109 protein-coding genes and 3 tRNA genes (2 of these 112 running past the window's edge) are annotated in these 113,388 nt (G+C 49.8%); 47 read left to right on the top strand and 65 right to left on the bottom strand.

What is annotated here, in order from left to right; all coding sequences use genetic code 11:
- The 7 genes from BBP27_RS04390 to BBP27_RS04360 all read right to left on the bottom strand — a co-directional run.
- Positions 1-1,619: the 5' portion of an ApeI family dehydratase gene (locus tag BBP27_RS04390; RefSeq protein ID WP_188211941.1), read on the bottom strand. It extends 85 nt beyond the left edge of the window; the window shows 1,619 of its 1,704 coding nt (coding positions 1-1,619); it begins with the start codon at positions 1,617-1,619; its stop codon lies beyond the left edge, outside the window.
- Positions 1,620-1,634: 15 nt separating this feature from the next.
- Positions 1,635-2,390 carry a hypothetical protein gene (locus BBP27_RS04385; RefSeq protein ID WP_070829945.1) on the bottom strand — a complete coding sequence of 252 codons (756 nt, stop codon included), beginning with the start codon at positions 2,388-2,390 and terminating at the stop codon, positions 1,635-1,637.
- A 39-nt stretch (positions 2,391-2,429) separates the two neighbouring features.
- Entirely contained in the window at positions 2,430-2,969 is a 540-nt protein-coding gene (locus tag BBP27_RS04380) for a COG4648 family protein (protein ID WP_070829943.1), read from the bottom strand.
- A 72-nt stretch (positions 2,970-3,041) separates the two neighbouring features.
- Positions 3,042-3,290 carry an acyl carrier protein gene (locus tag BBP27_RS04375; protein WP_003680823.1) on the bottom strand — a complete coding sequence of 83 codons (249 nt, stop codon included), beginning with the start codon at positions 3,288-3,290 and terminating at the stop codon, positions 3,042-3,044.
- Positions 3,291-3,302: 12 nt separating this feature from the next.
- Complete coding sequence (locus BBP27_RS04370) at positions 3,303-3,563, bottom strand: phosphopantetheine-binding protein (RefSeq protein ID WP_070829942.1); 261 nt, start codon at positions 3,561-3,563, stop codon at positions 3,303-3,305.
- Positions 3,560-4,318: a lysophospholipid acyltransferase family protein gene (locus BBP27_RS04365; protein ID WP_188211942.1), complete on the bottom strand. Its 759-nt coding sequence runs from the start codon at positions 4,316-4,318 to the stop codon at positions 3,560-3,562. Before BBP27_RS04365 ends, BBP27_RS04370 begins: the two co-directional genes overlap by 4 nt.
- Positions 4,315-5,076, bottom strand: a complete 762-nt coding sequence (locus BBP27_RS04360; protein WP_070608824.1) for a beta-ketoacyl synthase chain length factor — start codon at positions 5,074-5,076, stop codon at positions 4,315-4,317. Before BBP27_RS04360 ends, BBP27_RS04365 begins: the two co-directional genes overlap by 4 nt.
- Positions 5,077-5,186: 110 nt before the next feature.
- Between BBP27_RS04360 and BBP27_RS04355 the strand changes: the two genes are divergently transcribed.
- The 3 genes from BBP27_RS04355 to BBP27_RS04345 all read left to right on the top strand — a co-directional run bounded on the left by BBP27_RS04355 (position 5,187) and on the right by BBP27_RS04345 (position 7,698).
- Positions 5,187-5,675: a hotdog family protein gene (locus BBP27_RS04355; RefSeq protein ID WP_168163299.1), complete on the top strand. Its 489-nt coding sequence runs from the start codon at positions 5,187-5,189 to the stop codon at positions 5,673-5,675.
- Positions 5,676-5,740: 65 nt separating this feature from the next.
- Positions 5,741-6,469 (top strand): 3-oxoacyl-ACP reductase FabG, encoded by a 729-nt coding sequence (fabG, locus tag BBP27_RS04350; protein WP_003746422.1) that lies wholly within the window; start codon positions 5,741-5,743, stop codon positions 6,467-6,469.
- The gene (locus tag BBP27_RS04345; RefSeq protein ID WP_188211943.1) at positions 6,463-7,698 is read left to right on the top strand and encodes a beta-ketoacyl-ACP synthase; all 1,236 of its coding nucleotides are present in this window, start codon (positions 6,463-6,465) and stop codon (positions 7,696-7,698) included. Before fabG ends, BBP27_RS04345 begins: the two co-directional genes overlap by 7 nt.
- Before the next feature lie 94 nt (positions 7,699-7,792).
- Here the strand turns inward: BBP27_RS04345 and BBP27_RS04340 are convergent, their stop codons facing one another.
- The 6 genes from BBP27_RS04340 to rluD all read right to left on the bottom strand — a co-directional run bounded on the left by BBP27_RS04340 (position 7,793) and on the right by rluD (position 12,551).
- The gene (locus BBP27_RS04340) at positions 7,793-8,317 is read right to left on the bottom strand and encodes an RDD family protein (RefSeq protein ID WP_188211944.1); all 525 of its coding nucleotides are present in this window, start codon (positions 8,315-8,317) and stop codon (positions 7,793-7,795) included.
- Positions 8,318-8,408: 91 nt separating this feature from the next.
- A complete protein-coding gene (locus BBP27_RS04335; RefSeq protein ID WP_003746427.1) occupies positions 8,409-8,828 on the bottom strand; it encodes a hypothetical protein in 420 nt (139 codons plus the stop codon).
- 145 nt (positions 8,829-8,973) lie between these two features.
- On the bottom strand, positions 8,974-9,975 hold the full coding sequence (gene holA / locus BBP27_RS04330; RefSeq protein WP_188211945.1) for a DNA polymerase III subunit delta: 1,002 nt from the start codon (positions 9,973-9,975) through the stop codon (positions 8,974-8,976).
- A complete protein-coding gene (locus BBP27_RS04325; protein ID WP_070615229.1) occupies positions 9,975-10,454 on the bottom strand; it encodes an LPS-assembly lipoprotein LptE in 480 nt (159 codons plus the stop codon). Before BBP27_RS04325 ends, holA begins: the two co-directional genes overlap by 1 nt.
- Before the next feature lie 120 nt (positions 10,455-10,574).
- Positions 10,575-11,345 (bottom strand): peptidoglycan editing factor PgeF, encoded by a 771-nt coding sequence (gene pgeF, locus BBP27_RS04320; protein WP_188211946.1) that lies wholly within the window; start codon positions 11,343-11,345, stop codon positions 10,575-10,577.
- 81 nt (positions 11,346-11,426) lie between these two features.
- Positions 11,427-12,551, bottom strand: coding sequence for a 23S rRNA pseudouridine(1911/1915/1917) synthase RluD (gene rluD, locus BBP27_RS04315; protein ID WP_188211947.1), 1,125 nt, complete (start codon positions 12,549-12,551; stop codon positions 11,427-11,429).
- On the opposite strand from rluD, the gene BBP27_RS04310 reads away from it, so the two are divergent.
- The 5 genes from BBP27_RS04310 (at position 12,550) to pflA (ending at position 19,709) form a co-directional block, all read left to right on the top strand.
- A complete protein-coding gene (locus BBP27_RS04310) occupies positions 12,550-13,353 on the top strand; it encodes an outer membrane protein assembly factor BamD (protein WP_004519923.1) in 804 nt (267 codons plus the stop codon). The two genes, rluD and BBP27_RS04310, sit on opposite strands and share 2 nt — an antisense overlap.
- A gap of 321 nt (positions 13,354-13,674) precedes the next feature.
- Complete coding sequence (locus tag BBP27_RS04305) at positions 13,675-14,832, top strand: ATP phosphoribosyltransferase regulatory subunit (RefSeq protein WP_188211948.1); 1,158 nt, start codon at positions 13,675-13,677, stop codon at positions 14,830-14,832.
- A 43-nt stretch (positions 14,833-14,875) separates the two neighbouring features.
- Positions 14,876-16,174 carry an adenylosuccinate synthase gene (locus BBP27_RS04300; protein WP_188211949.1) on the top strand — a complete coding sequence of 433 codons (1,299 nt, stop codon included), beginning with the start codon at positions 14,876-14,878 and terminating at the stop codon, positions 16,172-16,174.
- A 303-nt stretch (positions 16,175-16,477) separates the two neighbouring features.
- The gene (gene pflB, locus BBP27_RS04295) at positions 16,478-18,763 is read left to right on the top strand and encodes a formate C-acetyltransferase (RefSeq protein ID WP_049348204.1); all 2,286 of its coding nucleotides are present in this window, start codon (positions 16,478-16,480) and stop codon (positions 18,761-18,763) included.
- Between the two features lie 139 nt (positions 18,764-18,902).
- Positions 18,903-19,709, top strand: coding sequence for a pyruvate formate lyase 1-activating protein (gene pflA / locus BBP27_RS04290; RefSeq protein WP_188211950.1), 807 nt, complete (start codon positions 18,903-18,905; stop codon positions 19,707-19,709).
- A 65-nt stretch (positions 19,710-19,774) separates the two neighbouring features.
- Here pflA and BBP27_RS04285 read toward each other — a convergent pair whose 3' ends face one another.
- Positions 19,775-21,487, bottom strand: coding sequence for a proline--tRNA ligase (locus BBP27_RS04285; RefSeq protein WP_188211951.1), 1,713 nt, complete (start codon positions 21,485-21,487; stop codon positions 19,775-19,777).
- A 496-nt stretch (positions 21,488-21,983) separates the two neighbouring features.
- Between BBP27_RS04285 and fghA the strand changes: the two genes are divergently transcribed.
- Positions 21,984-22,832, top strand: a complete 849-nt coding sequence (gene fghA, locus BBP27_RS04280; RefSeq protein WP_188211952.1) for an S-formylglutathione hydrolase — start codon at positions 21,984-21,986, stop codon at positions 22,830-22,832.
- A 92-nt stretch (positions 22,833-22,924) separates the two neighbouring features.
- Here fghA and recA read toward each other — a convergent pair whose 3' ends face one another.
- The 3 genes from recA to BBP27_RS04265 form a co-directional block, all read right to left on the bottom strand.
- Positions 22,925-23,971 carry a recombinase RecA gene (recA, locus tag BBP27_RS04275; RefSeq protein WP_003680794.1) on the bottom strand — a complete coding sequence of 349 codons (1,047 nt, stop codon included), beginning with the start codon at positions 23,969-23,971 and terminating at the stop codon, positions 22,925-22,927.
- A gap of 147 nt (positions 23,972-24,118) precedes the next feature.
- Entirely contained in the window at positions 24,119-25,411 is a 1,293-nt protein-coding gene (aroA, locus tag BBP27_RS04270; RefSeq protein WP_188211953.1) for a 3-phosphoshikimate 1-carboxyvinyltransferase, read from the bottom strand.
- Between the two features lie 138 nt (positions 25,412-25,549).
- The gene (locus BBP27_RS04265; protein ID WP_188211954.1) at positions 25,550-28,114 is read right to left on the bottom strand and encodes a glycoside hydrolase family 66 protein; all 2,565 of its coding nucleotides are present in this window, start codon (positions 28,112-28,114) and stop codon (positions 25,550-25,552) included.
- A gap of 321 nt (positions 28,115-28,435) precedes the next feature.
- Here BBP27_RS04265 and cysG point away from each other — a divergent pair, with 321 nt between their 5' ends.
- Entirely contained in the window at positions 28,436-29,833 is a 1,398-nt protein-coding gene (cysG, locus tag BBP27_RS04260) for a siroheme synthase CysG (RefSeq protein ID WP_188211955.1), read from the top strand.
- Positions 29,834-29,885: 52 nt separating this feature from the next.
- Here cysG and BBP27_RS04255 read toward each other — a convergent pair whose 3' ends face one another.
- Entirely contained in the window at positions 29,886-30,491 is a 606-nt protein-coding gene (locus tag BBP27_RS04255) for a CoA pyrophosphatase (RefSeq protein ID WP_188211956.1), read from the bottom strand.
- Positions 30,492-30,666: 175 nt separating this feature from the next.
- Here BBP27_RS04255 and BBP27_RS04250 point away from each other — a divergent pair, with 175 nt between their 5' ends.
- The 8 genes from BBP27_RS04250 (at position 30,667) to BBP27_RS04215 (ending at position 36,079) form a co-directional block, all read left to right on the top strand.
- Positions 30,667-32,529 carry a tetratricopeptide repeat protein gene (locus BBP27_RS04250; RefSeq protein ID WP_188211957.1) on the top strand — a complete coding sequence of 621 codons (1,863 nt, stop codon included), beginning with the start codon at positions 30,667-30,669 and terminating at the stop codon, positions 32,527-32,529.
- A gap of 56 nt (positions 32,530-32,585) precedes the next feature.
- Complete coding sequence (gene lolB, locus BBP27_RS04245; protein WP_188211958.1) at positions 32,586-33,170, top strand: lipoprotein insertase outer membrane protein LolB; 585 nt, start codon at positions 32,586-32,588, stop codon at positions 33,168-33,170.
- An 8-nt stretch (positions 33,171-33,178) separates the two neighbouring features.
- Entirely contained in the window at positions 33,179-34,027 is an 849-nt protein-coding gene (gene ispE / locus BBP27_RS04240; RefSeq protein WP_188212025.1) for a 4-(cytidine 5'-diphospho)-2-C-methyl-D-erythritol kinase, read from the top strand.
- 5 nt (positions 34,028-34,032) lie between these two features.
- A tRNA-Gln gene (locus BBP27_RS04235) sits at positions 34,033-34,108 on the top strand.
- 10 nt (positions 34,109-34,118) lie between these two features.
- A tRNA-Gln gene (locus BBP27_RS04230) sits at positions 34,119-34,194 on the top strand.
- A gap of 11 nt (positions 34,195-34,205) precedes the next feature.
- Positions 34,206-34,281: transfer RNA gene (locus BBP27_RS04225), tRNA-Gln, on the top strand.
- A 176-nt stretch (positions 34,282-34,457) separates the two neighbouring features.
- The gene (locus BBP27_RS04220; RefSeq protein WP_141746368.1) at positions 34,458-35,441 is read left to right on the top strand and encodes a ribose-phosphate pyrophosphokinase; all 984 of its coding nucleotides are present in this window, start codon (positions 34,458-34,460) and stop codon (positions 35,439-35,441) included.
- Positions 35,442-35,506: 65 nt separating this feature from the next.
- Positions 35,507-36,079 carry a 50S ribosomal protein L25/general stress protein Ctc gene (locus BBP27_RS04215; protein WP_049349632.1) on the top strand — a complete coding sequence of 191 codons (573 nt, stop codon included), beginning with the start codon at positions 35,507-35,509 and terminating at the stop codon, positions 36,077-36,079.
- 150 nt (positions 36,080-36,229) lie between these two features.
- Here the strand turns inward: BBP27_RS04215 and hscB are convergent, their stop codons facing one another.
- Positions 36,230-36,730 carry a Fe-S protein assembly co-chaperone HscB gene (hscB, locus tag BBP27_RS04210; RefSeq protein ID WP_188211959.1) on the bottom strand — a complete coding sequence of 167 codons (501 nt, stop codon included), beginning with the start codon at positions 36,728-36,730 and terminating at the stop codon, positions 36,230-36,232.
- Between the two features lie 82 nt (positions 36,731-36,812).
- Between hscB and BBP27_RS04205 the strand changes: the two genes are divergently transcribed.
- A complete protein-coding gene (locus BBP27_RS04205) occupies positions 36,813-37,034 on the top strand; it encodes an alternative ribosome-rescue factor A (protein ID WP_188211960.1) in 222 nt (73 codons plus the stop codon).
- Here BBP27_RS04205 and iscA read toward each other — a convergent pair.
- The 6 genes from iscA to iscR all read right to left on the bottom strand — a co-directional run bounded on the left by iscA (position 36,994) and on the right by iscR (position 40,284).
- The gene (gene iscA / locus BBP27_RS04200) at positions 36,994-37,314 is read right to left on the bottom strand and encodes an iron-sulfur cluster assembly protein IscA (protein WP_003680782.1); all 321 of its coding nucleotides are present in this window, start codon (positions 37,312-37,314) and stop codon (positions 36,994-36,996) included. The genes BBP27_RS04205 and iscA overlap by 41 nt on opposite strands.
- A 65-nt stretch (positions 37,315-37,379) precedes the next feature.
- Positions 37,380-37,625, bottom strand: coding sequence for a recombinase RecA (locus BBP27_RS04195; RefSeq protein WP_188211961.1), 246 nt, complete (start codon positions 37,623-37,625; stop codon positions 37,380-37,382).
- A gap of 269 nt (positions 37,626-37,894) precedes the next feature.
- Positions 37,895-38,281 (bottom strand): Fe-S cluster assembly scaffold IscU, encoded by a 387-nt coding sequence (gene iscU, locus BBP27_RS04190; RefSeq protein ID WP_003674559.1) that lies wholly within the window; start codon positions 38,279-38,281, stop codon positions 37,895-37,897.
- Between the two features lie 66 nt (positions 38,282-38,347).
- Entirely contained in the window at positions 38,348-38,476 is a 129-nt protein-coding gene (locus tag BBP27_RS04185; protein ID WP_265511161.1) for a hypothetical protein, read from the bottom strand.
- Positions 38,477-38,571: 95 nt separating this feature from the next.
- Positions 38,572-39,786 carry an IscS subfamily cysteine desulfurase gene (locus BBP27_RS04180; protein ID WP_188211962.1) on the bottom strand — a complete coding sequence of 405 codons (1,215 nt, stop codon included), beginning with the start codon at positions 39,784-39,786 and terminating at the stop codon, positions 38,572-38,574.
- A gap of 51 nt (positions 39,787-39,837) precedes the next feature.
- Positions 39,838-40,284 (bottom strand): Fe-S cluster assembly transcriptional regulator IscR, encoded by a 447-nt coding sequence (gene iscR, locus BBP27_RS04175; RefSeq protein ID WP_004519894.1) that lies wholly within the window; start codon positions 40,282-40,284, stop codon positions 39,838-39,840.
- A gap of 359 nt (positions 40,285-40,643) precedes the next feature.
- Between iscR and BBP27_RS04170 the strand changes: the two genes are divergently transcribed.
- Positions 40,644-41,816 carry an alpha-hydroxy acid oxidase gene (locus tag BBP27_RS04170; protein ID WP_188211963.1) on the top strand — a complete coding sequence of 391 codons (1,173 nt, stop codon included), beginning with the start codon at positions 40,644-40,646 and terminating at the stop codon, positions 41,814-41,816.
- 61 nt (positions 41,817-41,877) lie between these two features.
- On the opposite strand, the gene dsbD is transcribed toward BBP27_RS04170, so the two are convergent.
- Positions 41,878-43,683 (bottom strand): protein-disulfide reductase DsbD, encoded by a 1,806-nt coding sequence (gene dsbD, locus BBP27_RS04165; protein WP_188212026.1) that lies wholly within the window; start codon positions 43,681-43,683, stop codon positions 41,878-41,880.
- Between the two features lie 218 nt (positions 43,684-43,901).
- Positions 43,902-44,675, bottom strand: coding sequence for a GTP cyclohydrolase FolE2 (folE2, locus tag BBP27_RS04160; protein ID WP_003685690.1), 774 nt, complete (start codon positions 44,673-44,675; stop codon positions 43,902-43,904).
- A 177-nt stretch (positions 44,676-44,852) separates the two neighbouring features.
- On the opposite strand from folE2, the gene BBP27_RS04155 reads away from it, so the two are divergent.
- From BBP27_RS04155 to BBP27_RS04140, 4 genes are all read left to right on the top strand, one after another.
- Positions 44,853-46,010: a trans-sulfuration enzyme family protein gene (locus BBP27_RS04155; protein WP_188211964.1), complete on the top strand. Its 1,158-nt coding sequence runs from the start codon at positions 44,853-44,855 to the stop codon at positions 46,008-46,010.
- A gap of 70 nt (positions 46,011-46,080) precedes the next feature.
- On the top strand, positions 46,081-46,524 hold the full coding sequence (locus BBP27_RS04150) for an META domain-containing protein (RefSeq protein ID WP_188211965.1): 444 nt from the start codon (positions 46,081-46,083) through the stop codon (positions 46,522-46,524).
- A 98-nt stretch (positions 46,525-46,622) separates the two neighbouring features.
- Positions 46,623-47,402: a ferredoxin--NADP reductase gene (locus BBP27_RS04145; RefSeq protein ID WP_049322251.1), complete on the top strand. Its 780-nt coding sequence runs from the start codon at positions 46,623-46,625 to the stop codon at positions 47,400-47,402.
- A gap of 77 nt (positions 47,403-47,479) precedes the next feature.
- Positions 47,480-48,490 carry an adenosine deaminase gene (locus BBP27_RS04140; protein WP_188211966.1) on the top strand — a complete coding sequence of 337 codons (1,011 nt, stop codon included), beginning with the start codon at positions 47,480-47,482 and terminating at the stop codon, positions 48,488-48,490.
- Positions 48,491-48,536: 46 nt separating this feature from the next.
- Here the strand turns inward: BBP27_RS04140 and bioB are convergent, their stop codons facing one another.
- Positions 48,537-49,589, bottom strand: a complete 1,053-nt coding sequence (gene bioB, locus BBP27_RS04135; protein WP_188211967.1) for a biotin synthase BioB — start codon at positions 49,587-49,589, stop codon at positions 48,537-48,539.
- A 217-nt stretch (positions 49,590-49,806) separates the two neighbouring features.
- Here bioB and miaA point away from each other — a divergent pair, with 217 nt between their 5' ends.
- Genes miaA through hpnC form a run of 3 tightly spaced genes read left to right on the top strand, consistent with a single transcriptional unit; the run spans position 49,807 to position 52,343 of the window.
- Entirely contained in the window at positions 49,807-50,748 is a 942-nt protein-coding gene (gene miaA, locus BBP27_RS04130) for a tRNA (adenosine(37)-N6)-dimethylallyltransferase MiaA (RefSeq protein ID WP_188211968.1), read from the top strand.
- Between the two features lie 3 nt (positions 50,749-50,751).
- Positions 50,752-51,474, top strand: a complete 723-nt coding sequence (tadA, locus tag BBP27_RS04125; RefSeq protein ID WP_188211969.1) for a tRNA adenosine(34) deaminase TadA — start codon at positions 50,752-50,754, stop codon at positions 51,472-51,474.
- 53 nt (positions 51,475-51,527) lie between these two features.
- Positions 51,528-52,343, top strand: coding sequence for a squalene synthase HpnC (gene hpnC, locus BBP27_RS04120; RefSeq protein ID WP_188211970.1), 816 nt, complete (start codon positions 51,528-51,530; stop codon positions 52,341-52,343).
- Positions 52,344-52,391: 48 nt separating this feature from the next.
- On the opposite strand, the gene htpX is transcribed toward hpnC, so the two are convergent.
- From htpX to surE, 6 genes are all read right to left on the bottom strand, one after another.
- A complete protein-coding gene (gene htpX / locus BBP27_RS04115; protein WP_188211971.1) occupies positions 52,392-53,231 on the bottom strand; it encodes a protease HtpX in 840 nt (279 codons plus the stop codon).
- Positions 53,232-53,420: 189 nt separating this feature from the next.
- Positions 53,421-54,329 (bottom strand): oxygen-dependent coproporphyrinogen oxidase, encoded by a 909-nt coding sequence (hemF, locus tag BBP27_RS04110; protein WP_188211972.1) that lies wholly within the window; start codon positions 54,327-54,329, stop codon positions 53,421-53,423.
- A gap of 129 nt (positions 54,330-54,458) precedes the next feature.
- Positions 54,459-54,992 carry a C40 family peptidase gene (locus BBP27_RS04105; RefSeq protein WP_036491269.1) on the bottom strand — a complete coding sequence of 178 codons (534 nt, stop codon included), beginning with the start codon at positions 54,990-54,992 and terminating at the stop codon, positions 54,459-54,461.
- Between the two features lie 43 nt (positions 54,993-55,035).
- Complete coding sequence (locus tag BBP27_RS04100) at positions 55,036-56,559, bottom strand: phospholipase D family protein (protein WP_188211973.1); 1,524 nt, start codon at positions 56,557-56,559, stop codon at positions 55,036-55,038.
- A gap of 78 nt (positions 56,560-56,637) precedes the next feature.
- Complete coding sequence (locus tag BBP27_RS04095) at positions 56,638-57,549, bottom strand: peptidoglycan DD-metalloendopeptidase family protein (protein ID WP_049349535.1); 912 nt, start codon at positions 57,547-57,549, stop codon at positions 56,638-56,640.
- 93 nt (positions 57,550-57,642) lie between these two features.
- Complete coding sequence (gene surE / locus BBP27_RS04090) at positions 57,643-58,398, bottom strand: 5'/3'-nucleotidase SurE (RefSeq protein WP_188211974.1); 756 nt, start codon at positions 58,396-58,398, stop codon at positions 57,643-57,645.
- A gap of 98 nt (positions 58,399-58,496) precedes the next feature.
- Between surE and BBP27_RS04085 the strand changes: the two genes are divergently transcribed.
- The gene (locus BBP27_RS04085) at positions 58,497-58,835 is read left to right on the top strand and encodes a hypothetical protein (RefSeq protein WP_049343614.1); all 339 of its coding nucleotides are present in this window, start codon (positions 58,497-58,499) and stop codon (positions 58,833-58,835) included.
- A 54-nt stretch (positions 58,836-58,889) separates the two neighbouring features.
- Here the strand turns inward: BBP27_RS04085 and BBP27_RS04080 are convergent, their stop codons facing one another.
- Positions 58,890-59,258, bottom strand: coding sequence for a rhodanese-like domain-containing protein (locus BBP27_RS04080; RefSeq protein WP_003746517.1), 369 nt, complete (start codon positions 59,256-59,258; stop codon positions 58,890-58,892).
- A gap of 107 nt (positions 59,259-59,365) precedes the next feature.
- On the bottom strand, positions 59,366-59,701 hold the full coding sequence (locus BBP27_RS04075) for a carboxymuconolactone decarboxylase family protein (protein ID WP_036491029.1): 336 nt from the start codon (positions 59,699-59,701) through the stop codon (positions 59,366-59,368).
- Between the two features lie 130 nt (positions 59,702-59,831).
- On the opposite strand from BBP27_RS04075, the gene BBP27_RS04070 reads away from it, so the two are divergent.
- A complete protein-coding gene (locus tag BBP27_RS04070) occupies positions 59,832-60,788 on the top strand; it encodes a cupin domain-containing protein (protein ID WP_188211975.1) in 957 nt (318 codons plus the stop codon).
- A gap of 99 nt (positions 60,789-60,887) precedes the next feature.
- Here BBP27_RS04070 and typA read toward each other — a convergent pair whose 3' ends face one another.
- Positions 60,888-62,699, bottom strand: a complete 1,812-nt coding sequence (gene typA / locus BBP27_RS04065) for a translational GTPase TypA (RefSeq protein WP_003746523.1) — start codon at positions 62,697-62,699, stop codon at positions 60,888-60,890.
- 419 nt (positions 62,700-63,118) lie between these two features.
- Between typA and bfr (BBP27_RS04060) the strand changes: the two genes are divergently transcribed.
- Positions 63,119-63,583, top strand: coding sequence for a bacterioferritin (gene bfr, locus BBP27_RS04060; protein WP_036491023.1), 465 nt, complete (start codon positions 63,119-63,121; stop codon positions 63,581-63,583).
- 29 nt (positions 63,584-63,612) lie between these two features.
- Positions 63,613-64,086 carry a bacterioferritin gene (gene bfr, locus BBP27_RS04055; RefSeq protein WP_070838078.1) on the top strand — a complete coding sequence of 158 codons (474 nt, stop codon included), beginning with the start codon at positions 63,613-63,615 and terminating at the stop codon, positions 64,084-64,086.
- Positions 64,087-64,207: 121 nt separating this feature from the next.
- On the opposite strand, the gene BBP27_RS04050 is transcribed toward bfr (BBP27_RS04055), so the two are convergent.
- A complete protein-coding gene (locus tag BBP27_RS04050) occupies positions 64,208-65,323 on the bottom strand; it encodes a methyltransferase (protein ID WP_188211976.1) in 1,116 nt (371 codons plus the stop codon).
- A gap of 226 nt (positions 65,324-65,549) precedes the next feature.
- Here BBP27_RS04050 and BBP27_RS04045 point away from each other — a divergent pair, with 226 nt between their 5' ends.
- Positions 65,550-67,343, top strand: coding sequence for a 2-isopropylmalate synthase (locus tag BBP27_RS04045; RefSeq protein WP_188211977.1), 1,794 nt, complete (start codon positions 65,550-65,552; stop codon positions 67,341-67,343).
- Between the two features lie 81 nt (positions 67,344-67,424).
- On the opposite strand, the gene BBP27_RS04040 is transcribed toward BBP27_RS04045, so the two are convergent.
- From BBP27_RS04040 to BBP27_RS04020, 5 genes are all read right to left on the bottom strand, one after another.
- Positions 67,425-67,757, bottom strand: a complete 333-nt coding sequence (locus tag BBP27_RS04040; protein WP_188211978.1) for a hypothetical protein — start codon at positions 67,755-67,757, stop codon at positions 67,425-67,427.
- A gap of 95 nt (positions 67,758-67,852) precedes the next feature.
- The gene (purE, locus tag BBP27_RS04035; RefSeq protein WP_003746536.1) at positions 67,853-68,338 is read right to left on the bottom strand and encodes a 5-(carboxyamino)imidazole ribonucleotide mutase; all 486 of its coding nucleotides are present in this window, start codon (positions 68,336-68,338) and stop codon (positions 67,853-67,855) included.
- A 79-nt stretch (positions 68,339-68,417) separates the two neighbouring features.
- Positions 68,418-69,173, bottom strand: coding sequence for a tetratricopeptide repeat protein (locus BBP27_RS04030; protein ID WP_188211979.1), 756 nt, complete (start codon positions 69,171-69,173; stop codon positions 68,418-68,420).
- Positions 69,174-69,187: 14 nt separating this feature from the next.
- Entirely contained in the window at positions 69,188-69,856 is a 669-nt protein-coding gene (locus BBP27_RS04025; protein ID WP_049322061.1) for a class I SAM-dependent methyltransferase, read from the bottom strand.
- 11 nt (positions 69,857-69,867) lie between these two features.
- Positions 69,868-70,053, bottom strand: a complete 186-nt coding sequence (locus BBP27_RS04020) for a DUF3460 family protein (protein WP_003746542.1) — start codon at positions 70,051-70,053, stop codon at positions 69,868-69,870.
- A 216-nt stretch (positions 70,054-70,269) separates the two neighbouring features.
- Here BBP27_RS04020 and BBP27_RS04015 point away from each other — a divergent pair, with 216 nt between their 5' ends.
- Positions 70,270-71,622, top strand: a complete 1,353-nt coding sequence (locus BBP27_RS04015) for a polynucleotide adenylyltransferase PcnB (protein WP_188211980.1) — start codon at positions 70,270-70,272, stop codon at positions 71,620-71,622.
- Positions 71,623-71,726: 104 nt separating this feature from the next.
- Here the strand turns inward: BBP27_RS04015 and rpoD are convergent, their stop codons facing one another.
- Positions 71,727-73,679: an RNA polymerase sigma factor RpoD gene (rpoD, locus tag BBP27_RS04010; protein WP_188211981.1), complete on the bottom strand. Its 1,953-nt coding sequence runs from the start codon at positions 73,677-73,679 to the stop codon at positions 71,727-71,729.
- A 194-nt stretch (positions 73,680-73,873) separates the two neighbouring features.
- A complete protein-coding gene (dnaG, locus tag BBP27_RS04005; protein ID WP_107791870.1) occupies positions 73,874-75,646 on the bottom strand; it encodes a DNA primase in 1,773 nt (590 codons plus the stop codon).
- A gap of 329 nt (positions 75,647-75,975) precedes the next feature.
- On the opposite strand from dnaG, the gene BBP27_RS04000 reads away from it, so the two are divergent.
- Both BBP27_RS04000 and BBP27_RS03995 read left to right on the top strand, forming a co-directional pair.
- Positions 75,976-77,412, top strand: coding sequence for an NAD-dependent succinate-semialdehyde dehydrogenase (locus BBP27_RS04000; RefSeq protein WP_107791871.1), 1,437 nt, complete (start codon positions 75,976-75,978; stop codon positions 77,410-77,412).
- A gap of 378 nt (positions 77,413-77,790) precedes the next feature.
- On the top strand, positions 77,791-78,003 hold the full coding sequence (locus BBP27_RS03995) for a hypothetical protein (protein ID WP_159068337.1): 213 nt from the start codon (positions 77,791-77,793) through the stop codon (positions 78,001-78,003).
- Positions 78,004-78,078: 75 nt separating this feature from the next.
- On the opposite strand, the gene BBP27_RS03990 is transcribed toward BBP27_RS03995, so the two are convergent.
- Together BBP27_RS03990 and BBP27_RS03985 are read right to left on the bottom strand one after the other, a co-directional pair.
- Complete coding sequence (locus BBP27_RS03990) at positions 78,079-79,065, bottom strand: malate dehydrogenase (protein WP_188211982.1); 987 nt, start codon at positions 79,063-79,065, stop codon at positions 78,079-78,081.
- Positions 79,066-79,186: 121 nt separating this feature from the next.
- Positions 79,187-80,161, bottom strand: coding sequence for a PhoH family protein (locus BBP27_RS03985; protein ID WP_188211983.1), 975 nt, complete (start codon positions 80,159-80,161; stop codon positions 79,187-79,189).
- Positions 80,162-80,263: 102 nt separating this feature from the next.
- On the opposite strand from BBP27_RS03985, the gene BBP27_RS03980 reads away from it, so the two are divergent.
- The 3 genes from BBP27_RS03980 (at position 80,264) to rlmB (ending at position 82,091) form a co-directional block, all read left to right on the top strand.
- A complete protein-coding gene (locus BBP27_RS03980) occupies positions 80,264-80,974 on the top strand; it encodes an AzlC family ABC transporter permease (protein WP_188211984.1) in 711 nt (236 codons plus the stop codon).
- A complete protein-coding gene (locus tag BBP27_RS03975; RefSeq protein ID WP_003680717.1) occupies positions 80,971-81,279 on the top strand; it encodes an AzlD family protein in 309 nt (102 codons plus the stop codon). The genes BBP27_RS03980 and BBP27_RS03975 overlap by 4 nt, the downstream gene beginning before the upstream one ends.
- A gap of 62 nt (positions 81,280-81,341) precedes the next feature.
- On the top strand, positions 81,342-82,091 hold the full coding sequence (gene rlmB, locus BBP27_RS03970; protein ID WP_188211985.1) for a 23S rRNA (guanosine(2251)-2'-O)-methyltransferase RlmB: 750 nt from the start codon (positions 81,342-81,344) through the stop codon (positions 82,089-82,091).
- Between the two features lie 53 nt (positions 82,092-82,144).
- On the opposite strand, the gene BBP27_RS03965 is transcribed toward rlmB, so the two are convergent.
- The 3 genes from BBP27_RS03965 to pdxH form a co-directional block, all read right to left on the bottom strand.
- The gene (locus BBP27_RS03965) at positions 82,145-83,737 is read right to left on the bottom strand and encodes a vWA domain-containing protein (RefSeq protein WP_188211986.1); all 1,593 of its coding nucleotides are present in this window, start codon (positions 83,735-83,737) and stop codon (positions 82,145-82,147) included.
- A gap of 251 nt (positions 83,738-83,988) precedes the next feature.
- Positions 83,989-85,047, bottom strand: a complete 1,059-nt coding sequence (locus BBP27_RS03960) for a pseudouridine synthase (protein WP_188211987.1) — start codon at positions 85,045-85,047, stop codon at positions 83,989-83,991.
- 159 nt (positions 85,048-85,206) lie between these two features.
- Entirely contained in the window at positions 85,207-85,839 is a 633-nt protein-coding gene (gene pdxH, locus BBP27_RS03955) for a pyridoxamine 5'-phosphate oxidase (RefSeq protein WP_049349500.1), read from the bottom strand.
- A gap of 109 nt (positions 85,840-85,948) precedes the next feature.
- Here pdxH and dut point away from each other — a divergent pair, with 109 nt between their 5' ends.
- The 3 genes from dut to guaA all read left to right on the top strand — a co-directional run bounded on the left by dut (position 85,949) and on the right by guaA (position 88,628).
- Positions 85,949-86,401, top strand: coding sequence for a dUTP diphosphatase (gene dut / locus BBP27_RS03950; RefSeq protein ID WP_188211988.1), 453 nt, complete (start codon positions 85,949-85,951; stop codon positions 86,399-86,401).
- 186 nt (positions 86,402-86,587) lie between these two features.
- Complete coding sequence (locus BBP27_RS03945; RefSeq protein WP_188211989.1) at positions 86,588-86,914, top strand: hypothetical protein; 327 nt, start codon at positions 86,588-86,590, stop codon at positions 86,912-86,914.
- Between the two features lie 148 nt (positions 86,915-87,062).
- Positions 87,063-88,628, top strand: a complete 1,566-nt coding sequence (gene guaA / locus BBP27_RS03940) for a glutamine-hydrolyzing GMP synthase (RefSeq protein ID WP_003686344.1) — start codon at positions 87,063-87,065, stop codon at positions 88,626-88,628.
- 112 nt (positions 88,629-88,740) lie between these two features.
- On the opposite strand, the gene BBP27_RS03935 is transcribed toward guaA, so the two are convergent.
- Positions 88,741-89,613, bottom strand: a complete 873-nt coding sequence (locus BBP27_RS03935; RefSeq protein WP_188211990.1) for a pirin family protein — start codon at positions 89,611-89,613, stop codon at positions 88,741-88,743.
- A 134-nt stretch (positions 89,614-89,747) separates the two neighbouring features.
- On the opposite strand from BBP27_RS03935, the gene BBP27_RS03930 reads away from it, so the two are divergent.
- Entirely contained in the window at positions 89,748-90,098 is a 351-nt protein-coding gene (locus tag BBP27_RS03930; protein WP_188211991.1) for a winged helix-turn-helix transcriptional regulator, read from the top strand.
- A 107-nt stretch (positions 90,099-90,205) separates the two neighbouring features.
- Here the strand turns inward: BBP27_RS03930 and gloB are convergent, their stop codons facing one another.
- Both gloB and BBP27_RS03920 read right to left on the bottom strand, forming a co-directional pair.
- A complete protein-coding gene (gloB, locus tag BBP27_RS03925; protein ID WP_150540489.1) occupies positions 90,206-90,955 on the bottom strand; it encodes a hydroxyacylglutathione hydrolase in 750 nt (249 codons plus the stop codon).
- Positions 90,956-90,978: 23 nt separating this feature from the next.
- Positions 90,979-92,064, bottom strand: a complete 1,086-nt coding sequence (locus BBP27_RS03920) for a DUF4238 domain-containing protein (RefSeq protein WP_150540488.1) — start codon at positions 92,062-92,064, stop codon at positions 90,979-90,981.
- 310 nt (positions 92,065-92,374) lie between these two features.
- On the opposite strand from BBP27_RS03920, the gene BBP27_RS03915 reads away from it, so the two are divergent.
- The gene (locus tag BBP27_RS03915) at positions 92,375-92,815 is read left to right on the top strand and encodes a DUF6530 family protein (protein WP_150540487.1); all 441 of its coding nucleotides are present in this window, start codon (positions 92,375-92,377) and stop codon (positions 92,813-92,815) included.
- Between the two features lie 154 nt (positions 92,816-92,969).
- On the opposite strand, the gene purL is transcribed toward BBP27_RS03915, so the two are convergent.
- From purL to BBP27_RS03890, 5 genes are all read right to left on the bottom strand, one after another.
- Positions 92,970-96,866 carry a phosphoribosylformylglycinamidine synthase gene (gene purL, locus BBP27_RS03910; protein ID WP_188211992.1) on the bottom strand — a complete coding sequence of 1,299 codons (3,897 nt, stop codon included), beginning with the start codon at positions 96,864-96,866 and terminating at the stop codon, positions 92,970-92,972.
- Between the two features lie 307 nt (positions 96,867-97,173).
- Positions 97,174-99,174 carry a DNA helicase Rep gene (gene rep / locus BBP27_RS03905; RefSeq protein ID WP_188211993.1) on the bottom strand — a complete coding sequence of 667 codons (2,001 nt, stop codon included), beginning with the start codon at positions 99,172-99,174 and terminating at the stop codon, positions 97,174-97,176.
- Positions 99,175-99,266: 92 nt separating this feature from the next.
- Positions 99,267-100,202, bottom strand: a complete 936-nt coding sequence (locus BBP27_RS03900; RefSeq protein ID WP_188211994.1) for a dihydroorotate oxidase — start codon at positions 100,200-100,202, stop codon at positions 99,267-99,269.
- A gap of 203 nt (positions 100,203-100,405) precedes the next feature.
- Positions 100,406-101,587 carry an aspartate aminotransferase family protein gene (locus tag BBP27_RS03895; RefSeq protein ID WP_188211995.1) on the bottom strand — a complete coding sequence of 394 codons (1,182 nt, stop codon included), beginning with the start codon at positions 101,585-101,587 and terminating at the stop codon, positions 100,406-100,408.
- Positions 101,588-101,699: 112 nt separating this feature from the next.
- The gene (locus tag BBP27_RS03890; protein ID WP_188211996.1) at positions 101,700-102,644 is read right to left on the bottom strand and encodes a class I SAM-dependent methyltransferase; all 945 of its coding nucleotides are present in this window, start codon (positions 102,642-102,644) and stop codon (positions 101,700-101,702) included.
- A gap of 339 nt (positions 102,645-102,983) precedes the next feature.
- On the opposite strand from BBP27_RS03890, the gene BBP27_RS03885 reads away from it, so the two are divergent.
- Positions 102,984-104,393, top strand: coding sequence for a DEAD/DEAH box helicase (locus tag BBP27_RS03885; RefSeq protein ID WP_188211997.1), 1,410 nt, complete (start codon positions 102,984-102,986; stop codon positions 104,391-104,393).
- Between the two features lie 125 nt (positions 104,394-104,518).
- Here the strand turns inward: BBP27_RS03885 and leuB are convergent, their stop codons facing one another.
- The 7 genes from leuB to leuC form a co-directional block, all read right to left on the bottom strand.
- The gene (gene leuB, locus BBP27_RS03880; protein WP_036490965.1) at positions 104,519-105,589 is read right to left on the bottom strand and encodes a 3-isopropylmalate dehydrogenase; all 1,071 of its coding nucleotides are present in this window, start codon (positions 105,587-105,589) and stop codon (positions 104,519-104,521) included.
- 66 nt (positions 105,590-105,655) lie between these two features.
- Positions 105,656-106,519: a DUF1444 family protein gene (locus BBP27_RS03875; RefSeq protein ID WP_188211998.1), complete on the bottom strand. Its 864-nt coding sequence runs from the start codon at positions 106,517-106,519 to the stop codon at positions 105,656-105,658.
- Between the two features lie 38 nt (positions 106,520-106,557).
- Positions 106,558-107,019 carry a NanQ anomerase/TabA/YiaL family protein gene (locus tag BBP27_RS03870; protein ID WP_188211999.1) on the bottom strand — a complete coding sequence of 154 codons (462 nt, stop codon included), beginning with the start codon at positions 107,017-107,019 and terminating at the stop codon, positions 106,558-106,560.
- 64 nt (positions 107,020-107,083) lie between these two features.
- Positions 107,084-107,725 carry a 3-isopropylmalate dehydratase small subunit gene (gene leuD / locus BBP27_RS03865; RefSeq protein ID WP_049322418.1) on the bottom strand — a complete coding sequence of 214 codons (642 nt, stop codon included), beginning with the start codon at positions 107,723-107,725 and terminating at the stop codon, positions 107,084-107,086.
- Positions 107,726-107,770: 45 nt separating this feature from the next.
- Entirely contained in the window at positions 107,771-108,136 is a 366-nt protein-coding gene (locus tag BBP27_RS03860) for a VOC family protein (protein WP_049349466.1), read from the bottom strand.
- A 98-nt stretch (positions 108,137-108,234) separates the two neighbouring features.
- Positions 108,235-108,489, bottom strand: coding sequence for a hypothetical protein (locus tag BBP27_RS03855; protein WP_188212000.1), 255 nt, complete (start codon positions 108,487-108,489; stop codon positions 108,235-108,237).
- A gap of 125 nt (positions 108,490-108,614) precedes the next feature.
- A complete protein-coding gene (gene leuC, locus BBP27_RS03850) occupies positions 108,615-110,024 on the bottom strand; it encodes a 3-isopropylmalate dehydratase large subunit (protein WP_188212001.1) in 1,410 nt (469 codons plus the stop codon).
- Between the two features lie 264 nt (positions 110,025-110,288).
- Between leuC and gshA the strand changes: the two genes are divergently transcribed.
- From gshA to BBP27_RS03835, 3 genes are all read left to right on the top strand, one after another.
- Positions 110,289-111,647 (top strand): glutamate--cysteine ligase, encoded by a 1,359-nt coding sequence (gene gshA, locus BBP27_RS03845; RefSeq protein ID WP_188212002.1) that lies wholly within the window; start codon positions 110,289-110,291, stop codon positions 111,645-111,647.
- Between the two features lie 101 nt (positions 111,648-111,748).
- Positions 111,749-112,819 (top strand): magnesium/cobalt transporter CorA, encoded by a 1,071-nt coding sequence (corA, locus tag BBP27_RS03840; RefSeq protein ID WP_188212003.1) that lies wholly within the window; start codon positions 111,749-111,751, stop codon positions 112,817-112,819.
- Between the two features lie 117 nt (positions 112,820-112,936).
- Positions 112,937-113,388: the 5' portion of an acyl-CoA thioesterase gene (locus BBP27_RS03835; RefSeq protein ID WP_003746615.1), read on the top strand. Its footprint extends 31 nt past the window's final position; 452 of the gene's 483 nt are visible here — the first part of the coding sequence; its start codon is at positions 112,937-112,939; its stop codon lies beyond the right edge, outside the window.

Raw genomic sequence — 113,388 nt, 5'->3', positions numbered from 1 at the left:
TCGTATTTCAGCGCTACCGACACTTCATCGTGAGGACGGATAAATTGCTGATATTTTAGATTTTCGATGCGGATGATGCTATGTTTGCCCCATGGCTGGGGCGCGATCAGGTTGCGCACCCATTGCAGCTCTACCACGCCGGGAACCAGCGGGAAGGTGGCAAAATGGCCGCCGAAATAAACCAAATCTAAAGGCACGCGGCCGATGAAGGTTTCGGTATTGTTTTCATCGTCAGATGATGTTTTCGACCAAACGGGCGAAGTTTGGGCAACGGTAAAGGCCGTCTGAAAATCCGCCGCAGCGATTTTTGCTTGGGCGTTGCGCGGCAGGCTGTCGGTAAAGCGCCAGTAGCGCGGCAGGGCGATGGTGTCCTGCGTGGCGGCCAGATGGCGTTTGAGCGTATCGGCGACTGCAGCGCGGCCTTTCTCGCGTAAGGCGGCGATACCGTCTGCGTTCAATGCCGCCCATATGGCAATGCGTTGATGTTGCGGATGACGGCCGCAATGGGCGTCGGCAATCCAAGGATGTTGTAAAAGTTCGTGTTCGATTTGGGTCAGCGACACGCGTTTGTCCTCAAATTTAATAATACGGTCTTGGCGACCGAGTAACAGGAAACCGTCATCTTGAGGCTCGATCAAATCGGCTGTTTGACGGCGTTCGGGCGACCAAGGCGAAGAAGCCCAAAGTGCGCCTTCTTCGTTTTGCCCGATTTCCACGCCATTGAAAGGCTGCCATTCTTGGCGTTCGCAACGTGAAGCAATCACGCCGGTTTCGGTACTGCCATAGACTTCAAACGGCCGGACGGCAGCCTGTTGCAGCAAATCCGCCGTGGCTGCGGGCAACGCGCCGCCGGCCGAGACAATGCCTGCAATTTTATGGCCGAGACTCTGCCAGTTGCGGTTTTCGCCCAAGCGGTTGAGTACGGCCGGACTGGCAATCCAAACCACTTTATCATGTGCGGCCGTGCTGGAAAGCAGGTTTTCCGGATAAACCGCCTGCTGTCGCTCCATAGTCCAACCCATGGTCAGCGCGAGTGCAAAGCGGAATGTGAAGCCGTAAAGGTGTTGCGGAATGACGCTGCCGATCACGGTTTCACCGTGTTGTCCAAATGGCAGCGTATTTGCCAAAGTCAGGGCTTCTGCCTGCATTTGCGCGGCGGTTTTTACAATAATCTGCGCTTCGCCGCTGGAACCTGATGTTTTCAGCCATGCTTCGGCATCGTCGGGAATCAGATGGTTTTCAGGATAGGTGCCCAGCTCTTCCAAATCTGTTTTAGCTAATACATCAGGCAAGTGCCAGATGTTCAGGCCGTCTGAAGACAGCTTTTTATCTGTTGAATTCGTTAAAAACGCTTCTGCCGTTTTTCCCCAATCCAAATTGTCTTGCGCCAAATTGGGCAACAATAAAACCTTTCCGCCCGAATGCCACACTGCCAACACGGCACAGGCAAACAGCGCGGCATCGTCAAACCACAACGCGGCAGTTTGCACGCCTGCCTGCTTCAGACGGCCTGACAGATGGAAAACCGCACGGTTGAAATCAGCACGCGTCCAATTCGGATGGGTGGCGATAAGGTCGTGCTGGGGTAGGTCGGGGGATAGGATTCGGGTTAGGTGCATGATGGTTCTAAGGTTTTATAATTTCGATGTATTTGCTTTGGCATCTTCTTTGAGTTGTGCCAAGCATTCATCGTATTGTTTGTTTGTCGTTTGGCGTACCAATTCGTAATCATTTGCCTGCCACTCTTCCAATGAATGGCTTTCACTTCTTTTGAAGCAATGGAGTAAGCGATCGGTTTTGCCACTTTGTCCGTCTACCAAAAGGCTGACTTCATTGTTCAGAAAGAATCGGTCTCGTCTATTGAATTTTTCATAAACCAAATAGAAACGACCCGGTTGGACAAATAGTTTTTTATTGGCACTATTGCCTTTAAATGACCATTTTGCCGCCCAATCGCGAACTTTGGGGGAGAATTGTTCAAAAACGGGATTCGCAAAATTCGGTTTAATAGGCTTCCCGCTTAAATTGTGTTTGCCCAGCAGGTCAGGGCCTTCATATCCAATATGACCGCTACTACCGGCAAGAATGAATAATGCAAAAGTTGCTGTAAATACGGCTGTTTGTGCAGCCCTTGCTTTTACCGTATTGGATTTCCGAATAATCATCAAATTCATGCTGCTGGTTGTAGTATCGTCAGAATAACGATTGTGTATTCGGTCAATGACGGTCAGGTTTCCCGAGCGCGTTTTGATGGTGTGGCTGGCAACTTCCGTATAATTTTTCTTGTATTCGGCTTCCGCCTTTTCTTCAGGGGATAAAGGCGTTTTAGACGTCGAAGAGCATGCGGTAAATGTGAAGGAAATCAGGGTGAGTAGGATGATTTTTTTCATTATGGTTATTCGTCTAATTGATGAAATATTTTTAATGGATTAAACCTTCAAAACCAATTTCCGATAAATCCACTCTCCGGCAAATAAGATTCCCATTAACACATACGACACAATGCCTGTATAAGCTGCCCACCAATCGTAATATTGCAAGCCTGCCAAAATGGCGGCGGTTGCGCCGTTTAAGATAAAGAACGCGCACCAGATTTGCGTAACGCGCCGGGTGTGGCGCACGCCTTCGGGCGGCAGGTCGGGGTGTTGCAGTCGGGCGAGGCGTTCGATAACCGTTTGTTTGGCAAACAGGCTGCCGCCGAAAACGGCAAGCATCAGCGCGTTGACGGCGACGGGATACCAATACATCGAGTCGGGCCGTCTGAAAACCAGTACCGCCGCAAAAAAGGCGGCAAGGATAATGGCCGTAATGCGTTGTGCTGTGGTTTGCGGCATGGTGGCGCGTATCAGCCATAACACACACATGGCCGCTGCAAGCCAGAAAAATGCACCGTTTTCCCTGCCGTAATACCATAGGAGCGGATACGCGAGGCTGGCAAGGGTCAGTAGGAGTTTTCCTAATATTTTCATGGTTGCGATTGATTTTCAGACGGCCTTTCGGATTGACAAGGCCGTCTGAAAATATGCTGATTCAAAGCAAAATCAGGAATCTTGTTGTACTTTTAAAACCGCTTGAACCACGTCTTCTACGGTACGCACATTACGAAAGTCTTCGGCTTGCAGTTTGCGGCCGGTTTCGCGTTTGATGTGGTCGATAAGGTCGATGGCGTCGATGCTGTCGATTTCCAAATCTTCGTAGAGGTTGGTTTCAGGTTTGATGCGTTCCGGTTCGATTTCAAACAGGTTAACCAGTGCATCGGTCAGCAGGGTGCGTACTTCTTGTTCGGTCATCTTCTCTCTCCCTTATGCTTGGCGGCTCTTGACAAACTCGGCCAGTGTTTTGACGTTGGCGAAGTTTTCGCGCAGGTTGTCGTTTTCACCGTCGAGCTGGAAGCCGAAGGTTTTTTGTACGGCCAAACCAAGTTCCAATGCATCAACCGAATCCAGACCCAGGCCGTCGTCGCCGAAAAGCGGATCTTCGCTGCCGATGTTGGCAACGGTAATGTCTTCCAGACCTAAGCTGTCGATGATTAATTGTTTGATTTGGTTTTCTAAATTGCTCATGTGGTTTTCCTTGTAAAATAGTCTTGCAGGTATTCGTTTAAACGCCTTGCGGCGATGGGCAGGGGTTTTTCCGCCAGCCATTCTTCCGGCAGGATGTCGTCGCCGACGGTGATTTCATAATGAATTTTTTGCGGCGGGATTTTGTACCACGGTTGCCCTTTTTTAAAATTGGGCGGCGTCATCTTGATACACACGGGCGTGATGACCGATGCGCTGCGCAAACCGAGCGATACGGCGCCGCGGTGCATTTTAACCTGTCCGTCCCAACCTGTGCGCGTGCCTTCGGGGAAAATCAGCATACTTTGCCCGCTTTTGAACACGGCGTCGATTTCTTCCAACATTTCCATGCTTTCGTCGTTGGGAATGTAGCCTGAAGCGATAATTTGGCTTTTCATGCTGGGGTTGTGCAACAGGTCTTTTTTGACCAACACGTTCGGGTCGGGGAAGTGGCTGATCAGTAAAACAACATCCAAGAGCGAGGGATGGTTGGCAAGAATGAGCTGGCCGGGTCTGCCGAGTTTTTCCAAGCCGTTGAAGCGGACGCTCAATACGCCTGACCATTGAAGGTAGCCGACAAAGAAACGCCAAACTTTGCCTATCATGCGCCTTGCTTCAAGTTGGCGTTTGATGTCGCCTTTGGTCGATTTGAGCGTATAGGGCAAAAGTGCGATTTTGAACAATACGCCTGCAACGCCGAAGAGGATGAAGCCGAGGAGTGTGGCAAAAAAGCGACGGAAATAGTCTAAAGTCTTCATGTGTTTTTCTGCCAGTGCCAGTTTCTGCCGATATAGTGTTGCGTGTGTTGTCGGCCGTCTGAAAGCAGGAAGCGTACCCACTCCAAGCTGCTCCAATAGGGCTCGACTGTTGTATCGTTAGGGTATTCAGACGGCCTTGCGGATGTGGTTTCCAAGCTTAAGGTATAGTCTTCGCCTTTTGTAATCACCAGTGCCAATGCATAGGCAAACGGCGCACGTGTAGCCAGGACGGGATAGTCTTCGGACAAAGGATCATCGGCGACAATCACTAAAACGGATGGCGCGCCGTCTTGCAAAAGCGCGAATGCCTCGGTCAGTGCGGTTTCAAAGGAATCGGCGGCAACGGCCAACGCGGTATGCTCACTCATGTCTTTGCGCAACATCGACCATTGCCCAATCGTTGCGTTGTGGACGGACAGGCCGAATGAGGTCGGCGACACGGTATGCGTGTTCAAAAGCTCTTGCCACAATTCAAAGCTGCGGTTGCTTTCGCCGTCGTGCGAAACGTACACCGGGACGCTTTCAGGATATTGGTCGGCCAGATTCCATGCGGCATCGCAAACCAAGCGTGCCGCTTTTCCCAAGCGGCGGCGTTGCATTGGCGGTAAAAAGGAGAGCGCGGGTTTGCACTCCGGCAGTGAGGCGGTATCGAGTTTTCCCTGCGCCCAGTCCTGCCATTGCTCAGGCGTACTGATTTTGTTGGAGGAGGCCTGCCATGCGGCGATATTGAAGCTGAAACGGCAAACGTTTTGAGGCATGATGTCTTTCAATGTTTTACATTTTCATACATTGTAATGAAATGGGTTAGTAAAAGCTAGGCTCTGTTATAATGCATATTGTAACGTAATTTATTCCCGGATGACATTTTATGCCTTCAATACCGAGTGCCCCGATTTATGATGTGGCTTCGCTGCTTCCTCACAGCGGACATATGGTGCTTATCGATTGTGTGAAAGAATTTGGCGATGACTATACGGTTTGTCGTGCGCCGGTTGGCGATAAGCATATTTTGCTGCAGGATGGCGTGTTGCCGTCTATGGCTTATATGGAATTGATGGCGCAGGGTATAGGCGCGTTTGCAGGCATTGAGGCTTTAAAGGCCGGAGAGCCTGTACGCTTGGGTTTTTTATTGGGAACGCGCAAGCTGGATTTGTTTGCCGACTCCGTGCCAGTCGGTACTGAGCTGGAAGTCAGGGCGCATGTGTCCATTCAGGATTTGGGCGGTATGGGCGTATTTGATTGCGAGTTGCACTGGACGGACGCGCCGGAAGATGTGAAGCCTCTGTTGCCGTCGGACGGTTTGCTGGCAAAAGCCTCTTTAAATGTGTACAGTCCGAAAGACGGCCAAATCATTTAAACCGTTTACAAGGCCGTCTGAAAAGACAAAGATTCAGACGGCCTGTCGATATAGTGAGAAAACGTATGAGTGAAACTATTTTAATTACAGGGTCTAATCGCGGTATTGGCAAAGCCGTCGCGCTTGGTTTGGCGCAGGACGGTTTTGATATTGTCGTCCACTGCCGCAGCCGCCGTGATGAAGCGGAAGCTGTCGCGGAAGAAATCCGTGCATTGGGTAGAAATGCGCGCGTGTTGCAGTTTGACGTGTCCGACCGCGAAGCCTGCCGTGAAATTTTGACCGCCGACATTGAGGCAAACGGCACATATTACGGCGTGGTGCTGAATGCCGGCCTGACGCGCGACAATGCGTTTCCTGCGTTTACAGATGATGATTGGGACTTGGTGCTGCGTACCAATTTGGACGGTTTTTATAATGTGTTGCACCCTTTGACCATGCCGATGATCCGCCGCCGTAAAGCAGGACGTATTGTGTGCATGGCGTCGGTATCCGGTTTGACGGGCAACCGCGGTCAGGTCAATTACAGCGCGTCCAAAGCGGGCTTGATCGGCGCGGCAAAAGCCTTGGCGGTTGAGTTGGCTAAACGCAAAATTACCGTCAACTGCGTGGCACCGGGCCTTATTGATACCGATATTATCGATGAGAACGTACCTGTCGAAGAAATCTTAAAAGCCGTCCCTGCCGCGCGCATGGGATTGCCGGAAGAAGTGGCGCATGCGGTGCGCTTTTTGATGGATGAAAAAGCGGCGTACATTACGCGCCAAGTGATTGCTGTGAACGGAGGTTTGTGTTGAATACCAGAAGAGTCGTTGTAACAGGTATTGGCGGTATTACCGCCTTCGGCCGTGATTGGCAAAGTATTCAGACGGCCTTTAAAGCCGAAAAAAATGCGGTCAAATACATGGACTGGAGCGGACGCTTTCCTGAATTGGAAGCGCAACTGGGTGCGCCGATTGAAGGCTATTCTCCTCCCGCACACTGGACGCGCAAGCAGCTCAGAAGCATGGGGCGCGTATCGCATTTGTGTGTCGATGCGGCGGAACAAGCCTTGACGGATGCGGGCTTGCTGGGTGATGAAAGCATTACAGACGGCCGTATGGGCGTAGCGTGCGGCTCGTCTGTCGGCAGTACCAAAGACATCGGCGATATGGGCGAACTTTTGATAACGGGCACATCGCGCAATTTCAACGCCAATACTTATGTGCGCATGATGCCGCATACGACTGCCGCCAATATCGGCATTTTCTTCGGTTTGAAAGGCCGCATTATCCCGACATCGAGCGCGTGTTCGTCCGGCAGTCAAGGCATAGGCTATGCCTACGAAGCCATCAAATACGGCCTGATTGATATGATGCTGGCTGGCGGCGGCGAAGAATTTTGTCCGTCCGAAGTGTATGTTTTCGACTCGCTCTACGCTGCCAGCCGCCGCAACGGTGAACCCGAACTGACCCCGCGTCCTTACGACAGCGGACGTGACGGCTTGGTGATTGGCGAAGGCGCAGGCATTTTCGTGTTGGAAGAATTGGAACACGCCCGTGCGCGCGGTGCGAAAATCTATGCCGAGCTTGTCGGCTATGGTGCCAACAGCGACGGCAGCCACGTTACCCAACCGCAAAAAGAAACCATGCAAAAATGTATGGAACTCGCGCTGCAAGACGCAGGCATTACGCCCGACAAAGTCGGCTATGTCAGCGGCCACGGTACGGCGACCGAAAAAGGCGATATTGCTGAAACATTGGCGACCGAGGCCGTGTTCGGATTCATCCCCATGAGTTCGCAAAAAAGCTACCTTGGCCATACACTCGGCGCGTGCGGCGCGTTGGAAGCCTGGTTCACCATCGAAATGATGAACAACGGTTGGTTTGCGCCGACTGTCAATTTGGAAAACATCGATCCGCGTTGCGGCAAGGTGGATTACATTCAAACAGGCGGACGTGAAATTCAAACCGATTATGTGGTCAGCAATAACTTTGCCTTTGGCGGCGTCAATACTTCGCTGGTGTTCAAACGTTGGCAAGAATAATTATTGATTGATGTTATGATTAAAGGCCGTCTGAAACTTATCTGGAGTTTCAGACGGCCTTTATTTCATTTAGAGCTTGAGATGCTTACGAGTTTTATTCGTTTGTTTTCTTCTGATTCAAATCCACCAGCCTTGTTCCGGCCAAGAAGTCGTAGAGGAACTGGCGGTCGGGATGGAACAGGGCGAAGCCCCATGGCAGGATGAGCCAAATGAGCGCGGCGCCGAATGCGCCTTTGGGCGGGATATTGAGCAGATGGCGCAATCCGGCGTAGGCAAGCAGGGGGATGAAGATAATAAAAATGCTGGCCCAAATAAAGCGCAGGCGCAGTTGCGGCAGGGATGGCTGGGTATCATTTTTATCGGCCAAACCGATTTTCCATGTCTGCATGGCGAGGGTTTGGCCTTTTTTGTGCCAGTTGGCGCGGAAGTAGAGCCACCATGCGTAGAACAGAATCAGGCAGGTTGTCAGCATGGACAGGCGCGTGGAAACGGGATTGAGAAAGATGGCGGCAATACCGGCTGCAAGGGAGGCAATGCTGGTCACGGCGCCGGTCAGCAGGAGTTCGTAAACCAGTGCGGCGAGGCGACGTTTGAGTGGGGCGGTGGGAAGGCGGGTCATAATGCGATGGAAACGGAAATGGGTTTGATGGCAATAAAAACAGGCCGTCTGAAACGGGATAGGATGTTCAGACGGCCTGTTACTGTCGGGATTAGCGATGTGGACGTTTTTGACCGCGTGCCTGTTGGGCGGCCATTTGGTTCATTTCCTGACGGGTCGGACGTTTTTTAAAGATGGCGTGCGCTTCGTCAACGGAACATTTTTGCGACAGGCAAACCAAGGTAATCGCGTCTTTTTGATGTTGGCCGCCGCTGTGGTACATGCGGCGCAGGTTGGCTTCGTTGATACGGCCTTTTTCCGGATCGATGTCGAATTTTTTCAGGCGCTCGAGGAATTGGCGTTGCTGACGGCGCGAAGTCCAAACGAAACCGCCTGCGGCAGCGGCCACGATGATGACGGCCAACAGGATGGCCAGCGGCCATGAATCGACGATCAGAACGATGATGAGGCTTAATACGGCAGTGGTCAGCAGGGCCAGGCCGCCGATGCGAAGTTTGGTTTTATTATCCATACGGTTGGTGTTTCCTTGTTTTTGCTGGAAGAGGCCGTCTGAAATGCGAGGTTCAGACGGCCTGGATTTGAGTTTACGCTATTTTACAGTATTTTCTGTTTTTGGGGCGTATTGCGTGCAAGTTTCTTGACGCGCGGCAACGGTTTCAAGCGGCCAGCGAAGTAACGAGCTGTTTGAACTCGGTCCATGCATCGCCTTCTTCCGCGCCTTTGATGATGCGGTCGATTTTGGCGCAGGTTTTGAGCGCGTCGAGCAGGCGGTTGATGGCAATGCGTTTGGCCGCCATCGGTGCAAGGGTCTGCTTGTCGCCCCATAAACGCAGGCTGTTGCGCAGGCTTTGGATGTTTTGGCCTTGCTTTAGTGCGGCAGTGAGGCGGATTAGGGTACGGATATCTTCTGCAACCGCCCACAACAGCAAAACCGGCTCTTCGCCTTCTTCTTCCAAACCATCCAGCAAACGGGAAACGCGCAGGGCATCGCCTTTCATCCATGCACCGGCCAGTTGGAATACGTCGAAACGGGCGACGGTGGCAACTGCGGCTTCTGCGTCGGCAATATTGATCAAATGGCCTTCGGGATGGAGCAGGGCGAGTTTTTCGATTTCCTGACGGGCGGCTAAAAGATTGCCTTCGACGCGCTCGGCAAACAGGGCGAGTGCTTCAGGTTCGATGTCCAAACCCTGCTGTTTCAGACGGCCCTGTATCCATTGCGGCAAAGCATGTGGCGCAACGGTTTTGGCTTCTAAGACGATACCTTTGCCTGCCAATGCGGAAAACCATTTGGACTGGATTTGCGCTTTTTCAAGCTTGGGCAGGAGGATGAGCGTAACTGTATCTTCGGGCAGGCGTTCGGCGAAGGCTTGCAGGGCATCGCCTCCGTTTTTGCCGGGTTTGCCGTTGGGAATATGGATTTCCAGCAGTTTCAAGTCGGCAAACAAACCTGCGCTGCCGGCGCTTTGCAACAGCTCGTTCCAGTCAAAATTGTTTTCGGCGGTATAGACTTCACGGTTGAGATAACCTTGTTTTTTTGCGGCTGCGCGCAGCGTATCCAAAGCCTCGATGCGCAACAAATCCTCTTCTCCGTGGATGATGTACAACGGCTTGAGTGGCGTATCGGGGCGCAGGCTCTCAATGGGCGCGGCAGCCATTATTGCGCTTTCAGGAAAGTCAGGCGGCGGACGATTTGATCTGCGGCGTCGATGCGCATTTCAGACCAAATGGTTTCTTCCTCTTCCTGTTTGCCCAAAACTTCGCTGTCGGCGTAGTCCATGGTGCGGTGAACCTTAACTTCCATCGGTTCGCCAACCGGCTCGCCGTTGCGGAAGGCTTGGGCTTTGACGGTCATGGCCAGCAAGTATTCGTTGATTGCGGCGGCGCGGGTGATGGTGTAGATGTCGCGGCGTTTTTGGAAGTCGACAACGCGCAGGGTGATTTGTGATTCGGCTTCGCTAACTGGATGACCGTCGGCACGGCGTAAGGCATTTTCCAGCGCTTTTTGCATGACGGCTCCGCCTTCTACATGCCAGTTCTGATAAGGCAGCGGCTGAGAAGTCACGCCTGTGCCTTTCAGGTGGAAACCGCAAGAGGCAAGCAATAGGGCGATTGCAGGCAATAGGATTTTTTTCATTGGATATTCCTTCGTTGAAACCGGTTACGGTATCGTCGGATTATAACGAATAATGTTTAGGCCGTCTGAAACCGTAAACGGAAAGTATTTCAGACGGCCTTGTCTTTGATAGTGCAAATCTTATTTTTCCAACCAAATCAGGCTGACCATGCGGCCGGTTTGTCCGTCGCGGCGGTAGGAGAAGAAAGTATCGCGTTCCAAAACAGTGCAATGGGTGCCGCCATAAATCATGTTCACGCCTTCGCGGTGCAGAATTATGCGCGCCAAAGCGTAAATGTCGGCAAGGTATTTGCCGCCGCCGATGTCTTCAAACGCATCGGCAGCTTCCGGCATGGGTGTGCAAAACGCATCAAATACATCTTGCCCTACCTCAAACGCATCAGGGCCGATGGCAGGGGCGAGATAGGCCATGATTTCCAACGGCTCGACCTTCATTGCCGCAATGGTGTTTTGCAAAACACCGCCGGCCAAACCGCGCCAACCCGCATGGGCTGCCGCAACCACCGTCCCTGCTTTGTCGCAAAACAAGACGGGCAGGCAGTCGGCAGTCATGGAAGCGCAGGCGACCGTGCCCGTCGTATCCACCGAGGCATCGGCGTCGGGCGTATTGCCCAACGCTTCGGCGGCATTTACAACAATGGTGCTGTGGATTTGATTAAGGTAGGCAACGGGCAGGCCGACTTGTTCCTGCACGATTTCGCGGTTGCGGAGCACGGCTTGCAGATTGTCGCCGACGTGCGAACCGACATTCAGGCTGCGGTACACGCCTTCGCTGACACCGCCGTTGCGCGTGGTAATAAGCGTTTTAACATTGGTAGGGGCAGGCCAGTCGGCAGTCAAAAAATTCTTGTCTTGCGGGGCGAGGTTTAGAGTTTCTGTGATGGTTTTCATAATCTTTGAATCGCTGAAATATTGGAACGGATTGATTTCAGACGGCCTGAAATAATATTTTAGGCCGTCTGAAAAATGGGTTTAATCCCTTACATAAACGACTTCGACATCGTAGTCGTCTTCATTCCAATCGTCGTCATCGTCCGTACTGAATTTCTCCTGCCATTCTTCCTCATTACTTAAAGACGAATCCAAACCGGCTTCCAAACGCAGGACGGAAAGCAGGTGGTACATATCGTCAGGCATAGGCGCTTCAAAGGAAACGGTTTCGCCGGTTTTCGGATGCACAAAGCTCAAGCGGTAGGCATGCAGGGCTTGGCGCGCGCCGAGGGCTTTGACGGCTTCTTTAACCGCGTCGCTGCACGGGTGGCGCAGGTTGCCGTAAACAGGGTCGGCGGCCAGCGGATGGTTGGCTTCGCGCATATGGACGCGGATTTGGTGCGTGCGGCCGGTTTCGAGCGAGCATTCGATGTAGCTGTGTGCCAGATAACGTTCCAACACTTTGACGTGGGTAATGGCAGGTTTGCCGCCGAATTTGACGACTGCCATTTTCAGGCGGTTGTGCGGATCGCGGCCGATTTGGGTTTCGATTTTGCCGTCAAAAGGAACAATGCCGTTGGCGACTGCGCGGTAAATGCGTTTGACTGTGCGCTCTTGAAGCTGTTGAACCAGTGAGTTTTGCGCCGGCAGGGTCTTGGCGACCACCATCAGGCCGCTGGTTTCTTTGTCCAAACGGTGTACGATGCCTGCACGCGGCACTTGGCTTAATTCGGGACAGTGTGCCAGCAGGCCGTTGAGCAGGGTACCGCTCCAGTTGCCTGCGGCAGGGTGGACGACCAATCCGGCCGGTTTGTTGATGACGATGACGGTATCGTCTTCATAAATAATGTCCAAATCCATGGGTTCGGGCGTGAACGCGAGGTTTTCTTCGCTCGGACGTACCGTAACGGCAATCAATTCACCGCCTATCATTTTGTCTTTGGGTTGAGCGGGCTTATCGTTTACAATGACTGCACCCTCTTTAATCCACGAACTCAGGCGGCTGCGCGAGTAGTCGGGCATGAGTTTGGCCAATACGGCATCCAGCCTTCCGCCCGCCATTTCGAGCGGAACGGTCAAATTAACACAACTTTCTGTTTCAGGGGATGACGGAAAGTCTAAATCATCGCTATAATCGGCTTCGTTATCAAAGGAAGTATTCTGCATGAAAAAAATTCTTTTAGTAGTTTCTTTAGGTTTGGCACTGAGTGCCTGCGCAAATAAAGGCACAATCGATAAAGACGCCCAAATTACTCAAGATTGGAGTGTGGAAAAGCTTTATGCCGAAGCGCAAGACGAATTGAACAGCAACAATTATACGCGAGCTGTCAAGTTATACGAAATTTTAGAATCCCGTTTTCCAAACGGCCGCTATGCCCAGCAGTCCCAGTTGGATACGGCGTATGCCTATTATAAAGACGATGAGCCGGAAAAAGCCTTGGCTGCCATTGCGCGCTTCCAACGCCATCATCCGCAACATCCGAATATGGACTACGCGCTGTACTTGAAAGGTTTGGTCCTGTTTAACGAAGACCAGTCTTTCTTGAACAAGCTGGCTTCCCAAGACTGGTCCGACCGCGACCCGAAAGCCAACCGCGATGCTTATCAGGCGTTTGCCGAGTTGGTGCAACGTTATCCAAACAGCAAATACGCTGCCGATGCAACCGAACGCATGGCCAAGCTGGTGGACGCTTTGGGCGGTAACGAAATGTCTGTGGCGCGTTATTACATGAAACGCGGTGCTTATGTCGCAGCGGCCAACCGTGCGCAAAAAATCGTCAGCCGTTACCAAAATACCCGTTATGTCGAAGAAGCTTTGGCGATGATGGAATTGGCGTACAAAAAACTGGACAAGCCGCAACTGGCCGCCGATACACGCCGCGTTTTGGAAACCAACTTCCCTCAAAGCCCGTTCTTGCAACACGAATGGCGATCTGACGATATGCCTTGGTGGCGTTACTGGCGTTAAGCGTGGGGTTGTTCAGACATGAATAAGGCCGTCTGAAAATGATGCATCTATGCATTTGGTTTTCAGACGGCCTTTGTTTTTAATGTTTTTTTACGTTTCCTGCAAACAGGGTGCAAAATTTGTTTTAATATGGTAAAGTCTGATTTTAATAACTCGACGGTTTGAAGCCGTCACTCAGGGGCTGTTTAAATTTAAAATCAGTTTTGTTGAAGCTGCATCGGATGTGCCATTGATGCATTCAGGAAAATTTCAGTCGTCAGGCTGATTTGGTTTTAAATTTAAGCAGCCCTTTGTGTTTACAAAAAACAGAGGTAGATTCTCATGAAGTCTTGGCAGCTTCCTGAACACGTCGCCGACGTATTGCCGACCAATGCGCGACAATTGGAAAGTGCCCGTGAGCGGCTGTTGGCTTTGTTTCGCGTGCATGGTTACGAATTGGTGCAGCCGCCGTTGATGGAATACAGCCATTCCTTATTGACGCATATCGATGCCGGTTTGTCTTTGAAAACCATTTTGGTCGTCGATCAGCTCAGCGGCCGCCAGCTCGGTATTCGCGCGGATATTACGCCGCAGGTGGCGCGCATTGATGCCCATTTGCTTTCCGCCAATCAAGGCATTAATCGTTTGTGCTATGCCGGCTCGGTGCTTCATGCGCGGCCTGACGGATTGCTCAATATGCGCGAGCCTTTGCAGGCCGGTGCGGAAATGTACGGCTTGGAAGGCATTGAAGCGGACATCGAATTGATTGATTTGATGCTGAAAAGCATGAAAATCGCCGATATGGGCGAAGTTTTGCTTTCATTAGGCCATATCGGTGTATTCCGTGCTTTGGCAAATGCCGCTCATTTGGACGAGCAACAATCGGCAACCCTGTTGTCATTGATGCAGGACAAAGATGCCGAGGCTGTCAGCCAGTTGGTCAAAGAGTGGAAGCTCGACGGCATGTGGGCAAAAGCGTTTTCACTGTTGCCCCGACTGTACGGCGGTCGCGAAGTGCTGACTTTGGCCCGTGAGAAATTACCGGAATTATCCGCAGTCAGTGCGGCGCTGGATGAATTGCAGGCCGTATGCGACGCGTTCCCAAATCAAAAAGTGCATATCGATTTATCGGAATTGCGCGTTGACAATTACCATACCGGTTTGCTTTACGCAGCCTATGGTTCAAATCTTTATGATGCCGTGGCACGCGGCGGCCGTTATGACGGATTGGGCGGATACTTCGGACGCGCACGTCCTGCTGCTGGATTCAGTTTTGATTTGCGCAGCTTCATCGGCCGCCTTCCTGCTATCGGACGGGAATCCGTGGTGGCTGTCGATGTCAAAGACATGCCTGCGGCTCAAGAAGTGGTAGATGCTTTGCGCGAACAAGGACAATGTGTCGTTATCGATTACGGTATCGGCTACAACGGTTCGGGAGAAGTTACAGGCCGTCTGAAACAAGTGGACGGCGTTTGGAAAGTAATCGCTTTGAATGATTGAGTTTTATTTTGAAATTTTGTATCTGAAATAAGGTTAGATAGCTATGGCTAAAAATGTTGTCGTAATCGGTGCCCAATGGGGTGATGAAGGCAAAGGTAAGATTGTTGACTGGCTGGCGGAAGAAACCAGCGGTGTTGTACGTTTCCAAGGCGGCCACAATGCTGGCCATACTTTGGTTGTCGGCGGCAAAAAAACCATTTTGCGCCTGATTCCAAGCGGCATTTTGCATGAGACTTTAGACTGCTTCATTGGTTCGGGTGTCGTGGTTTCTCCTGAAGCATTGTTGGGTGAAATCGACGAATTGAACGCCGCCGGTGTGAAAAACGTTGAAGGCCGTCTGAAAATTGCGCCGACCTGCCCATTGATTCTGCCTTACCACATTGCGCTTGACCAAGCACGCGAAGCTTCCCGCGGTAAAAGCAAAATTGGTACAACCGGTCGCGGCATCGGCCCGGCTTATGAAGATAAAGTTGCCCGTCGCGCGATTCGCGTGGTGGACTTGTTGCACCCTGAAAAACTGGTTGATAAACTGGAAGCTGTTTTGACTTATTACAATGTCCAGCTGCAACACCTGCACCATGCCGAGCCGGTAAAACTTGAAGACGTGATGGCGGTCATCGAAAAAGTTGCGCCGCGCATTACGCCGATGATTACCGATGTTTCCCGTGTTTTGAACGAGAAAAACCGTAAAGGCGAAAGCCTGTTGTTTGAAGGCGCGCAAGGTACGTTGCTGGACATCGACTACGGTACTTATCCGTTTGTAACTTCGTCCAACTGCTTAGCTGGTGCCGCTTCTGCCGGTGCAGGCGTGGGCCCGCAAATGCTGGATTACGTTTTGGGTATCGTTAAAGCCTATACCACCCGTGTGGGTTCCGGCCCATTCCCGACTGAATTGTTTGACGAAGTAGGCGCAGGTTTGGCTGAGCGTGGTCATGAGTTCGGCTCCGTAACCGGTCGTGCGCGTCGTTGCGGTTGGTTTGACGCGGCTGCGTTGAAACGCTCCATTCAAGTTAACGGCATTTCCGGCATGTGCATTACCAAGCTGGATGTCATGGACGGTATTGAGAACATCAATATCTGCGTAGGCTATGAATTGCCTGATGGCAGCAAAACCGACATTCTGCCTTGCGGCTCTGACGCGGTGGAAACCTGTAAACCGATTTACGAAACCATGCCGGGTTGGAGCGAGTCGACTTTCGGCGTGAAAGAGTACGACAAGCTGCCTGAAAACGCTAAAGCTTACCTGAAACGTATTGAAGAAGTTTGCGGTGCGCCTGTGGCCATTGTTTCAACCGGTCCTGACCGTGAAGAAACCATCGTTTTGCACCATCCGTTTGCTTAATTGATGAAGTGAATAAAGGCCGTCTGAATTTTTCAGATGGCCTTTATATATGCAATGCAATAAAAATTCAGCCCTGAAAGACGTCTGTCTTTAGGGCTGAATTTTGTATTTTACGCCGTTTTGAAGTACAAATGTTTGGAAAGTGAGATGTAGTGCCAAGTAACAATTATTCTCATTGACGTAAATCAAGAAAAACCAAATCTGTAATTTTATTTCACAAAAACCTCTGTAAATAAATGGGTATTGATGTTATCCTTTTAGAAAATTTACAGTCTATATTTTCAATAAAATTAGGAGCTTGATATGTCAAATGATGTTCAGCAACGTCCTGCCGCCTGGGAAGGTTTTGTCGGTGGCAACTGGGAAACCAACGTAGATGTCCGCGATTTTATTCAAAAAAACTACACGCCATATGAGGGCGATGCTTCATTCTTAGCACCTGCAACCGAAGCCACAACCAAACTGTGGGCGGAAGTGATGGAAGGCATCAAGGTTGAAAACCGTACACACGAGCCGTATAAAATCGATGCGCAAATCGTCTCCGGCATTACCAGCCATGCTCCAGGCTATATCGACAAAGATTTGGAAACCATCGTCGGCCTGCAAACAGACGAGCCTTTGAAACGCTCTATCATGCCGTTTGGCGGTTTGAAAATGGTGCAAGACGCGTGCAAAGTGTACAACGTTGAATTGAATCCTGAAGTCAGCGAAATTTTCACCAAATACCGCAAAACCCACAACCAAGGCGTGTTTGACGTTTATACGCCCGACATCCGCCGCTGCCGTAAGTCAGGCGTGATTACCGGCCTGCCGGATGCTTACGGCCGTGGCCGTATTATCGGCGACTACCGTCGTGTGGCATTGTACGGTATCGACTTTTTGATGAAAGACAAACTCAACCAGTTCAACTCACTGCAAGCCGATTTGGAAAATGGTGTGGACTTGGAAGAAGTCATCCGCCGTCGCGAAGAAATCAACGAACAATACAAAGCCTTGGGTCAAATGAAAGAAATGGCGGCTTCTTACGGCTACGACATTTCCGGCCCTGCAAAAAATGCACAAGAAGCCATCCAATGGACTTACTTCGCCTACCTTGCCGCCGTTAAATCTCAAAACGGTGCGGCGATGTCCTTCGGCCGTGTGTCTTCGTTCTTGGATATTTACATCGAGCGCGACCTGAAAAACGGTGTGATTACCGAAACCCAAGCGCAAGAATTTATCGACCACTTGGTAATGAAACTGCGTATGGTTCGTTTCCTGCGTACGCCCGAATACGACCAACTCTTCTCTGGCGACCCGATTTGGGCAACCGAATCCATCGGTGGTATGGGCTTGGACGGCCGTACCTTGGTAACGCGCACCAACTTCCGCGTGCTGCACACCTTGTACAACATGGGGCCGTCTCCTGAGCCAAACATCACCGTATTGTGGTCAGAACAACTGCCGCAAGGCTTTAAAGAATTCTGCGCCAAAGTATCCATCGATACTTCGTCCATCCAATACGAAAACGACGATTTGATGCGCCCTGACTTTAACAGCGACGACTACGCCATTGCCTGCTGCGTCAGCCCGATGGTGGTCGGCAAACAAATGCAGTTCTTCGGTGCACGCGCCAACTTGGCGAAAACACTGCTGTACGCAATCAACGGCGGCGTGGATGAAAAGTCTAAAGAGCAGGTCGGTCCGAAAACCGAGCCGATTATGGACGAAGTTTTGGACTACGACACTGTCTTTGAGCGCATGGACAAATTCATGGATTGGTTGGCAACCCAATACGTTACCGCGCTGAACATTATTCACTACATGCACGACAAATACAGCTACGAAGCCGCGTTGATGGCGTTGCATGACCGTGATGTGAAACGTACGATGGCCTGCGGTATCGCCGGTTTGTCTGTGGCAGCCGACTCATTGTCCGCCATCAAATACGCCAAAGTGAAACCGATTCGTGATGAAAACGGTATTGCTGTTGACTTCGAAATCGAAGGAGAATACCCACAATTCGGTAACAACGACGACCGTGTGGACGACATCGCCTGCGACTTGGTGGAACGCTTCATGAAAAAAGTGGCCACCCACAAAACTTACCGCAACGCCACTCCGACTCAGTCTGTGTTGACCATTACTTCCAACGTTGTTTACGGTAAGAAAACCGGTAATACTCCGGACGGCCGCCGCGCAGGCGCTCCGTTTGGTCCGGGTGCAAACCCAATGCACGGCCGCGATGTTAACGGTGCAGTCGCTTCATTGACTTCCGTAGCCAAACTGCCATTTGAGTTTGCCAAAGACGGTATTTCCTACACCTTCTCTATTATTCCCGGCGCGTTGGGTAAAGACGAGCATTCTCGCGAACGCAACCTTGCCGGTTTGATGGACGGTTATTTCCACCATGAAGAAGGAGAAGTGGAAGGCGGCCAACACTTGAACGTCAATGTATTGAACCGCGAAACTTTGGAAGATGCGATGCATCATCCGGAGAAATATCCGCAGTTGACCATTCGTGTGTCCGGTTATGCGGTTCGCTTCAACTCGCTGACCCGCGAACAACAGCTTGACGTGATTACCCGTACGTTCACAGAAACCATGTGATCCGGGTGGCAAAACAAACCAGAAGCTAAATTTGCATTTGGTTTGTTTTGAAACAAAGCTCCAAGGCCGTCTGAAATGTTCAGACGGCCTTTATTATCGTACAATTCACATCAGCAAAATTATTTTTGAGCCGAACACCATGTCCACGACTTTTTCTATCACTCCCGAGCCGGAACTGAAAAACCTTGGCCACCGCCACTATAACGGCAAAGGCATTATTCATTCGATTGAATCTTGTGGCGCTGTCGATGGTCCGGGTTTGCGCTACGTGCTCTTTTTGCAAGGTTGCCTGATGCGTTGCCTTTATTGCCATAATCGCGATACTTGGGATTTGCATACCGAGCAGGCGCAGGAATTGGATGTGGCAACCGTGATGAAGCAGGTCATGACCTATCGCCATTATCTGCGTGCGACAGGCGGAGGCGTAACGGCAACCGGCGGCGAGCCGTTATTGCAATATGAGTTTGTACGCGATTGGTTTACGGCCTGTCGGGAACACGATATCCATACCTGTCTCGACAGTAATGGCTATGCTTTGCACTATGATTCGATTTTGGATGATTTGCTTGATCATACCAATTTGGTCATGCTCGACTTGAAACAAATCGATCCTGAAATTCATAAAGTGCTCGTCGGTATTCCCAATACCAAAACGCTGAAATTCGCGCGCTATCTTGCCGAACGCAATCAGCCGACACGGGTACGTTATGTGGTTGTTCCCGGTTATACCGATGATGAGCGGTCGGCGCATTTATTGGGCGAGTTTATCGGTGATATGGATAATGTCGAAATGGTCGAGCTTTTGCCGTATCACGAATTGGGTGCACACAAATGGGCTTTGTGCGGCGACGAATACAAATTAACAGGCGTACATCCGCCGCCCAAAGAAACCATTTTGAAAATCAAAGAAATATTAGAGAGTTACGGAAAAAACATTATTTATTAAAACAGAAAAAGGCCGTCTGAAACGAAATAATCAGTTTCAGACGGCCTTTTTATCATTGAAAAAACTTAAGCTTTCAGAGCGGCCAAAACCTTGGCGACAACTTCTGATACTGCAACGGCTTGAGCCTGATTGTCACGGCGTTCGGCATATTCGACATTGCCTTCTTTTAAGGCGCGATCGCCGATGACGATGCGGTGAGGAATGCCCAGCAGTTCGGAGTCATTCAGCAAAACGCCTGCACGTTCGTCGCGGTCATCCAGCAATACATCCGCGCCTGCGGCCAGAAGCTCGGCATAGATTTTGTCGGCGGCCTCGCGTACGGCATCTGATTTTTTGTAGTTCATCGGCACGATCACAACTTCAAACGGCGCCATTGCTTTGGTCCAGATAATGCCTTTTTCGTCGTTGTTTTGCTCGATGGCGGCGGCCACAACGCGGGTAATACCGATACCGTAGCAGCCCATTTCCATGATTTGGGATTTGCCGTTGTTATCCAAGAAGCTGACGTTCATGGCTTGGGTATATTTGTCGCGCAATTGGAAAACGTGACCGACTTCAATACCGCGCGCCAGTTTCAGACGGCCTTGTTCGTCAGGGCTGATGTCGCCTTCGATGACATTGCGCAAATCGACAAATTCAGGCTCGGCAGCATCGCGGCCGAAGTTGAAGCCGGTATAGTGGTAGTCGTCTTCGTTCGCGCCGATAACCCAGTCTGCGCCTTTTTCGGTAGCGAAATCGGCATAGACTTTGCCTTTGAAGCCGACAGGGCCGAGAGAGCCACTGTTTGCGCCGAACTGTTCAACAATCGCGGCAGGGCTTGCCATGGTCAGTGGCGATTTCACGCCGGCCAGTTTTTCCGCCTTGATGTCGTTAAATTCATGGTCGCCACGCAACAGTAGCAGGACGAGTTCGCCTTCGTTTTCGCCTTCGACCACGATGGATTTCAGGGTTTGTTCAACCGGAATATTGAGGAATTCAACTAAAGACTCAATGGTTTTGACGTTTGGCGTATGTATTTTGGTTAATTCGGCCTGAGCGGCGGCGCGTTCGCCTTTGAGTGGCAAAGTCGGTGCCAATTCGATATTGGCGGCGTAATCGGAAGTATCGCTGTATGCGATAACGTCTTCGCCGCTTTCAGCCAATACTTGGAATTCGTGAGAGCCGGTGCCGCCGATGCTGCCGGTATCTGCAGCAACAGGGCGGAATTCCAAGCCCAGACGGGTAAAGATACGGCAGTAAGCGTCGTACATATCCTGATAGGTCGTCTGAAGCGAGGCGTAGTCGGCATGGAAGGAATAAGCGTCTTTCATGACGAATTCGCGCGCGCGCATCACACCGAAACGCGGGCGCACTTCATCGCGGAATTTGGTTTGGATGTGGTAAAAGTTTTTCGGCAGTTGTTTATAGCTGTTGACTTCTTTGCGTACGATGTCGGCAATAACTTCTTCACAGGTTGGCCCCATGCAGAAATCGCGGTCATGACGGTCTTTCAGGCGCAGCAGTTCTTTACCGTAAAACTCCCAGCGGCCGGATTCTTGCCACAGCTCGGCAGGTTGTACCACCGGCATCAGCAGCTCCACGCTACCTGCGCGGGCCATTTCTTCGCGCACGATATTTTCAACTTTGCGCAATACGCGCAGACCCATTGGCATCCAAGTATAAAGACCGGACGCGTTGGCTTTGATCAAACCGGCACGAATCATCAGCTTGTGGCTGGCAAGTGCGGCTTCGGCGGGGGCTTCTTTAAGGGTGGAAATGAAGAACTGGGAGGCTTTCATGGCGTATTTTTCTTTCTTAAAAATAAGTGCGTATTGTAACGCAAAATGTATGGCCGCGTGTCTTTTGAATGGTATCGGATGAAATCGGCCGTTGTTTTACACAGCTTTTGATTCGGGGCGATTTTTAGGGATGTCAACCCTAATTTATACACAAAGTCGCATAACCTTGTTTTACCTATAAATTTTCACTGTATGATTATAGTAAAATATTATAAATATAACTATTTGATTTTATTGAATTTTATTTGATTAAATTTTAGTCAATTTAAGACTTGGTTTGTTCCTAAAGAAAATTTTACGATTACCCAAAGCTTATCAACAGATTTATCCACAGAGATTGTGTATAGATTTTAAATGCTGTCAGCGTAATGATTTCGCATGATTGGCAAGCCTTGTTTAAAGTAGATTTGGTCGCCTTAAAAAGATGGGGCAACAACACGATGGGCAGGTTTTGCGCTAACATTCTGCTTATTGTTGTTTCCTTACAAGGAATAAAATGAAAAATTCAGAATTGCATTTGCTGGAACGCAGAAAGATGTTTAACGGGCATCAGGAACGCTACCGCCATTTTTCTCAAACCTGCCGGACGGATATGGTATTTGATGTCTATCTGCCACCACAAGTTTTAAAAGGCTATCCCGCGCCTGTTTTATATTTTCTTTCCGGTTTAAATAGTGATGGTTCTGAATTGGTTCAGCAAAGCGGAATCCAACGTTTTGCGGCGCAATGGAATATTATTGTGGTTTTCCCGGATACCTCGCCACGCGGTCAGCATGTTGCCGACAGTGAAGAACATTATCTTGGACAGGGCGCCGGATTTTATGTCAATGCAACTGAAGCACCTTGGGCGCAGTATTACCAAATGGAAAGCTATATCAGCCAAGAATTGCCTGATGTGATCGAGCATCATTTCCCGGTAACGAAAGAGCGCAGCATTGCAGGTTTCAGCATGGGCGGGCATGGAGCGCTGCATTTGGCTTTGAAGCATCCCGGCCGATATGCTGCAGTTTCTGCCTTTGCGCCTTTATGTCATCCTATCGATACGGAAGGTGGCAGGCTGGCGTTGTCAGCTTATTTGGGTCAAAACGTGGAAACATGGAAACGTTATGACAGTACAGAGCTGCTTCAGACGGCCTCGCATAAATTGCCTGTTTTGATTGATGTCGGCAGTGAAGATACTTTGTATCCTGAAGTCCTGCAACCGGAAGGGTTTGTCCGCTCAGCACGCGAAAAAGGTTTCAATATCCAATATAAAGTACGCCCGGGCTATGGGCATGACTATTTCTTTATTGCCAGCTTTATCGATTCGCATATTGAGTTTCACGCTCAGGCATTGGGGCTTTAAGCAGTATTGAATAAAAGGCCGTCTGAAATCCGATTAATGGTCGGATTTCAGACGGCCTTTATTTGGTCTTTAACCTTTAATTTCAAACAGACTTATTCCTCAGGACGTTCGCCGTCGGTATCGTCCAATTTGCCTTCGGTAATATCGACATTGATACCAACTGCCGCACGGATTTTGGCGTCGATTTCATTGGCGATATCAGGGTTTTCTTTCAGCCAAACGCGTACATTGTCTTTACCTTGGCCGATTTTTGCGCCGTTGTAGCTGTACCATGCGCCGGATTTTTCAACGATGTCATGTTTGACGCCTAAGTCGATCAATTCGCCTTCCCAGCTGATGCCTTCGCCGTAAAGAATATCGAATTCGGCTTGACGGAATGGAGGCGCAACTTTGTTTTTGATGACTTTGACTTTGGTTTCGTTACCAATCACGTCATCGCCTTTTTTAATCTGACCGGTACGGCGGATGTCGAGGCGGACGGAGGCGTAGAATTTGAGCGCGTTACCGCCGGTTGTGGTTTCAGGGCTGCCGAACATCACACCGATTTTCATACGGATTTGGTTAATGAAAACAACCAATGTATTGGTGCGTTTGATGTGGCCGGTCAGTTTGCGCAAGGCTTGGCTCATCAGGCGGGCTTGCAGGCCGACGTGGCTGTCGCCCATTTCGCCTTCGATCTCGGCTTTAGGCACAAGTGCCGCTACGGAGTCGACAACGACCATATCGATACCGCCGGAGCGTACCAAGGTATCGCAGATTTCCAATGCCTGTTCGCCGGTATCCGGTTGGGAGAGATAGAGTTCTTCGACTTTTACGCCGAGTTTGCGGGCGTAAATCGGGTCAAAAGCATGCTCGGCATCGATGAATGCACAGATGCCGCCATTTTTTTGGCATTGGGCAATGGCTTCGAGACAGAGAGTGGTTTTACCGGAGGATTCCGGGCCGAATATTTCAACCACGCGGCCGCGGGGCAGGCCGCCGACGCCGAGCGCCAAGTCCACGCCGAGGGAGCCGGTGGAAATAACATCAAGGTTTTCTTCCTGTTGGCTGCCGTCCATTTTCATGATGGAGCCTTTGCCGAAGTTTTTTTCGATTTGGGCAAGGGCGGCGGCTAAGGCTTTGCTTTTTTCGTCTGACATGTTTTCTCTCCGAAAGGAAATATGAATCGCTAAGAATTTATTTAGCTATTATCGCATAAATTAAGAAAAAGTATAGTTTTATTTTTGTTTTTCAGACGGCCTGTGTTTTTTGTATGCAACAGGCCGTCTGAAATATTGAATAATCAATCAGTTGGTCAATGATGCAAAAACTTGGAAATAGTCGGGGAAAGTTTTATGCGTACATTTCGGGTCGTTGATGATGACGGGGACGCCCAAAAGCGAAACCAGCGAGAAACACATGGCCATGCGGTGGTCGTCGTAAGTATCGATGACGGCATCGGGGGTAAGCGTTTCGGGCGGCGTAATATGGATGGCTTCGGCTTCTTCAACGACTTCTGCGCCCAGTTTGCGCAGTTCGGTTGCCATGGCGGCGATACGGTCGGTTTCTTTGACGCGCCATGAACCGATATTGCGCAGGGTGCAGGGCTGTTTGGTGGCCAGCGCAACAATGGCCAGAGTCATGGCCGCGTCTGGAATATGGTTGGCATCCAAATCAAAAGCCTGAATCTTGCGCTCGGCAGGACGGGAAATTTCTACAAAATTTTCGCCCCAAATGATATCCGCACCGATTTTCTCCAATTCGCGTACGAAGGCAACGTCGCCCTGAATGCTGTGTGCGCCGATACCGGTTACGCGGATGGGTGTACCTGCAATCAGGCCTGCGCCCAAGAAATAAGATGCGCTGGAGGCATCGCCTTCTACATATAAATGCTCGGGCGCATGATATTTGGCACCGGCCGGGATTTTAAATACACGGTAGTCTTCATTAATGATGTCCACACCGAACTGCGCCATCAGCTTGAGCGTGATGTCGATATAAGGTTTGGAAATCAACTCGCCTACCATGTGGATTTCAAATGCTTGTCCGGTCAAGGGTAAAGCCATCAGCAGGGCGGTCAGGAATTGGCTGGAAACATTGCCTTTAATTGGAATAACGCGCTCGCCGTTGTCTTGGCGTTTGCCGATCTGAAGCGGCGGATAGTTTTCATTCCCCAGATATTGTACGTCCGCTCCGGCAATGCGCAACGCGTCCACCAAATCTCCGATGGGGCGTTCGTGCATACGCGGTACGCCATGCAGATGATAGTCGCCACCCAAAACGGCAAGTGCGGCAGTCAAGGGGCGGAATGCCGTACCGGCATTGCCTAAAAACAAATCGGCGGATTGGTTGGGAAAATGGCCGCTGGTGCCATGAACTTTCAGACGGCCTTCAGGTAAAGATTCAATTTGCACGCCGAGTTTGTCGAGTGCTTCAAGCATTCGGTCGGTATCGTCAGATTTGAGCAAAGAATGGATTTCGCAAACGTTGTCGGAGAGTGCAGCCAAGAGCAGCGTGCGGTTGCTGATGCTTTTGGAGCCGGGCAGGGCAACGGTGGAGGGCTTGAGTGTAGAAGCGGGCAGGCGGATGGATTCGGTCATTGGTCAGGATTTCAAATTGTAGACAAAACGATATTATACGCAGGCAAAGGCCGTCTGAAAAATGGAAGTGGCGTTGCAGGCAAGAAAAGCCGGACTCTTTTTGAAAGTCCGGCTTTGGGATGCTCGATATTTTAATGGTTAACCTAAAATATGCATTAACTGATCAATGTTGAACGTACCTTCGTCAAAGCGGAATTCGCTGACTGAGGGGATTTTTTGACCTTGGGCGTCGGTATGGATGTCGGAATATTGGTGGTCGATAGTAATGAGGTCGTTGTGATTGTTTTCGCCACGAATGGTGATGTTCCAAGTCGTGCCGTCCTTTTCGTTGACGGTTTCGAGCGACAGATCCGAGAGGGAAATGCCTGCGCCGAATTGGATGGCGTTTGTGCCGTGATGGTCGAAAATGGTGTCATGGCCTTCGCCTCGATTGAATACGTAGGTATCGTTACCGGCTTCGCCACGCAATATATCGTCCCCTAAGCCGCCGAACAGTGTGTCGTTGCCTGCACCGCCGTGAAGGATGTCGTTACCTGCTTCGCCCAACATAGTATCGTTACCGGCGCCGCCATATAGCGTGTCATTGTCTAAACCGCCGTTCAGATGGTCATTGCCACCGTCTCCGTAGAGAATATCGCTGCCGGCATCGCCGTTGATGACGTCGTCGCCGGTGCCTCCGGACAATTTGTCATTGCCGCTGCCGCCGTGAATCTCATCATTGCCCCGGTTGCCGTAGATGATGTCTTCGCTTTCAGTACCTTTGATATGGTCGTCGGCGTGGGTGCCGTTGAATGTGGTTTTGCCGTCGGCAAAGGTTTGGCTGACGCTTGCCTGCCCTAAATTGCTAACATAAAGCATATCCCAGACATCCAGGCTTGGTACGGTGACTTCCAGTGCCACTGGTTTGCCGTTTTCATAGATGACGGAAGATTCCAATGTGTGCATGGATATATCGTCTGAGTCGGGGGAAGCCAGTTGTACGATGGCTTGCTCGGCCTGTTCTGCGCTGATTTCCATATCAAACGGGATTCTGACTTTAGGGTTGTCGAGTTTCAGCGTGTGGTGGTTGGAGCTGTTCCAATTGGTGTCTTTGTCGAGGCCTGCGAGATTGATTAATTGGACAACTCGGCCGCCGTCTGCGGTGGCTTTGGTCCATGTATAAACTTTGCCTTCTTCGCCTGAGGTGGAAGTCATGTCGTAGCCGTCGGATGCTACGATGGAGGCATGACTGTCTTTGAGTTCAACCAAGCCTTCGCCGCGAAGCAGCTCCTCATAGGCGGTAATGAATTGTTGATAGTTGAATTCTGATTTGGCCAGGGTTTCGTTGGTTTTAAGCGTTTGAGCGGGATAGTATGGATCTTGCAAAATACCAAAACCATGTGCGTTCTTATCCGGGTGGTTGTTTAATGCGGCAACAGTCATATGGTAGCCGCCACTCGCTGCGATAACGGCATCAACCAGCAATTCGTTGTCCGGATTGAGTTCGGAAGCATGATCTTCCGGGTGGGTACCTTTTTGAGTATAGGCGGCAATAATCGGGGAAACGTGATTGTAATCGTACAGACGGCCTACCAAGCGTTTAAGCTCGGCATAGTTGTTGTTTTCATAATGGGTATTTCCGGCTGTATCTTTAAAATCGCGCGGCCAGATTTCTGAGTAAGGAACATCCATGCCGGTGGTGGATAAGACATCGGCCCTGCCTGTGCTGATGTCGTTGATCATATAAGTTTGACCGTAATCGTGTAACTTTTCCGCAGCCGCGGCTGACAAATCGTCATAACCGTCAGACATTCTGAAGTTTTCAGTCTTTTGGCCGTTTTGTATTTTATAAACGAGGTTATCACCCATGGTATCGGCCTGCCAGCCGTCGAAGCCGCCTGTTTTCAGGGCTTTAATCATGGTGTTGACGATATAGTTTTGCCAGCTTTTGTCGGCAGGATCGACGAATTGTTGTACGGATGTTTTGGTTTCTGCACCGGCCTTGCCGAAGTTGGAATGCTCTTGGGCATTGTAGAGTTTGACATTATTTAAAATGTCTTTGATGGCCGGGTTATCGAGTTCGTCATTGGAGGCGGCGTTAAGCATATTGTAGAGCATGGCACTGCCGCCTTTTTCGTGAATTTTGTTCACGAGGTTTTTAATCAGCAGGGTATCGATTTGGGGAGGGTTGGGTTGGCCGTTGTCGACAGCCCAAGTCGCCCATTCTTGCTTGAAGCTGTTGACGTTTGGAAATGGATTGGAGGTTGTGTCGTACACATCATAGAAGAAATAATTGTTGATGTGCATTTGTGCCAGTTGCTCGATATTGTTTTGATAGCCTTTGAGCTGGTCATTGGTCATGGAGTTGTTTCGTTCTGCCGAATTATCGTTAGACCCCGCCACTACGCCATAGCGGGGAAAAATGGTCCAGTCGTCTTCGACAGACAATCCCAGTGTTTTGTTGGTGTGGTTGCCGGTGTTGTCAACGGTTTCTACTTTGACGACGTAGCCTGAATTGGGTGAAAAAATATCGGAAGAAAGTTTGACGGAGGTTGAGTTCAGATGATCCAATTTTTGGATTTCCGTACCCAAATGGCTGACGGTAACAGAGGTGATTTTGTCTGTCGCATTGGAGATGTTCAGAATAACATCATCGCCGTTGGTATAGGCTGCCTTGTTAAAGAGAATAGTCGGTAAAGGGGCTGTTTTTGCTTCAGTTGTCATGCTGTATATTCGCTTCTAAATATTATATTTTGAAATTACCTTAACAAATTAATATCACTTAAGTTGTTGATATGGATAATTGTTAAGACTTTTTAGTAGGAAGAGCGGAAAATAAGTTCCCCATTTGATAGCAAATATCTAAAATAATTCGGTTTATGATTGAAATTCAAAAAAGGCCGTCTGAATGCTTTATTATTCGAAAGACGGTTTTTTGCAGGCATATAACCAAACACCATAAGAAAATCAGAAACCATTCTTTCCTATTTTTTTAGACGGCCTTTAATATCGACGGACAATCATTGATAAAGCAAGAGCACGACCATGAGCCATTATCCTTTGTTTGCCGATTTGAAAAACCGCCCTGTTTTGCTGGCAGGCGCGGGCAAGGTTGCCGAGCGCAAGGCGGAAAGCCTGTTGTCTGCCGGAGCGCGCGTGCGCGTTGTTGCGGAAACTTTAAATCCTCAGTTTCAGCAATGGGCGGATGAAGGGAAAATAGTTTGGCTTGGCGGCTTGTTTGAAGAAGTCATGCTGGACGAGGTGTATTTCGTTATTGCGGCGACGGATGACGGTGTGTTTAACCGCCGTGTTTTTGAAGCGGCGGAACAACGGGCGAAATTGTGCAATACGGTGGATACGGCGGACTTGTGTTCGTTTATCGTGCCTGCCGTGGTGGATAGGGGGCCGTTGAAGATAGCCATATCCAGCGGCGGTACTGCGCCTGTATTGGCTCGGAAATGGCGGCAGATTATCGAGACATTGATTCCGCTGCATACGGGCACGATGGCGCGTATTGCCGGCAAATGGCGCGAAAAGGTTAAGCAAACGCTGAATAATGTCGAACAACGCCGTTATTTTTGGGAAAAGTTGTTTGACAGCCGTTTCGGTATTTTTGCGGCTCAAAACAATATCAAGGCGGCGGAACGCGAATTGATCACGCAGTTGAACCGGGAAACGCCGTTTGGCGGCGAAGTGGTTTTGGTGGGGGCAGGGCCGGGCGATCCGGGCTTGCTGACCATACATGCTTTGCAGGCGATACAGGCTGCGGATACCGTGTTTTACGATGCTTTGGTGTCGGATGAAATTTTGGCGATGGTGCGTAAAGATGCGGTGAAAATCAGCGTGGGTAAACGCGCCGGTGCGCACCATGTCCAGCAGGAAGAAACCAACCGTTTATTGGTTGAACACGCTCAAAAAGGCGAGCGTGTGGTGAGGCTGAAAGGCGGCGATCCGTTTGTATTCGGGCGCGGCGGGGAGGAAGTGCAAACCCTGCATCAGGCCGGAATTGCTTACCGCATTGTACCGGGCATTACTGCCGCGCTTGGTGCCACTGCTTATGCCGGTATTCCGTTAACCCATCGTGATTGTGCGCAAAGTGCTTTATTTGTAACCGGCCACAGCAAACACGAGGGTAGCCAGCCCGATTGGCAGACTTTGGCTTTAAGCCGCCAAACGTTGGTAATCTATATGGGGACGCTTAAAGCGACTGAGATTGCGGAAAAACTGATGGCTTATGGTAGACAGCCTTCTACGCCTGTTGCCGTGATTTCTAGTGGGACTTTACCGCATCAAACCGTGCGGACAGGCCATCTGAAAGATTTGGGCTTGCTGGCTGCCGAAGCGGAGCGTCCGGCTTTAATGGTAATTGGCGAAGTGGTTGCCCTGCGCAATGAGATGAAATGGTTCGGAGAAGGTATCGAATATTTCAAAGAAGCCGCATAAAGAAAATTGATTAAATCAGGCCGTCTGAATATTGGTTTCAGACGGCCTTGCCTTATTTAAAAGCTTGGCAATATTGCTGATAACGTTCTGCCAGTCTGTATAGAATGAGTGCGGTCAGCCCCCAGATGTCGTAGTGTTGGAAAGGCAGGGCGGGGAGGGCGAGGGTTTGATTGTTGTGATGAAGCTGGCGGAATGTGTAGTTTTGCAGGTTTAAGGCAAAATCCAAGGGCAGATAAAAAATTTCAGCTACTTCGTCGGGATTAGCTTTGGGGTTGACGGGCTGGACGCAAATTGCTGGAACAGGCGTAACACGGTAGCCGGAAGGCGTGTCATAAAAGGGTAGCGGCGCAAAAGTCTGCCATGCGGTAATCGGAATGGCGGTTTCTTCATAAGTTTCTCTTAACGCCGTTGTCGTTAGGCTGTCGTCTTGGGCATCTTTGCGACCGCCGGCAAAGGCAATTTGCCCTGTGTGCTGTCTTAAGGTCTCGGCCCTTTTGGTCAGTAAAATTTGCCACGTTCCTTCATGCAAGACGATACCGACCAAAACGGCTGCTTCTTTGACCGTGTGGGCGGTAAATAATTGATTGCGCTCTGCTTGCATACGGCTGCTGAAGTGTGAAGCTTGAGTGAGGAAATGGATAAGGTGGTCGGTATTCATCTTTGATGCTGATGGTTTTATGCAGATGAAGATTACACAAGGTTTACGGTTGCCGTGTCAACAAAATAGGGTGCGTGTGTTACAGTTATGCCTGAATGATAAATATAGCTTTGCGTCTGTTCTGCAAGTGCTTAGGCCGTCTGAAAATGTCGGCAGGTTCTCAAAAAGGATAGTTATGTTGTTTTCCCCATCCCGTATTCGAGTAGCAGCTGCGGCTGTCATGATGTTGTTTGCTACACAAACTTTTGCCGCGCCCGGCGATTCAAAGGCTGTTTTTGAATCGGCTAAGATTATTAAAAAGAAAAGCCGTGCCGACCGTTTTTCTCCTGAAGAGCGCGAGCAGGAACGGATACGTTTGTTGGGTATACAAAACCGCACATCGCAGGTTTTCACTTTGTTAAATTCAGAACTGGCCTTACAAAAGGGTGATGCGGCTTCTGCGCTGTTTACTTATATTTTGACTTTGCATCGCACCAAATCTCCCGAAGTGGCCGAACGTGCTTTGGAGATGGCGGTTTCGTTAAACGCGTTTGAACAGGCTGAAGCCATTTACCAAAAATGGCGCGAAATCGAGCCGGAGCCTGGTGAAACACAAAAGCGCATGACGTGGTTGCGCAATTTGCTGCTGGGTAAAGCCGATAAGAATTTGAGCGGATTGGACAAGGTGATTGCCGGCGGTAGTGAAGATGAGCAAAAGCGCGTATTCCTGCTTTTGGCACAAACCGCAGCCCAACAGCCGAATCTGACCAGCGATGCAGTCAAACAGGTACATAAAACGGCATTGAATTATAAAGATTTTCCAGAAGCGGCGATTGCGGATGCAATTTTTAGTGCACAAGACGGTCAAAAGAAACACGCCATTGCCGCATTGCAGAGATTGGCCAAGTTGGACAACGAAATTCTGCCGCCGACTTTTGTTACTCTGCGTCTGATGGCGCAACGGCATCCTGATATTTTGGACGGCTTCTTCAAAGAGACAGACACTAAAACCTTATCTCCGATTTGGCAGGAGTTGGATATCGCCAATTTGATCGCTCATGGTCAAAATGATAAGGCATTCAAGCGGTTGCAGACTTTGTTGGAAGAAAATCCCAACCCTGATTTGTATATTCAGGCCGCCTTATTGTCCGCCAGCAAGACGGAAAATATTTCTGTGGTAAACAGCTATCTGGAAAAGGCTTATAAAGCCGGTACGGAAGAGCAGCGCAGCCGTGCGGCGTTGATTGGTGCAGTTTCTTATAATGATGTTGAAGAATTGGCCAAAGCCAAACAATGGTTGGATAAGGTAACGGCTACGGCTTATACATTTGATAAAACCATTTTGGCCGCTTCCATCGAAGCCAAACAGGGCAACCATAAAGAGGCTTGGGCTTTGGTACAACGCGCACAAAAAATGCCCGAGCAAAGAGGACGTTATTTTGAAGCTAAGGATTTGTTGAGTACGGCTTTGTTCGTATTGTCTAAAAATACCAATCTTCAAGAATCGTTGAGCGCTTTGAACAGCTTGGTAAGTTCCACCGAAAAATCCTTGAAAACCCAAGCTTCTCCCGAGCTGCTTGCCAATGTGTTGTATCAGCGTTCGATGGTTTATGAGAAGCTGAATCAGCCAGGCAAGGCGATTGCCGATTTACGCCGTGTGGTAGAGCTGTATCCGGATAATCCACACGGTTGGAATGCTTTGGGCTATACCTTGCTGTCCAACGGCAAGGATTTGGATGAGGCTTTCAAAATGGTTCAGACGGCCTATCAGATGGATCCGGAAAGCGCAGCCATTAATGATAGTGTAGGCTGGGCTTATTATCTTAAAGGTGATGCGCAAATGGCGCTTCCATATATCCAATATGCCTATGAAAAAGAACCTGAAGCCGAAGTCGCCGCGCATTTGGGCGAAGTCCTATGGACGCTTGGTGACCAAGACAAGGCCAAAGAAATCTGGAATGACGGCTTGAAACGCGGAAGCAATCTCCGAGTATTGAAAGAGACAATGTCCAAATTCGGTATAACATCTGGCAAACCGCATATTCAAAAACACAAATAAAACCAACAGGCCGTCTAAAAAGCGTTTGATTTCAGACGGCCTATGAAGGAATATCCATGAATTTAAAACAATTATCATCGATTGCTGCCTTATTGCTTTTAGCCGCTTGTGCGCAGCCAAACTTGCCTCAGCAAAACAGTTGGCAAGCGGCCGAGCAGGTGCAGGATTTTAGCGCAGACGGTCGCTTGGCTGTCAAAGTGGAAGGTAAAGGCTCTTATGCCAATTTTGACTGGACTTATCAGAACGCGGTTCAAACCATTGATGTCAATACACCGTTGGGCAATACCGTAGGCCAACTGTGTCAAGACAGCGAAGGCGTATTGGCAGTAGACAGTAAGGGTAAGGTTTATCAGGCGGAAACAGCTGAAGAATTGAGCAGACAGCTTTTAGGCTTTGCTTTGCCGGTTCAATATCTGCATATTTGGGCAGATGGCAAACGCGTTGCCAATGCGCCATACAAAATCCTGCCTGACGGCCGTCTGGAGCAGTTTGACTGGACGATATCGCGTACTTTAAATAGCTCGGGACAGCCCAAAACGCTTCAACTTGAAAATGCCAAGTTTAATATCCGCTTGGTGTTCGACACGGTAAACCACTCTTTGGATAAGAATGGACAAACCCTATGCGCAGCACGCAAATAGAGGATACCATGTCTGTTTCAGCGGAAATCCAAGCCTTTCCAGCGCCGGCCAAATTAAATTTGGATTTGAGGATTACCGGCCGCAGGAGCGATGGTTATCATAATTTGGAAAGTATTTTCTGTTTGATCGGCTTATACGATACCGTTCATCTGAAAATGCGTACCGATGGGCAGATTATTCTGCATACGCCGGTTGAAGGACTTGAGCCTGAGCAAGACTTGACTTATCGGGCGGCTAAATTATTACTGCCTCATGCAAGCGTGCCGCACGGCATTGAAATTTGGTTGGATAAAGTGATTCCGACCGGCGGAGGTTTAGGCGGCGGCAGCTCCAATGCAGCCACAGTTTTAATGGTTTTAAACCAATGGTGGCGATGTGGTTTGAGCAGGCAGCAACTCATTGATTTAGGTGTAAGTCTTGGCGCAGATGTTCCTTTTTTTATTTTTGGCAGAAGTGCTTTTGCCAAAGGCGTGGGTGAGAAACTGGCTGAAATAGATGTTCCTAAACAATGGTATGTTATCGTTAAGCCCCCCGTCCATGTGGCAACCGCTAAAATTTTTGCACATGAAGGCTTGACACGGGATTCCAAACCCAGCATAATTCCGACTTTCCAATCGTTACAGCCGTTTCAAAATGATATGCAGGCGGTTGTGTTTCAGGAATATCCTGAAGTTTGGAAGGCTTATGTTGAGTTATCCCAATATGGTCATGCATTAATGACCGGTTCTGGGGCTTGTTTGTTTATAGCAAGTGAATCTCATCAAGAAGCAAATACAATTTACCAACAGGTTTCTCAATTATATGAAGCTTATTGTGTGGAAGGATTAGATATTCATCCGCTGTTTCATATGATTTAGTAAGTTGGGGAGTCGTCAAGCGGTTAAGACACTGGATTTTGATTCCAGCATGCGAAGGTTCGAATCCTTCCTCCCCAGCCAAACCCTTTGTTGGGGAGTCGTCAAGCGGTTAAGACACTGGATTTTGATTCCAGCATGCGAAGGTTCGAATCCTTCCTCCCCAGCCAACACCCTTTATTGGGGAGTCGTCAAGCGGTTAAGACACTGGATTTTGATTCCAGCATGCGAAGGTTCGAATCCTTCCTCCCCAGCCAAATAAAAGCGTGTAAGTTTTCTTACACGCTTTTTTACGCTCAGAGCGAAATAACGCTGAAAAACTTTTTTTTACCCGTCTTTACGCGTATAATCGCATAATTAGTGTCTTAGACATAGGGCAAAGGGAAGCGTAATGTTTTCTGCGCGTAAATCAAATCTAGAATCAGGTGAAGATATGGCTGCTTATGACAGTTTAATGGTGTTTACCGGTAATGCAAATCCGGAATTGGCGCAACGTGTTGTCAAACATTTGGATATTTCACTCGGCGAAGCCACCGTTTCCAAATTCTCTGATGGCGAAGTAGCCATTGAATTGCTGGAAAATGTGCGTGGTCGCGATGTGTTTATTTTGCAACCTACTTGTGCGCCTACCAATGACAACCTGATGGAAATTTTGACTATGGCCGATGCACTCAAACGTGCTTCTGCCGGTCGTATTACCGCTGCGATTCCTTACTTTGGCTATGCACGCCAAGATCGCCGTCCACGCTCTGCCCGTGTACCGATTTCCGCCAAATTAGTGGCGAATATGTTGTACTCAGCAGGTATCGACCGCGTATTGACTGTTGACTTGCATGCCGACCAAATTCAAGGTTTCTTTGATATTCCGGTAGATAATATTTACGCTACCCCGATTTTGTTGAACGATATTAAACAGCAACGCATTGATAATTTGACCGTTGTCAGCCCTGATATCGGTGGTGTTGTACGTGCGCGCGCTGTTGCTAAATCTTTAAATGCTGATTTGGCCATTATCGATAAACGCCGTCCTAAAGCCAATGTGGCTGAAGTAATGAATATTATCGGTGACATTCAAGGCCGTACTTGCTTGATCGTAGATGATATGATCGATACGGCAAATACTTTGTGTAAAGCAGCCGTTGCTCTGAAAGAGCGCGGTGCAGATCGTGTACTGGCATACGCCAGCCATGCAGTATTCTCCGGTGAAGCAGTGAATCGAATTGCTTCTTCTGAAATTGACCAAGTAGTTGTGACAGATACGATTCCGTTGTCTGAAGCGGCTAAAAAATGTGAACGCATCCGTCAAGTAACTATTGCCGGTTTGCTGGCTGAAACGGTACGCCGTATCAGCAATGAAGAATCCGTCTCATATCTTTTTAATGAAGAAGTGATGACAGGCAGCATGTTGCTGCCATAACCCCATGTCGTCTTAAGCTGGTCGCGGCCGATGACGACGATTTTATCTAAATTGGAGTATTAAACATGACTTACGAAATTCAAGCCTCTGTACGCGAAGCCCAAGGCACTGGTGCGAGCCGCCGCCTGCGTCGCGAAGGCCAAATCCCTGGCATTCTGTACGGTGAAGGTCAAGAGCCTGTTGCTATCGCTGTAGACCACAAAACTGTATTCTACGCATTGGAAAAAGAATCTTTCCATACCGCTTTGATTAAACTGTCTCTGAACGGTGAAACCAAAGACGTTATCGTGCGTGACTTCCAAATGCACCCATTCCGTCGCGAAGTTCAACACATCGACTTCCAAGCTGTGAAAGCCGATCAACCTGTACGCATCCGCGTTCCTCTGCACATTGTTAACGCTGAAAACTCTCAAGCTGTTAAACTGCAAGGTGGTCGCGTATCTCTGTTGAATACTTCTGTTGAAGTAATTGCTTTGCCTGCAAACATTCCTGCTTTCTTGGAGCTGGATTGTACATCAGTAGTTGCCGGCGACATTCTGCACTTGTCAGACATCAAACTGCCGGAAGGTGTTGAAAGCGTTTCTCTGAAACGTAACGAAAACTTGGCTGTTGCTACTGTTACCGGTAAAAAACGCTAATCGTAGTGAATATAAGAAAACCGTATCAGATAAATCTGATACGGTTTTTGTTTGATGTAAGCGGCTATAAATTCAAATAGTGGAGATAAAGCCAAAGTATCTTATAAAGTCATTTGCTATAAAACTTGGTATAGCGTAAAGCGATACGTTTTATAAGATTGAAGCAATTTCTTTGCGAAGCTTATTAAGAAAGCGTCCATGCCGTACCCATTGTGCAGCTGATTCATAATCCTGCTGTTCAAATGCTTGTTTCAAATCTTGATATAGGCTGCTTTGTGCATTTTGGATTTCTTGATCCAATGCTCGGATGGCATCATGGTTTTGTTCCATCTGAGCATCCATTAATGTTTCTCGCCATTCCATTTGTTGCATGAGGAATTCTGGAGAGAAAGAAGTATGTTCAGGTGCGTCAGCATCGATACCTTGCATTTTCAACAGGTACGCAGCGCGGTCAATGGGATTTTTTAAGGTACGGTAGGCTTCGTTGATGGTGGACGACATCATCACAGCCTGTTTTTGCTCGAAGGCGGAGGCTGAAGCGAATTTGTCAGGATGGAAACGTGCAGCCAAGGCGCGATAGGTTTGCTCCAAGTTTTCGGCATCGATATCGAAAGTGGGTTCAAGCTGGAAGAGTGTGAAATATTGAGACATGGCGGGATAATTAATGTGAAATTTTCGGCAGAAACCTGATTTTGCCTTATAATTCGCTAATTCTTAACTAAAAGGACTGAATATGAGCAGTAAAGTGCAACATAATAAAGGCAAAATACGCGACAATGCTTTAAAAGCCTTAGTGAAATCCGATTTGTTCCGACACAAGGTGGAGCGGAAAAGAAAAGGCAAAGGCAGCTACAACAGGCAGGAAGCGAAAAAATGGCGGGACGGTTTTGATACTGTCCCGCTATTTTTATGTCTTAAACGTGGAAGCTCTCGCCGCAGCCGCAAGAGTCTTTGACATTCGGGTTTTCAAATTTGAAACCTTCCTGCAAACCTTCTTTGGTGTAATCGACTTGTGTGCCGTCCAGATAAACCAAGCTTTTCGGGTCGATATAAATGCGCGCGCCGTGTTCTTCGAAAATCAGGTCGTCCTCGTTCGCTTCATCGACAAATTCAAGGTTGTATGCCATGCCTGAGCAGCCGCTGGTTTTCACACCCAAGCGCACGCCCAAGCCTTTGCCGCGTTTAGTCAGGTAGTTGTTAATGTATTTGGCTGCGTTTTCTGTGATGGTAATCATACTTTTTCCTCATTTCGCAATTATTTTCTGTTTGCCAGTTTTTATTTCAGACGGCCTCTTGATTTTCAGACCGTCTGAAAACGCTGTTTTGCCCACTCTATTGCAGCGGCAATGGCAGCTTTTGCCTGCGGACTGTTTTTCCAACAGGTCGAGCCGGTCAATTGTGCGCCCTGTTCCAAAATATCGTCCAAATCCGCTGCCGCCAGCGTGGCGATATCATCCAAACCCATTTGCTGCAAACGCTGCAATACGGTTTTGCCTATGCCTTTGACGGCAAGCAGGGATTGGGCTTCTTCATCGGTAAAAGGCATATCGTCTTCTTTGATTTTTCAGGAGTATCGACCAAATATAATCCTGCGGCTTATTTGCCCTCTCCCTAACCATCTCACGCGGGGAGAGGGAATAGAATGGTAGGCAGCCTCAAATTTGGCGGTAACTTCAAAAGGATTAAGTTTCTGTGTCCTCAATTCACCCTGTCTGTTTAAGAGAGGAACAAACCGTTATGTTTGCTTTTCCTGAAAACTCTAAGACTTTCAGAAATCCTATGAACGTCTGCCGACAAAACACCAACCGAATCGGGTTATTTGTTTTCCTGACGTTTACGATAGTCGGCAACAGCTGCTTTTACCGCATCTTCAGCCAAGATGGAGCAGTGGATTTTCACCGGCGGCAGCTCCAATTCTTCAGCGATTTCGCTGTTTTTGATTGCCAGCGCGTCATCCAGGCTTTTGCCTTTAACCCACTCGGTAATCAGGCTGGAAGAAGCAATGGCAGAACCGCAGCCGTAAGTTTTAAATTTCGCATCTTCAATGATACCTTCGTCGTTCACTTTGATTTGCAGGCGCATGACGTCGCCGCAGGCCGGCGCGCCGACCATGCCAGTGCCGACAGACTCGTCATTTTTGTCGAAAGTACCGACGTTGCGGGGATTTTCGTAGTGATCGATTACTTTATCGCTGTATGCCATGATGTGGTTTCCTTAATGTTTTTAATGGTGTAAATGGTTTGTTTGCTGATATTCAGACGGCCTGAATTAGATTTTGCACGCGCCGCCTTCGCAGCCGTCGTCATTTTCTGAATCGACGCCGCCTTCTACGATAACGCCGTCAAAATCTTCAAGCAGCTTGTCGAGATTGTCGAGGTCAAGTTCTTGTTCGTCCATTTTTATGTCTTTAAGGCTAGGATATTAAAGGAAATTTATATATAGGTTGTCTGAAAAGTTTTATTGATTTTCAGACGACCTTTTATAAATGAAGATTAATGCGTCGCCCATTCAATCGAGTTCAAATCAATCCCGTCTTTGAACATTTCCCACAGCGGAGACAGTTCGCGCAGTTTGCCGATTTTGGATTTAATCAGTTCTGCTGCGAATTTCACTTCTTCTTCGGTGGTCATGCGGCCGAAGGTGATGCGCAGGGATGAGTGCGCCAGTTCGTCGTTGCGGCCCAGCGCGCGCAGGACGTAGCTGGGTTCGAGCGAGGCGGAGGTGCAGGCGGAGCCGCTGGACACGGCGAGTTCTTTCACCGCCATAATCAGGCTTTCGCCTTCGACGAAGTTGAAGCTGACGTTCAGGTTGTTCGGGGCGCGGTGTTCGAGGTCGCCGTTGATATAGACTTCTTCGATGCCTTCGATGCCTTTAAGGAAGATGTCGCGCAGTTTGCGGTAGTGCGCCATGTCTTGCTCGAGTTCTTCTTTGGCGATGCGGAAGGCTTCGCCCATGCCGACGATTTGGTGGGTCGGCAGGGTGCCGCTGCGGAAGCCGCGTTCGTGGCCGCCGCCGTGCATTTGGGCTTCGAGACGCACACGTGGTTTGCGGCGGACGTACAGGGCGCCGATGCCTTTAGGGCCGTATACTTTGTGGCCGGACATGGACAGCAAATCAACTTTGGCGGCTTCAACGTCGACAGGCACTTTACCGCAGGCTTGGGCGGCATCGACGTGGAAAATGATTTTGCGTTCGCGGCAGATTTCGCCGATGGCGGGAATGTCTTGTACTACGCCGATTTCGTTATTTACCCACATCACGGAAATCAGGATGGTGTCTTCGCGGATGGCGGCTTTCAGTACGTCTAAATCAACCAAGCCGTTTTCTTGTACGTCCAGATAAGTTACTTCAAAGCCTTGGCGTTCGAGTTCGCGCATGGTGTCAAGCACGGCTTTGTGCTCGGTTTTGACGGTGATGAGGTGTTTGCCTTTGGTTTTGTAGAAGTTTGCCGCGCCTTTGATGGCAAGGTTGTCGGACTCGGTCGCGCCGCTGGTGAAGATGATTTCTTTGGGGTCGGCGTTAATCAGTGCGGCGATGTCGGCGCGGGCTTTTTCGACTGCCTCTTCTGCTTCCCAGCCGAATGCGTGGCTGTTGGAAGCGGGGTTGCCGAAGGTTTCGGTCAGGTAGGGAATCATTTTTTCGGCAACGCGTTTGTCAACGGGGGTGGTGGCGGCGTAGTCGAGGTATACAGGGGTTTTGACGGTCATGGTTTGCTCTTTCGTTGGGTCATCTGCCTGCGGTCTTTGCCGTAGGTCGGTTTAATGAATGTGTGTAAAGGTAACGACATGACTGCTGTCGCTGCAATTTTTTTGTTCAATGATGCTTTGCAGCGTAACGCTGCTGAGGTAATCATTGATGGTTTTGTTTAAGTTTTCCCAAAGGTCATGGGTCAGACAGGGGGCGCCGTGGTGGCAGTTTGCTTTGCTGCCGCATTGTGTGGCATCCAGTCGGTCTTCGGCTGCGGAGATGATTTGTGCAATATTGATTTGCTCGGCGGGCGCGGCAAGGATATAGCCTCCGCCTGGGCCGCGTAGGCTTTCAACCAATCCGGCACGGCGCAGCTTGCTGAATAATTGTTCGAGGTAGGAGAGCGATATGCTTTGTCGTTCGCTGATGGCACTGAGTTTGACAGCACCGGTTTGCGCGTTCATCGCCAAATCTATCATGGCGGTTACTGCAAATCGCCCTTTGGTAGTCAGTCTCATGGTGTGGTTGCCTGTGTGGGGCGTTTTTATTAGTGGGGGAATTGTCTAATATCTGAGTGTTTCAGTCAAGTATGTGGCGGCTCGGTTTGATTGTTTGTTTAAATGGTGGCATGGGTTGATTTTTAAATCGGAAAATATTTTCTTTATTTTTCTGTAATTTGGACTTGGGGCCGTCTGAAAAAAGGCTATCAACCCTACAAATGTCAGGGTTAAAATGTTTTGATTTAATATTGATACTAATATAGATTATCAAAATTATTCTTAAAATTTAGTTGTTTTGATGGAGCAAAGTGAAGGGTTGTTTGAAATGTTCAGACGGCCTGAACCATCCGTCTTTACCTTAACAGAGGCAATCGACAATGAAATGTGATTTAAGCAAAATAACCTGTATCGAAGACTTGCGCCTTGTTGCCAAACGTAAAATGCCGCGTATGTTTTATGACTATATCGATTCGGGCTCTTGGACAGAAACTACTTATCGTGAAAACACTTCGGATTTCAAAGACATCCGTTTCCGCCAAAAGGTATTGGTTAATATGGAGGGACGCAGTCTCGAAACCAAAATGATTGGGCAGGATGTGAAAATGCCGGTAGCGATTGCACCGACCGGTTTTACGGGCATGGCGCACGCCGACGGTGAAATTTTGGCGGCGCGTGCGGCGGAAAAATTTGGTATTCCGTTTACGCTTTCAACCATGTCCATTTGTTCGATTGAAGATGTGGCCGAAAACACCAGCGCGCCGTTTTGGTTTCAGCTTTATGTGATGCGCGACCGCGAGTTTATGGAAAACCTGATTAAGCGTGCGAAAGATGCCAAATGTTCGGCTTTGGTTTTGACAGCCGATTTGCAGGTTTTGGGTCAACGGCACAAAGACATTAAAAACGGCCTGTCTGCGCCGCCGAAACCGACCATCGCCAATTTAATCAATTTGGCGACTAAGCCGGAATGGTGCATGAAAATGCTGAACACGGAACGCCGAACCTTCCGCAATATTGTCGGACACGCTAAAAACGTCGGTGATTTGTCTTCGCTGTCTTCGTGGACTTCCGAACAATTCGACCCGCGCCTGAGCTGGGATGATGTGGCGCGCATTAAAGATTTGTGGGGCGGCAAGTTGATCATTAAAGGCATTATGGAACCCGAAGACGCGGAAAAAGCAGCGAAAAGCGGCGCGGATGCATTGGTCGTTTCCAATCATGGCGGCCGTCAGCTTGATGATACCGTGTCTGCCATTAAAGCTTTGCCTGATGTAGTTAGCGCGGTGGGCAGCGACATCGAGGTTTGGATGGATAGCGGTATCCGCAGCGGTCAGGATATTTTGAAAGCTTGGGCTTTGGGTGCAAAAGGCACAATGATAGGCCGCGCGTTCCTGTATGGTTTGGGTGCGTATGGTGAAGAAGGCGTAACCCGTGCGCTGGAAATTCTGTATAAAGAAATGGATATTTCCATGGCGTTTACCGGCCATCGCAATATTCAAGATGTGGATTCCAGCATTTTGCGTTCTACGCGTTGGGCTCAAGATGAATTTTAATTTCTGAACATAAGAAAAGGCCGTCTGAAAATCTGTTTTCAGACGGCCTTTTTATAGATGGCTATTTCTCGTTTTTGCGATACCATTCGATGAAGGCATCGGGTTTGACAAAGCCTAATAAGGCTTCGCTATGACTGCCGTCGGCGCGGACAACAAACACGCCCGGAGGGCCGAAGAGGCCGTATTCTTTCAGTAAGGCCTGATGGTCTGGAGTGTTGGCGGTTACGTCGATTTGGAAGAAGCGCTGCATATCGACTGCTTCGTGTACCTGCGGCTGGTTGAGCGTGTAGGCTGCCATTTCTTTGCAGGATACGCACCAGTCGGCGTAGAAATCAATCAGCACGGGCTTGCTTGGGTCGGCTTTCAAGGCAGCATCCATAGCGGCTTTAAGTTCGCCGACATCGGTAAACATCTTGCCATGGTCGGTTTCTTGTCCGGCTTCGGATGGCGGAACCAGCGTTAAGAAGTGGTGCAGGGCGGTGGTTTGTTTATTGAAGCTTTGCCAGCCAAACCATGAGCCACTAATCAGCAGTAAAAAGCCCAATACGGCGGCAACGGTTTTCAGACGGCCTTTTTGTTTGCCGGATTTTGCCAAAAGCATAAGGGCGGGAACAATCATCAGCAAGGTGTAGAGGCCGACTACTGCGAAATAAGGCAGATGCGGCGTGGCGAGATATACGGCAACGGCCAGCAAGATGAAGCCGAATGCGTATTTGATGCCGTTCATCCAGTCGCCTGCTTTAGGCAGGATATGACCGCCGAATGTGCCGATGATGATGAGCGGTACGCCGGTGCCGAGTGCCAAGACATAAAGCGCGAGGCCGCCCAACACGGCATCGCCGGTTTGGCCGATATAGCCCAAAGCAAATGCCAGCGGAGGCGCAACGCATGGGCCGACAATCAGCGCAGACAAAATACCCATGATAAAGACGGAAACGATTTTACCGCCGGAGAGTTTACTGCTTTGATTTTGGAAATAGGATTGGACGGAGTTGGGTAGCTGGATATTGAAGAAGCCGAACATCGACAGCGCCAATACCACCATCAACGCAGCGGCGGCAAGTACGACCCAAGGCTGTTGCAGCCATACGGTCAACAGCGCACCGGTCAAACCGGCAATCACGCCGACCAAGGTATAGGTCAGTGCCAAACCTTGTACATACACCATAGACAAGGTAAACGCGCGGCCTTTGCCGGCTTTTTTATCGCCCACGACAATGCTGGAAACAATCGGCAGGAGCGGATACATACAGGCGGTAAAGCTTAAGCCCAAACCTGCGACAAAAAACGCCAACAGATTGGCGTTTAAAGTATCCCAAGAGAGCTTGAAGCGGCTGCTGTCGGGATTGTTTGCACTAGGCTGGGCAGGCATTGGGCCGTCTGAAGAGGCGGACGGTTGCAAAAAGCGGTCTTTGGCAGAAACCGGCTCATCGCTTTGCGGCTGGTAAACCCCGTTGCCTTTTACGTCAAACTCAGTATCCACCGGCGGATAACACACACCGGCTTCGGCGCAGCCTTGATAAGTCAGCGTCAGTTTGTATTGCGGCGCGGCTTGTTTGTAAGGCAGGTCAACCTGTGCGGTATGGTGGTAAACCGTTTGTTTGCCAAAGAATTCGTCTTCTTTTTCTTCGCCTTTGCTGAATTTGGGTTCACCCAAGACTTTGTCCGGATCGGTCGCTGCAACGATTTTGGACTGGTACATATAGTAGCCGTCAGCGATTTTGAACTGCACGCTGACGCCTTGATCAGTTACATTGACTTGAGGCACAAAGGCTTGCTCGGGTGGCAGCAAATCATTGGCATCTACTGCGAATGCGAAGCTGCTCAAGCCTAAAAATGCAATGAGGAAATAAAGGAATTTTTTCATAATATCCACGGATATGCCGTTGAGAAACCGTCATTATAAATGATGGGGAAAACAATCGGCTTAATTTAAGTTAAAGATTACGCGAGTTGTCTAATTCTTTTGAATTATATCGGATTGCAGTTAACCGTACATGAGCGATAGTCTCATATTATCGTTCAATTTATGCCAAAGGCCGTCTGAAGATTTTCAGACGGCCTTTGTTGCTATTCGGCTTAACTTTAAGGATAAGCGATATAAGCGTAAGCGGAATGGTTGTGTATCGATTCGAAGTTTTCGCTTTCGACGACGAATGATTCGATGCGTTTGTCGGCTATTAACACCGTGGCCACATCACGAACCATGTCTTCGACAAACTTCGGATTTTCGTATGCTTTTTCCGTTACATACTTTTCGTCAGGGCGTTTGAGCAAGCCGTAGAGCTGGCAGCTTGCCTGTGCTTCAACGTAATCGATGATTTCTTCAATGCCTACATCCGCATTCGCAATCAGACTGACCGTCACATGCGAACGTTGGTTGTGCGCGCCGTATTGGGAAATTTCTTTGGAACACGGACACAAGGAAGTAACCGGAACCATCACTTTCAGGCTGTGGCTGTATGTACCGTTTTTAATTTCGCCGGTCAGGGTAACATCATAGTCGAGCAGCGATTGGATGCCGGAGACCGGCGCGCTTTTCTTGCGGAAAAACGGGAAGGAAACGCTGATTTTGCCGGAATGCGAATCCAGCAGGGCAACCATGTCGGCAGTCAGCTTGTGCAGCGTATCGAAATCCAAAGCATCGGTTTGTTTTTCCATCAGGGCGACAAAGCGCGACATATGCGTGCCTTTTTGGTCAGCAGGCAGGAAAACCGTCATGGTCAGGCGGGCGACGGTGGATTGTTCGCCTTCTTTGCTTTTGAGGGAAATCGGAAAGCGCAGGTCTTTGATGCCGACCTGATTAATCGGCAGGTTGCGTAAATCGCGGCTGGATTGCACGTCTGCAATGGCGTTCATGCGTGGTATGTCCTTCATGATAGGATTGTTGAGATGCGTGTAGGGGAATCGGCTCGTGTCGGCCGATTTGCAAATGCGAGATTATATCACTTGCTTTATCCGCCTGCATTGATTGTTTCTATTTTTCAGATAGTGATAAAATCTTCGATTATTCACATCTACATAGGCAGAGACCAAATGAAATTCGCCACGAAAGCCATCCATTCCAGCTACGATTGCGACGAACACAACCGCGCGCTGATGCCGCCGATTTATCAAAACAGTATGTTTGCGCTGCACGAAATCGGCGAGCAGGTTCCTTACCGCTATTCGCGCCTGAGCAACCCGACCCGCCAAGTCTTGGAAGATACCGTTGCCGATTTGGAGCACGGTGCGGCCGGTTTTGCGTTTTCCAGCGGTATGGCGGGGATTGATGCCGTGTGGCGCACATTCTTGCAACCTGGCGATACCATTGTTGCCGTCGCCGATATTTACGGCGGCGCTTATGATTTATTGGTTGATGTTTATCAAAAATGGGGGGTGAACGTTGTTTTTGCCGATTTGAGCAATCCCGACAATTTGGACGAGCTGCTCAAAGCGCACAATGTCAAACTGGTTTGGCTGGAAACGCCGTCCAATCCGCTTTTGCGCTTGGTAGACATCAAAGCGCTTGCCGAAAAAGCCAAAGCGGCCGGTGCGCTGGTCGGCATCGACAACACCTTTGCCACGCCGTATCTGCAACAGCCGTTGGATATGGGTTGCGATTTTGTGTTCCATTCTGCTACCAAATATTTGTGCGGCCATTCCGACGTATTGATGGGCATTGTTGTAGCCAAAACCAAAGAGCTGGCACAGCCTTTGCACGACATGATGGTGCATACAGGCGCGATTGCAGGTCCGATGGACTGCTGGCTGGTGTTGCGCGGCATCAAAACGCTGGCTCTGCGTATGAACGCCCATTGCCAAAACGCACTCGAAATCGCGCGCCGTTTGGAAGCTCATCCTGCCATTGAAAAAGTGTTCTATCCCGGCCTGCCGTCGCACGAACATTACGAACTTGCCCAAGCACAAATGCCCAAAGGCATTGGCGGCGTGGTTACGGTTTATCTCAAAAACGACACGCGTGAAGCGGCAAACAGCGTGATTAAAAACATGAAACTGGTCAAAATGGCTTCCAGCCTCGGCGGCGTGGAAAGTTTGGTCAACCATTGCTATTCCCAATCCCACAGCGGCGTGCCGCATGATGTGAAAATGGAAATGGGCATCAAAGTCGGCCTGCTGCGTTTCTCTGTCGGTATTGAAGATGTGGACGATATTTGGAACGATATTTCCAAAGCATTGGATACGACTTTGTAAATAAGGCTTAAAGGCCGTCTGAAGGTGGATAGTTTTTCAGACGGCCTTTAGCAATAAATTAGGAATGGATATGAAAACATTATTCGGTGCATTGATGAGTATGGTAGTTTTGGCAGCTTGTACATCTCCTTCAGCGTCTCAGGCTGAACAAACCTCTAAAGCGCAGGTACAAACTCAGCAAACGGCTCAGCCTACTTTAGCCGCCAAATGGCGTGTTGTCGCTTTCAATAAATTCACCGAAAAAGATTTAGCCGGTACTGATGCCTATCTGGATTTAAGCGAGATGCCTAAGGCGTATGGCAAGATGGGTTGCAACGGTATGATGTTCCAAGCCAATACGATTGGTTCGGACAAAATTGATTTTGGCCATATTGCGGTAAGCATGATGCTGTGTGAAGACATGAAGCTGGAAGATGCGTTTTTGCGCAAACAAAGTGTATGGAACTATCGTTTTGACGGTAACGATTTGATTTTGGAACAAAAAGGCATCAGTATCCGTTTGCGCCGTGAATAATCTTAAAGGCCGTCTGAAAATAAATATTTCAGACGGCCTTTTGAATCTTTATAATAAGCCCTATTTGAAACTGATACCGAATATCAAGGAAACCTATTATGGCAGCTTCTCCAGAAGCCAAGTTTACCGAAGAAAAAGTCTTGTGGATCAAACACCATACGCCTAAGCTGATGACTTTTGCCATCAGCCGCCCTGAATCCTACCGTTTTTCGGCAGGGCAGTTTTCGCGGCTCGGGTTTCGCGACGGCGAGGGCTTTATTTGGCGCGCGTATTCTGTCGTTTCTGCCGAATACGCCGATACGCTTGAGTATTTCGCGGTGTTAATCGAAGGCGGCCCGATGTCGGCGCGTTTTGCTGCAATGAAAGAGGGCGATACCATTTTGCTGGATAAAACGGCTACCGGTTTCCTCTTGCCCGAGCGTTTCCCCGACGGCAAAGATTTGGTCATGCTCTGCACGGGTTCCGGCATTGCGCCTTTCCTCTCCATTATCGAGCAACCTGAAATCTGGCAGCGTTTCGACCGTTTGGTCTTGGCGCATTCCGTCTCTTATGCCGACGAATTGATTTTCAACCAACGCCTTGCCGATTTGAAAGAGCATCCGCTGATTGAAGAATATTTCCATAAATTCACTTTTGTTCCGGTTACCACGCGTGAGGAAACGGAAGGCGCATTGAGCGGCAAGCGGATTCCCGAATTGTTGAAGAATGGCGGTTTGGAAGCAAAAATCGGCTTTAAGTTTACCAAGGCCGATACGCGCTTTATGGTTTGCGGCAATCCGGCAATGGTCAAAGACACTTTCCAAGCCCTGATGGATTTGGGCTATGCCATGCACCGCAACCGCATCCCCGGCGAAATCATGATGGAAAATGGTTTTTAACAGATAAATGGTCAAAGGCCGTCTGAACATTTCAGACGGCCTTCAATATTAAATATAAACCGAAAAACAGAGAAAATATGAATATCAAACAATTGATCCAAGCCTTGCCCAAAGCCGAGCTGCACGTCCATATCGAAGGGACGTTCGAGCCGGAATTGATGTTTGAAATCGCCAAGCGCAACCACATAGCGATTCCTTATGAAAATGTCGATGCGGTACGGCAGGCTTATGATTTTCACAATTTGCAGTCGTTTTTGGATATTTATTATGCCGGTGCCGGCGTATTGCTGCACGAAGCGGATTTTTACGATTTGACCCGCGCGTATCTTGAGCGTTGCCGCGAAGACAATGTCGTGCATACGGAAATATTTTTCGATCCGCAAACCCATACTGCGCGAGGCGTGGCGTTTGAAACCGTGATTAACGGCATTGTCCGCGCCTGCCGTGAAGCCGGGCAGCAATGGGGTATAAGTACGCGTTTGGTTATGTGTTTCCTGCGGCATTTGTCGGAAGAAAGCGCATTTGAAACCTTAAATCAGGCTTTGCCTTATAAAGAACACATCATCGGCGTAGGCTTGGATTCGAGCGAGTTGGGGCATCCGCCGTCCAAGTTCGAGCGCGTGTTTGCGCAGGCGCGGGCGGAGGGTTTGTTGACGGTAGCGCATGCCGGAGAAGAAGGCCCGCCGGAATATGTTTACGAGGCTTTGGACTTGCTGCATGTCCGCCGTATTGATCATGGCGTACGGGCGGAAGAAGACGAGGCGTTGATGGCGCGTTTGATTGCAGAGCAAATGCCGTTGACCGTTTGCCCGTTGAGCAATTTGAAATTAAAAGTATTTCCGGAGATGGTAAAACACAATTTGCGCCGTATGTTGCAACGCGGCGTGTTGGTAACCGTCAATTCCGATGATCCGGCGTATTTCGGCGGCTATATGAACCGAAATTTTGTAGCGCTTGCCGAGGCTTTGGATTTGAGTGCGGAAGAAATCAAAACCTTGTGCGCCAATTCGTTCCGCGCTTCGTTTTTGAGCGAGGCGGAAAAGGAAGAATGGATACGGAAGATTGAAGGTTTTGATGTTGAATCATGATAAAAGGCCGTCTGAAAAAGTTTCAGACGGCCTTTTATCATGGCGGTTAATAGTCAACTTTGATTTTGGGCGTTTCCTGCGCGGCTTTGTATTCTTCTTCCAATTCAAAGCGCAGCGGATACAAATTCAATTTTTCCATCAGCAGGCGGTCGCCGTCTTCATCCGGATTGCCCGTAGTCAGCAGCTTGTCGCCATAGAAAATCGAGTTTGCACCAGCCATGAAACACATGGCCTGCATGGATTCCGGCATATTGCTGCGGCCTGCGGAGAGGCGGACGTAACTGTGCGGCATGGTAATGCGTGCGACGGCGATGGTACGGACAAATTCCGTCCAGTCCAAATCTTCGGCATCGGCCAGCGGCGTGCCTTCCACTTTGACCAACTGGTTAATCGGCACGCTTTCGGGCTGCGGGTCGAGGTTGGCAAGGCTGGCAATCAGGCCTGCGCGTTCGGCGCGGGTTTCGTTCATGCCGACGATGCCGCCGCAGCAGATTTTCAAACCGGCATTGCGGACTTTGCCCAAAGTATCCATGCGGTCTTCATGTTTGCGGGTGTGGATGATGTCGTTGTAGCGGTCGGGGTCGGTGTCGAGGTTGTGGTTGTAGTAGTCCAGACCGGCTTTTTTGAAGTCTTCCGCCATGCCGTCTTCGAGCATGCCGAAGGTGCCGCACACTTCCATGCCCAAGCTTTTCACCGCGCTAATGATTTCGGAAACGACAGCCACGTCTTTAGGCTTAGGGCCGCGCCATGCCGCGCCCATGCAGAAACGGCTGGCGCCGCGCGATTGGGCAATTTTGGCTTTTTCGACGATTTCGTCCACATCCATCATCTGCTCTTTGCCCAGATTGGTGTTGTGGTGTGCCGATTGCGGGCAGTAGGCGCAGTCTTCGGGGCAGCCGCCGGTTTTGATGGAGAGCAGGGTGGAAAGTTGGATTTCGCGCGGATTGAAGTTTTGGCGGTGGATTTCGGCGGCTTGGAAAACGAGGTCGAGGAAAGGCAGTCCGAATAAAGCCTCGACATCGCATTTTTTCCAATAACGCGCAGTCGGATGCGGCTTGCGCTCGGTTTGACGGCGCAAGGCTACGGGAGATACGGTCATAATGTGTTCTTTCGTGTTTACAGCGGCGCAGTGTCGCTGACGGCTTGACTGCCGGCGCAATGACGGCAGCAGCAGGTTTGAAATCAATATAAAAGGCCGTCTGAAACGGCGCAGCAAGTGTAACGCTTTTGATAATGTAGGGCAAATGTTTCAGACGGCCTGAAATATGGTCTGCCCGGGTTTGCTATAATCGCATTTTTAATTTTTCCGTTTTCTTATGAACGCGCCCAAAGCCTTCGCCGTACTCGGCCCGACAGCCGGCGGTAAAACCGCACTGGCCTTAAATATTGCCCAATTGTTGCCGGTGGAAATCATCAGTTTGGATTCCGCGCTGGTGTATCGCGGCATGGACATCGGTACGGCCAAGCCGACTGCCGAAGAGCTTGCCGCCGTACCGCATCATTTGATTGATATTATCTCGCCGCTGGAAAGTTACAGCGCGGCGGATTTTGTCGGCGACTGCGTGCGCTTGGTGAACGAAATACATGCGCGCGGACGCTATCCGCTGATTGTCGGCGGCACGATGATGTATTTCCACGCGCTGACGGAAGGTTTGAACGATTTACCCGGCGCGGATGCGGCGGTGCGCGCACAGCTTCAGGCGGAAAAGAACGAACACGGTCTGGCAGGCCTGTATCGCCGTTTGCAGGAAGTTGACCCGATTACGGCAGGCCGTCTGAAAGCCAATGATAGCCAGCGCATTGAGCGCGCTTTGGAAGTCTATCTTTTGACCGGCAAGCCTTTGAGCGAACATTTCACAGAGCAGAAGCAGGCTGCGCCTTTATTGGATTTATGTACGGTTGCCCTGATTCCCGAAGACCGCCATTTGTTACACCGCCAAATCGAAAAACGCTTTTTAAATATGCTGGAACACGGTTTCCTCGATGAAATGCACGCCTTACGCCGCAATTATCCGCAACTGCATGCCGACATGCCGTCTATGCGCTGCGTGGGCTACCGTCAGGCTTGGGATTATCTCGAAGGCGAAACCAATTATGACACCTTTGTCGAAAAAGGCATTGTCTCCACACGCCAGCTTGCCAAACGCCAGTTGACTTGGTTGCGGAAAATCCCTTTGGCGCACACTTTAGATCCTTACGCAGACAGCGATTATGTTCAGACGGCCTTAGCCTTGGCGCGTCAGCATTTTCAGGAATAATCCATGCTGACCACGCCACCACTTGCGCCTAAAACATTGGCCGCATTAAAAGAATTGGGTATTCGTACACGGGAAGATTTGCAAAAAATCGGCGCAGTTCGTGCATTTCTATTGCTGAAAGCGTCGGGTTTGACCGTAACCAAAAGCACCTTGTGGCAACTGGATGCGTTGGTTTCAGGTATGGATGTCCGGCATATTTCCGAGGAGAGAAAGACGGAGCTGGGCGAGGCCTTGAAAAACCATCCGCCTGTTGCTGTTTTCCCTTCGAAAAACGATATGGAAGCCTTTATGCGGCTGGCGATAGAACAGGCCAGACAATCGGCGGCATTGGGCGAAGTGTCCGTTGGCGCGGTCATCGTATATCAAGGCGAGGTAATCGCAGCTGCACACAATACCTGCATTGGCGACCACAATGTCAGCCACCACGCCGAAATCAACGCGCTTGCCACTGCAGGCAAAGCTTTACAAAACTACCGTTTGGAAGATTGCGACGTGTACATCACATTAGAGCCTTGCTCCATGTGCGCATCTGCCTTGATACAGGCGCGGGTCGGGCGCGTGATTTATGGTGCGGCTGAAGCCAAAACCGGTGCGGCAGGCAGCGTGGTCGATTTGTTTGCCGACAAACGTCTGAACAAGCATACTGCAATTTTGGGCGGCATATTGGCAGAAGAATGCCAAAGCGTATTGCAGGATTTCTTTGCGGCCAAACGTAAGGCCGTCTGAATTTCAGACGGCCTGTCAGCAAAAACACTTTATTTTAAATTTTCGGATTTCCCATGTCAGTCAATCATTACGAAAACTTCCCTGTCGGCTCCATTGTGCTGCCGCGCCGTTTGCGCAAGCCGGTTCACGCCGTTTACGCTTTTGCACGGACGGCGGACGATATTGCCGACGAAGGTAATGCCGAAGCAGCCGAACGCCTGCGCCAACTGGACGAACTGAAGGCAGAGTTAGACCGCATTGCACAAGGTGGGAAACCGCAAACGGGTTTAATGCAGTGTTTGTACAACGAAGCGATTGAGCCGTTTCAATTGCCGCTACAGCCGTTTTACGATTTGCTGGCGGCGTTCAGTCAGGATGTGGGCAAAACCCGTTATGAAAACTTTGGCGAATTGATTGCCTATTGCCGCTTGTCCGCCAATCCGGTGGGGCGCATTATGCTGCATTTATACGGGCAAACCGATGAAGTGAGCATGGCGCAAAGCGACGGCATTTGCACTGCCTTGCAGCTGATTAATTTCTGGCAGGACGTGGCGGTAGATTGGCAGAAAGGGCGCGTGTACATCCCTCAGGAAGATTTGCAGAAGTTCAAAGTCAGCGAAGAGCAGATTGCGGCCGGAAAAGCCGACTTCGCCTTTCAACGACTGATGGCGCACGAGTGTCAACGTGCCTTTCAAATGCTTAAGGCCGGTTCGCCGTTGGGCAAAACCCTCAAAGGGCGAATCGGTTTTGAGCTGCGCATGATTATCGTCGGCGGCCAGTTGATTTTGCAGAAGCTGGACGGTTGCAAATATGACGTGTTTAACCAGCGGCCGCTGTTGGATAAAAAAGACTGGATGATTATCATCAAACGGGCTTTGATGAAGAAATAAAAAGAGGCCGTCTGAAATAGATGTTTCAGACGGCCTTGATGTTTTCGATTAGCGGTTTTTCAAACGGTTGATGCGGTTGTCCAAAGAAGGATGGGTGCTGAACCAAGAATCTTTGGCTTCACTGGCAATGCCCATTGCCGTCATGGTTTGCGGCAGGTCGCTGGGGTTGCCTTTCAAGCGTTGCAGGGCGGCAATCATTTTCGGCGCGCCCACCAGTTTTGCAGCGCCCGCATCGGCGCGGTATTCGCGTTGGCGGCTGAACCACATCACAATAATGCTGGCAAGGAAGCCGAATACAACCTGCAAGACCATGCTGACCATGAAATATGTGCTTTGAGAAGTGCTGCCGTCATTGTTGCGCGCCACCATGCTGGAAATGATACGCGCCAAGAAGACGACAAAAGTATTCACAATACCTTGAATCAGCGTCAGCGTCACCATATCGCCGTTGCCGACGTGCGCCATTTCATGCGCCAAAACGGCTTCGACTTCATCGCGGGTCATGTGGTCGAGCAGGCTGGTACTGACAGCGACGAGCGAGCTGTTTTTGGTCGCACCGGTTGCGAAGGCGTTAGGCTCGGGCGAGTTGTAAATGGCGACTTCCGGCGTTTTCAGATTCCATTGGCGGGCTTGCGCTTCAACAGTTGCCAACAGCCAAGCTTCTTCTTCGCTTTGGGGCTGGTCGATGACGACGGCGCCGACCGAATGTTTGGCGATGGTTTTCGACATCAGCAGGGAGACAATCGAGCCGCTGAAGCCGACGACTGCGGAATAAGCCAGCAGGCTGCCGACTTGGTCGGTGCTGTTGATGCCCAAGATGGCCAAAATAACACGGATGACAACCAGAACTGCGATATTGGTTGCAATAAATAAGAAAATGCGTTTCACCGATTATTCCTTTTTAGTGTGGTTTGTGAGGTGATTTTTATATGGGCGCATTGTCTCAAAAACTCTATAGAGATGAAACAGTATGATAGGCAAAGGTATGCAAATTCAAAGCAATTGAAGCAAAGGCCGTCTGAAAAGGAAGTCTCAACCAGTGAGAATCGCTTTTCAGACGGCCTTTGATAGGTAAAACTATCTGCCGGCTTCTTCCAGCCAGTTGCGCGGTATAAGGAATTGATTGAGGCGTGCTTCGGGCGAACCTTCTTCCGGCGCATATTGATACTCAAAGCGCACCAAAGGCGGCATGGACATCAAAATGCTTTCCGTGCGTCCGCCGCTTTGCAGGCCGAACAGCGTGCCTCTGTCCCAAACCAAGTTAAATTCGACATAGCGTCCGCGGCGGTAGAGTTGGAAATCGCGTTCACGTTCCCCATAAGGCGTGTTTTTGCGTTTTGCCACAATCGGCAGATACGCTGTGATATAGCCTTCCCCAACCGCCTTGATAAAATTCAGGCAGGTATCGAAATCCCAGCGGTTTAAATCGTCAAAAAACAGGCCTCCCACGCCGCGTGTTTCGTTACGGTGTTTCAAGTAGAAATATTCGTCACACCATTGTTTGAATTCAGAATAAACCGATTCGCCAAATGGCGCGCATACGTCTCGCGCTACGGTGTGCCAATGCACAATATCTTCTTCAAAAGGATAAAACGGCGTCAAATCAAAGCCGCCGCCAAACCACCACACAGGCTCGCCGCCTTCCGGATACGCGATAAAAAAGCGTACATTGGCATGGCTGGTCGGGACATACGGATTTTTCGGATGAATCACCAGCGACACGCCCATGGCTTCAAACGCCGCGCCCGCCAGTTCAGGACGATGGGCCGTGGCAGAAGCCGGCATTTTGCTTCCCTTTACATGCGAAAAATTCACGCCCGCCTGCTCGAATACCGTGCCGTTTTTTAATACGCGTGTTTCGCCGATGCCCAGTTTCCCCGTCCATGCTTCATGCACAAATTCGGCTTCGCCATCTTCTTGCTCCAAAGCAGCGCAGATTTGGTTTTGCAGGGTTTTGAGGAGGGTTAGAACGGATTCTGTGTGCATGATATTTCCTTGATGGTGTTTTGTTATGGGCAAATTTTTGCACAGGCCTATCTTGTAACCAAGCTTCATTCATCAGCAATAGATTGAAAGGTATCGATGATGTTGCGATACCTTTCAGACGGCCTTGATTTATTCAGTAAAAAAGGTATGTGCGCCCAAATAGTTTTTGGCGTAAAACGGGGTGGAAAGTTTTTCGGTTTTGATGGTTTTGCCGCTGCTGGGGGCGTGGATGAATTCGCCGTTGCCGATGTAGAGGCCGACATGGGAATATTTGTGTGCGCCGCCGGTGTTAAAAAAGACCAGATCGCCGGCTTTTAATTTGTCATCGGAAATTTTACGGCTGGCGGCGGCCATATCGCGCGCGGTGCGTGGCAGGTTGACATTGAGGGCGTTTTTATAGACGAATTGGATCATGCCGCTGCAGTCAAAGCCTGTGGCTGTAGTGCTGCCACCCCATTTGTAGGGCGTGCCGATCAGACCCATGCTGTGAAGCATCAATTCCTGCGAACCTTGTGTGCGGTCGATATGGGAAATGCGGACAGGTTGGACTTTTCTGGCGGTTGTTTGCGGCTTGTGGGATTTGTGTTTGCCGGTGGTACCGCAAGAGGCCAACAATAGGCCGGCGGTACAAACAAATAGGGTTTTGCAGATGAGTCGAGACATGATGAATTCCTCCGGCAGCATGATTTATGATTTCAGACGGCCTCTATAATAATCCTTCTATGGGCAGGATGGACAGGATTTTTGAAGTAACCCGTTTCCAGAATTTGGCTTCTGGTTCTTGTGCGTAAGTTCGTTTTTCACTAGGGTCATACCAGTATAGTTTATTGTAATTACCAAGCGTTACCTGATAGGCGTAGTTTGGGGTGGTCGTAACGAGGGTGCGCTGCATTTGGCCTGCGATTTCGGGGCTTTCGATGACAACGCCCATTTCGGTATTGAGCCGTGCGGAACGTGGGTCGAGGTTGAATGAGCCGATGAAAATGCGTTTTTCATCCACGATGAATGTTTTGGCGTGCAAGCTGGTGGCGGAGCTACCGGTCAAGCCGCGGTCTTTGGTGGTCGGAACGGCATGATTGGGTTGGAGTTCGTATAGTTTGACCCCGGCTTTGAGCAAGGGCTTGCGGTATTTGACGTAACCGGAATGGACAGCGGCAACGTCGGTTGCTTGAAGCGAATTGGTCAAAACGGTAACATCCACGCCGTTGTGAATCAGCTTTTCTATGGCTTTGACACCTGATTTTGTGGGCACAAAATAGGGCGAGACAAGGTAAACGCTTTTTTCGGGTTGCTTGAGGGCGTCTTGCAGGCGTTCGGAAATAGGCGGTTTATGCCGGTCACGGTCTAAGCCTTTGGCCGGATCGTCGCTGATTAAACGTGTGCTGACGCTTTGCCATTCCATAAGGTTGCTCTGCATTTTTTGATAGAGACTGGAATGCTCGATGCTTTGGCGGTAGCGGATGAGCGTTTGATTTTTATCTTGGTCGGTGTAATTAAGTTCGGCCAGACCTTTTTGCAGGTTTCCCCGTTTGATGACACTGGTCGCGTTATAGGCGGAATGGCTTGACCAGTAGCGGTCGAAGTCTTGGGAAACTTCAGTTACTACGCGGCCTGTGGCGAGGATATCGAGGTCGGCAAAGATGGTGTCGTCGTTAACCTTGAAATATTCGTCGCCGATATTGCGGCCGCCTAAAATGGTGGCACGGTTGTCGGCGGTAAACGATTTGTTGTGCATCCGGCGGTTGAGCCGTGGGAAGTCGGCAACATAGCCGAGTGCACGCCATTTTCTGAAAATGAAGGGATTAAACAGACGGACTTCGATATTGGGATGATTGTCGAGTGCCAGCAGGAGATCATCCATGCCGTTGGTGTTGTTGTCGTCCAGAAGCAAACGCACACGGACGCCGCGTTCGGCCGCGCGATGAATCAGGTTGAACAAAAGCTTGCCGGAGATGTCGTTGTGCCAGATATAGTACTGCAAATCAAGGGTATGGTCGGCGGCTTCAATTAAGGCTGCTCGGGCGACAAAGGCTTCATGGGCATCGTTCAGTAGATAGATATGGGAAATATCGGCCTTTGAGGGGGTAGAAGGAATACCTAAGGCGCTGTCCAGTCGCGGCGTTGAAGGGATGTCAAGATAATTGCTTTGGGTGCGTTCGTCCAATGATGGCAAAAACGCGGCGCAACCGCCCAATAGCAGGGTATAAAGAATGGGAAGATGAAATTTCATGGGAAACCGGCACAAACAATCCCTACCTAAATGACATTTAGGCAGGGATTGAATTGAAATTAGGTTGCTTGAATCAGCTTAGAAGGCAACATAATTTGCCGGGTTGACCGGTTTGCCGTTTTGACGGATTTCAAAGTGCAACTGGGTACGGGATGCATCGGTATTACCCATGTGGGCAATGGTTTGGCCGCGTTTAACGGTTTGGTTTTCATTAACCAGCAGACGTTGGTTGTGGCCGTATGCGCTCAAGAATGAGGAGTTGTGTTGGATGATAACCAAGTTGCCGTAACCGCGCAAGCCTGAGCCTGCGTAAACGACTTTACCGTCTGCCGCTGCAACGACAGGCTGGCCTTGTGTACCGGCAATATCCACGCCTTTGTTGCTGCCGCCGAAGTTGGCGATAACGTTACCGGTAGTTGGACGTTGCCATGTGATGCCGCTGACGTTGCGGCTGCTGCCGGTAGATACGGTCGGTGTATTGGCAGGTGTGCTTGGGGCAGGAGCGGTGGTTGTGGTTGTCGGAGTAGAAGGTTTGCTTGCAGAAGCTGCCGGTGCAACGTAGCCTTCAGGTTTCACGCGCAGGGTTTGGCCAACGCTGATGGTGTTGTCGGCCAAGTTATTCCATGCACGCAGATTGTCTTGGGTAATGTTGTAGCGTTTGGAGATGTTGTAAACGGTATCACCGCGAACGACGGTATGTGTCGCTGCATTAATATCAACAGGCGCATAAGAAGGCGTGTAAGTGCCGGTGCTGCCGCTGTTGTACGTTGGCGCAGGTGTACTTGCCGGCGGAGTGTATGGCGCATCTGCCGCAGGGCTGGTGTTGGTATTGTAAGGCGCGGCACCGTAAGGATTGTCAGCAGTAGAGCTTGTTGTTGAACCACCGCTTTGTGTGCCGACGACTACAGGAGCCGGTTGTTGGCTGGCACAGGCTGCAAGTAATAAAACCAAAGCTGCCGATCCGGCATAAGATACACTTTTTTTCAACATGTTAATGACTTTCGTATTCGGGTAATTGTTCTCGTCGGGGCATATCATAATAAAAATATGCTTGTTTCTCAAGTGTTCGGCTGTTAGGGACTGTTAAGGCGCAGGGATTTCTGACCAAAAGGAGGCGGTTTGCTCCATTTGTCCGTAGGCAGTCAAATCGACTTGCAGGGGGGTAATCGTAATGAAGCCGGCCGCACATTCGCCAAAGTCGGTACCTTCTTCGCTGTCGGAAACATCGCCGACCGGCCCAATCCAATAAATTTGTTCGCCACGTGGATTATACATGGGAACAATGCTTTGTTCATGATGGCGACGGCCGAGCCGTGTTATTTTTATGCCTTGGATATCTTCAGGTGCGACGGCAGGGATATTGATGTTCCATAAGATGGGTTTGGAAATAGAGCATTTAAGAAAGTAGGAAAGCAGTATCCAAGCGGCTTTTTCTGCGGTTTCCCAATAACGGCCGCTGGAATCGGCAAGCGAAAAGGCAATAGCGGGAATGCCCATCAGATAAGCTTCCGTTGCGGCGGCAACCGTACCGGAATAAAGCGTATCGTCGCCCATGTTTGCGCCGTTGTTAATGCCGGATAAGACTAAGTCGGGTTTGAAATCGGCAAGGGCGTGCTGGCCGACATGAATGCAGTCGGTTGGCGTGCCATTCACATAATAAAACCCGTTTTCCGCCTGCTTCAGTTGTAAAGGACGGTCTAAAGTCAGGGAATTGCTGACGCCGCTGCGATCGCGTTCGGGCGCAACCACCCTGACATTGGCAAATTCTGCACATACTCTTGCCAAAACTGCCAAACCGGGCGCAAGATAACCATCGTCGTTTGAGATTAATATGTTCATGGGACAATATTGTGTCTATCGGTAAGATGGGCGGTATTGTACTGGTTTGCTTGAGCGATTGTCCATGAATCGGCAACGTTTGGGCGGAAAGGATAATAATGAAACATTATGAATTAGACCCCAAAGCTTTATTGGGCGGCGTGATTGCTTCAGACGGCAATCAGGAGATTGTTCAGCTTTCATTGCAGAAAAATAATGAAATTCCGGCATATGAGACGGATGCGATTATTTTGCTTTTGGTTTTAAACGGTAAAGCCGAAATCAAAACGGTGGATCAAGTTTTGCAGACCGAAGGCTTGCAAGTTATCCGTCTTGAGCCGATGGAGGCGCACAGCATTCGCGCGTTGGCCGATAACACCAATATTTTGGTTATCAAACAATTGATTCATGAAACCGGTCTCAGCAAACGTTTGAGATTTGGAAGTTGCTGCCTGTAATGCAATAAAGGCCGTCTGAAAAATTTCAGACGGCCTTTTTAAAATCAACTAGATTTATTTCAAACCTTTTTTCACCAAATCTTCATAACCGCCATGGTTGGTTACATTGGTGTAGCCGGCTTTTTTCAGTTCGGTCAGCGCGGCTTCTGCTCGGCGGCCGCTGCGGCAGTAGAGGTTGACCGGTGCGTTTTTATCCGGGCTGACGGATTTGATGCGTTCAACGATTTGGTCGTGCGGAATATTGAGCGCACCTTGCAAATGGCCTTCTTTGAATTCTTCGGCAGAGCGGACATCAATCCAAACGCCTTTTGCTTTTGCAGGTTGTGCCGCGCTTTTTTCAACTTTAGGCATAGAGGCAGCGGAAGCGGCCAAAGGAGTAGCGATAGCGGCGGCAAAAAGTACGGCGGTCAGCAGTTTCTTCATGATTCAATCTCCTGGTAGATAGAAAATAATAACTATATCAGTTTAACATTTCATCAGGTCGTCTGAAAGGGGAGTCGTCTTTCAGACGGCCTGATTTTACAAGCTGATTAGCGTTGGGTTTCTACTGCTTCTAAGGCGCGCAAAGCGTAGGTATAAGCAGCACCTGCGTTTAGAGAAATAGCGGTGGCCAATGCGCCGGCGATTTCGCTGTCGGTTGCCCCTGCTTTGGCAGCGGCGGCTGCGTGCACGCTGATGCAGCTTTCGCAACGTGTGGTAATGGCAACGGCAATGGCGATCAGTTCGCGTGTTTTGGCATCCAGTGCTTCGGCAGCGGCTGCTTGTTCCAGCGCGCCGTAGGCTTGCAGCATTTTAGGATGGCTTTTGCCCAATTCGCCGAATGATTTTTTTACCAAGGCTGTGTGTTCAGGCCAATCTTTAAACATGATATTTCCTTTCTTGATGTATTCGAATAAGAATCAAAAAATCCTATCCGTTTGTGTTTGGTGTGTGTATTATTGCAATAATCAGACGAATTAAATCGTCAAAACATCTCATTTATTGGTAAAAAACACTATGGATATTTTAGATAGACTGGTCGAATTGGCGCAGATAAAGGGCAGTGTGGATGTTCAGTGCCTGTTTCAAGGGGAGTGGTATGTGCGGCATGAGCCCAAGCGTGCGCATGGTTTGGTGCATATCGTAACTGCCGGTTCGGGCTATATCCGAATTGATGGAGAGAAAGAGGCCAGGCTGCTGAGTGCGGGGGATATTATTTTCTTCCCGCGCAGCGTTGGGCATACTTTAAGCAGCGACAGCAGTTGTGAAAATTTTGGTGTTCGCGTGCTGACGGCTGAGAATGGTGCATTTAAAGTCAAGCAAAGTTATGCCGGAGGAGAGGCGGCTTTGCATCTTTTTTGCGCACGGTTTGAATATGAAGCGCAGGCGGATATGATGACGGGACTGCCCGATACCGTTTTATTGAACATCAACCATCCGTCTTTGCAGTATTTGGTGACATTATTGCAATATGAGAGCAGTCAGGCTTTATCCGGCTCGGTGGCAGTTGTGAACGCATTGGCTTCGGTATTGCTGGTCTTTCTGCTTCGTGCCTGTTTGGAGAAAAATGAGGAAGCGCAATTAAGCGGTTTGCTGAATGGTTGGCAGGATAAACGTTTGCGGAATTTGCTTCAGGCAGTCGTCGAAAAACCGGAAGAAGAATGGAATATTGAGAAAATGACTGCGATGGCCAATTTGTCCCGCGCCCAGTTAATGCGGGTATTTAAACAGCAGACGGGAACAAGCCCGCATGCCTTTGTTAACAGCATCCGCTTGCAGCAGGGGGCATTATTGTTGAAACAGACGGCGGATTCGGTTTTATCGGTTGCGCTTTCGGTCGGTTTTCAATCGGAAACGCATTTTGGTAAGGCATTTAAAAAGCAATATGGGATATCGCCGGGGCAATATCGTAAAAATGACCGAGCTGATGAAGTGGCAGTACAAGCGGAAGAAATGCCGATTTATTTTATTTGAGCAAATTATAAAAGGCCGTCTGAAAGTGTGAAACGAAATCTAGGATTTCCAGCACACTTTCAGACGGCCTTGATTTTAAAGCATGTCAATCAAACAGGATTAGTCCAGTTTTTTGAAATGGCGGCGGCGTTCCAACTCGCTCAGGTAGCGTTTGCGCAGGCGGATGGATTGTGGCGTGATTTCAACCAGTTCGTCATCGTCGATAAACTCAACTGCGCCTTCCAAAGTCAATTTGATAGGCGTGGTCAGGCGGACGGCTTCATCTGTACCGCTGGCACGGATGTTGGTCAGTTTTTTGCCTTTTAGAGGGTTTACCACCAAGTCGTTATCACGGCTGTGGATACCGATAATCATGCCTTCGTAGACTTTATCGTTTGGAGAAACGAACATACGGCCGCGGTCTTCCAAGTTCCACAGGGCGTAAGCAACGGCTTCACCTTGCTCTTGAGAAACCAATACACCATTGTGTCGGCCGGGCATATCAGGTTTAACCGGAGCATAGTCGTCAAAAACGTGGCTCATCAAGCCGGTACCGCGGGTCAAGGTCATAAATTCACCTTGGAAACCGATCAGACCGCGTGCAGGAATATGGTATTCCAAACGTGTACGACCGTTGCCGTCGCTTTCCATATTGGTCAATTCGCCACGGCGACGGCCGAGTTCTTCCATGACCGCACCTTGGTTTTCATCCGGTACGTCCACAGTCAGATTTTCGTAAGGCTCGCATTTTTGACCGTCAATTTCACGGAATACCACGCGCGGTTTGCCGACTGCCAATTCAAAGCCTTCGCGGCGCATGTTTTCCAGCAAAATGGTCAAGTGCAATTCACCGCGGCCGGAAACGCGGAAGACATCGGCATCGGCAGTGTCTTCAACACGCAGGGCAACGTTGGTCAGCAATTCTTTTTGCAGGCGGTCGCGGATTTGGCGGGAAGTTACGAATTTGCCTTCAGTGCCGGCCAAAGGAGAAGTGTTGACCATAAAGTCCATGGTCAGTGTCGGCTCGTCCACGCTCAACATCGGCAAGCCTTTGGGATTGTCTTTGTCGGTAATGGTTACGCCGATACCGATGTCTTCGATACCGGAAATAATCACGATGTCGCCGGCTTCAGCTTCTTCCAAAGGTACGCGTTCCAAGCCTTGGAAGCCCAACAGCTGGTTGATGCGGCCTTGGGCGACTTGTTCTTCATGATTCATGACGGCAACGACTTGGCCGGGTTTGATGCGGCCGTTCAGGATGCGGCCGATACCGAGGCGGCCGGTGTAGTTGTCGTAGTCCAGTTGGGAAATTTGCAGTTGCAGCGTTTCGTCCGCGCTGCCGCTTGGTGCAGGCGTGTGTTTTAAGATGGTCTCAAACAGAGGACGCATATCGTTGCTCTCGTCGGTTTCTTCCAATTTGGCAAAGCCCGAGAGACCGGAAGCATAAACAATAGGGAAGTCCAATTGTTCGTCTGTTGCACCTAAGCTGTCGAACAATTCGAATGTTTGGTCGATAACCCAGCTTGGACGGGCAGACGGTTTGTCGATTTTATTGATGACAACGATCGGTTTCAGACCCAAAGCCAAGGCTTTTTTGGTCACGAAACGGGTTTGCGGCATAGGGCCTTCTTGTGCGTCAACCAACAGTACGACGCAGTCGACCATGCCCAATACACGTTCCACTTCGCCACCAAAATCGGCGTGTCCCGGGGTATCTACGATGTTGATGTGGTAGCCTTCGTATTCGATGGCGGTATTTTTAGCGAGAATGGTAATACCGCGTTCTTTTTCAAGATCGTTGCTGTCCATGACGCGTTCTTCGACTTGCTGGTTGGAACGGAATGTACCGGACTGGCGCAGCAATTGGTCAACTAATGTGGTTTTGCCATGGTCGACGTGGGCGATGATGGCAATATTGCGGATTTGTTTCATGATAATTTATAAGGTTTAGCTGGTTGCTTAAAAAAAAGATAACTGGCAATTATAGCACGATTCGCAAGTGATGACGGAATGGGTGATTCAAAAAAATAAGGCAAAAGCAGTTGAGAATAATTCATAATTAAATTTGATTGATTTTGTCGGATTATTTGCTTTTATTTATGGTTAACGAATGTAAATGTTTTTGAATAATGCAATGGATTCTTAATACTAATGTCAAAAAAATATTATTAAAAACAGGGGATTAATTTTTCAGATGGCCTTTTGGGTGAGTTAAATTTTTTGATAATTGTTTGTATTTTAAATAAAAAATTTGTCAAAACCGCTACTTGTGCATATAATTCGCTCATTCCGTAACAACACACGAATCTTCATTTCGTGATCGTCAACTTTTAAAAGAAAGAGAAAGAATTATGCAAGGCAACCAAGCAGTTATTGATTACATGAATGAATTGTTGTCCGGTGAGCTGGCTGCTCGCGACCAATACTTTATCCACTCTCGTCTGTACTCTGAATGGGGTTACAACAAACTGTTCGAACGTTTGAACCACGAGATGGAAGAAGAAACTACTCACGCCGAAGACTTCATCCGTCGTATCCTGATGTTGGGCGGTACTCCTAAAATGACCCGTGCCGAACTGAACATCGGTACTGACGTAATCTCTTGCCTGAAAGCAGACTTGAACACTGAATATGAAGTGCGCGATGCGCTGAAAAAAGGTATCAAATTGTGTGAAGAAGCTCAAGACTACGTTACTCGCGATTTGATGGTTGCTCAACTGAAAGACACTGAAGAAGATCACGCTCACTGGTTGGAACAACAACTGCGTCTGATCGAATTGGTCGGCGAAGGCAACTACTACCAAAGCCAACTGTAATCTAGCGTATAACATACAAGGAGCTGAATATGAGAGGCGATCGCTTAGTTATTCGCGAGCTGAACAAAAACTTAGGCTTGTTGCTGATTACCATCAACCAATACTTCCTGCATGCTCGCATTTTGAAAAACTGGGGCTTTGAAGAATTGGGCGAACACTTCTTCAAACAATCCATCCGCGAAATGAAATCCGCAGACGATTTAATCGAGCGTATTTTGTTCTTGGAAGGCCTGCCTAATCTGCAAGAATTGGGTAAATTGTTAATCGGTGAATCTACCGAAGAAATCATTGCCTGCGACTTGAAAAAAGAGTATGAAAAACATGATGCTCTGGTTGCAGCCATCGCCCTTGCAGAAGAGCAACAAGACTACGTCAGCCGTGATTTGTTGGAAAAACAAAAAGACATCAACGAAGAACACATCGACTGGCTTGAAACTCAGCAGGAATTGATTGGCAAAGTTGGTCTGCCAAACTACCTGCAAACAGCGGCGCAAGAGGACTAAAACACAAACCACTGCCAAATATAGCAGTCCCTGCTCCCATCAACGGCATATCTTTACGGATATGCCGTTTTCTTTTATGAAAATGCTTAAAGGCCGTCTGAGTGTTCAGACGGCCTTGATTTTATTTTGCTTTCAAACGGTATAGATAAGTAGTTTCCTTGTTTCTGGCAAACGCCAAAGGATCGGATTCATCAATTGCTTTTTTATGCTGCGGCTTGGTTTTCAGAATATCGACGACATCGAGTGAGGCCGTCTGAAAGCATTGGTTTAAGAAGTTTTTATCGCGTAAATGCAAGTGTTCTGCCAAATCGGAAATAATCAGCCAGGCTTCGCCGTTTGGATTTAAGTGATGACGTACGCCGTTGAGGAAGGCTGTCAACATGGCATTGTTTGGGTCGTAAAGTGCAGTTTCAATGGCGGAGGTTGGTTTTGCCGGCAGCCAAGGCGGATTGCAGACGATAAGGTCGGCACAAGTTTCGGGAAATAAATCAATCGATTGGATGTTGACAGCTTTATCTAAGCCTAGACGTTCAAGGTTTGCTGTGGCGCAGGCAATTGCTTTTGGGTTGGTGTCTGTGGCAATGATGTTGGGTATGCCTCGTTTGACCAAAATGGCGGCAATAACGCCTGAGCCGGTGCCGATGTCAAAGGCCGTCTGAATATTGGGAGCGAGTGGTGCTTGTGCGATTAAATCCAAATACTCGCCGCGCAGTGGAGAGAATACGCCGAAAGGAACATGGATTTTTCCGTTAAGCTGCGGAATGTTTATGCCTTTTTTGTGCCATTCGTGTGCGCCGACAAAACCCAGCAGTTGATTCAGCGGTAAGAGAAACGGTTTGTCGTTTGGTGTGTCGTAAACATCGCACAGGGCGGCGTAGATGTCGGGTGCGCGTGCATTGTCCAGTTGAAAATTCGGTTGGATTTCGACGGCAAGCATATTGAGCAACCGGCTTTGTTGCGCCTGTTTCATACGGTGGGCATGAAAGGCCGTCTGAATATCGGCTGGTGCGCCTTTCTTTTTTTCAGACGGCCTGCGGATACGTTTTTTCATTGCAGATAAGACTTGCTTGGCATTGTGAAAATCGCCGGTCCAAACGGTTGCAGTTTGCGCGTGGGCATTTTTTAAGATTTCTGCTGCGCCTGCTTCTTGTATGTAAACCGCCTGCTTGGGCGGCTTTTGTGTGCTTTCGTTGCGCCATTCGATGTCGGAACGGTCGGTAGGGATGGTGTGGGGCATAGTGTGTTTTAAATCTGGGAAATAGGGGATTAGTTTACTATATTTAGGATGTGTTCGGTTTGAGAGGGGCTTTTAATAGTTTAAATTAGACAAAATGTATAAAAATTTCTCAATTTTTAAAATTTACACCAATATTTTGATAAAAATAGATTGTCGTTTTGTCTAAAATGAGTATAATGCAAAACCAGAACACAATAATCTTAATCAGATTTGGACAAGGAATATCATGCAATTAGACATTGACCGTTTGGTTGCCTATTTTGGCGGCGTAAACGCGCTGGCCGAAGCCCTGAAACAGCATGACCCGGAAAATGCTGCAACGACGGCGGCTATCTATAAATGGCGTACACGCGGTTCTCTGCCTTTGGCTCAGTTGCAAAAACTGACCGCTTTGGCGGAAGCGCAAGGCAGACCGCTTGATTTGAATTCTTTTTTACAAAAAAACGAATCTCTGGAGAGAACAGAAATGACACAAACCAACCGCGTTATCATTTTCGATACCACCATGCGTGACGGCGAGCAGTCGCCCGGTGCATCCATGACCAAAGAGGAGAAAATCCGTATTGCCCGCCAGTTGGAAAAGATGGGTGTCGATGTGATTGAAGCAGGTTTTGCCGCAGCCAGTCCGGGCGATTTCGAGTCGGTTAATGCGATTGCCAAAATCATCACCAAATCCACAGTCTGTTCGTTGGCGCGCGCCGTTGAAAACGATGTGCGCAAAGCGGGCGAAGCCGTTTCCCCCGCTCCGAAAAAACGTATTCACACTTTTATCGCCACCAGCCCCATCCACATGGAGCACAAACTGAAAATGAAGCCGCAGCAAGTTATCGATGCGGCGGTCAAAGCGGTGAAAATTGCCAAAGAATACACTGACGATGTGGAATTTTCTGCCGAAGACGCCGTGCGTTCGGATTTGGACTTCCTCGCCAAAATCTTTACGGCGGTTATCGAAGCGGGTGCGACCACCATCAATATTCCCGATACTGTCGGCTACTCCATCCCTTCCGTATGGTACGAGCGTATCAGCAACATCATCAAAAGCGTGCCCAACGGCGACAAAGTAGTCTGGTCGACCCACTGCCACAACGACTTGGGTATGGCGGTTGCCAACTCGCTGGCCGCTGTTCAGGCAGGCGTGCGCCAGGTAGAATGCACCATCAACGGCTTGGGCGAACGTGCGGGCAATGCCAGCCTTGAAGAAATCGTGATGGCGTTGAAAGTGCGCCACGACCTTTTCGGCTTGGAAACCGGCATCGATACCACGCAAATCGTGCCGGTATCCAAACTGGTGTCCACCATTACCGGTTATCCGATTCAGCCAAATAAAGCGGTAGTCGGCGCAAACGCCTTTGCACACGAATCAGGTATCCACCAAGACGGCGTGTTGAAACACCCCGAAACCTATGAAATCATGACTGCCGAATCAGTCGGCTGGTCAACCAACCGCCTGACTTTGGGTAAACTCTCCGGCCGTAATGCTTTCAAAACCAAGCTGGCTGATTTGGGTATTGAATTGGAAAGTGAAGAGGCGTTGAACGCGGCATTTGCACGCTTCAAAGAGCTGGCGGATAAGAAACGCGAAATCTTTGATGAAGACCTGCATGCTTTGGTGTCTGACGAAATGGGCAATATGAATACCGAAAGCTACAAATTCATTTCTCAAAAAATCAGCACTGAAACTGGCGAAGAGCCGCGCGCCGATATTGTGTTCAGTATTCGTGGCGAAGAAAAACACGCTTCCGCTAGCGGCTCAGGCCCTGTTGATGCGATCTTTAAAGCCATTGAAAGCGTAGCACAAAGTGGCGCAACCTTGCAGATTTACTCTGTCAATGCGGTAACTCAAGGTACAGAAAGCCAAGGCGAAACTTCCGTCCGCCTGCAACGTGGCGACCGTGTGGTCAACGGCCAAGGTGCGGATACCGACGTATTGGTGGCGACTGCTAAAGCCTATTTGTCTGCGCTGAGTAAATTGGAATTCGGCCAAGCCAAGCCAAAAGCGCAAGGCAGAGGCATGATTTAATGCTTTGAACAAGTAAAGGCCGTCTGAAAACGTTGTAATACGTTTCAGACGGCTTTTTATTAGGCTAAAAAAACAACTCGGTTATTGAAGTTTCAGCAGCCTATCTTGTTCGACGGACAATACGCTGTTTACCTTTTTAAAATAGGCAATGGCATCTTCAATCTTGGTCTTGGAAGACGGACGAATAGCAATGCCGTTCAGGTTTTTGTATTCATAAATCAAACTTGCGCCGGAGGCTTTCACTGCTTTTAGCAATGGCTCAGAACCGGTCTGTGCATCATAGAAGATAATCAGGTTGCCGGTAGTATCTTGGGCTTGTTGCTGAGATGGAGTAGCGTTTGATTGGGCAGGAATACTTGGGCTTTGGCAGGCACAAAGTAGGGTGGAGAGTAGGATGAATGCCAGGGGTTTCATGATGTTAATTTAATTTGATCATTAAACAAGGCCGTCTGAAAAGTATAAAACGAAATCTAAGTTTCCTTTTACAACTTTCAGACGGCCTTAGTCCGTTATGCTTCGGGCAATTCCATGGCTAGAACGGTTTGTTCTTGTTTGGCACGGAAAGCCGCCAATTTTTCAGCCAATTCAGGATTTTCGTTGGCTAAAAGTGAAATGGCAAACAGCGCTGCATTGGCCGCGCCTGCTTCGCCAATGGCAAATGTGGCAACAGGAACACCTTTGGGCATTTGCACAATCGAAAGCAGAGAGTCTTCGCCGCGCAGATATTTGCTGGGAACGGGTACGCCCAAGACGGGGACGGTGGTTTTGGCTGCGACCATGCCCGGCAAGTGCGCTGCGCCGCCTGCACCGGCAATAATGGCTTTGATGCCGCGTGCGCGTGCGGTTTCGGCGTATTCAAACATCAAATCAGGCGTACGGTGTGCCGAGACGACACGCGCTTCGTATTCAACGCCGAATTCTTTGAGAAATTGTGCTGCCTGCTGCATCACCGGCCAATCGCTGTTGCTGCCCATAATAATGCCGACTTGGATCATGAAGAGTTCCTTTTGTTTGAATGGATTAAGGGTAAAAAATATTCAGACGGCCTTAAGGATGACAGGGCCGTCTGAACGTTTATCTTTGTTTTAGGCTGATTGCAGCGCGTTTTGCCGCTTCGCTGTTGGGGAAGCTTTGCATCAGTTTGCGCCATGTGCTGCGGGCAATGTCTTTTTGTTGCAGTTTGTATTGGCACTGGCCGATGCTGTACATGGCGTCAGGGGCTTGCGGGCTGTTGCGGAATCGATTCGCATAGCGGTTGCCGATTTCGATAACGGATTCGCAGTTGCCCAGACGCTGTTGGCTTTGCAGAAGTAGATACATATTGCGGCGGGCAATTTCGCTGCCGTTGCCGCCGTCGGCTTCTTTCAAAATGGCTACTGCGGCGGAGAAGTTGTTGCGCTGATAGTATTTTTGCGCCTGGTTATAAAGGCGCAATTCATTTTGTGCGGCTGAATCTGTTTCAGACGGCACGCCGCCGCCATTGGCCAAATAGTTCATTTTCAGCTTGCGGTCGTCCAAACGCTGGGCTTTGGGTTTGGGAGCCGAAGGGGTTGGACGTTTGATGGTTCGCTGTTGTTCCAATGTGTGCAAGCGTTGGTTTAATTCTTCAACGGTGCGTTCCAGTCGGGCGATTTGTATGCCCAAGTGGTCAATCTGTGTTTGTTCGTCCAAGCGCGGATAGGGAATATTTTTTTCAGGCAAAGGCTCGCGCGGAATATCCGGCAGGACAAAGTTGGCATTGTCGGCAGGTTGATGGGGATGGGAAACGGCGCATGATGCGGCCAATAGAGTAAGCAGTAAAAGAAACAGGGAACGTGATAATGTTTTCATCAGATTGTGTCGTTTTATTTTTTTAGCAGCAGTGTCAAACCGTCGCCGATAGGCAGGGTAATGGGAATAATGCGTGTATCATGCGGTAGGTTTTGGTTGAAATGGCGCAGGATATCCAAGCTGGGCGGATCGTTTTCGGCAGCTTCATTCATGACACGCCCACCCAACAAGATATTGTCGATGGCAATCACGCCGCCACTCCGTACCAGTTGCAAACAGCGTTCAAAATATTTCGGCGTAGGCGGTTTGTCGGCATCGATAAGCGCCAAGTCGTAGCTTTCCGATTCGCCTTGCGCAATCAAATCGTCCAAAGTCAGCAAAGCCGGCTGCAGATGAAGCGAGATTTTATGCGCTATGCCTGTTGCCTGCCATGTTTCGCGGGCAATATCGGTAAAGGTTACATTGATGTCGCAAGCCGTGATTTTTCCGTCTTCGGGGAGGGCGAGCGCCATGGCGGTGCTGCTGTAACCGGTAAAGACGCCAACTTCCAAATATTTTTTGGCATTCAATAATTTGGCCAACCACACCAGCATGGCTGCCTGCTCTTGGGCGATGGCCATCTTTCCCAGACGATGTGATTGGGTACGCTCACGCAATGCGGTCAAAACGGGATGTTCGTGCTGACCGATGCTGTTGAGGTACTGCTGTAACGCCGGATCGGTATTGTGGGTGTTGGTCGTCATACCGATACGGTTTAGTCTTGATAGTAGGTGTAAGGTTTTTTGTTGACTTTGGCCGCTTCAAATTCAGCCTGTTCGGCCGGATTAAGGGTTACATCCCACAGTAAATGGCGGTTTTCGAGGCGTTGCGCTTCTAATTCGGGATGATCGGCCATGAGTTTGTCGAGGAATTGGGTAGCTTCGGATTTGTAGTGGTACATGATGTTTTGCCTGAATCGTTGTCAGACCGTCATTATAGCCGATATTTTTTGTCAATACGTTAATTAATCGAACTTCCATAAGGTATAATGGCACGTCTTTTTTAGGCCGTCTGAAGCCTTTGCTCAATGTTTTGTTCTTTCTACGGCAGGATATTGTGCAAAGGCTTAAGCCGGACAAGTTTCAGACGGCCTTTTTTATTGTGAAAAGAGCTGCTTATGTTAAAAAAATGGCTGCATAAAGTGTTGCCTAAAAAACACGTCAAGTCGTTGCCTGAAAAGGAAATTATCCCACTTGAGCAACACGGTATCCATGCGGATATGTTGAGCTTTGCCGCTGAGAAAATTGCCAAACGCCTGCATGAAGCCGGTTTTCAGGCTTATGTTGTAGGGGGAGCCGTTCGGGATTTGTTGCTCGGGGTTGAACCCAAAGATTTTGATATTGCAACCGATGCCACACCGGAGCAAATCCGTAAAATATTCCGCCGCAGCCGTATTATCGGCCGCCGCTTTCAAATCGTCCATGTGATGATTGGCCCCGAAACCATTGAAGTGACGACGTTTCGCGGTGGCGATAAGGTTCAACAAAATGCGCAAGGCCGCATTATGAAGGACAATACTTACGGCAGCATTGAAGAAGATGCCATGCGCCGTGACTTTACGTGCAACGCGCTGTATTACGACCCGATTAAAGAGGAAATTTGGGATTTCCATCAAGGCGTGGCTGATGTTGCCGATAAGAAATTGGTGATGATAGGTAATCCTGCCGAACGCTATCAGGAAGATCCCGTCCGTATTCTTCGCGCCGTCCGTTTGTCGGGCAAGTTGGGCTTTGAAGTGGAAGAGCAAACGGCTTTGCCGATTGCCGAATACGCAGGCCGTCTGAAAAATGAGCCGGTGGCCCGTCTTTTTGACGAAATCATGAAAATCCTGTTTTCCGGCCATTCCCGTGCCTGTTTGAAACGGTTGAACGATTTGGGTATTCCCGAAGGCATCCATCCGCTTTTAGATGCCTTGAAAACTGCCGAAGCCGCCGACAAACGTATGATTATGTTGGCTTTGAAAAATACCGATGAGCGTCTTCGTGCGGATAAGTCCGTTTCCGTCGGTTTTGTATTGGCGGCGGTATTGTGGCCGACACTAAACGCCATTTGGCAACGCAATCAAAGCCATGGTCAAAAACCTGTCCCTGCGCTGATGGATGCGATGAACACCATGCGCGATACGGTAGAGAAAGGTTGGGGTGTACCGCAAAGATTCTCTGCAACCATGCGTGAAATCTGGCAATTTCAGCCGCAATTTGACAATATGCGCGGCGCGCGCCCGTATCGTCTGTTGGCGCAAGCCCGTTTCCGTGCTGCTTATGATTTCCTGATTTTACGTAGTGAAGTTGGCGAGGTTGATAAAGAGGTAGCTTCTTGGTGGACAACTTTCCAACATGCCGATGAGGAAACCCGCCAGCAAATGACTGCGGCCAATGATCACAAACGTCAGAAACAAAGTGGATCAACCGATGGCAAACCTAAACGCCGCCGACGCCGTCCGAAAAAGAAAACCACTGAAGCTGAATAAAATTTAAGGCCGTCTGAAACCATTAAATCTTTTGAGATTTGGTTTTCAGACGGCCTTTTTGTATTTTAATAAAAACCGCAGGTCTTTCAACCTGCGGTTTGCTTTTACGATTTGTTTTCTTCGCTGTCAAGGAAGCTGCGGAGGCGGTCGCTGCGGGTAGGATGGCGCAGCTTGCGCAGGGCTTTGGCTTCGATTTGACGGATACGTTCACGGGTTACGTCAAATTGTTTGCCGACTTCTTCGAGCGTGTGGTCGGTATTCATATCGATACCGAAACGCATACGCAACACTTTGGCTTCGCGCGGTGTCAGGCTTTCGAGGATTTCTTTGGTTACTTCGTGCAGGCTGGTGTACATCGCAGCTTCTGCCGGCGCAACGTTGTTGGCATCCTCGATGAAGTCGCCCAAGTGCGAATCGTCGTCGTCGCCAATCGGTGTTTCCATGGAAATCGGCTCTTTGGCGATTTTCATGATTTTGCGGATTTTGTCCTCCGGCATTTCCATCAGCTCGGCCAGTTTGGCGGAATCAGGTTCTTCACCGGTTTCTTGCAGGTATTGGCGCGAGATACGGTTCATTTTGTTGATGGTTTCAATCATGTGAACCGGAATACGGATGGTACGCGCTTGGTCGGCGATAGAACGGGTAATCGCTTGACGGATCCACCATGTGGCGTAAGTCGAGAACTTGTAGCCGCGGCGGTATTCGAATTTGTCCACCGCTTTCATCAGGCCGATATTGCCTTCTTGAATCAAATCAAGGAACTGCAAGCCGCGGTTGGTGTATTTTTTGGCAATGGAAATAACCAAACGCAAGTTGGCCTGAATCATTTCTTGTTTGGCGGCTGAGGTTTCTTTTTCGCTCAGCACCATGTTTTTGTTGATTTCTTTCAACTCTTCAATGGAAATGCGGGTTTCGGTTTCCATATTGGCCAGCTCGGCTTGTTTTTCGAGGATGGCGTGGCGGAAACGATCTAAAGCATTTGCCCATACTCGGCCTTTGGCTACTTCTTTTTCAACCCATTCCAAATCAGTAATGGCAGGCAGGAAGTTTTCGATGAAGTAGTCGCGTTCCATACGTACGCGGTCGATGCAGATATCGCGGATTTCGCGTTCGAGCTTGCGGATGTTTTCAACGCGGCTGCGCAGGTTGCTGCTCAAATTTTCGATTTGGCGTGTGGCAAAACGGACTTCCAGCAGTTTGTTGGCAATGGCATCGCGGTGTTTCAGGTAGTTGGCATGTTGGCTGCCGTGTTTTTCCAACTGCTTGATCATTTTGCCGTATTCGCTCTCAATAAAGGCGAAATGTTCCAACACTTTTTGTTTCAGTTCGGCCAAATGGGCAGCGGACATGGCTTCGGAATCACTGCCGGAGTCATCTTCATCATCTTCGTCGTCATCTTCGACTTCGCTGTCGGTTTCGCTTTCTTCATCGTCGGGTTTGGCATTTTCCAAATGACCCAGACCCAATTCGTTTAACAAAACTTCATTAGGGTCGATGATGGCTTCAACCACTTCATCCACACGGATTTCGTCGTTGCGGACTTGTTCGATCAAAGCCAAAATCTCGGCAATCGAACCCGGGCAGGCGGAAATGGCCTGCACCATGTTTTTCAGTGCATTTTCGATTTTTTTGGCAATGATGATTTCGTCTTCGCGTGTCAACAAATCGACTTGGCCCATTTCACGCATATACATGCGCACAGGGTCGGTTGTACGGCCGAATTCGGAATCTGCGCTGGAAAGTGCTGCTTCGGCTTCTTCAACGGCATCGTCGTCGGTCAGGGCGGCGGCATTGTCGCTCAAGAGGATGTCTTCAGCATCGGGAGCCTGCTCGGTTACCTGGATACCCAAGCCGGAAATCATGCTGACGATGTTGTCGATTTGCTCGGCGTCGGACATATCGTCGGGCAGCGCGTCGTTAATTTCGGAATAAGTGATGTAGCCGCGTTCTTTACCCATAATAATGAGTTGACGCAGACGGGCGCGCTGCTCTTCGATACTCAAGGGACGGTTGTCATCTTGGTCTTGGTATTCTTCGTAGTTTTGGTTTTTAGACATGGATTGCTCTCTAGGTTGATAGGATGCCGACGGTTTACGGTGATGTGGCCGTACCTGAAGGCGGAGCAGAGCTTTTTGTTGTGAAATCAGATTTCACTTTAATACTCTGAGGCCGTCTGTAAATATTACGGATGGAGTGTTCTGCGTGTCATGTTTCGCAGCGTGTGTTTAGATTGTTCAGACGGCCTGAGGGGTTAGTTTTGCTTTGCCGTCAAAAGCGACAGCAATAGTCTTTTTTCATTTTCGGTCAAACCGGTTTGAATACTTTTTTGCTTTAAAGTTTCGATTTGACTGTATTTTAATTCATTTAACAACTTTTTCATGCCGATTTGGAAACTTTCGCAATCTTCTTCGTCATCCCCTTCCATTTCTTCAGAGTGAAGGGTCGATAAAAAGATTTGATTGACGGTTTCCTCATAAGGCGATCCGCGCATATATTCCAGCACTTGCGCTGTTGCCGGAATCGTGGCGTGATTCTTGATGGTTTCGGCCAGATTGGCAAGGCAGGCAAAGTCGCCGCTTAAAGCCAGATAATCGGGCAGGTCTATATATGAAGCCCAAGCCGGATTTATCAAGAGGCTGCGTATCTGTCTTTGCACCAGTGTCAGCATGGTTGGCTGCTTGACAGAAATGGGCGGCAGTTTGTAACTTTTTTGTTTGATGTGTCGCTTTGGCGCTTCTTGTCCGAGTAACTGGGCGAGGTTGTCAGGGTCAATGCCTACCAGCTCGCTAAGTTTTTGTTTCAGAAGATAGCCCAATGCCGGCGCGCGAATCTGAGCCAAAAGCGAAGAACTGGTTTTGACCAATTCTGCTTTGCCTTCTTGTGTATTGAGGTTGAGGCCGTCTGAAAGATGTTCCCAAAAGTATTCCGAAAGGGGCTTGCTTTGGTTTAACAAGGCATCTTCAAATTGAGTCTTGCCGTAGGCGCGGATGTAGCTGTCTGGGTCGTGCTCTTCAGGTAGGAATAGAAAATGCAGCGATTTATCGTCTTTTAATTGCGGCAACGCATTTTCCAGCGCGCGCCAAGCCGCTTTACGCCCCGCGCTGTCGCCATCGAAACAAAAATAAATACTGTCTGCCTGACGCATCAGGATTTTGACATGTTCCGCCGTGGTTGCCGTACCTAGAGCCGCTACGCCGTAGCCGATACCGAACTGCGCCAATGCGACCACGTCCATGTAGCCTTCGACCACCAAAATTCGTCCTACCTCTTTTACGGCAGCACGCCCTTCATATAGCCCGTAAAGGTTTTTTCCTTTGTCAAACAAAGGAGTGTCGGGGGAGTTGAGGTATTTGGGTTTGGAGTCGTCCAATACGCGACCGCCAAAGCCGATGACCTGTCCGCGAGGATTGCGGATAGGGAACATAACCCGATGGCGAAAGCGGTCATAATGTTTGCCTTCGTTATCAATGACCATGCCCGTATCCACCAACGCAGTATTCGGATAGGGCTGAAATACTTGCGCCAAAGGTTGCCAACCGTCGGGCGCATAGCCTAAGCCATAATGTGCGATGACTTCCGCACTCAAGCCGCGTTTGTCTAAATAAGCCTTCGCTGCCGGATTGAATTTCAACTGTTGCGCGTAAAAATCCGCTGCCGCTGCCGTTGTTTCTTCCAAAGTCTGCTGTTTTTTCTTACGTTCAGCACGGACTTCGGGATTGTCTTCCTGTCCGCGCACTTTAGGCACCGTCATACCGACGCGATCAGCCAAAAACTGCACCGCCTCCGGAAACGACAGCCCTTGATGCTCCATCACAAAACCAATCGCCGAACCATGCGCCCCGCAACTGAAACAATGGTAAAACTGCTTGGTCGGGCTGACCGAAAACGACGGCGTCTTTTCCTTGTGGAATGGACAACAAGCCATATAGTTTGCCCCGCCTTTCTTCAGCGGAACCTGCTCGTCGATAATATCGACAATATCGACTTTGGACAAAAGCTCGTCAATGAAATCAGATGGAATCATGGTTCGGCAGAAGAGGATGGACGGAAAACATTTCAGACGGCCTTATAAACAGACAAAGGCCGTCTGAAAATGGAATTTCGAATGAGGGTTAAAATGAGTTTTGTATTATAGCAAATTGTTGTCATACATGTGTCCTATCCTTTTGAGGTAGATTATTAATCATCGTATTTCATTCGTAATTAAGATGGATATGATGTCGCTAAAGCAAAGGCCGTCTGTAAGATATTCAGACGGCCTTTGCTGTTGTCTTATTTTGCGATTCAGTTGCGCTTTCATGGCATGAATATGATAATGAACACATATTCCTGATTTTAGAAAGCTAGTTTCTCATGAAAGATTTTGCCCGCTTGCTCAACCATCCCGATATTTCCTTTTCTCCGATTCCAAATGCTATTAGAGTTGATAATCCTGCAACAGGTGAGGCTTTGGCGTTTGTCCGTCAGACTGATTCAGACGGCCTGAAGCTTCTGATTCAGAAGGCGGAGGCGGCACAAAAATTGTGGGCGGCAAAAACTGCGTTGGAGCGCGCCGATGTGTTGTGGCGTTGGTATTTTCTGATTAAAGAAAACAAAGAAGAACTGGCGCGCATCATGACGATGGAGCAGGGCAAAAGCCTGACCGAGGCGCGCGGTGAAATCGATTATGCGGCTTCGTTTGTGCGCTGGTTTGCGGAAGAGGCGAGGCGGATTGACGGCGATGTGTTGACGAGTGTGAAAGCGTCGCAAAAACTGGTTGTATTGAAACAGCCTATTGGTGTTACCGCTGCGATTACGCCGTGGAACTTCCCATCTGCGATGATTGCGCGCAAGGCCGCGCCTGCTTTGGCGGTGGGCTGCGCGATGATCGTCAAACCTGCATCGCTCACGCCTTTGAGTGCGTATGCATTGGCTGTACTGGCCTACGAAGCGGGTGTGCCTCAGGATTTATTGCCTGTTGTCAGTGGTAGTGCTTCGGAAATCAGCCATGAATTTGCTACAAATCCGATTGTGCGCAAAATCAGCTTTACCGGCTCGACCGAAGTCGGCGCGAAAATTTTTGCCGACAGCGCGGCGGATATTAAAAAACTCAGTTTGGAACTGGGCGGCAACGCGCCGTTTATCGTGTTTGACGATGCCGATTTGGAAAAAGCCGTCGAAGGCGCGCTTGCCAGCAAGTTTCGCAACAGCGGCCAGACCTGTGTCTGCACCAACCGCGTTTACGCTCAATCCGGCATTTACGACGAATTTTGCCGCAAATTGAGTGAAAAAGTGGCCGCGCTCAAATTGGGCAACGGCTTGGATGAAGGCGTGAACCAAGGGCCGCTGATTGAGGAAAAAGCGGTGGAAAAAGTCGAGCAGCACATCGCCGACGCGCTCTCCAAAGGTGCGGTCTGCCTGACCGGCGGCAAACGCAGCGCATTGGGCGGAACGTTTTTCGAACCGACCGTTTTAAGCGGCGTTACGGCGCAAATGGCGGTGGCGCGCGAAGAAACCTTCGGGCCGTTGTGTCCCGTGTTCCGCTTTGAAACTGAAGCCGAAGTCATCGCGGCCGCCAACGATACGGAATACGGTTTGGCAGCTTACCTTTTCACCTCCGACACCGCCCGTCAGTGGCGCGTCGGAGAAGCCTTGGAATACGGCATGGTCGGCATCAATACGGGCTTAATCAGTAATGAAGTGGCACCGTTTGGCGGCGTAAAACGCAGCGGTTTGGGACGTGAAGGCAGCAAATACGGTGCGGACGAATATTTGGAATTGAAATATTTGTGTATTGATGTGGCGGAATAAGGCTGTACAGTAAAGGCCGTCTGAAATTTGGTTTTCAGACGGCCTTTTTTAAACGCAGAAAAGGTATCGGATAATTTTCATATTGTGAGAACGATCTTTATAAAAAGCAAAACCATAAGAAACAAAGTTGCAAAAATTTTGTCACATGTTTATAAAATTAGTTTGATAACTATTTTGATGTTTTTAATCTTGTTGGATGTGTATTTCAAGTTTCTAGCAGTAGTTTTTTGAGTGATGGCAGCGGAAATTTTGGATAATACAACCGTGAGCAAGGAAGGATTGTTTTTTTGCTCACACAGTGTGGCTCATATCGATAGCGTGGGAACTTTATCTAGGCTGCAATTTTGTGGTGTGACTTTTATAAAAAAGGTGATGTGAATGTTGAAGAAATTTTTAATCCTGTTTTGCGTAGCTTTTATCGGCGCATGCAGTTCCTTTAATGGGGACGGTTTGTCAAATGGCTCATATTCTCAAGGGAAACGGCTTGATCCGAATTGTGATCATTATGCTGTCGGCGGTAGTGGCGGCGGTTGTACACCGGCAGGTCAATGGCATCTTAAAGATAAACAAGGACAAAGAGTTCCATTCTAGTTTTTAAAAATGATTGTAGAATGGGCATTTAATTATTTAGGTCGTCTGAAATTTGGTTTTCAGACGGCCTTTGTTTTAGAGTAGATCCTGGATGGCTGAACGTTCTTCTTCCAATTCGGCCAGCGTGGCGGCAATACGTTTTTGGCTGAATTCGTCCGACAAATCCAAGCCTTGGACGATGCGGTAGCTGCCTTCGTCACAAATGACGGGGAAGCCGAAAATCAAACCTTCGGGAATGCCGTAAGAGCCATCGGATGGAACGCCCATGGTTATCCATTTACCGCTGCTGCCGAGCAACCAGTCGCGCAGGTGGTAGATGGCGGCATTGGCGGCGGAGGCGGCGGATGATGAACCGCGTGCGGCGATAATGGCTGCACCGCGTCCGGCGATTTTCGGCATGAAGACTTCGGTGTTCCAGTCGGGTTCGGTAATCATGTCTTGGACGGACTCGCCGTTGCTAGTGGCGTAGCGGTAGTCGGCATACATGGTCGGGCTGTGGTTGCCCCAGACACACATTTTCTCGATGGAAGTAATCGGGCGGTTGATTTTTTCGGCAATTTGGCTGACGGCGCGGTGATGGTCAAGGCGCATCAGGGCGGTGAAATTTTCCGGCGGGATGTCGGGTGCGAATTTCATGGCGATGTAGGCGTTGGTATTGGCCGGATTGCCGACGACGAGGACTTTAACGTTGCGATGGGCAACTTTGTTCAACGCCTCGCCTTGTACTTTGAAAATTTCGCCATTGGCATGCAACAAGTCGGCACGTTCCATGCCTTGCGTGCGCGGACGTGCACCAATCAAGAGGGCGATGTCGGCATCTTTGAAGGCGACTTCGGGGTCGTCTGTGGCGAAGATGTCGGCAAGGAGCGGGAAGGCGCAATCCTGCATTTCCATAATCACGCCGCGCAATGCCTGTTGTGCCTGCGGCAAGTCGAGCAGCTGCAGGATAACGGGTTGGTCGCGTCCGAGCATGATGCCGCCGGCGATACGGAAGAGGGTGGCGTAGGCGATTTGGCCTGCCGCTCCGGTAACGGCGATTCGGACGGGTGGCTTGAGAGTCATATTTTTCCTTTTGAAGTCTTTGTTTTACTTGATTTTCGGATTATAGCAGTATTATGGGGAGAATGATGTAGTAAGGCCGTCTGAAATTTGATTTTCAGATGGCCTTAAGTGTTTGAAAAGATTATTCGCCGTTTTTCTTTTCGGCTTGTTCTTCTGCTGCTTCATAGGCTTCGACGATTTTTTGCACCAAAGGATGGCGGACGACGTCTTCGCTGGTGAAAGTGTGGAAATACAGGCCTTCTACATCGCGCAGTTTTTCGCGTGCATCTTTCAAGCCGGATTTGATGTTGCGCGGCAGGTCGATTTGGCTGATGTCGCCGGTAATGACTGCTTTGGCACCGAAGCCGATACGGGTCAGGAACATTTTCATTTGTTCGGGCGTGGTGTTTTGCGCTTCATCCAAAATGACATACGCGCCATTTAAGGTGCGGCCGCGCATATAGGCCAGCGGCGCAATTTCAATCAAACCTTTTTCCATCAGTTTGGTTACGCGGTCGAAACCCATCAAATCATACAGTGCATCGTAAAGCGGTCGCAGGTAGGGATCGACTTTTTGTGCCAAATCGCCCGGTAGGAAGCCTAACTTTTCGCCTGCTTCAACTGCAGGGCGTACCAAAACGATGCGTTCGATTTGGTGTTTTTCCATGGCATCGACTGCGGCGGCAACGGCAAGATAGGTCTTACCTGTACCGGCTGGGCCTAAGCCGAACACGACATCGTGGTTGAGCAAGGCGCGGATATAGCCGTTTTGGCGCGGGGTGCGGCCGCCGATGCTGCCGCGTTTGGTGCGGAAATAGTATTGTTGGTCGTGGTGTTTTTCTTCGTGTTTTTCATCTGCGGTTTTGGCTTCAACGGCCGCTAGGCTGATGGCGTTGTCGTCTAAGTCGCCTTTTTCTGCGGCTTCGGCAAGCGACAGCAAGGCACGACGGCCGGCGTGTGCCAGTTCGCCCATGAAGGTGAAATGTTCAAAGCGGCGGCTGATTTGGATATCAAGGGCTTTGCCTAAGGCTTCGAGATTGCTGTCGAGCGCGCCGCACAGGCATTGCAACACGGTATTGTCAATTTCTTCAAACTGCAGATGGACGGTGTGGGTCATATCGGTTTCCGTAAATAAATCTAATTTTTCCGTATTATACCCTTGTTCAGACGGCCTGATTTATAATACGTCGCTTCTTTTTAATAAACCGTTTCAATCAAAATGAATCACACTGCTTCACCTCAATCGGAATTTCTGCGCGGTATCAAAGAATGTTCCCCCATGCTGATCGGCTTGTTGCCGTGGGCGCTGATTTTGGGCATGCAGGGCGGGCAAAAGGGCATGAGTTGGCTGGAAATGCTGTTGATGACGGGCATGAACTTTGCCGGAGGTTCGGAATTTGCCGCAGTCAATTTGTGGGCAAATCCTTTGCCGATTATGCTGATTGCAACGGTTACATTTATGATTAATTCGCGCCATATCCTGATGGGTGCGGCGATTGCGCCGTATATGAGGGATATGCCGCTGAAAAAGGCGATGCCCGCGCTGTTTTTTATGTGTGATGAAAGCTGGGCAATGGCGTTTGCTGAAATTCAAAAGCGTAAGGCGGCAGGTTTGCCTGCATTCAATATGCCGTTTTATGCCGGCGTGTGTTTTATTTTGTATGTAATGTGGATTGGTTTTGCAGCATTTGGTGCGGCAGTCGGCCCGATGTTCGGCGATGTAGCGGCTTGGGGCTTCGGCATGGCGTTTCCAGCAGTGTTTTTGGTGTTGCTGCGCGGGATGTGGAAGAGCTTTGCGGCTTCGCGCCCTTGGTTTGTCAGCCTGATTGTGGCGTGCGCAACTTATTTGACCGTGGATGGCGCATGGTATGTTCCGGCCGGGACGTTGTCGGGCTTGTTGGCGGTGTATGTGTGGGGAGAGCAAAAATGAAGGATTTGTTGTCGCTGCAATCGTTTTTGCTGTTTTTAAGCATGTTGGCCGTTACTTATTCAACCCGATTAATCGGCTTTTTTGCATTGCGCAACCGTACATTGAGCCGTCGTGCGCAAGTGGTGATGGAGGCTGCGCCGGGTTGCGTGTTGATTTCGGTGATTGCGCCTTATTTTGTGTCGGACAAACCGCATGAGCTGATTGCCATTGCTTTGACGGTATTGGCCGCCAGCCGGTTTTCGATGTTGGTAACGGTATTAATCGGGGTCGGTACTTCGGGCATACTCGGTTATTTGATGAAATAAAAAATTTTCAGACGGCCTTACTTGTTATAATGGCCGTCTGAATTTTTTGATAAAGCAAAAACATGGTAAACCAACGACTCATCTATGGCTTTCACGCCGTCAATGCCCGTTTGTGGCAAAATCCGAAATCGATTACCGAACTCTATATCCAAGAGGGCAAATCCGATGCGCGCACCCGCGATGTATTGGATAAAGCGGCCTCTGAAAACGTGCGCGTGCATTTTGCCGATGCCGACCGCCTGAATGCCATCAGCAAAGGGGCGCGTCATCAGGGCGTGGTCGGGTTTATCGATGCTTCCAAAAACCATGTTCACTTGGAAGATGTGTTGGAAAACCTGAGCGAACCGCCGTTTTTGCTGGTATTGGACGGCATTACCGATCCGCACAACCTCGGCGCGTGCCTGCGTACTGCCGATGCGATGGGCGTGCATGCCGTAATTGCGCCCAAAGACAAAAGCGCCGGCCTGAATGCGACCGTCAGCAAAGTTGCCTGTGGCGCGGCGGAAACCGTGCCGTATATTACCGTAACCAATCTTGCCCGTACTTTGCGTGAGCTGAAAGAATACGGCATTTGGATTGTCGGCACGGACATGGGCGGCGACTCCGACCTTTACCACTGCGACTTGCCCGACAGCGTGGCTTGGGTAATGGGCAACGAAGGCGAAGGTATGCGCCGCCTGACGCGGGAACATTGCGATATGCTGGTATCGATTCCGATGTTCGGCACGGTAGAAAGCATGAACGTTTCCGTCAGCGCGGGCATGGTATTGAGCGAAACCCGCCGTCAACGCGTGTTGAAATCGGAAAAATAAAAAGTTTAATTAAAAGGCCGTCTGAATGTTCTTCAGACGGCCTTTTTCAGGTTTTATTCTTTAACCAAAGGACCTGATTTCTTTTCGCTACCGGCGGCAATGCGTACCAATTGGAGAAATTCCGATTTCAGTTCAAACGGATCGTCGCCTTGGACTTTCTGTACCATTTTTTCAATGTCGCTCCAGCCAAGTTTGCCGTTGTATTCGCCGCCGCGCAGGGCTTGGGCATAGGAAGCCGCGGCAAGGGCGAGCAGGGTGTCTTTATCGGCTTTCTCCAGCGGTTTGCTACCAACGGGAATTGCGTGTTCCATCAGCTTGCTGTCTTTTTCCCCAGGCAGTTTGTAGCGTACTTTGACAAAGGCGTATTCGTTTTTACTGCCTTTGGCGGCCGGGGCTTTTTGATAGCGTGATTCGTTCAGCCAACCGTTTTTGCCTGCCGGAATGATTTCATAGATGGCGGTCACGCTGTGGCCTGAGCCGATGTCGCCCGCATCTACTTTGTCATTATTGAAGTCTTCATTGCGCAGGGTGCGGTTGGTGTAGCCGACCAAGCGGTATTCTTTGACAGTGGCAGGATTGAATTCGACTTGGATTTTGACATCTTGTGCAACGGTGGCGAGTGTGGAAGTCAGTTGTTGCTGCAGAACTTTTTTCGCTTCTTTTTCGTTGTCGATATAGCTGTAATTGCCGTCGCCTGCATCGGCAATTTGTTCCATCATGTCTTCGTTGTAATTGTCCGTACCGAAGCCTAGCGTACTGAGTGAAACGCCAGTTTTACGCTTTTCGGCAACCATGGATTTGAGGGTTTCGGTATCAGATACGCCAACGTTAAAGTCGCCATCGGTCGCCAGCAGGATACGGTTGATGCCGTTGGGTACAAAGGCTTTTTGCGCTTGCTCGTAGGCCATGCGTAAAGCGGATTCACCCGAAGTCGAGCCTTCAGCTTTCAGTTTGTCGATGGCCTTCAGGATGGTTTCTTTATCTGAACCTGATGTGGGAGGAAGCACCAGCTCTTCGCCTGAAGAATAGGTAATCAGGGTAACTTTGTCCTGAGGCCGTAATTGTTGGGTCAAGATACGCAGCGTTTTTTGAACCAATGGAAGTTTATTTTCTTCATCCATACTGCCGGATACGTCCACGAGGAACACAAGATTGGCAGGCGGCAGGTCTTTCTTTGCCGTGTCTTGTGCTTGGATACCGATTTTGATCAGCTTGGCTTCCGGTTGCCATGGAGAATCAATGGTTTCAGTGTGAACAGCAAATGGACGGCCGTCAGTAGGCAGTGGATAGTTATAAGGGAAATAATTGACGATTTCCTCAATCCGTACAGCATCTTTGGGCGGCTGTTTGCCGCTGTTCAGAAATCGGCGGACGTTGGCGTAGCTGCCGGTATCGACATCGATGCTGAATGTGGAAACAGGTTCTTGAGCAACGGATTTGACCGGTTGGTCGGGTTGGTCTTGGTAGCGTTCGGTGTTTCGAACCTTGACAGTAGGTGTTTTAACCTTCTGTATGGCAACAATTTGGCTTTCCTTGAATCCTAGAGAGGGTCCAAAAGAGGGATTTGAGTATTCTTTTGATTCAGAACACGCAGTCAAGGCTGCCAAAGTGAGTATGGAAACGGTTTTTAGGAAGAAACGGGGCATGATTCAAGCTCCATAGAAATATCTCATGCTGATTGTTAAAAGTGTTGATAGCAGTGTATTGGCAGAGTTAACACTGGCGCTGAGTCACTTTTTTTGAATTTTAATGTGTGAATAGTGGGTTAAGTTTAAATCAGGACAAGGCGGAGCAATGCAGCACTGGTCTAAACTTAACCCACTATGTTTATGACTTGGGCAAGATTTTGTCGGGCTGAGACGATTTTGTAAAGGTCTCAGCCCCGATTTATCTTACATTAACTTTTCTTCCGGCGGCGTTCGCCCGGCAGCAGCATATCCGCCCATTTGATGATGTTGGCGACTTCTGCCGGATTGAGCTCGTAGAACTGGCCGCGTTTAAGGCGGTTGGGTAGGCCGATAGGGCCGAAGCCGACGCGCACGAGGCGACTGACGGTGAGGCCTTGGCTTTCAAAAATGCGGCGTACTTCGCGGTTGCGGCCTTCTTTGATGACGACGTTGTACCATTTGTTTGCGCCTTCGCCGCCTTGTTCGTAGATGCGTTCGACTTTTGCCAAACCGTCTTCGAGCATGACGCCTTCTTCGGTCAGGACGCGCATTTGTTCGGTGGTCAACTCGCCCAATACGCGCACGGCGTATTCGCGTTCGACTTCAAAGCTGGGGTGGGCAAAGCGTTGAACCAGTTCGCCTGAAGTGGTCAGGATCAACAGGCCACTGGTATTGATGTCCAAACGGCCGATGGCTACCCAGCGGCTGCTGGCTGCTTGCGGCAGGCGGTCGAAGATGCTGACGCGGCCTTGCGGGTCGTCGCGGGAAACGATTTCGCCTTCTTGTTTGTAGTAGAGGATGATGCGCGGCAGGCGGTCGGCCCATTTGAGTTTGATGATGCTGCCTTTGACGGTAACGTGGTCGTCGGGGGTGACTTTGTCGCCCAGTTGGGCGACGCGGCCGTTGACCGTTACCCAGCCGTTGCTGATCCATTCTTCCATTTCGCGACGAGAGCCGACGCCGGAAGCGGCCAGGACTTTTTGTAGGCGCTCGGGTTCGAAGCGGGAAAGGTCGCTGCGGCGTTCTTTCAAATCGCGGGCGTGTTCCATGATTTTTTGGTTAGGGTTGCGGACAACCAGTTTTTTGGCTTTAGCAGCACGTTGTTTGGGCGCGGTATTTTGAGCTTTAGTGCCGTCTGAAACTTTTTGGCCGTAAGATTTGCCAGATGTTTTGCGTTCGTTGTCTGGACGTTTTTTATTGGCAAAGGATTTGGCCGGTTTGGAAGGTTTTTTGGCGGTAGATGATACGCCGTCGCGCCATTGGCGTTTGCTGGAAGGCTGTTTGGACATGATTTTTCCTAACTCGCTTGAAAAAGCGGTTCTTCTGCGGCGGTTGCGGCAGGGGTTGGATTGGGGAAAAAGGCCGTCTGAAAATCAGATTCAGACGGCCTGCCGATGAAAGGCTGTATTGTAACTCAACCAGTAATTTTTTGTTTGAAAATCCGAAAATTATGGCGAAAGGCGTTCGCGTATCCAGTTGCCGTCAACCAGGCGGTATTGAATGCGGTCGTGCAGGCGGCTCGGGCGGCCTTGCCAGAATTCGATGCGGTCGGGAATAACGAGGTATCCGCCCCAATGCGGAGGACGGGGAACATGCAGGGGATGTTTGACGCCGACGGCTGCGGCTTTGGCCACCAAGACGGCTTTGCTGGAAATCACTTCACTTTGTTCGCTTGCCCATGCGCCGATACGGCTGGTGTAGGGGCGGCTTTCAAAATATTCGTCCGAAGCGGCGGCGTCGAGTTTTTCGATGCGTCCTTCAATGCGCACTTGGCGCTCGAGTTCCGGCCAGAAAAAAGTCATGGCGGCAAAAGGGTGTGCCGTATAGGAGCGGCCTTTGCGGCTGTGGTAATTGGTAAAGAAAACAAAGCCTTTGGGGTTGACTTCTTTCAGCAGCACCATGCGGCTGTTGGGTCTGCCGTCTTCGCCTACGGCGGCAACGTTGACCGCAGTCGGCTCGTTGACTTCGGCGTGAATCGCTTCGTTCAGCCATTGCTCGAATTGGACAATCGGGTTGGCATGGCACTCGGCTTCAGAAAGCTCGCGTTTGCTGTAATCTTCGCGGATATTGTGCAGATCCATGATTTTCTCCTTTGGTTTGATTGAATCATACTCCGTTTTTTCAGACGGCCTCAAGGGCATTGTGTATAATCGTAGCCCTTTCCAATATAGAACAATACGGAGTCCTGTCATGAAAACCGAAGTCGAACTGAAAATCTTAAATCCGAAAATGGCCGATTCCCTGCCTGCTTATGCAACGCCCGGTTCTGCCGGTTTGGACTTGCGTGCCTGCCTGGATGAAGCCGTTGTGTTGCAGCCGGGCGATGTGTATCTCGTGCCGACCGGTTTGGCGGTGCATTTGGCCAACCCTGCGTATGCAGCCGTTTTGCTGCCGCGTTCCGGTTTGGGTCATAAACACGGTATTGTTTTGGGCAATTTGGTCGGTTTGATTGACTCGGATTATCAAGGCGAATTGAAGGTTTCTTTGTGGAACCGTGGTAAAGAAGCGTTTACCATCGAGCCGATGGAGCGCATCGCGCAAATGGTGATTGTGCCGGTTGTCCAAGCCGCGTTTAAAGTCGTGGACGAGTTTGCCGCCAGCGAGCGCGGCGAAGGCGGATTCGGCAGCACCGGCAAAGCCTGATGATTCAAAAGGCAGTCTGTAACAGGATAAATTGAAATATTTGATTTCGGTTTGCCGTTGTTCAGACGGCCTTTTTGTTGGGTTAACCTTTGCATAATTACACACAAGATTGCATTTTTATATCTTGTCTGTATGACCGACGCACCCAATAATACAGGCCGTCTGAAACCTTTACGGAGCGTTGTTATGTCCCGTCCTTCACTTTTTCTGCCTTTATTTTTGATTATCTTTGGCGCAGTTTGGTTTTTGCGCGCTACGGATATTTTGCCTGCGACATCGACAATGATTGCCGGTGCATTAATTATTTTGGGCTTTGCCGTGTTGATTATGGACGGCATCAACAAACAGTCCATCGTTTCCGGCCCGATGCTGGTTTATATCGGTACAGCTATTTATCTGCACATGAGCTACTGGATTTACCTCTCGCCGTTGCTGGCCATCGGCATGGTCGTGTTGGGTTGCCTACTGTTGCTCTCGCGCAGCGATATGATTCCTGAGAAACACGCAAAATAGAAAGATGAGAGATTTGGGTTTTGCCCTATAAAGGCCGTCTGAACAATGGTATAATCCGCCGATTCAGACGGCCTTTTTTATTGTGGTTTAAATTTGAAATTTGCCCTATCGGCCGCACCGTTTTCTTACATTTTGCAAAGTTTCCGCCATGACCCAAGACAAAATCCTTATTCTCGACTTCGGCTCGCAAGTTACCCAGCTGATCGCCCGCCGCGTGCGCGAAGCCCACGTTTATTGCGAACTGCATTCTTTCGACATGCCTTTGGAAGAAATCAAAGCCTTCAATCCGAAAGGCATCATCCTCTCCGGCGGCCCTAATTCCGTTTACGAATCCGATTATCAAGCCGATACCGGTATTTTTGATTTGGGTATTCCGGTTTTGGGCATCTGCTACGGCATGCAATTTATGGCGCACCACTTGGGCGGCGAAGTTAGCCCGGGCAACCAACGCGAATTCGGTTATGCGCAAGTGAAAACCATCGACAGCGAGCTGACCCGCGGCATTCAAGATGATGCGCCAAACACGCTCGACGTTTGGATGAGTCATGGCGATAAAGTTTCCAAACTGCCTACCGGCTTCTCTGTTATCGGCGACACCCCGTCTTGCCCGATTGCCATGATGGAAAATGCTGAGAAACAATTCTACGGCATCCAATTCCACCCTGAAGTGACCCACACCAAACAAGGCCGTGCGCTGTTGAACCGCTTTGTCTTGGATATTTGCGGCGCACAACCCAGCTGGACCATGCCGAACTACATTGAAGAAGCCGTTGCCAAAATCCGCGAACAGGTCGGCAGCGACGAAGTGATTTTGGGTTTGTCCGGCGGCGTGGACTCTTCCGTAGCCGCCGCGCTGATTCATCGTGCCATCGGCGACCAACTGACCTGCGTGTTTGTTGACCACGGTCTGTTGCGTTTGAACGAAGGCAAAATGGTGATGGACATGTTTGCCCGTAACTTGGGCGTACGCGTGATTCACGTTGATGCCGAAGAGCAGTTTTTGGCGAAACTTGCCGGCGTGACCGATCCCGAGAAAAAACGCAAAATCATCGGTGCGGAATTTATCGAAGTATTTGATGCGGAAGAGAAAAAACTTACTAACGCCAAATGGTTGGCGCAAGGTACGATTTACCCTGACGTAATCGAATCCGCAGGCGCGAAAACCAAAAAAGCCCATGCCATCAAATCCCACCACAACGTCGGCGGCCTGCCTGAAAACATGAAGCTCAAATTGCTTGAGCCTTTGCGCGACTTGTTTAAAGACGAAGTGCGCGAATTGGGCGTCGCTTTGGGTCTGCCGCGCGAAATGGTATACCGTCATCCGTTCCCGGGCCCGGGTTTGGGCGTGCGTATCTTGGGCGAAGTGAAAAAAGAATACGCCGATTTGCTGCGTCAGGCGGACGATATTTTCATCCAAGAATTGCGCAATACTACCGATGAAAACGGCACATCTTGGTACGACCTGACCAGCCAAGCCTTTGCCGTGTTCCTGCCCGTAAAATCCGTCGGCGTGATGGGCGACGGCCGTACTTACGATTACGTCGTAGCCTTGCGTGCCGTGATTACCAGCGACTTCATGACCGCACACTGGGCTGAGTTGCCTTACTCGCTGCTCGGCCGCGTGTCCAACCGCATCATCAACGAAGTTAAAGGCATCAACCGCGTGGTTTACGATGTCAGCGGCAAACCGCCTGCCACGATTGAATGGGAATAATCCCTAAATAATAAAGGCCGTCTGAACGGATATTGTTCAGACGGCCTTTTTGGCACTGATGAGATTGGTTAACGCATACAATGAAATTAATCAGCAAGTTTAAGCAAATGCCTTAATCAATACGGCCGAATTTGCCGCTTTTGAAATCGCTGATGGCTTGTCGGATTTCTTCGGCAGTATTCATCACAAATGGGCCGTAGCCGACTACGGGTTCATCAATCGGAACGCCGGAAAGCAGCAAGATTTTGACTTCTTCGCTACCGGCTTTCGCGCGCACTTTACCGCCGGTTTGCTCAAAATTGACCAATTCTCCGGCTGTCGCCTGTTCATTGCCATTAAACGTAACCGCTCCGCGCAGGACAACCATAGACAGATTGTGATTGTCGGGTACTGTCAATTCAGCCTCTTTATTGGCATGAAGCACAATATCCCAAACATTCATTTCGGTGAACGTATCCGCCGCGCCTTTTACGCCGTCATGTTCGCCTGCAATCAGACGTAAGTAGCCGGCTTCGTCGGGAAATTCGACGACGGGAATATTTGCTTTGGCAAGATGCTGATAGCGTGGCGGCGTGTTTTTGTCTTTGGCGGGCAGGTTGACCCAAAGTTGGACCATTTCAAACAGTCCGCCTTTTTTGCTGAAGTTTTCAGAGTGGAATTCTTCATGAATAATGCCTGAACCCGCGGTCATCCATTGCACGTCGCCTTCGTAAATAATGCCGCCTCCGCCGCTGGAGTCGCGGTGTGCTACTTCGCCGTGGTAGGCGATGGTAACGGTTTCAAAGCCTTTGTGCGGATGTTGTCCGACACCGCGCGGGCTGCGGGCTTCGTTGGGTGCAAACTCATACGGTGCGGCATAGTCCAGCATCAGGAATGGATTGGTGCCGCGGTCGTCAGCCATGTGGGAGAACAAAGGTTGCACGAGGAATCCGTTGCCTACCCAGTGTTGGCTGTCGGCTCGGTAGATTTGTTTGATGTTGCGCATGATAAAGTTCCTTCTTTTTTATAGCCGTCTGAAGCCTTTCAGATGGCCTTTTGTTACAGAATGCTTGTATTATAGGGGGTACAAACTTTATAACAAGTACGCACATTTTTTATACTGTAGTTTGGAGATTTTGTATGTCGGAAACAGAACACGCACACGGCTCTTGCTGTCCGGTTGTCAATACTTTGGATATTATCGGCGGCAAGTGGAAGGTATTGATTTTATATTATTTAAATGAAGAAACCCGACGTTTCAATGAGTTGCAGCGTTTGCTTGCGGGCATTACCCAGCGGATGTTGACGCTGCAGCTGCGCGAATTGGAAAACGACGGTATCGTTCATCGGGAAGTGTATCCGCAGGTACCGCCGAAGGTAGAATATTCGTTGACTGAGTTTGGACGGACGCTGATGCCTGTGATCGAAGCAATGCACCGTTGGGGCGAGCAATATGCTGCGGAATGTGTGAAACATCAAAAGCAGCCGTAGGCTTTTATGGTTATGATATTGATAAAGGCTTTAAGGCCGTCTGAACAGGCGTGATTCATGGTTTCACGCTTATTCAGACGGCCTTATTCTTTGGGGACTAAGCCCAATCAAAATTGATTTTTCAATTCACGCAAAGCGGCGAAGACTTCGAGTTCGCTGTTTAATTTTCGTCCGCTCAATTCTTCGGCGCGTGCCTGAACTTGGGGCAGGTGTACGCGGAAAAACGGATTGACTTTGCGTTCGTGCGCCAGGCTGACAGGCAGTGTCGGCGTGTGTTCGGCTGCGGCCAAGGCAGTCTGAATGTCGGTGTTGTCCGGCTCGATGTGCTGGGCAAAGCGCAGATTGGAGGCGGTATATTCGTGCGCCGGATAAAACAGCGTTTCTTCGGGCAGCTGGTTGAATCGGTGGAAGCTGTCGTAAAGCTGCTCGATTGTGCCGGTAAATACGCGGCCGCAACCGGCGGAGAACAAGGTATCGCCGCAGAAAACGTGCAGGCCGTCTGAATTTTCCAACAGATAGCTGATGTGGCGGTTGGTATGGCCAGGGGTCGCCCAAACGGTAACCAAGCCTTCGCCAAACGGGAACTGCGTACCTGCTGTGACGGTATGCGTCGCCACGTCGATGTCGCTTTCGCCATAGATTGGGGATTCTAAGAAGCCGTTGTGCAGCGCTTTTGCGCCGCCGATATGGTCATGATGGGGATGGGTAATCCATGTTTGTGCCAGCATCAAGTGGTTGTGCACAAGGAATTTTAAGACCGGCGTGGCATCGGACGGATCGACGCAGACGGCATGGTTGCCTTCTTGAATCATCCAGATGTAGTTGTCGTTTAGGGCTTGGATTGGTGTGATTTTCATATGCTTTCTTCTGGTTTGGGGTTTCAGACGGCCTCTAAATAATCTTTAATATTCGGGCTTTGGCCGAACACGGCTTCATGGGCTTGCTGGATGCACAATCGGTTGAACAGCAATCTTTGGGTTTGGTCGCCGTCGATAATCCGCACTTGGCCTTGCAGTTTGGGCGCATCGTGATGAAAGGTATTTTTAAACGCGTGCCAACGGTCGGTTTGCAGATGGACGATGGCAAACATATCGTGCGAAATATTGACGCCGACGCTCAATAGCTTGGCCGAGGCTTGCAGGCAGAAACTGCTGTCGCCAAACAGGCACAGCCCCGTGTTTTCCAGATAGCGGAACAATTCGATTTTCACTGCTTCGGGTTCGGCAAAGATATTGCAAAACAGCCGTTCAAACAACGACGGCTGCGCCACGCCTTCGCTCAACATACCGTAAAGCCCGCCCAGCCAATCGACATAGCCGAGAAAAGTGAAACGGTAGTCCTGCATAATGGCTTCGATGCGCTTGGGGTCGCGTTTGCTGATCAAGCGGACAAATTCAAAACCGACTTCCGGCAGCCGCGCCCGAAGTGTTTGGTGCAGGCGGTGGGCAAACAGATTTTTATGGTTGTGCGGATTGCGCAGAATACCGAGGAATTTCAGCCGCAATATCCGCCACAAGGCATCCGGTACTTTGACGGTATCGGCATTTGCCGTAGGTGTTTTCAGACGGCCTGCAGGCAGGGTGCGCAGATGGTCGCAGGCATCTTCGTAGCCGCTTTCATGACGGTTGAACCAGCTTTCCAGATTGTATTGGTTGGCGGAGTCTTCGACAAAGGTCAGCGTATAGAGGTTTTTCGCCGCCAAGTTGCCGATGATGTTGACGCTTATCGCTTCGCTGCGGTTTTGTTCTTTGCCGCGGGCTTTTTCGCCAGGATGGAACATGGACAAAGGCAGCTTGTAAACATTCTGATTCTGCGGGCTAACCTGCGGATTATGCGCATGCTGCCGCTGCTCGGTCTGGGCGACGAAGTGGTGTTCCTTCGTCGGATTCGCGGTCAATAGGGCGTAAGGCTTTTCGCCGCATTCGGGAAATTCGCAATCACTGAGGATAAAGGCTTGTCGAGTCATAATGTCGGGAAAGGCCGTCTGAATATGTCGATTATAGTTTAAAAGAGGGAATTATACAGAATGATGCTTCTGCTTGCAGAATACGCTAATAGGAATCCAAAAAACACTTCGCCGCCGTCATTCCAGCCTGCACGGGAATGACGGCGGTCAAGGTGTCCTGTCTCTCTTTAAACCACTATAAAAGCTCACCTGAAAAAAATAATTTAATATTTTTACTAACTTACTTACTAAGTAGGTTAGTAGGCGTTGTAGTAATAAAATTGCTTTAGTATAATACAAATTCATAAATTAACCTGCTATGGAGGCACTAATGGATATACCTACTCATTTGAACCACCGCCCTATTATTAAATGGGAAAACTATTCTAAAGTAGATGGACGTTTTGCAAATGATGAAGATGCACAAGGCTTATCAGTCGGCGTAGCGCAATGGAATAGTTCTGATGAGAACAAACCTGATATTTCGGTTAAAGTATGGCGACATACTGGTGAGAGATGGTCGCGCCAATCTGAAGAAATTCCACCACACCGCCTTGTTGATATGACTAGTTTGTTATGCTCAGCTTTGATGTATGTAAGAAACGATAAGTTATTAAGTGATGAATCTTTCAATATTACCAGGAGTCAGGACGCTATATTGTTAGAACAGCTAAAAGAAGGGTTACAAAAAGAAGAACCTTTTCTTGAATCTTCATTACTCCGTTTGGCCAAAATGTTAAAACAATTAGGCTATTGTGATAAATTGAAATAAGAAGAAGCCATGCTATTATCTCCGTACAGACAGAAATAACGGCAGTTAACGCAAAAGAATGAATAAAGGTCGTCTGAAAACGAATTATAGCAGAATCCGCTAAATCGTTTTCAGACGACCTTTTCTTTAAAGCCGAATCAAATCAGCCTGCCGGTTAACCCAAAGCCTTCCTTGTACCGGCAAAGAGGCGGTACCAGCCGGACAATTCCGTCCAGTCTTCCGGTTTCCAGCTCATTTGTGCGGCGCGGTACACGCGTTCCGGATGCGGCATCATGATGGTCACGCGGCCGTCGGCGTTGGTCACACCGGCGATGCCTTGTGGCGAGCCGTTAGGGTTGAGCGGATAAGTTTGGGTCACTTGGTTTTGTCCGTCGACATATTGCAGCGCGATGCCCAAATCGGCAGAAATGTTGCCGCCGTGAAGCGCGAAGTCGGCGTGGCCTTCGCCGTGGCTGACCACGACGGGCAGGCTGGAGCCTTGCATTTCGTTCAGAATCAGCGATGCGGATTTTGGAACATGAACCATACTCAGGCGCGCTTCAAACTGTTCGCTCAGGTTGCGTTTGAATTTAGGCCATGCCTCTGCGCCCGGGATAATCTCGGCAAGGTTGCTGACCATTTGACAGCCGTTGCACACGCCCAATGTCAGCGTGTTCGGATCGGCAAAGAAGGCGGCAAATTGGTCGCGCAGAGCAGGGTGGAACAGAATCGATTTCGCCCAGCCTTCGCCTGCACCGAGTACGTCGCCGTAGCTGAAGCCGCCGCACGCCGCCAGCATTTTGAAGTCGGCAAGGTGGACGCGGCCTGCCATCAGGTCGGACATATGCACGTCGTAGGCATCGAATCCGGCGCGGGTGAAGGCGGCGGCCATTTCGATTTGTCCGTTTACACCCTGTTCGCGCAGGATGGCGATTTTAGGTTTCTCGCCGCTGTTGATAAACGGCGCGGCGATGTCTTCGTTTACATCAAACTTCACGTCGGCAAACAATGCGCTGCGTTCGTTGTCGCCAATCAGGGCGAACTCGCTGTCGGCGCAGACAGGGTTGTCGCGCAGGCGTTGGATGGCGTGGCTGGTTTCTTGCCATGCGCGTTGCAGGTCGGCGCGGTTTTGTTCCAATACGATGCCTGCCTGATTGCGGATAACGATTTTTTCGTCAGAACCGATGGTGGCAACGGTATGTAGTGCCAAATCAGCTTCTTTAAACAAGGCTTCTACTGCCGCAACATCTTGTTTGGCAATTTGAATCACTGCGCCCAGCTCTTCATTGAACAATGCGCGGATGCTGGCTTCGTTGACATTGGCTTGGTTGGCAACCAGTGAAGTCAAATCCACGTTCAAGCCGCATCGTGCCGCAAACGCCATTTCCACCAGCGTTGCAAACAAACCGCCGTCGCTGCGGTCGTGGTATGCCAAGAGTTTGTCTTCAGCAACAAGCTGCTGAATCACGCTGTAAAATGCTTTCAGACGGCCTGTATCGTCCAAATCAGGCGCATCGCCGGTCATGTTGTTGTAAACCTGACCGAATGCAGAGCCGCCCATGCGCGCTTTGCCGAAGCCCAAGTCAACCAGCAGCAATACGCTGTCTTCGACGTTTTTCAACTCGGGCGTAACAGTCTTGCGTACGTCTTCTACTGGCGCAAACGCTGAAATAATTAGGCTTAAAGGCGAAACGACGGATTTTTTCTCTTCGCCGTCCTGCCAAACGGTTTTCATCGACAGGCTGTCTTTGCCCACGGGAATGCTCAAATCCAATGCCTGACAGGCTTTAGAAACGGCTTCGACGGTGCGGTAGAGTTTTTCGTCTTCGCCTTCGTTGCCGCACGCCGCCATCCAGTTGGCGGAAAGTTTGATATTGCCGATGTCGCCGATGTTGACCGCCGCGATGTTGGTGATGGCTTCGCCGACGCACATTCTGCCCGAGGCGGGCGCGTCAAACAGGGCGACGGTCGGTTTTTCGCCCATAGACATTGCTTCGCCGCGGTAGGTATTGAAGCCCATCATGGTCACGGCGCAGTCGGCTACGGGGGTTTGGTATTTGCCGACCATTTGGTCGCGGTGGGTCATGCCACCGACGCTGCGGTCGCCGATGGTAATCAGGAAGTTTTTAGCGGCTACGGTAGGCAGGCGTAAAACGCGATAGGCAGCTTCGGTAATGTCGATATCGCCGGCGTTAAATGGTTTTTCAGACGGCGTAACTGTTTTGTCGGTACGCGTAGTTTTGGGCGGTTTGCCGAGTAAAACGTTCAACGGCAAATCGACAGGATTGTTGGAGAACAAATCGTCGCGCACTTTCAAATGACCGTCGTCGGTTGCTGTACCGACTACGGCAAACGGGCAGCGTTCGCGTTCGCAGATGGCGCGGAAGGTGTCCAAATCTTTTTCCAAAATCGACAACACATAACGCTCTTGCGATTCGTTGCACCAGATTTGCAGCGGGTTGAGGCCGTGTTCTTCCAGCGGCACTTCGCGCAGCTTGAATACCGCGCCGCGTCCGGCATCGTTGACGAGTTCAGGGAAGGCGTTGGACAGGCCGCCCGCACCGACGTCGTGGATGGAAATAATCGGGTTTTTGTCGCCAAGCTGCCAGCAGCGGTCGATGACTTCTTGCACGCGGCGTTCGATTTCGGGGTTGCCGCGTTGTACGGAGTTGAAGTCCAAAGATGCGTCGTTTGTACCGGTATTCATGGAAGAAGCCGCGCCACCACCCAAGCCGATAAGCATACCCGGGCCGCCCAGTTGGATCAGCAACGCGCCTTCGGGGATTTCGTCTTTATGCGTCTGCTGCGCCTGAATGCTGCCCAAGCCACCAGCAATCATAATCGGTTTGTGATAGCCGCGGACTTGGCCGTCAAATTTTTCTTCAAAGGTGCGGAAGTAGCCCAAGAGGTTGGGGCGGCCGAATTCGTTGTTGAACGCCGCGCCGCCAATCGGACCTTCAATCATGATGTCTAAAGGAGAAGCAATATGGCCGGGTTTGCCGTAGGCTTGTTCCCAAGGCTGCTCCAGGCCCGGGATATTCAGGTTGGAGACGGTAAAGCCGGTCAAGCCTGCTTTCGGACGTGAGCCTTTGCCCGTTGCGCCTTCATCGCGGATTTCACCGCCCGCACCCGTTGCCGCGCCCGCAAACGGCGCGATAGCGGTCGGGTGGTTGTGCGTTTCCACTTTCATGATGATGTGGGTATCTTCTTCGTGGAAACGATAGCCTTGGTTTTCTGCCGCATTCGGATAGAACCGCTCGATTTTTGCGCCTTCGATTACGGACGAATTGTCTTTATAGGCAACGACCGTACCTTCGGGATGTGCATTGTGTGTATCGCGAATCATGCCGAAAAGGGATTTCGGTTGTTTTTCGCCGTTGAGGATGAAATCGGCGTTGAAGATTTTGTGGCGGCAGTGTTCGCTGTTTGCCTGAGCGAACATCATCAATTCAACATCGGACGGATTGCGGTTTAAAGCCTGATAGTTTTCAACCAGATAATCGATTTCGTCGGCTGAAAGCGCCAAGCCCATTTCGGTATTGGCTTTGACCAATGCCTCTTTACCGCCGCCCAATACATCTACGCTGGAGAAGGTTTCCGATTGTATGTGGTGGAACAGTTGCGCCGCTGCATCGATGTCGGTCAACACGCTTTCGGTCATGCGGTCGTGCAACAGGGCTGCCCATTGTTGTTTTTGCCCGTCGGTAAGCGCACCTTCCAACCATACGGCCATGCCGCGTTCGATGCGCTCAATGCCTTCCAAACCGCAGTTTTCGGCGATATTGGTTGCTTTGGAAGCCCAAGGCGAAATGGTGCCCAAACGGGGCGTTACCAAAAATAAATGCAAGCCCTCGCGCGCTTTGGGCGTTTGTTCAACGCTTTGCGCCGCCAGTAAGGCTTGCAGTTTTTCGACTGTCGCGGCATCAAGTGCTTTTTCGCTACCGACAAAATACCAAAATTCGCTGCTTAATTTGACTTCGGGCAGGCCGAGTGCGGCTGCTTTTTGAAAGAGTTTTTCAATACGGAAATCGGAAAGGGCGGTTACACCGCGCAAGGGCAGAACAACAGACATGGATTCAGCTCACAAAATGCAGTTGGGGAATCCATTATTATACCTGAAAAATGCGATTTTGCTTGTGAATTTATACTTGAAATGTTGACAATTTTTACTTGTGAACAGTAGGCGGAAGAAGCCGTCTTTCCGTCCTTTTGTTTATTTTATATCTGATTATTCAGTTATTTTTATTTATTTTTGAAGGATTGGGCGAAATGGAGTCGGATAGGTGCGACGACATAAAGTGAGGATTATTGGATGGTTGTTTGTGATTTTTTTGCTGACAATAAGGCCGTCTGAAACCTTGTTTTCAGACGGCCTTGCGTTATCCTTTCTTTTTATTTCCCAGCATATCCAGCAAGCCTGCTAAATGACTTTTTCCTTCTTCCTTGCTCACAATCGGATCGCCGCCTTTGCGTCCTAAAATCTTGATGTCTTCCTGCGGCATTTCGTCTATGAAGCGGCTTGGCTCGGGGAATTGCCATGTGCCTTGTTTTTTGCGTTTGAGGCAGTGGGTCAGTGTAAGCTGGCGTTTGGCGCGGGTGATGCCGACATACATCAGGCGGCGTTCTTCTTCGACATTGTCTTCTTCGATGCTGTCGTTGTGCGGCAGGATGCCTTCTTCGCAGCCGACGAGGAAGACGTAGGGGTATTCCAATCCTTTGGAAGCGTGCAGGGTGGAGAGTTTGACGGCATCAACTTCTTCTTCGCTTTTGCCCTCCAAAAGTGTCATCAGGGCGATGGTTTGGGCGAGTTCGATGATGTTTTTATCGTCTTGCTCGCCTTTGCGTTCCAGCCAGCCGGTCAGGTCGGTCACGTTGCGCCATTTGATTTCGCCTGCTTTGCCTTCTTCGTTGGCCAACAGGTGGTTTTCGTAGTCGATTTCTTTCAGTAGGTTATGAATAAGCTCGCCTGCTTCGCTGGTTTCAGCTTTGGCGCGGTAGTTTTCAATCATATCCATGAAGGCTTGCAGGTGTTGGCGGTTGGTATGGTTCAACAGGGCAAGTGCTTCTTCGGTTTGCGCGGCTTCATATAGGCTGCATTCGTGTTCGTGCGCGTAGGTGTTGAGTTTGCCCAACGTTACATCGCCGATGCCGCGTTTGGGCGTGGTAACGGCGCGAAGGAACGCGGGATCGTCGTTGGGGTTGGCAAGCAGGCGCAAGTAGGACAAAACGTCTTTGATTTCGGCTTTGTCGAAGAAACTCTGCCCACCGGAGAGTTGGTAAGGAACGCGTGCGCTGCGCAAGGCTTCTTCAAAAATCCGCGCCTGATGGTTGCCGCGGTATAACACGGCGAAATCGGCGTATTGGGTTTTGTCGCCGCCGACCAGCTTCTGCTTGACGATTTGGCTGACGACCCAGTCGGCTTCGTGCTGCTCGCTTTGGCAGGCGACGACTTTGACGATTTCACCTTCGCCGAACTGCGACCAAAGTTTTTTGGTAAAGAGTTTGGGGTTGTTTTCGATGACTTTGTTGGCGATTTTGAGAATCCGTGCGGTAGAGCGGTAGTTTTGCTCCAGTTTGATAATTTTCATCTGCGGATAGTCTTCCTGCATTTTGCGCAGGTTTTCCATGTTTGCGCCGCGCCAAGCGTAGATGGACTGGTCGTCGTCGCCGACGGCGGTAAACATCCCTTCCGCACCGGTCAAGAGTTTCATCAGCGTAAATTGGCAGGTATTGGTGTCCTGACATTCGTCAACCAACAGATAACGCAGCCGTCGCTGCCATTTGTTGCGCACTTCGCTGTTTTGCTGCAACAGCACGGCGGGCAGGCGGATTAAGTCGTCGAAGTCTACCGCCTGATAGCTTTGCAGGGTTTCTTGATAACTCGCATAGATGCGCGCTGTTTGCTGTTCCCAAACATTGGAGGCCGTCTGAAGCACGTCTTCGGGCGTTTTTAAATCGTTTTTCCACAGGGAAATCTGGTGCTGCGCTTTGAATACAGCTTCTTTGCCCGTGCCGCCCAAGAGTTCGCCGATGATTTTCGCGCTGTCGGTAGAGTCGAGGATGGAGAAGTTTTTTTTGTAACCGATTTGGTTCGCCTCTTCGCGCAAAATCTTCATGCCCAAAGAGTGGAACGTGCAAATCGTCAGCCCGCGCGTTTGCGACTTGGGCAGCATTTTAGAGACGCGTTCCTGCATTTCCGTAGCGGCTTTGTTGGTAAAGGTAATCGCGGCAACGGTATGCGGCAGATAGCCGACATTGACAATCAAATGCTTGATTTTTTGGGTAATCACGCCGGTTTTGCCGCTGCCTGCGCCGGCAAGGACGAGCAGGGGGCCGCCAAGATATTGGACTGCGGCTTGCTGTTGGGGGTTGAGTTTCATTGAAGGGGGGAAGACGGGTAATGTGGGGAGCAATTATACAACAAGGCCGTCTGAAATTTTTAGACGGCCTTGGGCGTTTTTTAGCGTAAACCCTATGCAAAATATTTCAATTTGCCTTTGAAGTCTTCCAGTTTTTCGTAGCCTTTTTGCGCCATGATGGCTTTTAATTCAAGGGAAACCCGTTCGAAAATACCTACGCCTTGCTGGTGTAGCGCCGTGCCGATCTGTACCATGCTTGCGCCGCACAAGATGTGTTCAAACGCATCCCGGCCGCTGTAAACGCCGCCCGTTCCAATGACTTGAATAGACGGATCCAGTCTTTGATAGAACGCGTGGACATTGGCGAGCGCAGTTGGTTTGATGTATTGGCCGCCTATGCCGCCGAAGCCGTTTTTCGGGCGGATCACGACGGATTCGTCTTCGATATACATGCCGTTGCCGATGGAGTTGACACAGTTGACGAATTTTAGGGGATGACGGTTGAACAATTCCGCCGCTTGATCGAAATGGACGATATCGAAATATGGCGGCAGTTTGATGCCTAAAGGTTTATCGAAGTAGCTGAAGGCTTCGCTCAAAATCCGCTCGGTGGTTTCAAAATCGTAGGCGATTTGCGGTTTACCGGGGACGTTTGGGCAGGATAGGTTGAGTTCGGTAATGCCGTTGAATCCGCTGTTTTGCACTTTTTTCAACAGCGTGTGCGTTTCATCGGGCGACATACCGACCAGTGAGAGGAAAAAAGCCCTTTGGGGATGAGACTCTTGAAGGGTAAGCAGGTAATCCAGATAGTAATCAATGCCTTGGTTTGGCAAGCCCATCGAATTGATGCTGCCGAGAGGAACATCATGATAACGTGGCTCGGGGTTTCCTTGACGAGAGGTAAGCGTTGCGGTCTTGGTAACGAAAGTGCCTGCCGAAGACTGTCTGACGGCTTCCAATTCCTCAACAGTCATACACGCCACGCCTGCTGCGTTCATCAGGCAGTTGTCAAAGGAAAAACCGGCGATTTGGGTTTTCAACGATACCATCTCCTGCTCCTTTTCTTCGTAAAATCAAATTGTTTGCCAAGCGTAGCACGAAGAGGCAGTACGATTTTTAACAAACATCAAATGACAAAGCATGTAGGCGGATGTTGTTTTCGATATTAAAAAAGGCCGTCTGAAAAACTCAAACGGTCTTTCAGACGGCCTTCGCTAAGCTGTCGGCTGATTTGGCTATTGGGTTTTGAAAATCAGGCCAACCATTCGTTCAAAGCCGCTTCAAAACGTTTCAAGCCTTCGGCCATGTCTTCATTGTTCAGCAACAGGCTGGGGGCGAAGCGCACCACATTGGCGCCGGCAACCAGTACCATCAAACCGTGTTTCAAAGCAGCGGCGGTAATTTCCGATGCCTTGCCTTCGTATGCGTCTGCCAATACGCAGCCGAGCAGCAGGCCCATGCCGCGGACTTCTTTAAATACGCCGGTTTTTACGCCTATTTCACGCAAGGTCGTCTGAAGTTTTTGGCCTTGTTGCTGAACGTGTGCCAATGTTTCGGGCGCATTGATGATGTCAAACGCACGGCTGCCGACCGCACACGCCATCGGATTGCCGCCAAAGGTCGAGCCATGTGTTCCGGGGCCGAAGGTTGGGGCGATTTTATCGGTGGTCAGTATCGCGCCAATCGGGAAACCGCAACCCAAGGCTTTGGCGGAGCTGATGATGTCGGGTGTGATGCCGTAATGCTCGTAGGCAAACAGTTTGCCTGTATGGCCCATGCCGGTTTGCACTTCGTCCAAAATCAGCAAGGCGCCATGTTCGTCGCACAAACGGCGTGCGGCTTGCAGGTATTCTTGGGTGGCAGGCAGGATGCCGCTTTCACCTTGAATCGGCTCGATAATCACGGCGCAGGTTTTGTCGCTGACGGCGGCCTCCAATGCGGCAATATCATTAAATGGAACATGGGTAATATCTGACGGCAGCGGCGCGTAATCTTTGCTGTATTTGGGCTGGCCGCCGACGGATACGGTAAACAGGGTGCGGCCGTGGAAGCTGTTGAGGCAGGAGATAATTTCGGTTTTGTGTTCGCCAAAATGATCGCGTCCGTATTTGCGCGCCAGTTTCAACGCGGCTTCATTGGCTTCCGCGCCGGAATTGCAGAAAAACACTTTGTCGGCAAAGGTGTTTTCGACCAGTTTTTTAGCTAATTCTTGTGCCGGTTGGGTGGTGTAGATATTAGAAATGTGCCAGAGTTTTTGCGATTGTTCGGCCAAGGCTGCGACTAAATCGGGATGGCAATGCCCCAGCGCGTTCACTGCAATACCGCCTGACAGGTCAATGTATTCTCGTCCTTCGGTATCCCAAACCCGGCTGCCGAGCGCGCGTTCCGGAATCATGGGGGCGAATGAGAAATTGGGCGTCAGGTAGTTTTGCATGTTCTTTTCCTTTTGATATTGTCAACAATCTCTTGAATTATGCGCCTATTGATTGAGAGATTCAATATGGCAATCAGGCCGTCTGAAAGCTGGCTTTCAGACGGCCTGATGCTTATTTATGCTTGATTTCCCAGCATTGATGGATTTTTTTGTTGCGGAAATCGTCGGGAACGGACTGCTTGGAAATGTCTTTGACGGCGTATTGTTCCGCGACCGAATCGTCCAACACAAAGCTGCGCAAGTTGTTGGAAAAATACAGAATGCCGTCTGAAGTGAGTAGGCTCATTGCGCCGTCGATCAGCTTTTTATGGTCGCGCTGGATGTCGAGGATGTCGAGCATCTTTTTGCTGTTGGAGAAGCTGGGCGGATCCATGACGATCAGGTCGAACTGTTTGCCTTCGGCAGCGGCGTTTTGCAGGTATTGGAACACGTCGGCACGGACGATTTTGTGTTGTTCGAGGCTGATGCCGTTGAGTTCGAAATTGCGTTTCGCCCAATCGAGATAAGTGTTGGACAAGTCGACGGTTTCGCTGGATACCGCGCCGCCGGTGGCGGCATAGACGGTGAAGCTGCCGGTGTAGGAAAACAGGTTGAGGAAGCGTTTGCCCGCTGCGGTTTCACCGACTTTTTTGCGTGTGTTGCGGTGGTCGAGGAAAAGACCGGTGTCGAGGTATTTGTCGAGGTTGACCCAAAACTTGCGGCCGTTTTCAGTAATGATGAAATCGTCTCCGGTCTTGCCGGTTTTCTCGTATTGTTGCAAACCTTTTTGGCGTTCGCGACGTTTGAGGTGGATTTGTTCGGGCGCAAAACCGGTCACAAATCCGATGGCTTCCAATACATCGGCAAGCCATGCTTCATACTCTTCGGGCTGCATCAGCCAGCCGGTATCGTATTCCTGAAGATGGATTTGGTCGCCGTAAACATCGACGGCAAAGGGAAATTGGGGAATGTCACGGTCGTAAATGCGCCAGGCTTCGATATTGTTGCGTTTGGCCCATTTCATAAGATGTTTGATGTTTTTGCCCAAGCGGTTGGCAAAGGGGGTAATGTCGGTCATGGTTTTCAGACGGCCTGAATAAGTATTGGGAAGGGGTTGGATTTTAACGCACTTGATGCCTTTTTGCTTGACTGTTATCCATAAAATCTATATTATCCGCCGTTCGCCTTTTGATACGAAGCCATCGTCATCCAACCTAAACCGCCGTTTCGGGCGCGTTTCTTTTATTGCTTGCTTATTGGCAAAGCCTTTTCTGTGCAGGTTGTCGTCGATGTTAACCACAAGCAAGATGCTTGCGACAACCCTGTAACTTCACATTTCCCGTATCGTTACTTTCCTTTGCTTCAGGTCGTCTGAAAACCGTTCAGACGTGCGCGTTGTTGTCTCTTTAGGATAGCCATGTCTATTAAATTTGCCGATTTGAACCTTGATAAAAACATTTTGTCCGCCGTACGCAGCGAGGGTTACGAAGGCCCGACGCCGATTCAGGCGCAAGCCATTCCGTTTGCTTTGGAGGGCCGCGACATCATGGCTTCGGCGCAAACCGGCTCCGGTAAAACCGCCGCCTTCCTGCTGCCGACGTTGCAGCGGCTGACCAAACGCAGCGAGAAACCAGGCAAAGGTCCGCGCGCGTTGGTGTTGACGCCGACCCGTGAATTGGCGGCGCAAGTCGAGAAAAACGCGCTGGCGTACGCCAAAAATATGTGCTGGTTCCGCACCGTCAGCATCGTCGGCGGCGCATCGTTCGGCTACCAAACCCGCGCCCTGAGCAAACCGGTTGACCTGATTGTCGCCACGCCGGGCCGTCTGATGGACTTGATGCAAAGTGGCAAAGTCGATTTCGCCCGTTTGGAAGTGCTGATTCTGGACGAAGCCGACCGTATGTTGGACATGGGCTTTATCGACGACATCGAAACCATCGTCGAGGCCACCCCGACTGACCGTCAGACTTTATTATTCTCCGCCACTTGGGACGGCGCAGTCGGCAAACTGGCGCGCAAATTGACCAAAGACCCTGAAACCATCGAAGTCGAGCGCGTGGACGACCAAGGCAAAATTGAAGAGCAGCTGCTGTACTGCGACGATATGCGCCACAAAAACCGCCTACTTGACCACATCTTGCGCGATGCCAATATCGACCAATGCGTGATTTTCACGTCTACCAAAGCCATGACCGAAGTCATCGCGGATGAATTGTACGAAAAAGGTTTTGCCGCCAACTGCCTGCACGGCGATATGCCGCAAGGCTGGCGCAACCGCACGCTGATGGATTTGCGAAAAGGTCGTTGCAAGATTTTGGTTGCCACCGACGTTGCCGCACGCGGTATCGACGTACCGACCATTACCCACGTTATCAACTACGACTTGCCGAAACAAGCAGAAGACTACGTTCACCGCATCGGCCGTACCGGCCGCGCAGGGCGTACCGGTATTGCGATTACTTTTGCGGAAGTGAATGAATACGTCAAAGTACACAAAATCGAAAAATACATCGGCCGCAAATTGTCTGAACTGACCATCGAAGGTATGGAGCCGACACGCAAACGTAAATCCGCAGGCGGCAAGCCGAAAGGCAAAGGCGGCTGGGGCGATCGTAAATCCGGAGGCTGGCGCGGTGATAAGAAACCGGTCAAAGAAGGCTTCGGCGGCAAATCACGCGGCGAAAGTCATAAAAAAGACGGTTTCAAAAAAGATGGCTTTAAGAAAGACGGTTTCAAGAAGTCTGACGGTTTCAAAAAAGGCGGCGAAGGCTTTAAAGGCAAACGTAAATCTAACGACGGCTTTGGCGGCAAACATAAAAAAGGTTGATTGCTTCAATATTAAGGCCGTCTGAATAAGACGAAAGGGCGTGTGAAGACACGCCTTTTTTATGGTTTCGAGTTTTCGCATAAAAAAAAGCGTGGGATTGGTCCCACGCTTTTTCAGACGGCCTCTTACAAAGCGGCCAATACGGCATCGCCCATTTCTGAGCAGGAAACTAGTTTGGTACCTTCTTCGTAAATGTCGCCGGTACGCAAGCCTTGTTGCAGTACTTTTTGTACGGCGTTTTCAACTTGTTGCGCGCGTGCTTCGTCGTTCAGGCTGTAACGCAGCAACATGGCAAGAGACAATACGGTCGCCAGCGGATTGGCTTTGTTTTGACCGGCAATGTCAGGAGCAGAGCCGTGGGACGGTTCGTACAAGCCTTTGCCGTTTTCGTCCAATGAAGCGGAAGGCAACATACCGATGGAGCCGGTCAGCATGGAGGCTTCGTCAGAGAGGATGTCGCCGAAGATGTTGCCGGTGGCAATCACGTCAAATTGTTTAGGCGCGCGCACCAACTGCATGGCTGCATTGTCGACATACATATGGGAAAGCTCGACATCAGGATATTGCTTGCCGATTTCCTCAAAGATTTCGCGCCACAGTTCGGTGGTTTCCAAAACGTTGGCTTTGCCTACGGAGCAGACTTTTTTGCTGCGTTTTTGGGCGGATTGGAAGGCAACGTGGGCAATACGGCGGATTTCGCTTTCGCTGTATTTCATGGTGTTGTAGCCTTCGCGTTCGCCGTTTTCCAAAACACGGATGCCGCGCGGCTCGCCAAAGTAAATATCGCCGGTCAGTTCGCGTACGATAAGGATGTCGAGGCCGGCTACGATTTCCGGTTTCAGAGTGGAAGCGTTCGCCAGCTCGGGATAAAGGATGGCAGGGCGCAGGTTGGCAAACAGATTCAAGTCTTTACGGATGGCCAACAAGCCGCGCTCAGGACGCAGCGGACGGTCGAGATTGTCGTATTGAGGAGAACCGACTGCACCAAGCAGGACCGCATCGGCTTTACGGCAAAGGTTTTGCGTGAATTCTGGATAAGGATGGCCGTATTCGTCATAGGCTTCGCCGCCCAAAGGCGCGTATTCGTAGCTGACATCCAAACCTTGTTCGATAAGTTTGTCGAGTACGCGGACGGTTTCTGCAACGATTTCAGGGCCGATGCCGTCGCCGCGCAAGATAGCGATATGTTTGGTCATTTCGGGTTTCCTTATGGGAAGGTTTTAGGTAAAGGGCAGGTCGTCTGTTTTTCAGACGGCCTTAAATCAATTTGTTCTGAAAACGCTGATTGTACCATTATGGTACTGGTAAAGCTGGGTAGAAATCGCGTAGGCTGAGTCTTCAAATGCCTGTAGGGCGATATTTACCATCGCCTGCAAAGCCTCTTCATCGGACGGGCTGCAAACGAGCAGGGCGTTGCGTGCCGGGACTGCAAAAACAGGGTTGGCCGGCAGCATAGGATCGTCTTTAAGTACTTCGTCCAAAAGCAAAATCAGGGAAGCATCATAGTCGTTGTCCAAATGGATTTGAGTCAATGACCAACCTTCGGCATGATGAATTTGGACACGTCCATTCATCCGTTGGCGCAGATTATCCATGGCGGTACGATACAAAGCGTCTTCATCTTCAATACCGGCCTCTTTCATATGCTCACGATTGAGCGTATGCATGGATTCGTCCGTATCCACCATGTAAAGCAACATGATATCGCCGGCAATCGGTTTGTATACCAGGTAATCGGCAGGCTCGCCTTCGTCCGTATTTGTAATCAGTCTGACGTTTTCCAGATAAATCGTATTTTTAATTGTCGGAAGAATTTGTTGTGCTGAAACACTGGCATCAGCGTCTTGAATCTTATCGATAACCGCTAAATTGGCAGCAACAATAGCCTCCAAGGCCTCGGGATTTTGCAGATAACTTGTGTAATGGTTGCTCAAATAAGTACTGAATGACGCTTCATCGTCTTCGGAAAACTGGACAATAATAGGCGAAGAAGCAATATTTTCGCCCCAGTCGATTTTCACCTCAAGATCCAATTCTTCTTGGATGCGATGGGCAAAGTATTCGACAAATTCCTGCCAAGTCATTAATTTAGGTTTGGAGCGGAACAACTTGCTGAAAAAAGACATATTGTGTCCTGAATAAGGGGATAAGGCTGTCTGAAATATTATAGACGTTCGGTTTCAACACGGATTTTAAAAACAACTTTGCGTATGTTTGCTCTGTCGCCGACCAATGGGGCATGCGCATCATTCGGGAAAAATAGCGCAAATTCGCCGGGCTCCAAGGTCAGCCAAGTTTCCGGCTTGCAGTCGAAAAATTCAATATCGCGCTTTTCGTTGTAGCCTAAACCGTTTTTCAGACGGCCTCTGTCTATCCAGCCATACGTTTCGCTGCTATCAATTGGCGTTTGAATATCAATGTGTTTTAAGTGTGCTTCGGGCCGGGCTTCGCCTTGAGTCCTCATCGGCTCGCTACCGATAAAAATACGGATATTGGGATTTTCGCACGGCACTTGGCCGTCCGGCAGCTTGGCAAAATCTAGGGTCTGCAACAGATGGAAGGCCTCGGCAAAGTCGGGATGCAGGGCAGCATAGCGGGTGGCATTGCTTATGGTGTCGGTAATCATAATATATTTGTGTAGATTAAAGGCCGTCTGAAACACTTAAATTTTTCAGACGGCCTTTGGTATATCAACCGTTAAACAGCCAAGGCTGGCTTTGGCGGCGTTTTTCTTCGAAATCGCGGATTTCATCGGCGTGTTGAAGGGTCAGGCCGATTTCGTCCAAGCCGTTTAAGAGGCAGTGTTTGCGGTGTTCGGTAATGTCGAATGTGAATGTTTCGCCGCTAGGGGTGGTCAGGGTTTGCTCGGCAAGGTCGATGGAGAGTTGATAGCCTTCGTTGGCTTCAACTTCTTTGAAAAGCTGGTCAACCTGTTCTTCGGTCAAAACGATGGGTAAAAGGCCGTTTTTGTAGCAGTTGTTGAAGAAGATGTCGGCAAAGCTGGGGGCAATGATGGCGCGGAAGCCGTAGTCGTCCAATGCCCAAGGGGCGTGTTCGCGTGAAGAGCCGCAGCCGAAGTTTTTGCGCGTCAACAGGATTTGCGCGCCTTGATAGCGTGGCTGGTTCAGGGAGAAATCCGGATTCAACGGGCGTTTGCTGTTATCCATGCCCGGTTCGCCGTGGTCGAGGTAACGCCATTCGTCAAAGGCATTAGGGCCGAAGCCGCTGCGTTTGATGGATTTTAAAAATTGTTTGGGGATGATGGCGTCGGTATCGACATTGCTGCGGTCGAGCGGGGCGACGATGGCGGTAATTTTGGTAAAGGCTTTCATGTCAGATTCTTATAGTAATAATGGGAAATTTTATGGCTATTCGGCTTAGCGCGTGCTGTGCAAACCGATTCGGTTGCCTTCTGTATCTTCGATAAATGCGGCAAAGCCGTTGGCAATGCGGAATTTTTCTTGTAAAAGCTTGCCGCCTGCTGCAACGGCTTTTTCTGCGGTTTCGGCACAATCCGGGCAATTGAAGAAAATGGTCGTTCCACCGTGGCCGGGTTGGGCATTGCTGTCATGCCAAATCATGCCCGCCGTGCCGTGTTGTGTGTAATCGGCCGGAAAAATGATGAAACGGAATCCGTTGCCGCCAACGTCTTGCAAGGGCTTGTCAAATACGGATTCGTAAAAGGCCTTGGCGCGATCCAAATCTTGAGCATGGATGCCGAACCAGCTTGACGGATTACTCATTGCTTCTTCTTTCGCAGGGAATCTTAGGATGTCTGAATAGTAGGGAAACAGGCCGTCTGAAACGGATTCAGGAGGATCAGACGGCCCACCTTACCGAATTATTCGGTAGCTGCTTCAATTTTGTTGCCGACATGGCTGACGCCGCGGCCTACTGCATTGCCGCCTTTTTTAACGGCTTCTTCAGTTTTATCGGCTACGCGTTCTGCGGTTTCTTTGGTTTTGTCGGCTACACGTTCTGCAGTTTCTTTGGTTTTATCCCAGTTGCGGTTGGTATCGTCTTTTGCGCCGGACCAAGTGCTGGAACAAGCGGTCAGGATGAAGGCTGTGGCAGCCAATGCAAACAGTTTTTTCATAGTAGATTCCTTTCAAGGTATCGATTGATTGAGAAGGTTTTCAAACGTTTTGCGCAATGGGAAAACTTAATTGGGCAATGTATTGTTTCAGACGGCCTGATGAATAAAGGCCGTCTGAACATGTTTTAAGCCATAGTGCGGATGTCGGTAAACCGGCCGGTTACCGCGGCTGCGGCTGCCATAGCCGGGCTGACGAGGTGGGTGCGTCCGCCATTGCCTTGACGGCCTTCGAAGTTACGGTTGGAAGTGGAGGCGCAACGCTGTCCCGGGGTTAGGCGGTCGGCGTTCATGGCGAGGCACATCGAGCAGCCAGGTTCGCGCCATTCGAAGCCGGCATCGATGAAAATTTTGTCCAAGCCTTCTTTTTCGGCTTGTTCTTTAACTAAGCCGGAGCCGGGAACGATTAACACGCGTTGTACATTGTCCGCTTTTTTGCGGCCTTTGGCGATAGCGGCGGCTTCACGCAAATCTTCGATACGGCTGTTGGTACAAGAACCGATAAAGACGATATCGACAGGGATTTCGTTCAATGGCGTACCCGCTTCCAAGCCCATGTATTCAAGGGCGCGTTCCATGCCACTGCGTTTGACTGGATCGGTTTCTTCGGCAGGATTAGGTACTTTGCCGTTGATGTCCAAAACCATTTCAGGCGATGTGCCCCAGGTTACTTGAGGCTCGATGTCTTCGGCTTTGAAGTGGTATTCCTTATCAAAAACTGCGCCTTCGTCAGACACCAGCGTGCGCCAGTATTCGACGGCTTTGTCCCATGCTTCGCCTTTAGGTGCGAAAGGTTTGCCTTTTACATAGTCGATGGTGGTTTGATCGACGGCAACCATGCCTGAGCGCGCACCGGCTTCAATCGCCATATTGCACAAGGTCATGCGGCCTTCCATGGAAAGACTGCGGATGGCTTCTCCGCCAAACTCGATGGCGTAGCCTGTACCGCCGGCCGTACCGATTTGACCGATGATATAAAGCGCTACGTCTTTAGCGGTAACACCGGGTTTCAGACGGCCTTCAACGGAAATCAGCATGGATTTGGATTTTTTCGCGGTAATGCACTGGGTTGCCATGGTATGTTCGACTTCGGAAGTGCCGATACCGTGAGCCAATGCACCGAATGCGCCGTGGGTAGAGGTGTGCGAGTCGCCGCAAACGACGGTCATGCCGGGCAGGGTGGCACCTTGTTCCGGGCCCATGACGTGCACAATGCCTTGACCTTTATCCATGAACGGGAAGTAGGCGAGTGCGCCAAACTCTTTGATGTTTTTGTCCAAAGTATCGACTTGCAGTTTGGAAATCGGGTCTTGGATACCTTTGTCCCAGTCGCCGGTCGGGGTATTGTGGTCGGCGGTGGAAACCACGCTGTCGATACGCCAGAGTTTGCGGCCGGCCATTTTCAAGCCTTCAAATGCCTGCGGGCTGGTAACTTCGTGAACCAAATGACGGTCGATGTAAAGCAGGACAGTGCCGTCTTCTTCTTCGCGGACGACGTGGCTGTTCCAAAGTTTATCGTAAAGGGTTTGTGCGCTCATGATGAGTTTCTTTGCTAATTGGTAAGTATGAATGATGGTTTGTGTTTATGGGCGGATTTTAGGCTTTTTATAGGGGCTGCGCAATAGAAATTTGTCCAATTTTTAAAATTTGTCGTAAAGTTTCAAAAATTCTTATTGAAAATTAGACAAATTGTAGAATTGTTGACAAAAAGATGCATTTTATCTGAAAGAATGCTTGTCGAAATGCACTAAAAAGTTCTATCATTCTCACTTAATATCCACATTTACCAAGAGGTATAGAGAATGAAATTACCGGTTCTGGCTCCTGAGTACCTGATTCAATTTCAGGAATTCGAGAGAAAAATTCTTGCCAATCATGCCAAAATCGAAGCATGGTTTCGTTCGCATTGGAACGAACACCGTCCGCCGTTTTATGGTTCGGTTGACATCCGCAATGCCGGTTACAAAATTTCATCTATTGATATGAATTTGTTTCCGGGCGGCTTCAATAATTTGAATCCAAACTTCATCCCGCTGGCGGCGATTGCCGCGCAAGATGCGGTACAGCGCGCCTGTGAAACGGCAAAATCCGTATTGATTATTCCTGAAAACCACACACGCAACACATTCTATCTTCAAAACGTTTACGCACTCAGCGAGATTTTGCGTTCGGCAGGGTATGAAGTCCGTTTGGGCAGCCTGAATCCGGAAGTTACCGAGCCGACTGAGTTTGAAACTGCCTTGGGCAACAAAATCCTGCTTGAGCCTTTATTGCGTACCCGTGAGCGCGTCCACCTTGCCGACGGTTTTTCGCCTTGCGTTGTTTTGTTGAATAACGACTTGTCCGCCGGCGTTCCCGATATTCTCAAAGGCATCAGCCAAACCGTATTGCCTCCGCTGCACGGCGGTTGGACGACTCGCCGTAAAACTGAGCATTTCGGCGCGTACAACCAAGTTGCCGCCGAATTTGCCAAGCTGATTGATATCGACGAATGGCAAATCAATCCTTATTTTGAAAAAATCAGCGGTTTGGATTTCCAAGAGCGCGAAGGCGAGGACGCGTTAGCAGGCGCGGTAGAGCGCGTGCTGGCAAAAATTCAAGCCAAATACGATGAATTGGGTATTACCGACCAACCTTTCGTGATTGTCAAAGCCGACGCAGGCACTTACGGCATGGGCGTGATGAGTGTCAAATCCGCCGATGAAGTGCGCGGATTGAACCGTAAAAACCGCAATAAAATGGCGAAAGTCAAAGAAGGTTTGGAAGTCAGAGAAGTCATTGTCCAAGAAGGTATTTATACCTATGAAACCATGAACGGCGCCGTCAGCGAACCTGTCGTTTATATGATGGACCGTTTCGTCATCGGCGGCTTCTTCCGTGTACACGAAGGACGCGGCGCGGACGAAAACCTCAACGCCGGCGGCATGGTATTCGTCCCGCTGTCCAACAGCATCCCCACCGGCAGCGGCGACAATTCCCAAGAAGCGCCCGAAGCCTGCAAACGCGTATTCGAACAATGGGATTCGCTCGGTATGCCACGCTCCGAAAAAGACTGCGACGTGGACAACGAACACAACCGCCTCTACGTTTACGGCGTAATGGCACGCTTGTCCTTGCTCGCTGCCGCATTAGAGTTGGAACAAACAGCGCCTCAAGCCTAATAAAACATTAATCAATGTCATCAGGCCGTCTGAAAATCAGTTTTCAGACGGCCTTTTATGTCTGTACAATCCATTCAAACCAATAAACATGATTTCTTTTTATGAATAAACCAGCCAATCCTGTTGAGACAAACGACAATCTGCAAGAGCAGGCCATGCAGCGCAGCAACACGGACAATGCGCCGCGTTCTGCCATCCACCAAACCTTATATTCCGCCGATACCTTTGTTCAGCATGATTATCTTGCCGGAAAGGCTTTGCCCGATATTGCACGCCCGCAAGAAGGCCAAATCAACTGGCTGCATTTTGTCGGCATCAATGATGCTGCTTTGCTCAAACACGCGCTTGAGCCTTACGGCATCCATGAGCTGGTTATTGAAGACATTCTCAGCCGCAAGCAGCGCCCGAAAATCGAAGACTACGGCAACTATGTGTTTACTGCCGCACAGGTTTACCATTACACCACCACAGGCAAGCTCCATTCCGACCAAGTGTATGTGATTATCGGCAAAGATTTTGTGTTGTCTTTCCAACAAAAACCGCTGGGCTTATTCAGCCATCTTCGCCGGAAGATGCACGAGAATCCGCACAATATTTTGAACAAAAATACGGCGTTTCTTGCTTATTGCCTGCTCGACCGTATTGTGGACGACTATTTTATCGTCCTGGAAGAGTACAACAACCGCGTCGAAGTCATAGACAAATCCCTGTTTAAAAATGAAAACAGCGATATTCTCAGTAAGATTCACCGCCTCAAGCGCGATGCCGTCCGCCTGCGCCGAACGCTTTTGCCCTTGCGTGATGTGTTTTACCAACTGGCCGTGCGCGGCGATTTCGCCATTTTCAAAGGAGAATCAACCGTTTATCTGCGCGATGTGTACGACCACAATATGCAGCTTATCGAATCGCTTGATGCCTCTCGAGATATGGTGTTGAGCATGATGGACATTTATCTTTCCTTCCAATCCAACCGCATGAACCAGCAAATGCGCGTGTTGACGGTTATTACCATCATCTTCATGCCGCTGACCGTCATCACCGGCATCTACGGCATGAACTTCGACAATATGCCCGAGCTGCATTGGCATCACGGCTATTTCATGGTTTTGGGTGTGATGCTGTGCATCATTATCTGCCTGTTGGTTTTCTTCTCCCGTAGAAAATGGCTATGATCAGGTGCGCCAGATTGAATTTTTCCACTCAAAAACGGTAGAATCAAAATTCCTACAAAACATGCCGTCTGAAATAACAGGCGGCCTTAAAAACAAACCACTTCAAGAGGTCAAACTATGGAACAAGCACGCCAACTTCCTTCTCACGAACTCATCATGTCCGAGCTGATGATGCCGGATACGGCAAATTTCAGCGGCAACGTCCACGGCGGCGAATTATTGCGCCTGCTCGACCAAGTCGCTTATTCCTGCGCCAGCCGATACAGCGGCAACTACTGCGTTACCTTGTCTGTCGATAAAGTTTTGTTTAAAGAGCCTATCCATGTCGGCGAACTGGTAACCTTTTACGCCAGCATCAACTACACCGGCCGCACCTCTATGGAAGTCGGCATCCGTGTAGAAGCGCAAAACATCCGCACCGGCGAAGTGCGCCATACCAACAGCTGCTACTTCACCATGGTTGCCGTAGAAGACGGCAAGCCGGTTGCCGTGCCGCCATTGGAAATCAATACACCGCGCCAACGCTGCCGTTATGAAAAGGCCAAAAAACGCAAAGCGTTGAGCCTTCA

Source organism: Neisseria sp. RH3002v2g (assembly GCF_014596425.2).
Taxonomy (GTDB): domain Bacteria; phylum Pseudomonadota; class Gammaproteobacteria; order Burkholderiales; family Neisseriaceae; genus Neisseria.
This window is presented reverse-complemented; position numbering and strand designations above follow the sequence as displayed.

Coding starts and splice junctions, on each gene's coding strand:
- BBP27_RS04385 (WP_070829945.1), bottom strand. CDS start 2,390: ATGAAAAAAATCATCCTACTCACCCTGATTTCCTTCACATTTACCGCA.
- BBP27_RS04380 (WP_070829943.1), bottom strand. CDS start 2,969: ATGAAAATATTAGGAAAACTCCTACTGACCCTTGCCAGCCTCGCGTAT.
- BBP27_RS04375 (WP_003680823.1), bottom strand. CDS start 3,290: ATGACCGAACAAGAAGTACGCACCCTGCTGACCGATGCACTGGTTAAC.
- BBP27_RS04370 (WP_070829942.1), bottom strand. CDS start 3,563: ATGAGCAATTTAGAAAACCAAATCAAACAATTAATCATCGACAGCTTA.
- BBP27_RS04365 (WP_188211942.1), bottom strand. CDS start 4,318: ATGAAGACTTTAGACTATTTCCGTCGCTTTTTTGCCACACTCCTCGGC.
- BBP27_RS04360 (WP_070608824.1), bottom strand. CDS start 5,076: ATGCCTCAAAACGTTTGCCGTTTCAGCTTCAATATCGCCGCATGGCAG.
- BBP27_RS04355 (WP_168163299.1), top strand. CDS start 5,187: ATGCCTTCAATACCGAGTGCCCCGATTTATGATGTGGCTTCGCTGCTT.
- fabG (WP_003746422.1), top strand. CDS start 5,741: ATGAGTGAAACTATTTTAATTACAGGGTCTAATCGCGGTATTGGCAAA.
- BBP27_RS04340 (WP_188211944.1), bottom strand. CDS start 8,317: ATGACCCGCCTTCCCACCGCCCCACTCAAACGTCGCCTCGCCGCACTG.
- BBP27_RS04335 (WP_003746427.1), bottom strand. CDS start 8,828: ATGGATAATAAAACCAAACTTCGCATCGGCGGCCTGGCCCTGCTGACC.
- holA (WP_188211945.1), bottom strand. CDS start 9,975: ATGGCTGCCGCGCCCATTGAGAGCCTGCGCCCCGATACGCCACTCAAG.
- BBP27_RS04325 (WP_070615229.1), bottom strand. CDS start 10,454: ATGAAAAAAATCCTATTGCCTGCAATCGCCCTATTGCTTGCCTCTTGC.
- pgeF (WP_188211946.1), bottom strand. CDS start 11,345: ATGAAAACCATCACAGAAACTCTAAACCTCGCCCCGCAAGACAAGAAT.
- BBP27_RS04310 (WP_004519923.1), top strand. CDS start 12,550: ATGAAAAAAATTCTTTTAGTAGTTTCTTTAGGTTTGGCACTGAGTGCC.
- rluD (WP_188211947.1), bottom strand. CDS start 12,551: ATGCAGAATACTTCCTTTGATAACGAAGCCGATTATAGCGATGATTTA.
- BBP27_RS04305 (WP_188211948.1), top strand. CDS start 13,675: ATGAAGTCTTGGCAGCTTCCTGAACACGTCGCCGACGTATTGCCGACC.
- BBP27_RS04300 (WP_188211949.1), top strand. CDS start 14,876: ATGGCTAAAAATGTTGTCGTAATCGGTGCCCAATGGGGTGATGAAGGC.
- pflB (WP_049348204.1), top strand. CDS start 16,478: ATGTCAAATGATGTTCAGCAACGTCCTGCCGCCTGGGAAGGTTTTGTC.
- pflA (WP_188211950.1), top strand. CDS start 18,903: ATGTCCACGACTTTTTCTATCACTCCCGAGCCGGAACTGAAAAACCTT.
- BBP27_RS04285 (WP_188211951.1), bottom strand. CDS start 21,487: ATGAAAGCCTCCCAGTTCTTCATTTCCACCCTTAAAGAAGCCCCCGCC.
- fghA (WP_188211952.1), top strand. CDS start 21,984: ATGAAAAATTCAGAATTGCATTTGCTGGAACGCAGAAAGATGTTTAAC.
- recA (WP_003680794.1), bottom strand. CDS start 23,971: ATGTCAGACGAAAAAAGCAAAGCCTTAGCCGCCGCCCTTGCCCAAATC.
- aroA (WP_188211953.1), bottom strand. CDS start 25,411: ATGACCGAATCCATCCGCCTGCCCGCTTCTACACTCAAGCCCTCCACC.
- BBP27_RS04265 (WP_188211954.1), bottom strand. CDS start 28,114: ATGACAACTGAAGCAAAAACAGCCCCTTTACCGACTATTCTCTTTAAC.
- cysG (WP_188211955.1), top strand. CDS start 28,436: ATGAGCCATTATCCTTTGTTTGCCGATTTGAAAAACCGCCCTGTTTTG.
- BBP27_RS04255 (WP_188211956.1), bottom strand. CDS start 30,491: ATGAATACCGACCACCTTATCCATTTCCTCACTCAAGCTTCACACTTC.
- BBP27_RS04250 (WP_188211957.1), top strand. CDS start 30,667: ATGTTGTTTTCCCCATCCCGTATTCGAGTAGCAGCTGCGGCTGTCATG.
- lolB (WP_188211958.1), top strand. CDS start 32,586: ATGAATTTAAAACAATTATCATCGATTGCTGCCTTATTGCTTTTAGCC.
- ispE (WP_188212025.1), top strand. CDS start 33,179: ATGTCTGTTTCAGCGGAAATCCAAGCCTTTCCAGCGCCGGCCAAATTA.
- BBP27_RS04220 (WP_141746368.1), top strand. CDS start 34,458: ATGGCTGCTTATGACAGTTTAATGGTGTTTACCGGTAATGCAAATCCG.
- BBP27_RS04215 (WP_049349632.1), top strand. CDS start 35,507: ATGACTTACGAAATTCAAGCCTCTGTACGCGAAGCCCAAGGCACTGGT.
- hscB (WP_188211959.1), bottom strand. CDS start 36,730: ATGTCTCAATATTTCACACTCTTCCAGCTTGAACCCACTTTCGATATC.
- BBP27_RS04205 (WP_188211960.1), top strand. CDS start 36,813: ATGAGCAGTAAAGTGCAACATAATAAAGGCAAAATACGCGACAATGCT.
- iscA (WP_003680782.1), bottom strand. CDS start 37,314: ATGATTACCATCACAGAAAACGCAGCCAAATACATTAACAACTACCTG.
- BBP27_RS04195 (WP_188211961.1), bottom strand. CDS start 37,625: ATGCCTTTTACCGATGAAGAAGCCCAATCCCTGCTTGCCGTCAAAGGC.
- iscU (WP_003674559.1), bottom strand. CDS start 38,281: ATGGCATACAGCGATAAAGTAATCGATCACTACGAAAATCCCCGCAAC.
- BBP27_RS04185 (WP_265511161.1), bottom strand. CDS start 38,476: ATGGACGAACAAGAACTTGACCTCGACAATCTCGACAAGCTGCTTGAA.
- BBP27_RS04180 (WP_188211962.1), bottom strand. CDS start 39,786: ATGACCGTCAAAACCCCTGTATACCTCGACTACGCCGCCACCACCCCC.
- iscR (WP_004519894.1), bottom strand. CDS start 40,284: ATGAGACTGACTACCAAAGGGCGATTTGCAGTAACCGCCATGATAGAT.
- BBP27_RS04170 (WP_188211963.1), top strand. CDS start 40,644: ATGAAATGTGATTTAAGCAAAATAACCTGTATCGAAGACTTGCGCCTT.
- dsbD (WP_188212026.1), bottom strand. CDS start 43,683: ATGAAAAAATTCCTTTATTTCCTCATTGCATTTTTAGGCTTGAGCAGC.
- folE2 (WP_003685690.1), bottom strand. CDS start 44,675: ATGAACGCCATTGCAGACGTGCAATCCAGCCGCGATTTACGCAACCTG.
- BBP27_RS04155 (WP_188211964.1), top strand. CDS start 44,853: ATGAAATTCGCCACGAAAGCCATCCATTCCAGCTACGATTGCGACGAA.
- BBP27_RS04150 (WP_188211965.1), top strand. CDS start 46,081: ATGAAAACATTATTCGGTGCATTGATGAGTATGGTAGTTTTGGCAGCT.
- BBP27_RS04145 (WP_049322251.1), top strand. CDS start 46,623: ATGGCAGCTTCTCCAGAAGCCAAGTTTACCGAAGAAAAAGTCTTGTGG.
- BBP27_RS04140 (WP_188211966.1), top strand. CDS start 47,480: ATGAATATCAAACAATTGATCCAAGCCTTGCCCAAAGCCGAGCTGCAC.
- bioB (WP_188211967.1), bottom strand. CDS start 49,589: ATGACCGTATCTCCCGTAGCCTTGCGCCGTCAAACCGAGCGCAAGCCG.
- miaA (WP_188211968.1), top strand. CDS start 49,807: ATGAACGCGCCCAAAGCCTTCGCCGTACTCGGCCCGACAGCCGGCGGT.
- tadA (WP_188211969.1), top strand. CDS start 50,752: ATGCTGACCACGCCACCACTTGCGCCTAAAACATTGGCCGCATTAAAA.
- hpnC (WP_188211970.1), top strand. CDS start 51,528: ATGTCAGTCAATCATTACGAAAACTTCCCTGTCGGCTCCATTGTGCTG.
- hemF (WP_188211972.1), bottom strand. CDS start 54,329: ATGCACACAGAATCCGTTCTAACCCTCCTCAAAACCCTGCAAAACCAA.
- BBP27_RS04105 (WP_036491269.1), bottom strand. CDS start 54,992: ATGTCTCGACTCATCTGCAAAACCCTATTTGTTTGTACCGCCGGCCTA.
- BBP27_RS04100 (WP_188211973.1), bottom strand. CDS start 56,559: ATGAAATTTCATCTTCCCATTCTTTATACCCTGCTATTGGGCGGTTGC.
- BBP27_RS04095 (WP_049349535.1), bottom strand. CDS start 57,549: ATGTTGAAAAAAAGTGTATCTTATGCCGGATCGGCAGCTTTGGTTTTA.
- surE (WP_188211974.1), bottom strand. CDS start 58,398: ATGAACATATTAATCTCAAACGACGATGGTTATCTTGCGCCCGGTTTG.
- BBP27_RS04085 (WP_049343614.1), top strand. CDS start 58,497: ATGAAACATTATGAATTAGACCCCAAAGCTTTATTGGGCGGCGTGATT.
- BBP27_RS04080 (WP_003746517.1), bottom strand. CDS start 59,258: ATGAAGAAACTGCTGACCGCCGTACTTTTTGCCGCCGCTATCGCTACT.
- BBP27_RS04075 (WP_036491029.1), bottom strand. CDS start 59,701: ATGTTTAAAGATTGGCCTGAACACACAGCCTTGGTAAAAAAATCATTC.
- BBP27_RS04070 (WP_188211975.1), top strand. CDS start 59,832: ATGGATATTTTAGATAGACTGGTCGAATTGGCGCAGATAAAGGGCAGT.
- typA (WP_003746523.1), bottom strand. CDS start 62,699: ATGAAACAAATCCGCAATATTGCCATCATCGCCCACGTCGACCATGGC.
- bfr (WP_036491023.1), top strand. CDS start 63,119: ATGCAAGGCAACCAAGCAGTTATTGATTACATGAATGAATTGTTGTCC.
- bfr (WP_070838078.1), top strand. CDS start 63,613: ATGAGAGGCGATCGCTTAGTTATTCGCGAGCTGAACAAAAACTTAGGC.
- BBP27_RS04050 (WP_188211976.1), bottom strand. CDS start 65,323: ATGCCCCACACCATCCCTACCGACCGTTCCGACATCGAATGGCGCAAC.
- BBP27_RS04045 (WP_188211977.1), top strand. CDS start 65,550: ATGCAATTAGACATTGACCGTTTGGTTGCCTATTTTGGCGGCGTAAAC.
- BBP27_RS04040 (WP_188211978.1), bottom strand. CDS start 67,757: ATGAAACCCCTGGCATTCATCCTACTCTCCACCCTACTTTGTGCCTGC.
- purE (WP_003746536.1), bottom strand. CDS start 68,338: ATGATCCAAGTCGGCATTATTATGGGCAGCAACAGCGATTGGCCGGTG.
- BBP27_RS04030 (WP_188211979.1), bottom strand. CDS start 69,173: ATGAAAACATTATCACGTTCCCTGTTTCTTTTACTGCTTACTCTATTG.
- BBP27_RS04025 (WP_049322061.1), bottom strand. CDS start 69,856: ATGACGACCAACACCCACAATACCGATCCGGCGTTACAGCAGTACCTC.
- BBP27_RS04020 (WP_003746542.1), bottom strand. CDS start 70,053: ATGTACCACTACAAATCCGAAGCTACCCAATTCCTCGACAAACTCATG.
- BBP27_RS04015 (WP_188211980.1), top strand. CDS start 70,270: ATGTTAAAAAAATGGCTGCATAAAGTGTTGCCTAAAAAACACGTCAAG.
- rpoD (WP_188211981.1), bottom strand. CDS start 73,679: ATGTCTAAAAACCAAAACTACGAAGAATACCAAGACCAAGATGACAAC.
- dnaG (WP_107791870.1), bottom strand. CDS start 75,646: ATGATTCCATCTGATTTCATTGACGAGCTTTTGTCCAAAGTCGATATT.
- BBP27_RS04000 (WP_107791871.1), top strand. CDS start 75,976: ATGAAAGATTTTGCCCGCTTGCTCAACCATCCCGATATTTCCTTTTCT.
- BBP27_RS03995 (WP_159068337.1), top strand. CDS start 77,791: ATGTTGAAGAAATTTTTAATCCTGTTTTGCGTAGCTTTTATCGGCGCA.
- BBP27_RS03990 (WP_188211982.1), bottom strand. CDS start 79,065: ATGACTCTCAAGCCACCCGTCCGAATCGCCGTTACCGGAGCGGCAGGC.
- BBP27_RS03985 (WP_188211983.1), bottom strand. CDS start 80,161: ATGACCCACACCGTCCATCTGCAGTTTGAAGAAATTGACAATACCGTG.
- BBP27_RS03980 (WP_188211984.1), top strand. CDS start 80,264: ATGAATCACACTGCTTCACCTCAATCGGAATTTCTGCGCGGTATCAAA.
- BBP27_RS03975 (WP_003680717.1), top strand. CDS start 80,971: ATGAAGGATTTGTTGTCGCTGCAATCGTTTTTGCTGTTTTTAAGCATG.
- rlmB (WP_188211985.1), top strand. CDS start 81,342: ATGGTAAACCAACGACTCATCTATGGCTTTCACGCCGTCAATGCCCGT.
- BBP27_RS03965 (WP_188211986.1), bottom strand. CDS start 83,737: ATGCCCCGTTTCTTCCTAAAAACCGTTTCCATACTCACTTTGGCAGCC.
- BBP27_RS03960 (WP_188211987.1), bottom strand. CDS start 85,047: ATGTCCAAACAGCCTTCCAGCAAACGCCAATGGCGCGACGGCGTATCA.
- pdxH (WP_049349500.1), bottom strand. CDS start 85,839: ATGGATCTGCACAATATCCGCGAAGATTACAGCAAACGCGAGCTTTCT.
- dut (WP_188211988.1), top strand. CDS start 85,949: ATGAAAACCGAAGTCGAACTGAAAATCTTAAATCCGAAAATGGCCGAT.
- BBP27_RS03945 (WP_188211989.1), top strand. CDS start 86,588: ATGTCCCGTCCTTCACTTTTTCTGCCTTTATTTTTGATTATCTTTGGC.
- guaA (WP_003686344.1), top strand. CDS start 87,063: ATGACCCAAGACAAAATCCTTATTCTCGACTTCGGCTCGCAAGTTACC.
- BBP27_RS03935 (WP_188211990.1), bottom strand. CDS start 89,613: ATGCGCAACATCAAACAAATCTACCGAGCCGACAGCCAACACTGGGTA.
- BBP27_RS03930 (WP_188211991.1), top strand. CDS start 89,748: ATGTCGGAAACAGAACACGCACACGGCTCTTGCTGTCCGGTTGTCAAT.
- gloB (WP_150540489.1), bottom strand. CDS start 90,955: ATGAAAATCACACCAATCCAAGCCCTAAACGACAACTACATCTGGATG.
- BBP27_RS03920 (WP_150540488.1), bottom strand. CDS start 92,064: ATGACTCGACAAGCCTTTATCCTCAGTGATTGCGAATTTCCCGAATGC.
- BBP27_RS03915 (WP_150540487.1), top strand. CDS start 92,375: ATGGATATACCTACTCATTTGAACCACCGCCCTATTATTAAATGGGAA.
- purL (WP_188211992.1), bottom strand. CDS start 96,866: ATGTCTGTTGTTCTGCCCTTGCGCGGTGTAACCGCCCTTTCCGATTTC.
- rep (WP_188211993.1), bottom strand. CDS start 99,174: ATGAAACTCAACCCCCAACAGCAAGCCGCAGTCCAATATCTTGGCGGC.
- BBP27_RS03900 (WP_188211994.1), bottom strand. CDS start 100,202: ATGGTATCGTTGAAAACCCAAATCGCCGGTTTTTCCTTTGACAACTGC.
- BBP27_RS03895 (WP_188211995.1), bottom strand. CDS start 101,587: ATGCAAAACTACCTGACGCCCAATTTCTCATTCGCCCCCATGATTCCG.
- BBP27_RS03890 (WP_188211996.1), bottom strand. CDS start 102,644: ATGACCGACATTACCCCCTTTGCCAACCGCTTGGGCAAAAACATCAAA.
- BBP27_RS03885 (WP_188211997.1), top strand. CDS start 102,984: ATGTCTATTAAATTTGCCGATTTGAACCTTGATAAAAACATTTTGTCC.
- leuB (WP_036490965.1), bottom strand. CDS start 105,589: ATGACCAAACATATCGCTATCTTGCGCGGCGACGGCATCGGCCCTGAA.
- BBP27_RS03875 (WP_188211998.1), bottom strand. CDS start 106,519: ATGTCTTTTTTCAGCAAGTTGTTCCGCTCCAAACCTAAATTAATGACT.
- BBP27_RS03870 (WP_188211999.1), bottom strand. CDS start 107,019: ATGATTACCGACACCATAAGCAATGCCACCCGCTATGCTGCCCTGCAT.
- leuD (WP_049322418.1), bottom strand. CDS start 107,725: ATGAAAGCCTTTACCAAAATTACCGCCATCGTCGCCCCGCTCGACCGC.
- BBP27_RS03860 (WP_049349466.1), bottom strand. CDS start 108,136: ATGAGTAATCCGTCAAGCTGGTTCGGCATCCATGCTCAAGATTTGGAT.
- BBP27_RS03855 (WP_188212000.1), bottom strand. CDS start 108,489: ATGAAAAAACTGTTTGCATTGGCTGCCACAGCCTTCATCCTGACCGCT.
- leuC (WP_188212001.1), bottom strand. CDS start 110,024: ATGAGCGCACAAACCCTTTACGATAAACTTTGGAACAGCCACGTCGTC.
- gshA (WP_188212002.1), top strand. CDS start 110,289: ATGAAATTACCGGTTCTGGCTCCTGAGTACCTGATTCAATTTCAGGAA.
- corA (WP_188212003.1), top strand. CDS start 111,749: ATGAATAAACCAGCCAATCCTGTTGAGACAAACGACAATCTGCAAGAG.